We start from the raw sequence: 110,758 nt of genomic DNA on the forward strand, positions 1-110,758 counted from the left end.
CCTGATCTTCATGTCGGTTGGCTCCTGGCTGATCGAGGCTTTGCCTTCTTGGCTGGCGGCTGCGCGAGGCAGGGCCGCGACCGCGAGCGCGGCGCCGAGCAATGTCCGGCGGCTGAGCGGCGCACGCTCGATGGTCATGGCAAAGACTTCCGGGTCATATGCGATGCGGCAAGGGCGGCGAGCGCCGATCCGCAGAGCAGCACTGCGCCTAGAGTGAACGCTCCCCACCAGCCGACTGTATCGAAGAGCGTGCCGCCGATTGCGGCGCCGCCGGTGATGGCGAGCTGGATGACGGCTACCTGCAACCCGCCGCCGGCCTCTGCGTCGTCCGGCAGCGTTCGGCTGAGCCACGTGCCCCAGCCAACGGGCGCGGCCGTGCCGAAGAAGCCCCAGGCAACCAGCAGCAGTGTTGTGGGACCCGGGAGTGCACCGAAAGCGATGAGTGCAGCGGCCAGCGCGGCCATGACCAGCGGGATAGCGATGAGGATGCTGAACAGGCGCGTGCGCAAAAGCCGGCCGACGCACCATGTGCCGAGCACCCCCGCCAACCCCATCGCCAGCAGGACCGCCGAGAGGGCAGCGATGTCGAGCCGGGTGACGCTCTCGAGGAAGGGCCGAAGATAGGTGAAGAGCGCGAACTGGCCCATGAACAGCATCATGATCGACGCCATGCCGATGGCGACTGAAAGACGACCGAGCAGCGCCAGCGGATTGCCAGGACGCTTCCTCCGGCGCGGGGGCAGCGCCGGCAGGCTGGTCCACTGCCAGGCCAGCGCCAGGAGCCCAAACGGCACGACGAGGAAGAAAGCGCCGCGCCAGCCGACATAGGCGCCAAGAAAGCTGCCCAGCGGCGCCGCGATGGTGGCCGCAATGGCATTGCCCGCGTTTAGCATGGCGAGACCCTTCGGAACCATGTCTTGCGGCACGAGGCGCATGACGATCGCGGTCGACATCGACCAGAACCCGCCGATCGCGATGCCGAGCAGTGCCCGGCCGACCATGAGGAACGCGTAGTTCGGCGCGAAGGTCACAGCCAAACCGGACACGATGAGGAGGAGGGTGAAGCCAGTCACGACCAGTCGGCGGTCGATGCGGCGCGTGAGACCGGCGACCAGCAGGCTGGTCACGACAGCGAAAACGCCCGAAATCGAGATCGCCTGTCCCGCGTGGCCCTCGGTGATGCCGAGATCGGACGCTAGCGGCGACAGCAGGCTGACCGGCATGAATTCAGACGCGATGAGCACGAAAACACACAGCGCCATCGACAACACCGCGCCCCATGCGGCGCGGTCTTCAACAAGCCTTGTGTCGTACGTCGTTTCCACATTCGGCATCCTTGCAAGGCGACCGGGTGGATCAGCCGCCAATCCCTGTCGCGATGCCATAAGATATTGCAGAGGAACCCATTTTATTAGGCTAAGTAATCCGCATGGACTTATCTGTTCGTGATATAAATGCCCGACGGGAGGTGCCCTATGCAGCGCGATGGCATGAAGGATCTGCTATGGTTCGTGGCGGTCGCGCGGGAGCGCAGCTTCACCAAGGCGGCGGCCAAGCTCGGAACCTCGCAGTCGACCCTGAGTTCGACAATCAAGGAGCTTGAAGCTCGTCTTGGCGTCCGTCTGCTGACACGTACGACGCGGAGCGTCGCACCAACCGAGGCCGGCGAGCGACTTTTCCAGTCTCTTGTTCCCCGCTTCGAGGAAATCGAAGCCGACCTTGCAAGTCTGGTGGCCTTTCGCGACAAGCCCTCCGGAACGGTCCGTATCACGCTGTCCGACCATGCGCTCCAGACGACCGTCTGGCCGAAGCTGCAGCCCTTGCTCAGCGACTATCCTGACGTGTGCGTCGAACTCTACAGCGACAACGGCATGAAGAACATTGTGGAGGAGCGCTTCGACGCGGGCGTGCGGCTAGGTGAGAGCATCGACAGGGATATGATCGCGGTTAGGATCGGGCCGGATTGGAGGCTCGTGGCCGTGGCTTCGCCGGAGTACTTTTCCCGCCATCCGGTTCCGACCGCGCCCCAGGACCTGGTCGATCATGACTGCATCAATATGCGGCAGGCGACGTTCGGCGGATTATATGCCTGGGAATTCGCCAAGCAAGGCCGCGACCTTCGTGTGCGGGTGGAAGGCCAGCTCACCTTCAATTCGTCCATCCCCATGATCGAGGCTGCGATAAGCGGTTTCGGGATCGCCTATGTCCCGGAAAACCTCGTCAGCCACCATATCGCCACGGGATGCCTTAGGCTCGTGCTTGACGATTGGAGTCCGCCATTTGCTGGCTATCACCTGTACTACCCGAGCAGGCGACAGCTCTCGCCTGCGATGGCGATGATCGTCGACGCGCTTCGTCATCGCATCTGACCCCCAAGACTGTGCATTGGCAAATGGGGTCCCGCGCGCAAAGCTTTCGTGGCGCGCTGCTGCCTCAAAAACCCGCAGCGCATTGAGTGAAAGGAAACGGATCGACTGTCACTGCCTTGGCGTTGGCTGACCTTCCAACTTCTCGCAAATTGGCCCTCATCCCCCTCCCATTAACCTTTCATTAACCATCCTCCCGCTAGCGTTTACCTCTCAGTAAGGATTCGCCAGCCGTGACCTTTGCCGCCCCCCTCGAGGCCAAATCCATTCGTTTTCGTGCCCGCTCTTTCGTCGCTTTCACGCTGACGCCCGAAGCGCCTTTGGACGTGTGGCTTGAGGGGCTCGATCACTGGATCGGCAACTCGCCCGGCTATTTTGCCGGGCGGCCGGTGGTGCTTGATCTCAACACCTTGAAGCCCGATGTCGCCGCGATCGAATCGCTGGTCGACGTGCTTGGCCATCGCGGCATTCGTGTCTATGCCATCGAGCTCGACGGCCACGCCGCACTCGCGCCCAACCTGCCGCCGGTTTTGGTCGGTGCCAAGGAGGCGACGACGGATGGGTTGCTGCCCCGCGAGGCGCGGGCGGAGGGTTTCGACAAGGCCGAGGGCAAGGCGCCTGAACAGCACGCCGATGCGGGCAGCGCGGGCAAGGCCGGCGTCGGCAAGGCTGACGCAAGCAAGGCGGGCGATAGCGAGCCGCAGGTTGAAGCTTCGGGCACGCTGATGATCAAGGCGCCGATCCGCTCGGGCCAGGCGATCGTGCATCCGCATGGCGATGTCATCGTGCTCGGTTCGGTCGCTTCCGGGTCGGAGATCATCGCGGCGGGCTCGATCCATGTCTACGGCACGCTGCGCGGGCGCGCTTCGGCGGGTGCGCTGGGCAACAGGGGCGCGCGCATCTTCTGCCGCAAGAACGAGGCGGAACTTCTGGCGGTCGACGGCTGGTACGTCACCGCCGAGGAGATGGAAGGCGTTTCGCGCGGCAAGCCGGTGCAGGCGTTTCTCGACGGCGACGCCTTGCGGGTTTCGACGCTGAGCTGACATTCGTTTCGATATTGGGGCGGCCGATGGTCGCTCGACCAAAAACAAATGAACAACAACGGAGGCTATTCAATGGGCAAGGTAGTGGTGGTCACCTCGGGCAAGGGGGGCGTCGGCAAGACGACCTCGACGGCGGCCCTCGGGGCGGCCGTGGCCAAGACCGGCAAGAAGGTGGCCTTGGTCGACTTTGACGTCGGCCTGCGCAACCTCGACCTGATCATGGGTGCCGAGCGGCGCGTGGTGTTCGACCTCGTCAACGTCATCCAGGGTCAGGCCAAACTTTCGCAGGCGCTGATTCGCGACAAGCGGGTCGAGACGCTGTTCCTGCTGCCGGCTTCGCAGACGCGCGACAAGGATGCGCTGACCGAAGAAGGCGTCGGCGAAGTCATCGACAAGCTGCGCTCGGTGTTCGACTACGTGTTCTGCGACAGCCCGGCCGGCATCGAGCGCGGCGCGCAGCTCGCCATGCGCTTTGCCGACGAGGCGGTCATCGTCACCAATCCGGAAGTGTCGTCGGTGCGCGATTCCGATCGCATCATCGGCCTGCTCGATGCCCGCACCTTGCGGGCCGAGCAGGGCGAGCAGATCGCCAAGCATGTGCTGGTCACCCGCTACGACGCGGCGCGCGCGTCGCGCGGCGAAATGCTGTCCATCGACGACGTTCTGGAAATCCTGTCGGTGCCGCTGCTCGGCATCATTCCGGAAAGCCAGGATGTGCTGCGCGCCTCCAACCTCGGTTCGCCGGTGACGCTGTCGGAGCCGCTCAATGCGGCCGCCAAGGCCTATATCGACGCCGCCAGGCGGCTGGAGGGCGAGGAATTGCCCGTCATCGTGCCCTTCGAGCGCAAGGGCTTCCTCGATCGTCTTTTGGGAAGGAGGGCGGCATGAACCTGCTCGACATCTTCAAGCGGCGCTCCAGCGCCCCGGTGGCGCGCGAGCGGCTGCAAGTGCTGCTCGCCTACGAGCGCCGCAACCGCAGCCAGCCCGACCTCGTCTCCATCCTGCGCGAGGAGATCATGGCCGTCATTGCCAAGCATGTGCAGATCGACCAGGACTATCTGCAGGTCTCGATGGACCGCGGCGAGACCATGTCGACACTGGAAATCGACATCCAGATCCCCAACAAGAGCGCCGTGCCGATGGCCATGGCGGGGTGACTTTACCCTCCCCCTTGTGGGGGTCCGAAGGACGGGCGAGACCGGTGGCTCGCCCCCGCAAGTCGATCCGCAAAGCGGATCGGGGTGGGGAGGCGGCGCCAGCACCCCCCACCCGGACCTGCGGTCCGACCTCCCCACAAGGGGGAGGTGGGGAGCCCAGTCCGCTCCCTCCGCGTGTGGAGCGGCTTCGCCTGCCATCGTTAGGACGTTGATAAGCATTTGGTAATAAAAAGCCGGAAATGAGATGCTGGCTCGATTTGACATGCGCAATGCTGTCGTTCTCGGCGGAGCCATGACATGCGTATCAAGAGCCAGATCATTCTCTCCATGGTGGCCGCCGCGGCCCTGATCGGGCTGGTCGGCGGCGTTGCGATCTTTACGCAGATAGCGGCGACCAAATCGTTGGGGTTGACCGAAGCGACCAACGTCGCGCGGGAATTGGCCGACACCATCGTTTTCAAATCATCCGATGGGACGCCTTCGCTGCTCGAGCGGCCCGAGGCGCTCAAGCAATTCATGGAGCACCAGCACCGCCGCCTGCACCGGGATTTCCTGGTCCTCGACAACAACAAGACCATCCTTGCCCATGCCGCCGACGAAGAGCACCAGGTCGGCGACAAATTCGGTCACGACCCCGGCAACGAAATAGGCCAGACCTTGGCGGACGGCATTCCGCGCAGATTTGTCGACCCGGAGGAAGTGAACGCCATACTGGCCGTTCCGATCGAAAATCCCGAGGATACGATCATCGGCGCCGTGCTGCTGGAATATGACCCCGTTCTGCAGGCCGCCGAACAAAGCACCAACAGCCTGCTCTGGCTGGTTGGCCTCAGCGCGGCGGCCGCCGTGCTGGTCGCGGTCGGCTTTGCATGGCTGCTGCTCCGTCGTTTCAGCTCTGGCCTCGGGGACATGATGCGCGGCATGGAAGCGCTGGCGAAAGGCAACGCCATGACGCGCATCAGCCACGCCCGCAACGATGAATTCGGGCAGCTGGCCCATGGCTTCAACACGATGGCGGACCAGCTTGCATCGGCGCGTGCGCATGTCGAGGACATCGTCGAGACGGCTGCCGAAGGCATCGCGGTTCTGAACGGCGACGGCCGCGTCGCCAGCGCCAATCCAGCGGCGGCAACGATGATCGGGCGGCGCGCCGACAAGATCGTCGGGCAGCAATGGGATTCGGTGCTGACGGTTCGCGACCCCAGAGGCGGTGCGTTCGCCGCTGGCGCTTCTCCCATCGAAATGGCGTTAGCCACGGGCCGGCAACACCAGGGCGAAGTGCGCCTGACCAGATCCGACGGCTCGCATCTGCCGGTCATCGCCAGTTGCAGTCCGCTCAGCAGATCCGAAGGCGGCCTGGTCCTCACGCTCAACGACATCAGCGAGCTGCGCCGCGCGGAAGGAGTGGTCAACGAGCGTGCCGATCAGCTGGCGCTCCTCAACCGCGAACTGCACGACAAGTCCGAAACCACGACTCGTCTGGTGAAGCTTGGCGAACTGCTGCAGGCCTGCGTCACCTTCCCGGAAGCGTTCTCGGTGGTCGGCACGGCCATGGCCGAGTTCCTCGGTGGCTTGAGCGGAACCGTCCACTTGACCAGCGCGTCGCGCAACCTGGTGGAAGAGATGGCGCATTGGGGCGACGTCCGCTCGAGCGCCACGCAATTCGCGCCGGAAGACTGCTGGGCGCTCAGGCGCGGCCAGGAACATGTCGCTGGCCCCGGCATGCTCACGCCGCGCTGCGCGCATATCACCGAGAACGGCAAGAAGGGCTATGTCTGCATGCCTCTGGCGGCCCAAGGCGAGACGCTGGGCATCCTTCATCTGTGCGAGCCGAATGCGGCCGAGAAGCCACAATGGCTGACTGAAAGACAGCAGATCCTGCGAGGTGTCGTCGACACGCTGGCGCTCGCCCTGGCCAATCTGCGCCTGCGCGAGACGTTGCGGCAGCAGTCGATCCGCGATCCGAACACCAGTCTGTTCAACCGGCGATATCTCGAGGAGACGAGCAGCCGCGAACTGCGCCGGATGGAGCGCTCGGGCCAGCCGCTGGTGATCATCATGCTCGATGTCGACCATTTCAAGCAGTTCAACGATACGTTCGGCCACGAAGCCGGCGATCTCGTCCTGAAGCAGGTCGCCGCCACCTTGATCGAGCACGCCAGGGATAGCGATGTCGTGTCGCGCTACGGCGGCGAGGAGTTTGCCCTGGTCATGCCGGGAAGCTCGGTCCAGGAAGGTGCCGAGCGGGCGGAAGCGCTGCGCCAGGCAATCAGGAAGCTTCATTTGACGCATCGCGGCCGAACGCTGGGCACCGTCACAGCCTCGTTCGGTGTCGCCGCCTACCCCGAGCATGGCGTGGGCTGGGCCGAATTGACCAACGCCGCGGATCACGCGCTCTACGAGGCCAAGGGTAGTGGGCGCGACCGCGTCGCCATCGCGCTGGGCAACGCGTCCGGCGAGCGACCTCCGATCCAGTTGGTACCAGCCCCGAAAAGCAGCTGAGACCGTTTGGGGTAGAGCACTCGGCCCGGCCCGCGATAGTCATCCTGCGCCTGCCAAGAGGGATCAGGCAAGTTCTCTCTGCCCTCGAGGTCTCGCGCGCGGGCTCTTCCTGAGCGGCCGCGGTCTTGCCGTCCTTCAGACCTCCACACTGTCAGAGGATCCGGCTCTTTTCGGCTGCGGCATTGGTTGTTCGGGCTATTTCAACCCCCAAATGTCCCAAATTTACCTTTGTGCCGACGGGGCTTCCCCTGCGCAAGCAGCGGATGTAAGGATATATTAGCAATTTGTTAAGTTCGAAGCGAGGTATGCGTAAGGGGAGTTTGGTGATGAACTTCAGAGGCCTGATCAAGCGTGCTGAAGACGTGGATAAAGCGATCCAGGACCTGCAGATCGATTTGGCGGACGCGCTGGATGCAAGTCTCGACGCCGACGACCTGGTGCCGTCGGAGAGCGACGATGTGCCGGATGCCCAGGCGGCACCCGATGACGGGCCACCCCAGGCCGACGCGGCAAATGACGACAACGCCAGCAAGGCCGACGCCGCGGGCGATGCGGACAGTTCCGAAACCGCGCCACGACTGACGGCCCATACACAGACCCGGCTGGCTGCATTGAGCGCCTTCGAGGGTCTCTTCCATGACGCCAGGGACTATCTGGAGGAGATCAACGACAAGCTGTCGGAGATCGGCACCTCACACCATCTGACGCGTGAATTCCTCAACATCCTGCACAGCGACATCCTGCGCGCCAACGAGCTGGAGGTCGCTAATGCCGCCCTGGCCGCCGAACAAAGGGCGCTGTCGGAGAAGCTGCACGATGCGACGAGAAAGCTGCGCGAGCGTGAAGGCGCTTTCGAAGCGCTGCAGCAGCGCGAGACAAGCCTGGTTCAGGACCGGGAGACGCTTCGTGCGGCACTTGCCGCGGTAAGGCTGGAACTGGTGGAGACAGCCAATGCGAGCGCCAAACGTGAAGCGGAGTTCGGCGACATCGCCAAGCGGCTGACCGCCAGGACAGTCGAGGCCAACAGGCGCTTGCGCGAAAGCAAGATGCTGCGCGAAAAGCACGTCAACCTGTCGCTCGAACTCGACAAGGCGCTGAAGCGGGAATCGCAGGCGCGCCACAGGCTCGACGAGCTGTCGGCGGTCCATGCCAGCGAAGCAGCGCGGCTGGCGGAGCTGCTGGCCGCGCTCGGCAAGAGCGAGAAAGAGGAGATGCGGCTCCAGAAGTCGCTCGAGGCCGCACAGGCGAAGCTGTCGGAAACGAACGAAGCAGCACGCATGATGGAAGGCGACAAGGAAGCCGAGCTGGCTCGCAGCCAGGCGGAAATGCGCGGGTTGAGCTCGGAGATCCAGAACCTGCAATCGCGGCTGGAGCAAACCTCGACCGAAAACAGCGAAGCCGCAGGCGAGATCGCCAGGCTCAAGAGCGAACTGAACGATGCCTTGGCCGAAAAGAAGATCGCCGATGAAAGATTGTCGGCGCTGACCCAGGAGAGCGAAAGCGACAAGATGAGTCTTTCCAAGGTGAACGCCAACCTTTCTCAGCTGACGCTGCAACAGGCGTCCGAACAGATACAGTTCGACGTGCAGAGTCAGGAATGCGAGGACCTCAAAGCCGAAATCGCATCGCTCAATGCCCGGATCAAGGAACTGCTGCCCTACGAGCGGCTCCACAAGGCCACCAATGGCAGGCCGCGCGAGGACGGCGTGGTCGAGATAACCGGGGCGATGGCGAAGAAAGCACGGACGACGGGCAGGCGGCGCATGCGCAGGAATGTCGGCGCCGCTAGCTGAAGTGTGGCGCTGAAGGGCTTCAGGCGACCCGCTTCAGGTCTTTTGTGCATGGGAGGCCGGCACCTCACCCGGAGAGTAAGCCCAATGGGGCACCGGCCAGGCGGATCGACAGGTCCGCCGCACAGGCAAGGTAGCGCGCCTCGGTCCCGCACGGCATTGGTGCGATCACGGAAGGTGCCAGCGGCACTTCCCCAAGCTTCTGATTCGAACCTTTGCGACGGCCCGCCGGCCGGAGGCTGCAAACACGCCCGGGAAACGATCGCGGCCGGCCCGGTGCCTCCTCAGTCGAGCGGCTCGTGCTGATAAAGCTCGTCCATGCTGAGCGAGGCCAGGGCGCCGAAAGGGGCCTGCTTTTTCACGCGGCCGCCGCTCAGGATGACCACGTCGTCGCAGAACGAGATTGTGCTGTGGTGGTGGCTGATGACGATGGTCGTGCGGCGGCCGGCTCTCGACTTCAGGGTCTCGACGATGGCCGCTTCCGACAGCCCGTCCACCGCATTGGTGGCTTCGTCCAGGATGAGGAGATCGGGATCGCGGACCAGGGCTCTCGCCAAGGCGATCCGCTGCCTCTGTCCCGCCGACAGATTGACGCCCCTGTAGCCGACCAGCGTCTCGTAGCCCTGAGGCAGCCTTTCGATGAACTCGTGCGCTTCGGCCAGTCTTGCGGCGGCCTCGGCGTCGCCGGCTGTCGCCGTATCCTGCCCGTAGGTTATGTTTTCAAAAATGCTGCCATCGACCAGTTCCAGTTCCTGACTGGCCAGGGCGATGTGCCGTCGCCACTGGCTGGCGTCGATCCCGTCGAGCGGCGATCCATCGACGAGGATGCTGCCAGTGTCCGGTTCGACGAAGCGGCACAGGAGATTGACGATCGTCGTTTTGCCGGCGCCCGAGCGGCCGATCAGCGCCGTCGAGCGGCCGCCGCGGATTTCGAATGTCGCCGCATGCAGCACGACCTCGCGCCGGTCCGTACCGGAATAGGTGAATGTCACATCGTCGAACTTGATGCCCTGGCGCAGGCCGTGGAACGGCTCGTCGCCTTGCGGCGGTTGCGGCTTGCCGGCGGGATCCAGCAGCCATGTCACCTCTTCGAGCGATCCGCTCAGGCCCTGCAGCTGGCTCCACGACCCCTGCAGGGCCCGCATATGCGGCTGCAGCCTGTAGAGCAGGATGACGAAGGCGATGATCAGCGGGAAACTCACCTGCGCCAGCCAGGCGCCGATCACCACCGCCAGGAACAGCATGGCGTGGAGAACCTCCGTCAGCGGCGGCAGCGCTCCCTGGCGCACGAGCAGCGCGAAGGAGGCGCGGCGAACCGCATCCGACGCCGTGTCGAATATCGCCTTTTCCCGGTTCTCCTGTCCGAAGATGCGGATCAGCCGTCCGGCATGCACAAGGTGAAGCATCTGCGAGGCGAGGTGGCCGTTGCGCGAAGCGACGCTGCGGCTGGGCTCCTTCAGATTGGCAGAGAGGATAGCGTGCGCGATCTGGACGAGCGCCAGTCCGAGCGTGACCAGAAGCGTCATGCGCCACGAAAGCAGCAACAGGAAAGCCAACAGGATGATGGCGGCCGATGCGCTGACGATGGCCGACAGCATGATCTGGATCGCATCGGAGGCCCGCCAGGACTCGTTGGAGATGATGTTGAGCAGGCGTCCGGGGCTTTGCCGCAGGAAGAATGGGTAGCCGACCCGCAACAGCTGCTCCGACAGGGCGCCACGGATGGAATGGCTTGCCTTGCCGGAGATGAAGGTCGTCAGCAGCGTGTTGGCGAAGGCGAAGACGTTCTTCAGGATGATCGAGCCGAGGATGGCGACCGAAATGACGATCAGCCGGTCGCGCTCGCTCAAGCCCGATCCGACATGCTGGAGGACAGCGGAGAAGCCGCCCATTCCGGCCGCATCCCCGTGTCCCATGATGATGCCCAGCAACGGGATGATCAGGCCGATGCCGAACCCTTCGAGGACGGCGCTGAGCAGGCCGAGTACCACCACCGCCGGAAGCAGGCGCAGTTGCCGCTTTCCGAACGCCCGGAACAGCATCGGCAGGTTTGGCGGCAGCATTGGCATTATTGCGTTTCACCTCGCCTGGGCATTGGCTTGCTGATCTTGCCGCACTGGCTCGGCCCGCGGCCGTCTGGCCAGCAGGAGAACCGCGAACCTGGCCGCGCCGAGCAAATTCATGGCGACGATCGGCCAGTGCGGCAGGTTGAGTTCACGATCGAAGGCGGGTCCTCCCGCCAATTCCCTGATAGCCCCTCTTGCGGCCCAGTAGAAATGGCGAAGCAGCCAGGGCGCGTGGCGAACATGCTTCAGGCAGAGCCCGCCATTGCCCAGGCTGTAGTCGCGGTGCAGCTTCTCGATGGCTTTGCGATCCCGCCGGCCATGATGATGGAATATCGTCATATCAGGCACATACTCGACTGCGATGCCGAGCAGCATCGCCCGCACGAGGTAATCGGTATCCTCGGCCGACCGCATTGGTCCGCCGGCGCCGAAGCGTTCGTCGAAATAGCCGATGCGGGCCGCGACATCGCGGTGCATCGTCATGTTGCAGCCCAGCACAAAACCGCCGGGATGAACATCCGGCGTCAGCCGCTCGCGCACCCACGAGCGCTTGATGGTGAACGGCAAATCCCTGGGATCGCCAAGCTCGACACGGCCTCCCCGGATGAGCCATCGTTCCCCGGACGCATAGTGTCGCTCCAGATCGCGCAAATAGTCGCAATGGACGGCGCAATCATCGTCGACGAAGACCAGCACACGGCCGCGCGCACGCCTCAGCCCGGCGTTGCGGGCAGCCGCCAGCCCGGGGCGCGGCTCGCAAACGGGCGTGAATGGAATGTCCGATGTAGCGGCGATGCTGGCCAGGCGTTCGGCCGTCCGATCGCTCGAACCATTGTCGACCACAACGAGTTCGGCCGCGAAGCTGGCATGCGCGCGGCACGCGGCTTGCACCGACTTGATACAGGCATCGAGCACGGCGACGCGGTTGCGCGTGCAGATGATGAAGCTGACTTCCGGCGCCGATCGTTCCGGGCGGGGACCGGCCGGGGCAGGGCCAAGCGCCGTCGAACGATCGCGCTGCAGAGGTTGGTTGGCTTTGACGATCATGCCTTTAACTCAACCGATGAGACGCCAGAACCGCCGCGGCGGGCGCGGATTTGAAGAAGTATGCCATGGCATCGGCTTGTCTGGCGGCCGACAGCGAGGCAAGGCTGAGCCAGGGCGCCCAGGCGCCGGGCCGCAGCGCATATTGCTCGCGGCGCCGGATGGCATTCCATTTCGCGGTCCGCGTCAGCAATTCATGCGTCAGCGCGGGCTGCTTTTCGTCGGCCACCAGCTGGTAGAGGAAATAGAACAGGTTCAGCGCGCCGGCCTCGAAGCTCGGCCGCGTCGCCGCCGGCAGCGAGCGGATTTCCTCCTCCAGCGCGACGATGAAGCCGGCCGCACGGGCAACCGTGTCGTGGCTGACCGCGTCGCCAATGTCGCGCAGGTCCCGCGTGGCCTGCGCCAGGCCCTCGCGCTCGAGGTTCTCGGCCACGATCCGCAAATGCGTCCTGCGCATCTCCTTGACGTGCCGGCTGGTCACGCTTGCCTGATGGACGCGGTACACGACCAGGTTTTCGGGCATCATGGCTGCCGGGTAGCGGCTGGCCAGCCGCCTGAAAAGATCGAAGTCCTCGGCGTGCCTGTAGGTCTGGTCGTAGTGGAGAACGCCGTCGTCGATGACCTTCCTGTTGTAGACGACCGTCGGGTGCATGAAGATCGTGAAGAACATCGCCAATACAGGGATGCGGCCGAACTGGAACACCGGATCCGGCCTGCCGATGGCGATGCGGCCGCGGATCAACATGTCGACGCCGGCGCCGCAGAAGCCCAGTTCGGGCCGCCGCTCGAACAGCGCCACCTGGCGCGACAAACGCCAGGGATAGGCGACGTCGTCGGCGTCCATCCGCGCGACCAGTTCGCCCCGGGCGAGCGCCAGCCCTTCGTTGAGCGTCGCGACAAGGCCGCGGTTTTCACGCGAGACGATCGAAATGCGGCTGTCGGCCTTTTGGCAGCGCTCGAGTATCTCGAGCGAATTGTCGGTCGAGCCGTCATCGATAGCGATGATCTCCAGGCGGCCGTAGTCCTGCCGCAGGATGCTTCCCAGCGCGGCGGCGAGATAGGGGCCGGCATTGTAGACCGGCAACAGGACGGAGACGAGCGGCGCGGCGGTCATCGTCTTGCATCCGTGCGCTGGAGTTCGAGCGCCGGTGTGCGGCCATCGGGCGATCCGCCGGCCGCCGTCGCGAGCCAGCCGCCAGGGCTGCCCTGTGCGGAGCGGGTGCGCGCGACATAGGGGAAGTGGCGCTTCAGGCTGTTGAGCGGCCTCTCGAAAACCACCCAGGAAATCGAGGCCGCGACAATCGTGGCGGCGCTCGCAACCAGGAATCGCCCTGGCCCTTGCTCCGAGACGTTGAGCGGAATCCAGGGCTGCGCCTTGACGGCGAGCGACAGCAATATCGGATGGTAGAGATAGATGCCGTAGCTGATGCGGCCGAGGCCAAGCAGCGGCGGCAGTTCGGCAAGCCTGCCCAGGATGCCGCCAAGGCCGCGCGAACAGGCGGCTACGATGACCATCAGTGGCACCAGGGGCAGGACTTCTCGCAGCACCCAGCGGGCCCATTCCAATGTCGGATCGGCGGGCTCTGGGACTAACCACTCAATCGCCAGGAATGCGGCGGCGAAGGCAGGCCAGCCCAGCCGCATCCAGTGCGGCAGGCCGGCGCCCCTAAAATGCCAGCAGGCAAGCAGCGCGCCCGAAGCCAGCGCGTCCATGGATGCCGGCGGCAGCAGGTCGCGCGCCAGCGCCGGGGTGGCAGTGATCGGCCAATAGAAGCGATAGGCCAGCGACAATGCGATGACGGCGATGCAGATGGCCTCGAAGCGGCGGCGTGGGGCCAGCAGGACGACCAGCGGCCAGGCAAGATAGAACTGCTCCTCGATGCTCAGGCTCCAGAAATGGCCCAGCACCCAAGGGTTCCAGTTATTGTGCTGCGCATACCAGAAGTTCGACAGATAAAGCGCATGCCAGACCAGCGATCCTCTGGATTGATCCAGGTCAACCAGCCAGACGAAACCCAGGACGGCAAAATAGGGCGGGAATATCCGCAACATCCGCCTGATGTAGAAGGAGCGCAGCGCGGGGCCGGTTTCGAATTCGGTGGCCGAACGCGCCTCCAGCAGCAGGCGCGTGATCAGGAAGCCGCTCAGCACGAAAAACAGCCGCACGCCGATATGGCCCCAGAACGAAGGTCCCTCCGCGAAGAAATGGGAATACAACACCATCGTTACGGCGATGGCTCTCAACGCATCAAGTTGGATGTCACGGGCGCTTCCCATCAGCGGCTTCCGCGGCATTGATGTCCGCGACGTATCCGCCAGCCGGTCGTTTCGGGCACCAGGCGGACGAGATCCGCCAGGGCACCGGCACCGTCAAACCTTCGCTTTGCGGGTCCGATCGCGGCGAGTCCGATCGGGCCGGGCTCGAAATCGACGGACGAACAGCACAAGTTGGTCAACGTGCCGGAATCCTCCACAGCGTATGTCCAGTCGCAAACGAACCCCAAAGGAATGGTTCGGCCACCCTATTGTGCGGCGCAACACAAAAAATCTACCGGGATGAAATACTTATGTGAGCAAGCGCTAAAGATTCCTGCTTCGGCTGATTGGGAGGACGTCGTAGGCTGACGCAATAAGATAGGCCTAATCTTTTGTTAAACCAGGCGAAATTTCGGAGTCTGTGTTTTTTGCCGAGTGGATTGGCTCTGGTTACGCCGAGAAATGGGCTGGAACCATTGGCTTTGCGCGGTGCAGCATCGTCGCCGTCTTTTTCTTGCCGTAAGGCTCACTGCTCCCGAGGCAGGCATTCCGTCCAACGGGAACTCGTACGTAACGCCCCTCACACTGCCTCGAACACCACCGTCTGTTCCAGCCCGCCGCCCCGGCGGTTTTGCAGCGTCACGATGCCGCCGTAGCGCTCGATGATTTCCTTGGCGATGGCGAGGCCAAGACCGGCTCCGGGGACGGATTGCAGGCGGCCGGGGTCGACGCGGAAGAAGGGCTCGAACGCCTTGTTCAGGAGTTCCGTGGGTATGCCCGGGCCATGGTCAGATATGGTCAGCACGGCGCGATTGTCGGCTGCGGCCAGGTCGATGCGGCACGCCTTGCCATGGGTGGCGGCGTTGACGATCAGGTTGCGCAAGGCGCGGCGCAGGCCAAGCGCGCCGGCCCGCACGCAAACCTTGTCCAGGTGCCCGATCGAGACGGCATGGCCGAGCGATACCATCTCGGCTTCGATATCGCGCACCGTCTTTGCCAGGTCGACCGGTTCGACGGCGTCCTGGTTCACTTCTTCGCGCACCAGGCGGATGGCGCTATCGGCGATGCGGTCGAGTTCGTCGAGGTCGTGAAGCCATTTGTCGCGTTCGTCGTCGAGGAATTCGGCGCGCAGCCGCATGCGCGTCATCGGCGTTCGCAGATCATGGCCGGCGGCGGCGACCAGCCGCATTCGGCTTTCCATGGCGGTCCGCAGCCGCGACGAGAGCTGGTTCAGCGCATGCGCGGTGGCCTTGACCTCGGCCGAGCCCACTTCCGGCACCGCCGCCAGCACGCCGTCCGATCCGATCTTGGAGACGGCGGCCTCCAGCATCTCGAGCGGGCGGATCAGCACCGAGGTGAAATAGACCGACACCGCCGTGGCGCCGGCGACGATCAGCGAGATCCAGCCGGCCAAGACCAGCCATTCGCGCCTTGGCGGCTTGAGATGCGGCACCTCCATGATCGCCCAGCGGCGGTCAGGCAGGTGCATCGATGCGATCTGGCCGGGTTCGTCCGTCTTCTCGTTGACGACCGCCGGAAAGTCGAGGCCACGGCGGTGCAGGATGTCATTGAGCATCGCCGTTTCCGCACGAGCCACCTTGCCGCCCGCCGGATGGTCGGCGAATTGCACCCGCAGGACGTCGGGGATCGGCCCCGGCAAAAGCCGCACCACCAGTTCCATCTGTTGGGCAATCCAGGGCACGGTCAGTTCCGGCGGCGGTCCGCCGCCGCGCACGCTGATGACGGCGGCCGTCGCCAGGCCGACGACGCCGACGATCGAGGCGACCAGCAGCAGGATGAGACGGCGGCGCAGCGAGTTCACGCGTGGCTCTCCACGGTGTCTACGCGCGCGGTGAGTTGGTAGCCGCCATTGCGCACGGTCTTGAACAGCGGCCCGTCGCCGGTGTCGGAAAATTTGCGGCGCAGCCGGCTCACCAGCACATCGACCGAACGCTCCAGCGGGTCGCGCTCGCGGCCTTGCGTCAGGTCGAGAAGCTGGTCGCGCGATAAAAGCCGGCCGGGACGGTCGAGAAACACCTGCAAGAGGTCGAACTCGGCGCCCGTAAGGTCGACGGCCACGCCTTGTGCATCCGTCACCTTGCGGGTGTCCGGCTCCAGCCTGTAGCCGGCGAAGCGGTAGGTACGCGCGCGCGGGGAGGCGGGCGCCTCCTCGGGAGCCGAGCGCCTGAGCACGGCACGGATGCGGGCAATGAGCTCACGCGGGTTGAACGGCTTGCCGAGATAGTCGTCGGCGCCGAGTTCCAGGCCGATGATGCGGTCGACATCTTCTTTCAGCGCCGTCAGCAGGATGACCGGGATATGCGGCTTGCGGTCACGCAAGGCCCGGCAGATATCGAGCCCCGAGCCGTCCGGCAGCATGACGTCGAGCACGATCAGGTCGAACTGGCCCGCGCCCAGCCTCTGTTCGCATTCGCGCCGGTCCGCCGCAGCTGTGACACGAAAGCCCTGGCTGTCGAGATAGCGCTGGAGAAGCGTCCTGATCTCGCGGTCGTCGTCGACGACGAGGATATGGGGTTGTGACTGCATGACCGTGCCCTTGCCTTGGCCGCGATTATAGGGAGAGCCGCATCCAAGCGGCACGGAAAATTGCAACTGAATGTTTCCGGCAGGCCGTGGGAAACATTCAGTTACAAATTGCCCTCTTGCGGAAACCTTCGGCAATACGCCGACGCGAAGCGGACAAATACGCTTCCTATCCTCTCATTTGTCCGAAGCATGAGAGAAAGGAACACCGTCATGCGAAGCAGACTTCTTGCGCTCGGCCTGTTTTCCGTCGCCGCAATTCACCCCGTGCTGGCGGCACAGCGCGATCCGGGTGCCGCCCCCGGCGAGCCGCCACCGGTCATGGCCCAGCAGAGTGGGGCAATGCAGGATGGACCCGATCATGGCCCGATGGCCGGACCCGGCCCGCACGGGCCGATGCGGCATGGTCCGCAGGGTTTTGGCCCGCGAGGTTTTGGACCAGAAGGCTTTGGCCCCCGCCGCATGGGTCCGCCGCCGGAATTCATGCTGGCCGCCCGGCTGGCCGCGCTCGAGATCCGCGTCGGCATCCGCTCCGAGCAGCTCGACGCCTGGCGCGACTACACCAGCGCGCTGCAGGCCGTGCTGGCGCCGCCACGGCCCGATCATGGGCGGCCCGGTGGTCCTGATAGCTCCGGCGGTCCTGAAGCGAAGGGCTCCGACTCAGCCGGCCCTGACGGCAAGCGCGATCCCTTCGCCTTCCAGGAAAAACTGGCCGACGACGTCACGGCCCGCGCGGTTTCGGCCGGCAAGCTGAAAGACGCGATCGCGGCACTGCGCGCCAAGCTGACGCCCGAACAGCTCGAAATCCTCGCTTCGGCGGAACGTCCCCACGGACCACCCCCCGGTCCCTGGGGCGGTCCGCCGGATGATGCAGCCGGCCCCCGAGGTCTGCCCAACGATGGCAGTCCGCCGCCCCAGCCCGGGAACGGCTGAGAACTCTGACCGGCTGCGCCGGCCGGCCCGGTACCCAACCCGTTCTCGGGCCGGCCGGTCTCTTTCAGGGATGGCGGGCGTATCTTCGCCATCCCTGTTTTTCAAATCATGCCCAGTTCAAATCAAACGGAAGCACGACAATGTGGGAAGCCATGATACTGCTGCGGCTGCTCGCGTCCGCCAGCCCGAGATTGTCACTCGACCATGCCGGACGCGGTCTTCCGCTGTCCGGACGCGGTCTTCCGCTGTCCGGACGCGGCCTGCCACTGGCTCTGCCGGCCGACACGCTGAAGGGCGCGATCCGCCTGCGCTTCGCCGCCTGGCGACTGTCGCTTCCGCTCTCGCAGTCGCTCGACAACCATGGACATCACGACCGCAAGATCGCGTGAACTCCGGCAAGGCGCTTGGCATGTCCTCGCTGATCGGCATAATGATGTTGGTGGGCATCGCGGCCAGCTACTCGACCTTCGAGCAGCTCCGGCCGACGAGAAGGAGCGCGACATGAGCCGCTTCGAAGCATTGCTCGTCGCCGCCCGCCGACGGGTGCGGCCTATCATCATATGGATCGGCATGCCCTCGACCAAGCGGTCCATTGCCAGCGCGTACGCAACTCCAGGGAAAGATCCAGGCCATGATTTCCAAGTCTAGCCAGCCTCGTTTTTCGGCGCGCCGTCTGGCGCCCTGGGCCGCGATGTTCGCCGCCACTCTTCTGCTGGCGGCCTGCTCGCAGGAGGGCAGCGCCCCCGCCGGCATGGGCGCGCCCGGCAAACCGGAAGTCGGTGTCGTCACCTTGCATCCGCAATCGGTGGCGATCACCGCCGAGCTGTCGGGACGCACGGCGGCCTCGCTGGTTGCCGAGGTGCGCCCGCAAGTGAACGGCATCATCCAGCAGCGCCTGTTCAAGGAGGGCAGCGAGGTGGCGGCTGGACAGCCGCTCTACCTCATCGATCCGGCGAGCTACAAAGCGTCGTATGACAGCGCGGTCGCCGCACAGCAGAAGGCGCAAGCGGCGGTGCCCACCGCACAGGCCAAGTTCGACCGTTATGCCGGTCTGTTGAAGCAGAACGTTGTTTCCAAACAGGATTATGACGATGCCGCCGCCACGCTGGCGCAGGCGCAAGCCGATGTCGCCTCGGCCAAGGCCAGTGCCGAGACGGCGCGCATCAGCCTCGACCGGACCTCGATCACCGCGCCGATCGCCGGCCGCATCGACAAGTCCACGCTGACGCCGGGTGCGCTGGTGACCGCCAACCAGGACACTGTGCTGACCACCATCCGTGCCCTCGATCCGATCAATGTCGACGTCACACAGTCGAGCACCAACCTGCTCAACCTGCGCCAGGCGATCTCGGAAGGGCGGCTGAAGTTCAGCGGCCCCAATGTCAGCGTCAAGCTGAAGCTCGAGAACGGCACCATCTACACGCAGACCGGCAAGCTGGAATTCGCCGGCGCCAATGTCGACCAGACCACCGGCACCTTCGCGCTCAGGGCCGAGTTTCCCAATCCCGACCGCCTGCTTTTGCCCGGCATGTATGTGCGGGCGCTGGTCGAGGAGGGCGTCGCCCAGAACAGCTTCCTGGTGCCGCAGCGCGCCGTCAGCCGCAACACCAAGGGCGAGGCCACCGCCATGGTCATCAATGCCGCGGGGAAGGTCGAGACCCGCGTCCTCGCGGTGCGCAACAGCGTCGGCAACAACTGGCTGGTGGATTCGGGTGTCGGCGACGGCGACCGTGTCATCGTCGAGGGCATGCAGCTGGTGCGCCCCGGCGGCGATGCAACGGGCGTCGAGGTGACGATCGACGAGACGACCGGCGAGGTCAAGGACCGCGGGCAAAGCGCTCCCGCCGCGCCAGCCGCGTCCAACGCCGCGAAACCGGCACCTGCCGCCGCGACCGGGAACTGAGCGATGTCCGTATTCTTCATCAACCGGCCGATCTTCGCCTGGGTGATCGCCATCGTGATCATGCTGGGCGGCCTCTTGGCGCTCACCTCGCTGCCGATCTCGCAATATCCGCAGATCGCGCCGACCACGGTCAACATCAGCGCCACCTATCCGGGCGCCGATGCGCAGACGGTGGAAAACTCGGTGACCAAGGTCATCGAGCAGGGCATGACTGGCATCGACAATCTCGACTATATGACGGCGACGTCGACCTCGACCGGTTCGGCCTCGATCACGCTGACCTTCACCACATCAGCCGATCCCGACACCGCCCAGGTGCAGACGCAAAACAAGCTGCAACTGGTGCAGTCACAGCTGCCGCAGGTGGTGCAAAGCAATGGCATCACCGTCTCCAAATCCTCGACCGGCTTCCTGATGGTCATCGGCTTCGTCTCGACCGACGGCAAGATGAACTCTACCGATCTCGCCGACTATGTCGACGCCACCGTCAACGACACGCTGAAGCGCGTCGAGGGCGTCGGCTCGACGCAGCTGTTCGGCTCCGGCTATGCCATGCGCATCTGGCTCGACCCGGACCAACTCGCCAAATACGCCCTGATGCCGAGCGACGTGGCTACCGCCATCGAAGCGCAGAACACGCAGGTTTCGGCCGGCCAGCTCGGCGGCCTGCCGGCGCGCAAGGGCCAGCAGCTCAATGCCACGGTGACGGCCAAGAGCCGGCTGCAGACCGCCGAACAGTTCCGCAACATCATCCTGAAGAGCCAGACGGACGGCTCGCTGGTACGCCTCAACGACGTCGCCACCGTCGAACTCGGCGCCGAAAGCTATACGACGCAGGCCAATTACAACGGCAAGCCGGCGGCGGGCGTCGCCGTCAACTTGGCGACCGGCGCCAATGCCATCAACACCGCCGAGGCGGTGCGTTCGACGATCGCCCGGCTGAGCTCGACCTTCCCGCAAGGCGTCGAGGTCGTCTATCCCTACGACACTTCGCCTTTCGTGCGGCTGTCGATCGAGGAGGTGGTCAAGACGCTGGCCGAAGCGATCGTGCTGGTGTTCCTGGTGATGTTCATCTTCCTGCAGAATTTGCGCGCCACCATCATCCCGACGATTGCCGTGCCGGTGGTGCTGCTCGGCACGTTCGGCGTGCTGTCGCTGTTCGGCTATTCCGTCAACACGCTGACCATGTTCGCCATGGTGCTGGCGATCGGCCTGCTGGTCGACGACGCCATCGTCGTGGTCGAGAATGTCGAACGCGTGATGCAGGAAGAGGGCCTGCCGCCGAAAGAGGCGACGCGCAAGTCGATGCACGAAATCACCGGCGCGCTGATCGGCATCGCCACCGTGCTTTCGGCCGTGTTCGTGCCGATGGCTTTCTTCGGCGGTTCGACCGGCATCATCTACCGGCAATTCTCGGTGACCATCGTCTCGGCGATGGTGCTGTCCGTGCTGGTCGCACTGGTGCTGACGCCCGCACTTTGCGCCACGATCCTGCGGCCGCCCAAGGACCATGCGACGCAGACCGGTCCGTTCGGCTGGTTCAACCGCGTCTTCGATCGCGGCACGCTTGCCTATCGCGACGGCTCGCACGGCATCATCAACCGGTCCTGGCGCTTCCTCGTCGTGTTCCTGGCCATCGTCGTTGCCGTGGGCTGGATGTTTGCCCGGCTGCCGAGTTCGTTCCTGCCGGAAGAGGACCAGGGCATCCTGATCACCAGCGTGCAGCTGCCGGTCGGCGCGACGCAGGATCGCACGGAGCGCGTGCTGGCAGAGGTGACCAACCATTATCTCAACCAGGAGAAGGACGTCGTCGACGGGGTGTTCACCGCCTCCGGCTTCGGCTTCGGCGGCGCAGGGCAGAATGTCGGCATCGCTTTCGTGCGGCTGAAGGATTTCGACCTGCGCAAATCGCCGGCTTCCGCCGCGCAGACAATCGCCGGCCGGGCGATGGGCGCGTTTTCGAAGATCAGGGATGCGCAGGTGTTCGCGCTCGCGCCTCCGGCCATCCAGGGCTTCGGCAACACCAACGGCTTCGACTTCTACCTGCAGGACGTCAACGGCGCTGGCCATGACGCGCTGATCCAGACGCGCAACCAGCTTCTGGCCCTGGCCGGGCAGAGCAAGCTGCTCGCCAACACAAGGCCCAACGGCCAGGAAGACCAGCCGCAATTCTCGGTCGACATCGACCAGGAAAAGGCCAGCGCGCTGGGCGTCAGCCTGGCCGACATCAACAACACGCTTTCCACCGCCTGGGGCAGCGACTACGTCAACGACTTCATCGATCGCGGGCGAGTGAAACCGGTCTATCTGCAGTCGGACCCGAACTTCCGCATGCAGCCGGAAGACCTGGACAAATGGCAGGTCCGCAACGCCAGCGGGGCGATGGTGCCGTTCTCGGCCTTTGCCTCCAGCCATTGGACATTCGGTTCGCCCAGGCTCGAACGCTACAATGGTTCGGCGGCGGTCGAGATCCAGGGCGCGGCGGCCACGGGCATCAGCTCGGGTGCCGCCATGGACGAGATCGACAAGCTTGTGGCGCAACTGCCCGCCGGCTATTCCCACGAATGGACAGGGCTGTCGCACCAGGAGAAGCTTTCCGGCAACCAGGCGCTGTCGCTCTATGCGATCTCGGCCCTTGTGGTATTCCTTTGCCTGGCAGCACTTTATGAGAGCTGGTCGATCCCGTTCGCGGTCATGCTGTCGGTGCCGATCGGCATCTTCGGCGCGCTACTGGCGGCAAGCCTGTTCGGCCAGTCGAACGACGTCTATTTCAAGGTCGGCCTTTTGACCACGATCGGTCTTGCCGCCAAGAACGCTATCCTCATCGTCGAGTTCGCCATCGAGCGGCAGGCCGCCGGCATGGGGCTGGTGGAGGCGACGCTCGAAGCGGCGCGACAGCGGCTGCGACCGATCCTGATGACGTCGCTGGCCTTCATCCTCGGCGTGTTGCCGCTGGCGATTGCCAGCGGCGCGGGCTCGGGCGCGCAGAACTCCGTCGGCATCGGCGTGATGGGCGGGATGATCGCAGCGACGGTGATCGGCGTCTTCCTGGTGCCGCTGCTGTTTGTCACGGTGCGGCGCATCTTCAAGGGCAGGGCGGCCAAACCAGATGCGGGCGAGACGCCGGTGACGGCCAACCAGCAATAAGGAAAACTTCACATGACAGGTTTGGAACGTGGCTCGGTGGCCGCGAGGCGGCTTCTTGCGCCTATGATTACCGCTGCCCTGCTCGCGGGATGCGTCGTCGGTCCGGATTATCAGACGCCTATACTGGCGATGCCAGCAAGCTGGAGCGGCCACAAGCCGACAAAGCCTGCCCAGCCGGCGCTACTGTCGAAATGGTGGCAGCGGCTACGCGATCCCGAGCTGAACACGCTTGTCGAGGAAGCGGTTGCCGGCAATCTCGATGTCGCCACCGCCAAGGCAAAAATCCGCGAGGCGCGCGCCAGCTACCGCCAGAGTGCAGGCACGTTGCTGCCGTCGGCCGAGGGCTCCGGCTCGGTCTCCCGCAACAAGTCGTCAGAAGCCACGTCTGGCTCTGATGCCACCTACAGCGAGTATCAGGCCGGCTTTGACGCCAGCTGGGAACTCGACCTGTTCGGCGCCAACCGCAGGGGCGTCGAGGCCGCGCGTTACGGGCTGGACGCCTCGCAGGAGGAACTGCGCTCGACGCTTCTCACCCTGGTCGGCGATGTCGCTTCCTACTATACCCAGGCGCGCGGCTACCAGGCCCGCATCGCGCTCGCCCGGCGCTCGGCCGCGTCGCAAAGGCAGACCGCCGAACTTACCCGCACCATGGCGCAGGCGGGCACGGCGACCGCCGCCGATGTCGCCAAGGCGATGGGGCAGGCAGCGAGCACCGAAGCCGCGGTGCCGACACTGGAGGCAAGTTATATGCAGGCCGTGCATCGTCTCTCGGTGCTGACAGGCCGTCCGCCGTCCGCACTCAGCGATCGGCTGAAGCGTGTCGCGCCGATCCCGACGCCGCGCCTGCCGATCCCGACCGGCATTCCCGCCGACATCCTGCTGTCGCGGCCCGATTTGCGCATGGCGGAGCGCCAATACGCGCAATACACCGCCAAGATCGGCCAGGCAGAGGCCGCCCGCTATCCCTCGGTCAGCCTGACGGGAGACATCAGCACGGCGGCGCTGAAGCTTGGCGATCTCGGCAAGAATTCGTCGATCGGCTGGTCGTTCGGGCCGACGCTCAGCGTGCCCTTGTTCAATGCCGGCCAATTGCAGGCGGCCGTCGAGGTTGCCAAGGCGCAGCGCGATCAATATTTCATCGCATACCGGTCTTCGGTGCTGACGGCGCTCGAGGATGTGGAGAATGCGCTCGTGCTGTTGTCGCAGGAGCGCATCAGGATCGGCAAGCTGGCCTCTTCCGCGAAATCCTATGGCAATGCCGCAAGCCTTGAAGGCACGCTCTACAAGGCCGGCGAGACAGGCCTGCTCGATGTGCTCGACGCCCAGCGCTCGCTCTATTCGGCCGAGGACTCGCTGCTGCAAAGCCGCGTCTTGCTGGCGACCAACTACATCGCCCTCAACAAGGCGCTCGGCGGCGGCTGGGATGGCACGGTGGACAGCGGCAAGCCGGAGATCGTCGACGTCAAGACCGGTCCACGGCTGGCGTCGAAGCCGGCCGCGTGAGGCGCTCCCAAGGCGTCGACTGCTTGCTTCGAGGCTGCTGCGCGATACCGCCCATCGCCGATGCGGGGCGTGAAAATGCCGCCTCGTGCTTTGGCGATGGCGGGGCGATCGCATCGCTGTTATTGATGGTGACCACACAGCACAGGCGCCGCAGATGACATCCGATACACAGAAGGCCGAAGCGGTCGGGCAGTTGCTCGAAACGCCGGACCTTGCCAGCGCGCTCGAAAGCGAACAGTTCAAGAAATTCCTCGACCAGGTACCGATCGCCATTGCCGTCTCGGGCCTGGATTCGAAGGAGCGTGTCGTCTACGCCAATCCGGAATTCGAGAAACTGTCCGGCCTCAAGGCGGCGACGCTCGCTCGGCAACACTGGGCGGCGCTTTCCGGCACCGGCCTGCACAAGCAGAAGGACCGGCCGCTGTTCGAGGCCGTGGTCGAGGACACCGATTTCATCGGCACGTTCCGGCTGGAGCGGACAGAAGACCAGCCGGCGATCGTCGACGTCTATTCCAACGTCATCGAGGACGACAATGGCAAGGCCTGCTTCCGGCTGGTGGCGCTGGTCGACGTCTCGGCCCATGGCGAAACGGAGGATCCGCGATCGATCGATGAACGCATCCGCGAGAAGGACACGCTGCTGCGCGAACTGCAGCACCGGGTGAAGAACAATCTGCAGATGATCACCGCACTGATCCGGATGGAGACGCGCAACGCGGCCGAACCGGATCAGAAGCGTTTCGAGAGGCTGGCAGGTCGCGTCGATGCGCTGGCAATCCTCTACCAGACGCTGTCGGGGGACGATGAAAAGGACGAGGTCGATCTTGGCGTCTATCTCAGCCAGATCGCGTCGGCGGTGATGAACTCGCATGCGGTCGAGGGCATCCGCCTCGACATGAAGGTCGACACCTATCCGGTGTCGATCAATGTCGCCATGCCGACCGGGCTGGTGGTGAACGAACTTTTGACCAATGCGCTCAAGCATGCCTTCCAAGGGCGAGACGGCGGCACGATCACGCTGCACAGCATCGTTGACGGCGATGGCTGCCGCATCGTGATCGCCGATGACGGCATCGGCCTGCCGGACGGCGAGAGCTGGCCCAAGCGCGGTAAGCTCGGGGCGCTGATCGCCCGCTCGCTGACCGAGAATGCTAGGGCGGAGTTCGACGTGAGGTCGAGCGCTGCCGAGGGTACGCGGGTCACCATCGTCTTCAAGCGCTCGGCTGCCACCGCCTAAAGCGTTGTCGTTGCGCTCTCACACCTACAGGATCATCTCCAGCTATTCCTTGTCCGCCGCGGCAATGAACGCTTCGCGGCCCGGGAGGCTCATAGCGTGCCTGCAGTCCTTGCCCTAGCAGCCAGTTGCCGCTGCCTCACGACAGGCCGGCCGGTTCGCCCTATCTCCATGCGCCGGTCGGGTTTGGACCCGGCGGTATGGAGGATGGGATCACGTGACATCGACGCCGATTGCCAGTCGCGAAGCGGCGCCCTTGCCGGTCGCGGCACTGATGGGCGCCATGGTGTCGATCCAGATCGGCGCCACCTTCGCCAAGGGCCTGTTCCCGCAGATCGGCGCGCAAGGCACGACGACGCTCAGGCTGGTCATCGGTGCGCTGATGCTGATCGCGGTGTTGCGGCCCTGGCAGATGCGGCCCTCGCGTGCCACCATGCCGTGGCTGGTCGCCTATGGGGTGACGCTCGCCGCGCTCAATCTCCTGTTCTACGCAGCGCTGGCCAGGATTCCGCTCGGCATCGCGGTAGCGCTGGAGTTTACCGGCCCGCTTCTGGTGGCGACCTTGAGCTCGCGGCGCGCCAGCGACTTTGCCTGGATCGCGCTGGCGGTGGCCGGCATCCTGCTGTTGTCGCCCTTCGTTCATTCCCTCGCGCCGCTTGATCCGATCGGGGTGATGCTGGCGCTGGCGGCCGGCGGGTTTTGGGCGCTCTACATCGTGCTGGCCCAGAAGGCCGGCGCGGAGCTTGGCACTCGCACCACCGCCTACGGCATGGCGATCGCCGCCGTGCTGGTGCTGCCCTTCGGTGTGGCACAGGCGGGAACCGCGCTGCTGGCGCCGTCGATCCTGGTCAGCGCGCTGCTGGTCGGCCTGTTTTCCAGCGCGTTGCCATTCTTCCTGGAGATGGTGGCGCTGACCCGCATGCCGGCGCGCATCTACGGCACGCTGACCTGCCTGGAGCCGGGGCTGGGCGCACTGGCCGGCTTCCTGTTCCTGCATGAAAGCCTGACCGCAACGCAATTGGCCGGGATCGCAGCCGTCGTTGTCGCCGCCTTCGGCACGGCGCTGACATCACGGCCGCCGGTTCCATCGCCGGAGTAGGGTGGGGCGGAGTAGGGTGGGGCGGAGTAGGGTGGGAGGGATATGCGGAATCGTGCCGTAAAGCCGGTCCCGTCGCCGACCGCCGTTCGGGCGTTGCCTTTGTCCGGCCGGCGCGCTTCGTTGCTGTTCAGAACTTCACGGCGAGATCGACCTTGGCGCCCTGGTCGACACCGCCGCCGCCGAACTGGCCGGAATAGGACAGGCCTAGCGTCGCGTTGGCCGACATGTTGAAGTCGAGACCAGCCTCGATGACGGCCGCATCCCTGGCGATCGGCACGCCGGCGATGCTGAATTGATCGCCGCCGGCGAAGGCGAAGCTGGAGGTCGGCGTGACGTCGCCGAACGCGTGGCGCCAGCCGAGCATGCCGCGCGCCGTGGCGTTCATGCCGCCGAGCGCGAAGTCCGAGGAACCGCGCAGGCCCAGCGTGGTGAAGGTCGCATCGGTGGACGTACCGGCGCTGGTCAATGCCGCATCGCCACCGTCTTCGGTGAAGCCGTCGGTATGGACCTTGACATAGGCGAGGTTGGCGAACGGCTCGAACTTGAATTGTCCGGCATCGGCCCGGTAGGCGAGTTCGCCGAACATTTGCGCGGTGCCGGCATCATAGTCGGCCGACAACCCATCCGTGAAGCCGTTGAAAGCAACCGAGCGTTTGGTCGAAAGGCTGCTCCAGTTGTAGGCGGCGCCGGTGCGGAAGGCGATGGCGCCCCAGTTGGTGCCACCATAGAGGCCGAGATGATAGCTGTCGCTCTTGCCCGAAGAGTTGCGATCGTCGGCGTCGAAGCTCGAATGGCTGTAGCCGCCGAGCAGGCCGACGCGCCAGCCGCCCACCAGCGTGTCGGCGCCCGCCAGCAGGCCGCCGGTCGAACGATCGAAGGCGGCGGCGTTGCCGTCGGAGTCGGTATTGCCCCACGACCCAAAGGCCTGGCCCCAGACGGCGAAACGGTCGGTGTCGGCCGCGACCATTTCGGGGCCACCTTCGCCATAAGCCATGACCGGCAATGCGGCCGCGCCAATATCGCCGAAAGCGGACATGATACGATTGGTGACTGCGTCGCGAACGAAGCGGCTGTCCTCGACCAGCATGCCCTTGGCCGAGGCGTGGACCTCGCCAGACAGCTGGTCGAAAGCAGCGCGTGCAGAAGCTGCTGTCGGCAGCGCCAGAAGGGCGTCATGGATAGGATTGCCGGCCCCGAGGCTTTCAGCGCCGCCGCCGGTGGCGATTTGGTTGGGTGTCAGCCCGATATCGGTGAAGCCGTACACCAGCACATCGAGATAGGCATTGTTCAAGTCGTAGGCATCCGTCACCGACAGGAACGCGGTGCTGGTGATCCCCGTCACAGAGGCGAACTCGCCGGTGAGTCCCAGATCGGCGGTCAGCACGGTGTAGCGGCCGGCGGTGATGCCTTGCGCCGTCACCGCCAGGGTCGAGCCGGTGATGGTGGCAGTGCCGGTGGTGTGAAGGAGATCCGACTGAAGTGCGGCGTTGGTGTCGACGGCGTAGGTCGAACCGGCCGCCAGAGCCACAGTGGCGGCAAGCTCCGTGCGGTCGCCGGCGCCGCCATCCTGCATGGTGAGACGTCCGGCATTGGACAGCAACTCGAGCCCGCTGAAGGTGGTGGTCTCCTGCGTTGCGCCATTGCTGGCGGTTCTGAGAGAGGCTGCGGCTGTATTCGTCACGGTGTCGATGCCGGCGCCGAACAGGCTGGTGCCGCCGGTTGTCCAGGTAGCGTGGTTGGTCAGGAGGTCGGCATAACCGCCAAGCTCCACCCGGCCGGTCAGTGCACCGCCATTGAGAATTGTCGTGGCACCATCAGAGGTAGTGATGGCCAGCGCCGCGGCCGTCAGGGCGGTGTTGTGCGTCGCGCCGGAAAGGGTGATGCCGATCGCATTGCCGCTGTTCGATTGCGCCGAAATCGCGGCGATATCGCCTTCGACCGTGCCGTTGGTGATGATGCCGATCGCGCCCGTGCCGTTGTTGAGGGTGCGGATACCGGTCGTACCCGAGACGTTGCCCACGGTCACGTTGACCGCACCCGAGCCTGCTGCCTTGGTCTGCTGGGCGATGATGGCCGTGTTGCCGGTGGACGTCACGTCGCCCGCCGTCACCGTGACGGCGGCGCCGGCCGACTGCGCATAGATGCCGTTGCCGCTGGTCGCGGTGACCGGACCGACCGTGGTCACCGTGGTCGAGCCCGATCCGAAGTTCTCGGCGTCGATGCCGAACCGGGCGTCGATGGAGCCGTTGGCGGTCACGTCGATGTTGCCGGTCCCCGAAGCGTTGAGGATCGCGGCCACCATGCCGGCATTGCCCGCATGGAGGTTGCCGTTGGCGACCTCCGTGATATCGGCGGTCGTCGACTGGGTCTGGACGTCGATGGCATCCTTGCCCGCGGTCAGTGCGGTCACCGCGCCCGTGGTGACGCTGATGTCGCCGCCGGCCGCCGTGTCGCGCACGACGAAGCCTTCGCCGCCGGTCGAACTGCTCGCGCCGGAGATGTCGACCGTGACCGTGCCCGAGCCGTTGTTCTGGATGGTCGCAGCGTTGCCGGTCCCGCCGACGAACCCGCCGGTGCCGGTGACGCTGATGTCGCCCGCACCGCCGGTGCCGCCGGTCAGCGACAGGCCGATCGTGGCGCCGGTCACCGTGTCGGCGACGCTCACGCTCACCGCGCCGTTGCCGGTCGCCTTGATGCCCTCGGCAAGTGTGCCGGTCACCGTGCCATTGGCGGTGATGCCGATCGCGCCGGTGCCGTAGTTGGTTGCCTCGATGCCGGTCGTCCCCGAGACATCGCCCGCGGTCACGTTGACCGCACCCGAGCCCGCTGCCTTGGTCTGCCGGGCGATGATGGCCGTGTTGCCGGTGGACGCCACGTCGCCCGCCGTTATGGTGACGGCGGCGCCGGCCGACTGCGCATAGATGCCGTTCCCGCTGGTCGCGGTGACCGGACCGACCGTGGTCACCGTGGTCGAGCCCGATCCGAAGTTCTCGGCGTCGATGCCGAACCGGGCGTCGATGGAGCCGTTGGCGGTCACGTCGATGTTGCCGGTCCCCGAAGCGTTGAGGATCGCGGCCACCATGCCGGCATTGCCCGCCTTGATGTCGCCGTTGGCGACCTCCGTGATATCGGCGGTCAACGACTGGGTCTGGACGTCGATGGCGTCCTTGCCCGCGGTGAGTGCGGTGACAGCGCCCGTGGTCACCGAAATGCCGGTGCTGGTCGCGACGTCGCGGACAGTAATACCTTCGCCTGCCGCCGAAAAGATATTGCCGGAGACGTTAATGTCTATCGAGCCGACACCGCCGGTCTGCGTCGCATCGAACGCGTTGCCGGCGCCATGGTTGATGATGTTTCCACCCGTGTAGGTGATGGCGCCGCCAGCCGCCGAGACCGACAGGGCCGCCGTGCCACCCGCGGTCGGCGTGTTGCCGGCTTCGACGCTGATCGTGCCATTGTTGGTGACGGTGACGCCGCCGGCGTCGGCGTTGGAAACCGCAAGGCCATAACCGCTTACCGTCGTTCCCGGATCGACAGTGACGATGACTTGCGTGGGCGACAAGTTCTGATAGTTGCGGTCGTTGGGTGCGTCAGCGGGAAATGTCGTGTCGGTGGTGGAGGTCGTGTCGCATTGGACAGTGACGGCACCGACGAGACAATCCGCCCAGGCTTGGCCGGACGCCAGCAGACTCACGCCCGCGGCCGCAGCAATCCCGATGGCGGATCGCAGCGCAAGCTGGCTCGCCTGTGAACGCAGGTTGCTCTGTCGGGCTGAATTCGAGGGGGTCTGGCTTAGGTCCGAAGGCCTAAGACCGGCGGAATCTTGAACACGCCCCATGATTTGCCCCTCGCAGCCAATTCATGCGACCCCGGATCAGTCCGGGGCTGACTTGCCTGATAGAAATCTCTAATGTGATGCTTGGAGTTATGTCAACTGAGTACCTGAGAAAGATACCAAATACAAAACGTTCCATTCCAAACTCTTCTTCGAGGAATAACTAGCAACGCTATCGTGCAGACGTCACTGTGAGCTTCTCAAATTTCGATTTCGAATCGCTGAACGTCGTACGGGAGTGGTTCAGTTGCGAGGGCGGTGTTTTATTTCTGGAATCAACCGGCCAAATTTAAAAAACTTAAGTCAACCCTTGTCCAGGACGGCACTGAAGTTGTCACCTGCGCACAAGTATTTCCGGCTCTGGACAGACCGTGATCTGGTCCAATACGGTGCGTGTCGAAATGAAGACTGCGATTGTGGAAAAGGCCGGTCGTTCCTTGCAAAAGAACGTCTTCTCATCGGCGGATTTACGTCGCATCTGGATCATCGCGCGCGCTTCGCGCTTGGCAGGACATTCGCCGGCGATGGTGAAGAGATCGCCGCCGGCAAAAGCGAACGTCGAGGTCGGCGTGACATCACCGAAGGCATGGCGTCAGCCGAGCATGCCGCGCGCCGTCGCCTTGATTCGCCGAGGCCCAAATCGGTGGAAGCACGCAGGCTGAGCGTGATGAAGGTGGCGTCGGTGGTTGAATTCGCGCTGGTCAGCGCCGCAGATCCGCCCGTTTCGCTGAAGCCGTCGATCGGCCATCGCATTCGGAGGCGCCATTGATCGCCGCGGGATCTCGGCTTTTGACGGAGAGGTAATCGGAATCGAGTCGTGTGTAGGTTTCCGGGTCTCCGGTTCTATCTGGCGCTCGTCGGCGTGTAGCCGAAGCGGCGGCGAAAGCAGCGATTGAAGTACGACACATCGCTGAAGCCACTGGTCATGGCAATTTCGCTGACGCGCATCTCGCCATTCTGTCTCTGCGAAAGCATTTTGTGGGCCGTCTGCAGGCGCAGTTCGAGAACGCGCTCGGAGAAGCTGATACCCGACTTCTGCAAAAGATTGTGAACATAGCGCGCCGACAGGCCGAGTTCCTGTGCGACGCCTTGCGCCGAGATGCCGGGCTTGGCGAAATTGTCCGCGATCTTCACCAGGACCGCTTGCAACCTGGCTGCCCGCAGACCGCGCAAGCCGGCCAGTTCGGCAACCTCACCCTTGGCGCCTGTCACCAGGCCGATCAGATCGACGATCGTTTCCGTCGCGTGCGCAATCAGATCGGGCGAGATGAGAGGGCGGCCGGTTTCAAGAAGTTGGCAATAACGCTTGAGAAGATCGAGAGCTTCGTTCTCGGCGCCGATCTTCAACGCCAGCCTGTCGTCGATCTGCGGGAAGGCCCGTGCGAGGACGCTGCGCGGGACCACCACGTTTGTCCACACATTGCTGTCGGCGCCGGCCATTTTCAGCGCTTCCGATGCTGTGACCAGCACCGCTTCTCCCTGCCCGACATCATAGTCGCGGCCGGCCTGGACGCCGGTCAACAGTGTGTCGGATTTGTTGATCAGCAGGAGATAACCGCCGTTGCCGTCATCGGCGATATTGCTCGCGTTCCTCGTCGCATGCTTGATCGTTCCGGACATCTGGCCAAGAACCAGTGATCCGACAGCTGTGGCTTCGATCGCAGCTTCGAAAGGCAGGTTGTCCGACATGCCGTATTCGACCGACCATATCTGCGCGACATGGATGTCTTGCCAGAGGGAAAATCGATCGCGATCATTGAGATGCGACGGCAGTTGAGCCGATGAAAACACCGTCTTTCGTGACAATGGAACACCCCGATACCCACAGCTTCAGAGAATATCGAAACGAAATGTTTCCTGATCTGGAACATTGATCGTTTGGCGTTCAACTGATCGAATTAGATATATAATCCAGCATGATCACGCATGGCGTCACCCGAAAGTATGACGCGGCAAATCCTCCGAGGTGAGATTGCCTCTTTTACAACGAACGGCGGCCCGCCATCCGGGGAGGTGGGCACGTCAGGAAACTGGGGGCGTGGTGGAGAGACTGAGCAGCGAAGTCCTTTCGTCGATCATCGGCGATATCTACGATTGCGTTTTGAATCCGGAAGGCTGGGCCGGGGTAATGATCCGGATCACGGAGGCTGTAGACGCAGCCTATACCACCGTCGCGCTTGCCAGCACTGCCGGCAATCATGGCCGCTTCGCGGCCCAATCGCCCTGGGATCCCGTGCAAATGCGCGTGCTCCAGGAGGACTATGACTTTGACGCAATTCCCGGACTGAAGGCCGCGGTTGTCGGCGACATCGACACACCCGTTGCGACGCTGTCGCATATGAGCGAAGCCGAACTCCAGCAGACGCCATTTTTCCAGAATTGGGCCAAACCGCAGGGATTGCGCGAAGCCTGCATCACCAAATTCGTCCATACGCCGGACCGGATCGGGCTCATGGGCTGCACTACGCGGGCCGACAGGGGAATCATATCAGCTGAAGAACAGCGCTTCCTGGCATTGCTCTCGCCGCACCTGCGCCGTGCGTCGCTGATTGGAGATCTGCTCGATCAGGCTCGCGTTACCGCCGACCTTTACCGCCAGGCGCTCGATCATCTCGCCGTGCCTGTCGTGCTTACCGGCGCCAACGGAGCAATCCTCCATGCGAATGGGGCTGCCGAACGGATGTTTTCGCTGCAAGGGCCCATTTTTTCCAGGAACGGTCTGCTCCAGGTGCAGAATTCGGCGGTGGCCCGCGCCCTGCTGGATGCAATCGCCAGTGCCGCGAGCGCGGATGCCTCGCTTGGCTCCCGCGGTATAGGCCTGCCCATTTCGGCCCCAGGTCAGCCCCCCGCCGTCGCCTATATATTGCCGTTGACCGAAGGAACCGCACGCGCTGCTTTCCGGCCCGCATGTGCCGCCGTCTTCATTTCGACCACGACGTCTTCTTCTCCACTCCCGGAAGCCGTTCTCGCCACTCTGTTCGACCTTACGCCCGCGGAGGCGCGGGTCCTGCTGCGCATCGGCAGCGGATTGTCCGCGTCGAAGAGCGCGCTGGCGCTCGGTGTCGGCGAAAACACTTTGAAGACCCACCTCAACCGCATCTTCGCCAAAACCGGCACGAGACGCCAAGCCGATCTCGTCAAACTCGTTTCGGACATAGGCACGCCGCTGGCAGCTCAGTGAAGGGCGCCGATCGCCGGGGACCCAACATCCTCGTCGACGCGCACCTCGATGAACGCGCGCCAGCCGTAGCGGGAATGGTTGCCGTCAGGCTCCGCGCTGGGCAGTGCCAGCTGGTGTCATTCGACTGAGGCTGAATGGCCACACCGGCCGAAAAAGCGTGGCATTGCATTTCAGGACAATTCGCGTGCGGCCCAGCCCAAGACACGTCCGACGGACAATGCGACATCGGGGCGGCGACAACACCGGATCTCCGCGAGGCATTCGCGGCGGGGACCACAACATTCTTGGGGCGGTAGACAACAATGAAAACTCTTCTTCTCGCAACGGCCTTGATTCTCGCGCCGCTCGGTATGGCGTGTGCGGCTGATATCAATGAGGTTTCGCCTGTTGCCTCCACCTACGACTGGTCCGGACTCTATGCCGGCGTCGACATCGGCTACGCGGCCGGGAAATCCAATCTGTTCATCGCCGGCGGCGGACTGGGCGGGGCCACCGATCTCAATGTCTCCACCGATCCGAACGGATTTATCGGCGGTGTTCATATCGGCGCCAATTACCAGATGGAGAACAGCTTCGTGATCGGCGCCGAGGCCGACATTGTGTACAGCAATATAGATGGGCTGACGGCCCTCGACGCCGGCGGCGGCGGTGTCACCACCTTGCTCAAGAGCGAACTCAAATGGTCGGGGTCGGCGCGGCTGCGGGCCGGCTATGCTTTCGATCGGACCTTGCCCTACATCACTGCCGGCGTCGCCGCGGCCAAGTATGAGCTTATTGCGGTCAGCGCCGGTGGCCCTGCCGCCGAAGTAACGCTCCACAGCGACAGCCATGTCGGCTGGACCGTTGGCGCCGGCATCGAGCACGCCTTCACCGACAAGTGGATCGCTCGAGCCGAATATCGCTACTCGGATTTCGGCAGCCAGGACCTCTCGGTGGCCGCCGGCCTGCCCACGGAAACCCATGTCGACCTCCAGACGCAGGATATCCGGGTCGGGCTCAGCTACAAGTTCTGATTGCTGGTGCTACAAATCTCCCTCGGGAGATGGCCGGCAGGCCAGGGGCGGCGGGGCTCGGCCTGCTGCCGCAGACGGGGTTGGCGCTCTACACGCGGCGACCCCCTCTGTTGCCTCTGGCGACATCTCCCTCGAGTGGGAGATCAGCCACCGCCCTCAGATTAGCTTCTCCAGTGTGATCGGCAGATCCCTGATCCTCTTTCCCGTCGCATGGAACACCGCGTTGGCAATCGCCGGCGCCACGCCGACAATGGCCAGTTCGCCGACGCCCTTGCCGCCGAGCGGCGAGGAATGCAGGTCGGGGATGCCGACCGAGATCACTTCAATGTCGGGGATGTCGGCGTTGGTCGGCACGAGGTAATCGGCGAGGTTGTTGTTGACGATGCGGCCGTGGCGGCGGTCGACGATGCCTTCTTCCAGCAGTGCCTGGCCGATGCCCATGATGATGCCACCCTTCCACTGGCTTTCGGCCAGCTTGGGATTGTAGAGCCGGCCCGAATCCAGTGCGGACACCACGCGTGACACGCGCACCGTGCCGAAGTCCTCGTCGACCCGCACCTCGATGAAATGCGCGCACCAGGAGTGGCGGGAATAGTCGCCCTCGGTGTGCGGCACCGACATGGCGATGGTGGTGTAGTTCTTGTAACGATCCTCTGGCGTCGAATTGGCCGGCATGGTGTCGCCGGTGGCTTCGATGTGGTCGCGGCCGACGCTTTTGAGCAGTTCGGCGATCGAGACATCGGGGCCGTCGCCGCGCGGCGAGGCGATGCGGCCGTTGGCGACGACCAAGGTGTTGGCCTGCAGCGCGTGGAAGGGCGAGCGCGGATCGCTGATGGCGAGGCCGATCAGCTGGTCGAGCGCCGAGGTCGCCGCCTTGTAGACCGCACCCGTCATGACGCCGGCAAGCCGCGAACCGCCGGTGACGCCGGCGCGGGGGAAACGGGAGTCGCCGAGCTTCACCACCACGTCGTCGGCTCGCACGCCGACCGTTTCGGCGGCGGTTTGCGCCAGGATTGTGTAGGTGCCCTGGCCCATGTCGATCGAGGAGCTCTCGACCTCGACCGAGCCGTCCGCCAGGATACGCACGATCGCCTCGCCATAGGCGCGCCGAACCGGATAGGTGCCGGCCGCTACTCCCCAGCCGATCAGCTGGTTGCCGTCGCGCATAGAGCGCGGTTCGGGCGAGCGCCTGGCCCAGCCGAAGCGCTCCGCGCCTGCGGCAAAAGCCTCGCGCAACTGTCTGGTCGACCAGGCTTTCTTGGCATGCGGGTCCTGTTCGGCATAATTTCTCAGCCGAATCTCCAGGGGGTCGATGCCGACCTCGTAGGCGAGTTCGTCGATGGCGCTTTCGATGCCGAAGGCCGAAGGGTTTTCGCCCGGCGCGCGCATGGCGCCCGGCACTACCGAATTCACCCGCACGACATTCTGCCTGGAGGAGAAATTCGGCGTCGCGTACATGATCGAGGTGACCGATCCGAGCGGCTCGACCCACATGCCGTCCATCGACGTCTCGTTGATGCCACGATGCACGATCGACTGGATTTTTCCTTGCGCGTCGGCGCCGATCGTCACTGTCTGGCGCGTCGCCGCGCGGCCGCCGTAACCGGTGAAGGTCTGGGGCCGCGTCATCACCAGGCGCACCGGCCGGCCAAGCATTCTGGCGGCACATGCGGCCACCGCGCCATGGCTGAGTGCCAGCGCCTTGGAGCCGAAGCCGCCGCCAATATAGGGCGAGACCAGCCGCACATTCTCGAACGGCACGCCGAACCATTCGGCATAGGTGCGCGCCATCCCGTCCAGCCACTGGCTCGGCTCCCATACTGTGAGCTTATCGCCTTCCCAGCGCGCGATCAGCCCATGCGGCTCTATCGGCGCCTGGTATTCGCGCGGCGTGTTGTAGGCGGCGCAGATGCGGACCGGTGCCGACGCGAACGCACCTTGCGCATCGCCCCATTCCTTGGTCATGGCGTCGATCGGGATGCCGTCGCCGGCCTTGGCATCGCTGAGGTCGACGATGGCAGGCGTCTCGTCATAGCTGACCTTGACCAGTGCTGCCGCCGCCACCGCCTGTTCGAAGGTCTCGGCGACGACAGCGGCGACATGCTGGCCCGAAAAAGTGATGTCGCGCGCAAGCGGGCAATAGGGCTTGTCGGGCGGCGGCGTGCCGAACCAGTCCGCCGCGGTCCTCAGGCTGGTGATGGTGTCCGGCGTCAGCACCCTCAGCACGCCGGGCGCCGCCTCGGCGGCAGTTGTGTCGATCGAGCGCACCTTGCCAGATGCAATCGTGCTTTCGACCAGCACGGCGTAGGCGAGCCCTTGGAGTTGCTGCTCGACGGCGTATTTCGCCGCACCGGTGATCTTGGCCGGGCCGTCGACGCGCGACAGCCGGCCGCCGACGGCTTCGGCAAAAGCGCCGTCGGACGCATCCCCATGCCTGATGTTGTGAACGGTCATGCCGTCTCTCCCAATTTGAGGATGGCGCGGGCGACGACGCGCGGCGCCAGTTCGACCTTGTAGCGGTTGGCGCCATGATCGACGGCGCCTTGGATAGCGAGCAGGCTGGCGGCGCGCACAGTGTTCGGCTCCAGCGCCTTGCCCTTCAGCGCGTCTTCCACGGTCCGCGCCCGCCATGGTTTCGTCGCGACACCGCCGAGTGCGACGCACAAATCGCGGATCGTTCGGCCGTCAGGTTCGAACTCGATACCGACCGCCGCGCTCGCGGCGGCAAACTCATAGGATTGCCGGTCGCGGATTTTCAGGTAGGTCGACCGCCGGGCAGCGGCCGAGCCGGGGATTTCAATGGCGGTGATCATCTCGCCCGGTTCAATCGCATGTTCCCTATCCGGCGTGGTGCCGGGCAGCAGGAAAAAGTCGTCGACCGGGATCTGGCGCTCGCCCAGATGCACGATCGCATCGAAGGCGACCAGCGCCACGGCCAGGTCACCCGGATACATGGCGATGCAGGCCTCGCTGGTGCCGAGTACGGCATGGCCACGGGTAACGCCGCCGATCGCCGAACAGCCAGAGCCGGGCTCACGCTTGTTGCAGGCAGGGAAATTCGCGGGATCGCGGAAATAGGGGCAGCGCGTGCGCTGCATCAGATTGCCGCCGATGGTCGCCATGTTGCGGATCTGCGCGGAAGCCGCCTGCCACAGGGCTTTGGAGACGGCGGGGAAGCGGCTCTTGATGTCGGCATGGTCGGCGACATGGCTCATTCTGGCCAGCGCGCCGATGGTAGCGCCGCGTTCGTTCACCTCGATGCTGTCCAACCCCTTGAGATGAGCGATGTCGACCAGCGTCTCGGGCTCGGCGACGCCGCATTTGGCGAGATCGATCAGCGTGGTGCCGCCGGCCAAGAGCATGGCGCCGGGCAGGGCGGCCGCCTGGCGTGCGGCATCGAGTGAATTGGCGCGCAGATAGGAGAAATCCCTCATGATGCGGCCTCCAGGGCGGCCTGGCGGATGGCGGCGACGATGTGCGGATAGGCGCCGCAGCGGCAGAGATTGCCGGCCATGTATTCGCGGATCTCGTCGGTGGAGCCGGCATGGCCTTCGCGGATGCAAGCGACCGCCGACATGATCTGGCCCGGTGTGCAATAGCCGCACTGGAAGGCATCGTGCTCAAGGAAGGCAGCCTGCACGGGATGCATTTCGCCCTCCCGTGCAAGCCCCTCTATGGTGGTGACGGTGCGGCCTTCGGCTTGGGCGGCCAGCGTCAGGCAGGCCAGCACGCGCTCGCCATCGATATGCACGGTGCAGGCGCCACACTGGCCGTGGTCGCAGCCCTTCTTGGTGCCGGTCAGGCCGAGCCGGTCGCGCAAGGCGTCGAGCAGCGTCACACGCGGCTCGAGTTGCAGATCGTGATGACGGCGGTTGATATCGAGATGAACTGGGATCGTTGTTTTGGTCATGGGCGTCTGGCTCCAGTGCTTGACGCGAAGTCGGTTGATCTCATGTGGGCCAGCGAGGACCTGGCGCCGGTTGTCCGGCCCTTCGCTACCGCTCCCGTCCGCTAGGCGGACCACTCCTCACCCAGCAGATCCTCGATGCGGATCGGAAAGCGCCGCGGCCGCACGCCGGTCGCATGCCAGACCGCATTGGCGACGGCGCCGGCCGTGCCGGTGATGCCGATTTCGCCAACGCCCTTGATGCCGAGCGCGTTGACATGAGGGTCGTCCTCGTGGACCAGCAGCGCCTCGACCGACGGAACGTCGGCATTCACCGGGACATGATATTCGGCGAGGTTGGCATTCTGGATCCGGCCAGAGCGCCGGTCGGTGATGGCTTCCTCATGCAGCGCGAACGAGACGCCCCAGATCATGCCGCCATAATACTGGCTGCGCACCAGCCTGGGATTGATGATCCGCCCGGCGGCGAACGCGCCGACCAGCCTTGTGACGCGGATCTGGCCGAAATCCGGATCGACCTTCACCTCGGCAAACACGGCGCCGTGCGCGTGCTTGGCATAGGTCTCCTGGGATGCCGGGTCGGGAGCGCCTTTGCCATGGCCCTCGATCTCGGTGAGGCCCGCGCGCTTGAGGATCTCGGCATAGCTTTCACCGCGGCTTTCATCGTCGCGCCGATAGAGGTGGCCGCCGCGCGCCAGCACGCCTTCATTGCCGGCGCCGAACAGCGGCGAGGCCTCGTTGCCGGTGGCGAGATCGGCAAGCCTGGCGATGACGGCGGCACCCGCATTGTGGATCGCCATGCCGGCCGTCGCCGTGTGGCCGGAGCCGCCGGCAATGCCTGCATTGGGCAGGTCGGAACTGCCGGCCCTGAAATCGACCTGGTCGATATCCAGTCCCAGTCCGTCGGCCGCGATCTGGGCGAAGGCGGTCCAGGCGCCTTGCCCCATGTCCTGCGCGCCGGTCTCCATCAGGCCGCTGCCATCGGCCCTCAGCACCGCACGCGCTTCGGCCTGGAACATGAGCGCTGGAAAGGTCGCCGTGCCCATGCCCCAGCCGGTGAGGAAACCGTCGGCGTCGCGCATCAGCCGAGGCTGAAGCGGGCGGCTCGCCCAGCCGAACGTCTCGGCCGCTTGCCTGTAGCACTCGCGCAGCGCCTTGGAGGAAAACGGCTTGCCGGTCATCGGCTCGACCTCGGCATAGTTCCGCAGCCGGAACTCCAGCGGGTCCATGCCGCAAGCGTGTGCCGCCTCATCGATGGCGCTTTCGAGTGCGATCGAGCCGGTGGCTTCGCCGGGCGCCCGCATGAACAGCGGCGTACCGGTGTCCAACCGCACCGCATCGTGCGAGGTGGCGATGGCCGGGCTGGCATAGAGCGTGTGCGAGGCATCCGCCGCCGGTTCGAAGAAATCGTCGAACGTGCTCGACGCAGTCTTGGCGTGATGGTCGAGTGCCGTCAGCCGCCCTTCGCCATCCATGCCCATGCGCAGCGTCTGGCGCGTCGGCGCACGGTGGCCGACCGGGCCGTACATCTGCTCACGCCGCAGCGCCAGCTTGACCGGACGGCCGACGAGGCGCGCCGCCAGAATGCCGAGCACCTGCGGCCCGGAGATCATGCCTTTCGAGCCAAAGCCGCCACCCAGGAACGGGCTCCGGATGTGGACGTTTTCCGGCGCGATGCCGAACAGGCCGGCGATGCGGCCCTGCGCCATGGCAAGGCCCTGACTCGGTGTGTCGATCGACAATGTGTCGCCATCCCAGGCGACGACGATCGCATGCGGCTCCATGGCGTTGTGGTACTGGGCCGGCGTCTCGTAGGTGGCTTCGATCCGCGTCTTTGCGGATTTGAGGCCGGCCTCGACATCGCCCTTGTGCTGCACCGCCGGACCGCCGACGCCGACACCGCGCGGCACGAAGCTTTCAGCGCCGTCGAGGCCAACGCGCGCCGGCAGCACTTCATAACGCGGCGACAGCAGCGCCGCCCCCTCGGTCGCCGCCTCCAGCGTCTCGGCGATCACCACGGCGATGCTCTGGTTGGGGTAGCGGACCTGATCGTTTTGCAGCAGGTCGAGCCGGAACATGAAGGGATGGTCCTTGGCATCCGGATCGGCGGCGAGCGCCGGCCGGTTCTTGGGCGTCATCACCTCGACCACGCCCTGGTGCGCCTTGGCCGCCTCGATATCCAGCGCGGCAACGCGGCCGCGCGCGATGCTAGAGACAGCGAGCACGGCGTAAAGCATGCCGGGCGGATGGTTGTCGGCGGCATAGCGCGCGGCTCCGGTGACTTTCAGAAAGCCGTCGCGACGGGTCAGCGGCTGGCCGATGCTGGAGCCCTGCCGGGCATGGGCGGGTTGCTGGTTGAGGCTGAGTTCAAGCGTCATGGCGCGCTCCGGGAATGTTCGAGAACGGGGAGGCAGGAAGGGCAGGCAGCCGCTCGGGCGTTCCCGCCTGGGCAGACATCAGCGCCCTGACCACGATGCGTCGGGCAAGCTCGATCTTGAACGCATTGTCGCCGGATGGGCTGGCATCGGCCAGGGCGGCCTCCGCCGCGCTGGCGAAGTTCACCTCGTTGGCGTCCGCGCCAAGCAGGACGGCTTCCGCCGTTCGTGCCCGCCACGGCTTGGCCGCGACGCCGCCCAGCGCCAGCCTTGCGGCGCGGATCTTGCCGTCATCGACGACGAGCGCTGCCGCGGCCGATACGACGGCAAAAGCATAAGAGGTGCGTTCGCGGACTTTCAGGTAGCGGGCATTGGCGGAGAAGGAGGCCGCCTCCGCCGGCAGGCGCACCGCCACGATCAGGTCGCCGGGTTCCAGTGCATTCTCCCGCTGCGGCGTTTCGCCGGGAAGCCGGTGGAATTCCTCCAGCGTCACATGGCGCCGGCCCTTCTTGCCCTCGATCTCGACCACCGCATCGAGCGCCACCAGCGGCACGCAGAAGTCCGACGGGTGGGTGGCGATGCAGGCATCGCTCCAGCCGAGCACGGCGTGCAGGCGGTTCTCGCCTTCCAGCGCGTCGCAGCCGGCGCCAGGCTCGCGCCTGTTGCAGGCGCTGGCGGTGTCGTAGAAATAGCTGCAGCGCGTGCGCTGCAACAGATTGCCGCCGACGGTCGCGGCGTTGCGAAGCTGAGCCGAAGCGCCCGACAGCAGCGCCTCGGCCACCGCCGGATAGGATTTGGCGAACGCCGGATCGTAGGCAAGGTCGGCATTACGAACCAGCGCACCGATGCGCAGGCCACCATCGTCCAGCCGTTCGATGCGGTTGAGCTCCGGCAACCGGGAAATGTCGACGATACGCTCGGGACTGGTGATGCCGCCTTTCATCAGGTCGAGCAGATTGGTGCCGCCGGCGAGATAGGCCGAACCCGGCTCGGCTGCCGCGGCGATGGCGTCGGGGATGGTGGCGGGCCTGATGTAGTCGAAGTCTCTCATGCCGCGGTCCTCCGGTCGGCTTTGACAAGCTGTTGCTGGGCTTCCAGGACGGCCTCGACGATGCCGCCATAGGCCGCGCAGCGGCATATGTTGCCGCTCAGCCCCTCGCGGATGCGTTCGGGATCGTCGCCGGCCTGTCCCTCGGCGATCAGGCCGAGCGTGCTCATGATCTGGCCGGGCGTGCAGAACCCGCACTGGAAGCCGTCATGGGCGATGAAGGCGGCCTGCACAGGATGCAGTTCCTCGCCGTGGGCGACGCCTTCGATGGTCAAGACTTGGGCGCCGTCATGGCTGACCGCCAGCGCCAGGCACGAGTTGATGCGCTTGCCGTCGACCAGCACCGTGCAGGCGCCGCACTGGCCGCGATCGCAGCCCTTCTTGGTGCCCGTGAGATCGAGCCGCTCGCGTAGCAGGTCGAGCAGGGTTACGCGTGGATCGACCTCCAGTTCGTGTTTGTGTCCGTTGATGGTGAGGGTGATGGGAAGGCTGGTCATGGGCGTCTGGCTCCAGTTGCTTGACGCGGATGGGATTGAACTGGTGCCTTGCCGCAGAAGGGCAAGGTAACCGTTCGGTCAGGTCTTGACGGCGAAAGCGGAGATGGCAGCGGGTCTCCCGCGAGGCAGGCGGGCAGGGGAGATGTCGGCTTGCGTGTTCGAAAGACGTGACATACCGGTTCCCCTGATTATATGATAAAGGTGCTCCACTAAAACGGAGGCGCCTCCGTTTATTACGTGGTGGCTGACCCGGCCGGGTTCAAGCCCCCTGACACGATGTGGAGAAAAAATTGGCCAGCGAGCCGTCCGCCATTGCTGAACAGAAGGCCGAGGCCGTAGACGCAAAGCCGTTGCGCGCCGATGCGCGGCGCAACCGCGACCGGCTGGTCGAGGTGGCGGTGTCAGTCTTTGCCGAGCGCGGCATCGATGGCTCGCTGGAGGAGATCGCGCGCCGCGCCGGCGTCGGCATCGGCACGCTCTACCGGCATTTCCCGACGCGCGAGCATCTGGTCGAGGTGGTCTATCGCCGCGAGGTGGAGGCGCTGTGCGCGGCCGCCGGCGAGCTTGCCCAAAAACATCCGTCCGATGTCGCGCTGGAACAGTGGATGCAGCGCTTCGTCGACTACATCGCCACCAAGCGCGGCCTGGCGACCAGCCTGCGCATTGTGCTCACCACCAATTCGACGCTGTTTTCCGACACGTTCGGCCGGGTGTCGCAAGCCTTGCGACGACTGGTCGAGGCGGCGGTGGCCGACGGCACCATCCGCGGCGACGTCGACGCTTCCGACGTGCTGCACGCGCTGTCGGGCATCTACTCGGCACCCGACACCCCGGAATGGCGCGACCGTTCGCGCCGGCTGGTCAAGCTGCTGATGGACGGGTTGCGGTTCGGGGCTGCAAAGGCGCAATGAGGCGACGAGATTCCGGCGGTGCAAAACCACACCTGTCGATAAGTTGAGGGGACCCGATGTATGTAGGCCGTTCCTACAAAATAGTGGATTTCGCGCTCTGGTCGCGGCGCAGCGTCATCTACATGGTGGTGGTGAGCGGACTGGCCGTGGCGGCCTACCGTTTTCCGGGCATCGCCGGGTTCTCGGTGCCATGGTCGGTGGTGCTGGTGCTTGGCACCACCGTATCACTCGTTGCCGGGTTCAAGAATTCGCAGGTGTTCACCCGCAGCAGCGACGCGCTGCAGGCTTTTACGCAAATTACGGCCAGCAGCCGGTTGTGGTCCAATTTCTGCAGGGATTTCCTCGACGCGCCGACGGCCAGACAGCTCATCTATCGCCACATCGCCTGGATGACGGCATTGCGTTTTTCCCTGCGCCGGCCGATGCCATGGGAATCCATGGCGCGGGCCGCCAATATCGAATACCGGCGGCGCTACCGTATCCATGAGGATGCGAGCTCGGTCGCCAACGAGCTGGCTCCACTGCTCGCCGAACAGGCCGAGGACGTCCTGAAATCGCCCCAGCCGGCGATAGCCCTGCTCGAACTGCAATCTGTCCAGGTCAATGCGCTGTTCAAGGACACAAAGCTCCCTCCTCAGATCTATGGCGAACTGACCAAGCTGATCCGCGACTTCCATGACCAGCAGGCGCGCTGCGATCGCATCAAGAACAATCCCTATCCCAGGCAATACGCCATCGTCAGTTCGATGTTCGTGATGATCTTCTGCACGCTGCTGCCATTCGGGGTCGTTCCCGTCTTTGCCGATATGGGCAAACTGGGTGGCGCGCTCGGGTCGATCGCAATCTGGCTGACGATCCCGTTCAGCACGCTGCTGGGCTGGGCTTACATGTCCCTCGACCAGGTCGGCGAAAGCAGCGCCAACCCATTCGAGGGCAACGCCAACGACGTTCCGATCTCGCAGATATGCCGCGACATCGAGATCGAGTTGCGCAGCGGGCTCGGTGAGGCCGACCTTCCCAAGCCCCTGCTGCCGGTCAACGACATCGCGACCTAGGCAGAATCACGACGAAGGCACGGACCCGACGGTCCCCTTCATCGTGCTGCTGGTGGAGAGTGCTCAAACTTCAAGGCAGACCTTGCCGAAATGCTTTTGGGATTCGTAGTGCGCGAAGGCGGTGGCGATGTCCTGCAGCGGAAAATGGCGGTCTATGACGGGCTTCAGCCTGATAGCCTCTATCGCCCGGATCATATCCTCCTGGTCGGCCCGGCTGCCGATGGAAATGCCGCTGATGCGGATCTGGTTGGAAAACAGGGCGGGGATAGACACTTCCGCCGCAAAGCCGGTCAGGACTCCGACCAGCGCGATGTGACCGCCCGTTCTGCAGGCCGCAATGGACTGCGCCAGCGTGGCGGGTCCGCCGACCTCGATCACGTGATCGACGCCGCGTCCGTCGGTCAAATCCCTGGCCTTGCGGCCCCAGTCCGGGACGGACTTGTAGTTGATGATGGCGTCGGCTCCGAGGCGCTTGAGCCGCTCCAGCTTCTGCTCGTCGGATGAGGTGGCGATGACCCGGGCGCCGGCGGCTTTGGCGAATTGCAGCGCGAACAGCGATACGCTGCCCGAACCGAGGACCAGCACCGCGTCGCCCGGCCTCACCTTGCCGCACACAACCAGGCCGCGCCAGGCAGTAACGCCGGTGCAGGTGAGCGACGCCGCCTCGACATGCGTATAGCCTGTCGGTGCCCTAGTGAAAGCGTGCGCCGGCATGCAGACATACTCGCTGGCGAAGCCGTCGAAACTGTCTCCCGGAATATCGCGCCGGGTCGAGGGCATCATGTCGCCGCCCAGCCACCAGGGATAGAAGACGCTGACGACGCTGTCTCCGGGCTTGAGTGCATCGACACCGTCGCCGAGGGCAATCACTTCGCCGGCGCCGTCGGAGAGTGGAACGCGGCCGTCGGCGAGAGGCATCTTGCCTTGCACGGCAAAGTCGTCGCGCATGTTCAACGCGCAGGCCCGGATCCTGACCAGCACCTCGCCCGGCCCTGGCTGGGGCGGATCTTCCTCGACCAGGCCGAGATTGCCCAAGCCGCCCGGCGCTCTCAGCCTAACCAGTCTCATTGTCTTCTCCGATGTGTGGGGTGTTTGGAATTGGAACGGCGCGCTGCGCCTAGCGGACCTGCCTGCCGGAAATCACCCGCAGCCAGGGCGCCAGATGGAAGGCGCTCATCAGGAGATACATCGCGGCCATACCCGTGAGGGGCGAGGCGTCGGTGCCCATGCACTGCATGGCCGCATCGCCGCTGAAGATGCAGGTGAGCAGCGCCATCACGGCGAAGGTCGGTGCCGCGGCAAGGCAAAGCCAGTCGGCCAGCCCGAGGGTGGTGGCTTCCGGGATCGTGCTGCCGGCACCTGTGTGAATATCGCTCATGGTCTTGATCCTTGATGATTATGCCAGCCACGACAGATTCCTCTCCTCACGGAGCGGGGAGAGGAACCCAGGCTGGACAACCGTTACTACTCGCCCTTGTCGCGGAACGCCGCCTCGCCGGCAGCAGACACTTCTTCCCATTTCTTGTCGGCACCGGCGTTGTAATTGTCGTGCCAGTTCCACCAGGAGTAGAGCGGGGTCTGCGGATAGCCTTCGGGCGAATCCTCCCAAATTTCCTGGCGGCCGAGCGGCGTCGCGTCGAGATAGCTCCAGACGGTGCCCATCGCCTCGTCGCCGCGGCTGTTGATCAAGTAGGTGCGGAAGATGCGGTCGCCGTCATGGATGAAGACGTTGTGGCCGTGCCATTCGTCGACGCCGAAGTCCTTATCGAAACTGTCGGTGATTGTGTACCACGGCATCTCCCAGCCCATCCGCTGCTTCAGCCGCGCAATGTCGGCCTGCGGGGCACGTGAAGCGTAGGCAAGCGTGGTGTCGCGGGCATTGAGATGGGCGAGGTGGCCGACCTGGTCGGCGCCAAGGGAACAGCCGCGGCACGCGTGATCGGGCCAGCCATGCACGCCGGGCTCGAAGAAGGCGCGATAGACGATCAACTGGCGGCGGCCTTCGAACAGATCGAGCAGGCTCGCTTTGCCGTTCGGCCCCTCGAACACATAGGCCTTGTCCACTTCCATCCAGGGCATGCGCCGGCGCTCGGCGGCCAATGCGTCCTTGGCGCGCAGCGTTGCCTTTTCCTTCACCAGCATCTGTTCGCGGGCGGCTTCCCAGTCCTGCTGCGAAACGATCGGCGGGGTCTTCATTGCGATGTGCTTGGTCATTGGTCGTCTCCTTTGCCAGTCTGTTGTCGCGCTGTTGCGACGTGTGGTTGCTTGCCGTGAGCTAGAATAGGGCGGTCAATCGCGGGGGTGGGAGTTACAAGTGTGACGGGATTTGAAAGAGCCGGCCCGCCGCAGCAGGGGTGGCGCATCCGCTCGGTGCCCCCGACAGTGTCGTTCATCGCGTGGTTCTCCCTTGTTGTGCCGCTGCCGATACGGCTTGCTGGTTGGCGGCCATGACTTAAGTTAGGGCGCTGAGCACTGGGGGTGGGAGTTACAAGTGTGACGGGATTTGAATGGACTCGCTGATCACCGCGGCTGGACTGGCGTTGGCGGCAGGTGATCCGCTTGGCGCGCTGGACCGCGTTGCCTTGCGTGAGGATGCGCCGGCGCTGGCGCTGCGCGGCATTGCGATGGCGCAGCTCGGCGATCTTGACCGCGCCAAGGCGCTGCTGCGGCGTGCCGCGCGTGGCTTCGGCCCCAAAGAGGCGGTGGCGCGCGCCAGATGCGTCGTCGCCGAGGCCGAGATCGCGCTGGTTTCGCGTGACCTCGGCTGGCCGGCCAAGGCTTTGGATGCGGCGTGGACGACGCTGGAAAAGCATGGCGACCGGCTGAACGCAGCGCATGCCGGCCACCTCAAGGTGCGCCGCCTGCTATTGATCGGCCGTCTCGACGAGGCCGAAGACGTGCTGGCCGGGCTCGATCCGATGCCGCTTCCACCGGCCTCGCGCGCCGCCCACGAGCTTGCCGTCGCCGGCATCGCGATGCGGCGCCTCAAGACGAAGCCGGCGCGCAGGGCGTTGGAGTGGGCACGCCACGCCGCCCGCCAGGCCGGCATTGCGGGGCTCATCGCTGAAGTCGATCGCGCATTCCTGGCGCTGGACACGCCGGCGGCGCGGCTGATCGCGGCTGGCAATCAGCGCCCGTTGCTGCTTGAGGACGTCGAGGCGTTGCAGGCGTCGCCGGCGCTGCTGGTCGATAGCTTTCGCTACGTCGTGCGCCAACAGGAGAAAACGGTCTCGCTGGCAACGCGCCCGGTGCTGTTTGCGCTGGCCCGTACGCTCGCCGAAGCGTGGCCAGGCGATGTGTCGAGGGCGAGGCTGATCGCTGAAGCCTTCGGCGGCAGGCACGCCGATGAATCGCACCGGGCGCGGCTGCGGGTCGAGATCGGCCGGCTGCGCGCCGAATTGCGCGGGCTGGCCGACATCGGCGCGACCAGGCAGGGCTTCGCGCTGGCGCCGCGCCACGCACGCGAGGTGCTGGTGCTGGCCCGGCCGATCGAGGAGCGGCACGCGGCAGTGCTGGCCTTCCTTGCCGATGGTGAATCCTGGGCGAGTTCGGCGCTGGCACTGGCGCTCGGTACCGGCCAGCGCAGCGTGCAGCGGGCGCTGGAGCAGCTCGGCGAGGCCGGCAAGGTGCAGTTTTTCGGTCACGGCCGGGCGCGCCGCTGGATGACGCCGCCGGTGGCGGGATTCACGACCACCTTGTTACTCCCGGCCCCGCTGCCGAGTGGTTAGTAAGGCACATCAGATCATCTCGTGAGGATAAAGACATGAAACATTCAGAAGCCGAAATCCTGCGCGAATACGGACCCTTTGCCGATGTGGAGAGGGTGCATGGGGTGAGCTTTGACGGTAACAACGTCTGGTTTGCCTCGGGCGAGAGGCTGAACGCCTTCGATCCGGAAAGCGGGCAGGCGCTGCGCTCGATCGATGTCGCGGCACATGCCGGGACCGCTTATGACGGCCAGCATTTCTTCCAGCTTGCCAACGACCTAATACAGAAGATCGACCCCGATACCGGCCAGGTGCTGGCCACCATCCCGGCGCCCGGCGGTGGCGCCGACTCCGGGCTGACCTGGGCCGAAGGGACGCTGTGGGTGGGGCAATACCGCGAGCGCAAGATCCATCAGATCGACCCGGAGACGGGGGCGATCCTGCGCACCATCGAATCCAACCGTTTCGTCACCGGGGTGACATGGGTCGAGGGCGAGCTATGGCACGCCACCTGGGAAGGCGAGCAGAGCGACCTGCGCCGCGTCGACCCGCGATCAGGCAAGGTTCTCGAGAAGCTCGACATGCCGGCGGGCATGGGCGTGTCGGGGCTGGAATCCGATGGCGGCGACCGCCTCTATTGCGGCAGCACTTCGGCCGGTGTGGTGCGGGCGGTGCGCCGGCCGCGGTAAGGATGCGGCCGACACCGAAGTCACACTTGCAGGCGCACTTCACACGGCAATTTGTCCGCTGTCGGCTGGTCGTCGCACCCTGTCGGACCTAGATAGGCTGTGCACCGGGCAGAACGCCCGGACCCGCTTTGCAAAGGATCCCCCATGCCCGAACAGATTGCATTGAACGACGGCTCCGCCATTCCCCACCTCGGCCTTGGCGTGTGGCAGGTCGACCAGGACATCACCGCCGAGGTGGTGGGTTGGGGCATCGAGGCCGGCTATCGCCTGATCGACACCGCCGAAGGCTATCAGAACGAGGAAGGGGTCGGAGAGGCGATCCGCAGCGCCGGCGTGCCGCGGGCTGAGCTGTTCATCACCTCGAAACTGCGCAACGGTGCACACCAGCGCGATGCGGCGCTACGCGCCTTCGACGAGACGATGGAGAAGCTCGGCGTCGAACAGATCGACCTGTTCCTGATCCACTGGCCGGTGCCCAGCCAGGACAAATACGTCGAGGCCTGGAAGACGCTGGTCGAACTCCGGCAGGCCGGCCGCATCAAGTCGATCGGCGTTTCGAACTTCAACCAGGACCATCTGGAGCGGATCATCGCGGAAACCGGCGTGACGCCCGTCGTCAACCAGATCGAGCTGCATCCCCAGTTCCAGCAGCGCGGTGTCAGGGACTTTCACACGAAGCACGACATCCGTATCGAAAGCTGGAGCCCGTTGGGCAGCGGCCGGCTGCTCGGCGATCCGACCATTGCAGGCATCGCCAAAAAACATGGCAAGTCCGTCGCCCAGGCGATCATCCGCTGGCATCTCCAGGAGGGGCTGATCGTCATTCCAAAGTCGATCCGCAGGGATCGCATCGCCGCCAATTTCGATGTCTTCGATTTCGAACTGGATGCGCAGGACCTGCAGACGATCCGCGGCATGGATTCGCCCGAAGGCCGCAACGGGCCCAACCCCGCCACGGCCGCGTTCCTGTTCTGAGAGGAGCAGGTTAGAGACGCCAACCGTGGAGTTGCCAATCTCCGGCCTCTCCGCGCTCTTAAATCCCGGACCCATCCAGCTGCTGGGCGTCTTCGCCTTCCCAGGGCGCCGGCATGGACGCGCGGCTGAGACTGGCCGTCGGCAACGGCATCCAGCATTTCAGTTCCGGTTCGGCGTATTCGATGACGCGCCCCGGCGAGGAGTCCGATGCGCGCCAGCCTTCCGAGGCGAACTGGTCGGCACGCGACCAATAGGCAAGGTCTACTTCCGCCGGCCCCTGTTCGGACGGGCGCACAGTGACCAGGATGCGGCTGCCATCCTTCGGCGCCGTAGACATGTGGCGCCACCGTTCGGGCTCGTCCATCGCATCTCTCCTCGTGCTCCTAGCGTTGGGTGGAGTGTCGCCTCGTGGTCCGAAGGGGTCAACCCAAAGTTTCAGCCAGGCATCGGCTGATGACCCCTCCAGGCGGTGCCTGCACAGTTGTGCGCAACACGCCGCAGGCGGTCATGCACGCTCGACGGGCTGTGATCGGGTTGATAAGCCCGTCTGCGAAAGGAGCGCCTGAGTCGAGATGACCGTTGCGATCGAGATGGGACAGACGACCGCAGGCGCCCCGGCGAAGCTGGATCTTGAGGAACTGCTCGCGACGCGCCTTTTGGTGCAGGGCAATTCAGGCTCCGGCAAGTCGCATCTGCTGCGGCGCCTGCTGGAGCAGAGCGCGCCCTGGGTGCAGCAGACCATCATCGATCCCGAGGGCGACTTCGTTTCGCTGGGCGACCGTTACGGCCATCTGGTGATCGATGCCGAGCAGCATACCGAGCGCGGCCTGCAGGCGGCCGGCGAGCGGGCGCGCATGCATCGCGTCTCCACCGTGCTCAATCTCGAAGGGCTCGACGCCGAGAACCAGATGCGGCGTGCCGCCGCCTTCCTCGGCGGGCTGTTCGAGGTCGCCCGTGACCACTGGTACCCGATGCTGGTGGTGGTGGATGAGGCGCAGCTGTTCGCGCCAGCGGTGGCCGGAGAGGTGTCGGACGAAGCGCGAAAGCTCTCGCTCGGCGCCATGACCAATTTGATGTGTCGTGGCCGCAAGCGCGGGCTGGCCGGCATCATTGCCACCCAGCGGCTGGCCAAGCTCGCCAAGAACGTCGCAGCCGAGGCGTCCAATTTTCTCATGGGCCGCACCTTCCTCGATATCGACATGGCGCGTGCCGCCGATCTTTTGGGCATGGAGAGACGCCAGGCGGAAGCGTTCCGTGATCTGGAACGCGGGCAGTTCATGGCGCTCGGTCCGGCGCTGTCGCGCCGTCCGCTGGGGCTGCGCATCGGCCCGACCGACACCAGCCCGCGCAACGGCACGCCGCGGCTCATGGCAATGCCGGAATCCGCGCTAGAAGATGCACGCGCGATCATCCTGGCGGCGCCGCCCCCCGAGACGGTGCGCACGCCGCGCCGCCCGGCGTCGCCGGACCTGCTCGACCAGCTGATGGCGGCCAAATCGGCGGCACTGGAAATGCGCCCCGAGCCGGCGGAGCCACAAATCAGCGCCGAGGATCTGGCCGAGCGTCGTGAGCGCGTCGACCGTGTGCTGCGCGCCATCCTGGCGCAGCCCGATGCGGGTTTTCGCGTGATCGGGGTGCTCTATCAGGAATTCGTGGTCCGCTGCCGCATAGAAGGCCTCGCGTCGGTTGTGCCGGACCTGCCGGAGTTCCGCCGCATGCTGACGCGCGCCCGTGCCGGCCTTGGTTCCGAGACGACGCAGGATGACGCGTGGCGGGACGTTTCTGTCCGCGCGTCGCTGCTGCCCGACGACATGCAGGGCGTGTTCATGATGATCGCCCGTGCGGCGAAAGAGGGCTGGCCGTGCCCGAGCGACGCCGCGATCGCCCGCGCCTACGGCTCGCACTCGCTGCGCCGCGCCCGGCGCCTCTTGACCTATATCGAGGAGCAGGGGCTCATCGTCTGCCAACTCGACGGGACAGGCCGGCGCACCGTGACGCTGGTCGAATTGGCCTGGGCCACCGCACCGGGAGATCCGAATGCCGAGGAGGTGGAGCAGGGGAGCCTGGCGCTGTGAGGCGGCGCGGGTGCTTTGAGCGAATGGGGCGATAGGCGTTTTCAGTCACCGTCATCGACCAACTTCTGAGGGCAACGGTGAAAGCGCCGACGCCGAAATGCGTCATGCAGGGCGCATGCGTTTCGATGGCGCTCACCGGTTCGCCCCGATCACCCACTGTTCCTGGTCGACGAGCGTGCCGGTCATCGGCCCGGCAGCATCCGAGAGCAGGAAGACGGCGAGGTTGGCGATATCGCTCGTCGAGAACAGGCGGCCGAAGGGTTGCGAGGCGTTCGCGGCATCGAGCCAGCCCGGCCCGTTGCCCAGCGTGTCGGCCTGCATGGCACGTTCGGCCGGCGTGTCGGTCCAGCCGACATTGATGCCGTTGACGCGGATGCGATCGAAGCGATGGGCGTTGGCGGCGTTCTTGGTCAGCGTGGCCAGCGCGCCCTTGCTGGCGGAATAGACGGCGAGCTCCGGCGAGCCGCAATGGGCGTTGATCGACAGGATGTTGACGATGGCGCCGCCCTGACCGCGCTTCTTCATGTCGGCGATGGCCGCCTGCATGAGGAAGAACGGCGCCCGCGCGTTAACGGCGAACAGCGAGGCCCAGCCGTCGAGATCGGCATCGAGGAACGAGGCCCGGTCGGTCAGCCCTGCGGCGTTGACCAGCGCATCGATGCGGCCGAAGCGCTCGATGCACGCTTGCGCCAAAAGGGCAGGGGCGGCCGGGTCGGCGAGGTCGGTGGCGACGAAGAGCGTTGGTGTGCCAAGCTGCGAAAGCTCCGCCGCCACCGCATCGCCGCGGGCCTTATCACGCCCGGTGACGAGCAGGCCGCCGGCGCCGGAACGCGCCAAGGTCTCGGCGATGGCGCGGCCAATGCCTTGCGTCGAGCCGGTGACCAGCGCCACCTTGCCATTGAGTTGAAGCTCCATTCCTCTTCCCCGCATCGCATCTGGTTTCAGGCTAGCGCGGCACGATCGTTTTACAACATGGAAATTGGAAATTTTGGAGGGGAGGCTGTTGGCTGTCGCTGCGTGAGGCCGGCGAGAGCCTGCCCTAACGCCGCCGCTCCAGGCGAAGCAGGAGCGGAGGCCGTCGCAAAGACCCTAGTGGACCGTGATGATGCCCTCGACGGCCCGCCATTCCGAAGGCTGGATGAGCCGGTGATGAGCAACGCGGACCGAGTGCAGCGGACCGTCGAGTTCGCGCTCCCAATATTGGAGAAAGCCCTTGAGTTCGGGGAAGGCCGGAGCGAGATCATAGTCCTGCCAGACATAGAGCTGAAGCAGGCTCGGATGATCGGGCAGGTGATAGTGGATTTCGGCCGTCGTCAGGCCATAACCTTCCATTTGCAGGCGGAATTCGCTGCTGACCGTATCGGCCATATCTTTCTCCTTCTCTCTCCGTTCAGGCATCCAGCCTGCGACATTTGTATTGAACCCGCCCGATGCCGGGCCGGGACGATCGGTCTGTCGGTCCGTCTTCGAACAACGCCACGAGAAGCTCGGGGGTTCCGAAAATAGCCGCGCCATAACAGTGCGTTGGCGCCCTTTCTGGTCGAATGTAAAAATTTTTTCGCCGGTCTCTTGAAATCGGAAAACGGCAAAACTAGCTCGATATGCGCCGCGATGCCTGACGAAGGGTCCCGGCGTTCCGCACCGGTCCGATATTGCCGGTTCGGTGCGGAGGAACCTCAAAAACCTGTTTGTCCACGAGGAGAACGACATGGCGTTCCGTCCATTGCATGACCGTATTCTGGTCCGCCGCCTTGAAGCCGAGGAGAAGACCTCCGGCGGCATCATCATCCCCGATACCGCAAAAGAAAAACCGCAGGAAGGCGAAGTGCTCGCCGTCGGTCCCGGCGCGCGCGACGACAGCGGCAAGCTTGTCGAACTCGATGTCAAGGTCGGCGACCGCATCCTGTTCGGCAAATGGTCCGGCACCGAAATCAAACTCGACGGCGAGGACCTGCTCATCATGAAGGAAAGCGACGTGATGGGTGTCATCGATAAGATCGCCGAAGTGAAGAAGGCCGCCTGACGGCTTCTTTCGTATCCAACCAGTCAACGAATGCTGCCTAGATAGAGGAGTGATCCAATGGCTGCCAAAGAAGTGAAATTCCATACCGAAGCGCGCGAGAAGATGCTGCGCGGCGTCGACATCCTTGCCAATGCGGTGAAGGTGACGCTCGGTCCCAAGGGGCGCAATGTCGTCATCGACAAGTCGTTCGGCGCGCCGCGCATCACCAAGGATGGCGTTACCGTCGCCAAGGAGATCGAACTGGAGGACAAGTTCGAGAATATGGGCGCCCAGATGGTGCGCGAGGTGGCCTCCAAGACAAACGACCTTGCCGGCGACGGCACGACGACCGCAACCGTGCTTGCACAGGCGATCGTCAGGGAAGGGGCCAAGGCGGTTGCCTCGGGCATGAACCCGATGGATCTGAAGCGCGGCATCGACAAGGCGGTCGACGCGGTGGTCGCCGAGCTGAAGACCAATGCCCGCAAGGTCACCCGAAACGACGAGATCGCGCAGGTCGGCACAATCTCCGCCAATGGCGATGCCGAGATCGGCCGTTTCCTCGCCGAGGCGATGGAGAAGGTCGGCAATGAAGGCGTCATTACGGTGGAAGAGGCCAAGACCGCCGAGACCGAACTGGAAGTCGTGGAAGGTATGCAGTTCGACCGCGGCTATCTCTCGCCCTATTTCGTCACCAACCAGGACAAGATGCGCGTCGAACTCGACGAGCCTTTTGTGCTGATCCACGAGAAGAAGCTCTCCAATCTGCAAGCGATGCTGCCCGTGCTCGAAGCCGTGGTGCAGTCGGGCAAGCCGCTCCTAATTATCGCCGAGGATGTGGAAGGCGAGGCGCTTGCCACGCTGGTCGTCAACAAGCTGCGGGGCGGCCTCAAGGTCGCGGCTGTCAAGGCGCCAGGCTTCGGCGACCGCCGCAAGGCCATGCTGGAAGACATCGCCATTCTCACCGGCGGCACCGCGATCTCGGAAGATCTCGGCATCAAGCTGGATAATGTGACGCTGCAGATGCTGGGCCGCGCCAAGAAGGTGGTGATCGAGAAGGAAAACACCACCATCGTCGACGGTGTCGGCCGCAAGGAAGAGATCCAGGGCCGTGTCGCACAGATCAAGGCGCAGATCGAGGAGACCACCTCCGACTACGACCGCGAGAAGCTGCAGGAGCGGCTGGCCAAGCTCGCTGGCGGCGTTGCGGTGATCCGGGTCGGCGGCTCGACCGAGGTCGAGGTCAAGGAGCGTAAGGACCGCGTCGACGATGCGCTGCATGCGACCCGCGCGGCCGTCGAGGAGGGCGTGCTGCCCGGCGGCGGCGTCGCGTTGCTGCGGGCAGCAAAGGCGCTCGATGCCGTGCAGACCGACAATGCGGACCAGAAGACTGGCGTCGACATCGTGCGCCGTGCCATCGAAACGCCGGTCCGGCAGATCGCCGAGAATGCCGGCGCCGAAGGCTCGATCATCGTCGGTAAACTGCGCGAGAAAACCGAATTCGGCTGGGGCTGGAACGCCCAGACCAACGAATTCGGCGATCTCTACGGCCAGGGCGTCATCGACCCGGCCAAGGTGGTGCGCACCGCTCTCCAGGACGCGGCATCGGTCGCAGGCCTGCTGGTGACCACGGAGGCGATGGTGGCCGAGAAGCCGAAGAAGGAAGCCGCCGCCCCGGCAATGCCCGCCGGCGCCGGCATGGACTTTTGAGGTCGCGGCCAATCCGCCCGCTTCCCTGGCGGGGAGCGGGCGTCAGTCGAGAGAGAGTGGAGGTAAAGATGGACGCAATGGCTGGCATCGAATCCGTACCGGCTCCTACGCACCAAGCGAAGGAATTCCTGGCCTATGAAACAGAATGCAGGAACGTGCTGAAGCCGCTGCTGGCAGGGCTGCTCGACATGGCTGAAGCCGCCGGCTGGAATCGGCGAACCGCGGCGTCGGCACTGATGTTCCTCGCAGCACAGCAAGTGTCGGCAACATCCGAGGTATCCGCCGGCAGCGGCTGAACGGAAATCGGCCAGTCCATTCACCTATCCGCGGCGGGCCGTGCTGCCCGGTGTTCGGTCCGCTGCAGGCCCTGAACAATCGAGAGGAGGCACAAGCCATGAATCGCGGGCAATTTGAGGAACCGGTCACACTTCTGGTCGGAATGGGCTTTCCGAGGAAGATCGACAGCGTGATGGAAGCCTATGCACTGCTGCAGGACTGGCCGAGCGCCGGCCGCAACGGCGCCCATGCCGTCGCGCTCAACGCTTGCAAGGCGGGCATCGTCGGCGAGATCGATCCGGAGACGGTGCGGGCCACGCTGATCAGCTTCGCGCGCCGCCACGACATACTGGTGCCTGATATGGTTACGCCGCTCGCGACGGCGGCCGGTGGTGCTGTGCACGAGGTGAACTGACGGATGCGGCGCTTCAACAGCGCTTGCAGACCATGTTCTTGATAAGCCAGGCGAACACGGAGACGCCGGAATTCCTTCCCGGGCGGGCGGCATCGTCGTCGGTCAATTGAGCGAACGTGTCAGCAAGACTGACCTGTTCTGCCCGAATAACGCCTCTGAGCGCCGCCTCCCGGTTAAAAAAGTATCATCCGTTGTCTTGAATCGTGGTGGCGCCTGTTGTCATGAGCCGGTACCTTGGCTCTTGAAATGCAGAGCCGAAACCAATTCGGCCGGTTTAGGGAATTGGGCCGAACGCGGCAAATATCCGTGCTGGCCTGGGAGGAAACGGACATGGAACCGGACCTGGAAGTAGTCCAGATACGACGCGGTGAGTCCTTCAAGGCGTGGTCGCATGGCTACCCCTTCCACACGGTGCGTTGGCACTTCCATCCCGAATATGAACTGCATCAGGTGATCTTCACCAACGGACGCTATTTCGTCGGCGATTTCATCGGCGAGTTCGAGCCGGGCAATCTGGTGCTGACCGGGCCGAACCTGCCGCACAACTGGGTCAGCGACATCCCCAGGGACAGCTCGATCCCGCTGCGCGGCCGCATCATCCAATTTTCCGAAAGTTTCATCGGCGATGCCATGCATGTGCTGCCGGAGCTGGCGGGGCTGGGGCACCTGCTCGAAGCGTCGCGGCGCGGCGTGCTGTTTTCCAGCCGCACCAGCAAGGCGCTGGCGCCGCTGATGGAAGAGATGATGCAGGCGCAAGGCGTGCGCCGCATCGAGCTGTTCATGATGATCGCCGGCCTGCTCAGCCGCGCCCAGGAATTCCAGCTTTTGGCCAGCGCCAGCTACCGGCCCGATCCCTCCGGCTACATGACCGCCGGCATGAACAAGGCGCTCGCCTATATCAGGGAAAACCTGACGCAGCTGTTCGACGAGGCGGATCTCGCCGCCATCGCCGGCCAGTCGACCGGCGCCTTCTCGCGCTCGTTTCGCCGTCACACCGGCATGTCGCTGGTGCAGTATGTCAAACGGCTGCGCATCAATCTCGCCTGCCAGATCCTGATGAGCGACGAGCAGGCCTCGATCACCGACATCTGCTACGAGGTCGGCTTCAACAATCTGTCCAATTTCAACCGGCAGTTCCTGGCGGAGAAGGGCATGCCGCCCTCGCGCTTCAGGCGCCTGCTGGCCGACAACATCAACGCGGGCAAAGCCGCTTAACGGAGGAGCCAGGGAGGAACCAAGGGAGGATTTTTCTTTTGCATGACGACGTGAGCCGCGTGGAGCGGTTCGCGATAGAGAACGCTTGTCTCGAATTCCTCCGTAGGCGGAGGTTGTCGGCGCGGCTCGAAAGGCCGGCGCCGGGTCCCGGTTCCCAATGCAGTTTGGGCGAGGGCGGATGGGTGTCTTCAGACCAAAGCAGTCAACGACCTTCTTACAACCATATCAGAAACGGAGAAGACCGAATGACCAAACTTTCATCTTCATTGAAGTCTGCTGGCAAGTCCGCCGGCGTGGCAGCCCTTGCGCTGTCGCTGCTGGCCGGCACCGCCGCGATCGCCAGGGCCGCCGAAGTTACCGACGCCACCGTCGCCTTCCTGATGCCCGACCAGGCCTCGACCCGCTACGAGCAGCATGATTATCCCGGCTTCGCTGCCGAGATGAAGAAGCTGTGCCCGGGCTGCAAGGTGCTCTACCAGAATGCCGATGCCGACGCCTCGCGCCAGCAGCAGCAGTTCAACTCGGTGATCTCGCAGGGCGCCAAGGCGATCGTGCTCGACCCGGTCGACTCGACCGCCGCCGCCTCGCTGGTCAAGCTGGCGCAGAGCCAGGGCATCAAGGTCATCGCCTATGACCGGCCGATCCCGACCGCGCCGGCCGATTTCTATGTGTCGTTCAACAATGAAGGCATCGGCAAGGCCATCGCCGATTCGCTGGTCGAGCACCTGAAGGCGCTGAAGGTCGATCCGGCCAGCGGCGGCGTGCTGCAGATCAACGGCTCGCCGACCGACGCGGCGGCCGGCCTGATCAAGAAGGGCATCCATGCCGGCCTCGACAACAGCGGCTACAAGATCCTGGCCGAATACGACACGCCGGAATGGGCGCCGCCGAAGGCGCAGCAATGGGCCGGAGGCCAGATCACCCGCTTCGGACCAAAAATCCTCGGCGTCGTCGCCGCCAATGACGGCACCGGTGGCGGCGCCATCGCCGCCTTCAAGGCGGCCGGCGTCGATCCGGTGCCGCCGGTGACCGGCAATGACGCGACGATCGCGGCACTGCAGCTGATCATCGCCGGCGACCAGTACAACACCATCTCCAAGCCGAGCGAGATCGTGGCGGCGGCCGCCGCCAACATCGCCATCAAGCTGCTTTCGGGCGAAACGCCGAAGGCCGAGATGACGCTGTACGACACGCCCTCGCAGCTGTTCACGCCGGCCGTGGTGACGCAGGAAAACCTGAAGGCCGAGATCATCGACAAGAAGATCAACACCGCGGCCGAGCTCTGCGTCGATCGTTACGCGGAGGGCTGCAAGAAGCTGGGCATCGGGAACTGACCGCGACCCTTGCCCGCTCCGCTGTCTGGCCGCCCACGCGGTGGCCAGACAGCGCTCAATCCATGAACCGGTTTTGAAAGGCTTCCAGGCATGATCGATACCGCGGACGAACCGGTTCCGGCAGGCGAGCTGGTGCTCAGCCTGCGTGGCGTTTCGAAGAATTTCGGCGCCGTGTCGGCGCTCACCGACATCGATCTCGATGTCCATGCCGGCGAGGTGGTGGCGCTGGTCGGCGACAATGGCGCCGGCAAGTCGACGCTGGTCAAGATCCTGGCCGGCGTGCATCAGCCGAGTTCGGGCACCATTAATTATCGCGGCAAGCAGGTGACGCTTGCAGATCCAAGCGCGGCTTTGACGCTCGGCATCGCCACCGTGTTCCAGGATTTGGCGCTGTGCGAAAACCTCGACATCGTCGCCAACATCTTCCTCGGCCGTGAGCTCAGCCCGCTGCGCCTGGACGAGGTGGCGATGGAGGTGCGCGCCTGGACGCTGCTCAACGAGCTATCGGCGCGCATCCCAAGCGTTCGCGAAGTGGTCGCTTCGCTGTCGGGCGGCCAGCGCCAGACGGTGGCGATCGCCCGCTCGCTGCTGCTCGAACCCAAGCTCATCCTGCTCGACGAGCCGACGGCCGCACTTGGCGTGGCACAGACGGCGGAAGTGCTCAACCTGATCGAGCGCGTGCGCGACCGCGGCCTCGGCGTCGTCATCATCAGCCACAATATGGAAGACGTGCGCGCCGTCGCCGACCGCATCGTCGTGCTGCGGCTTGGCCGAAACAACGGCATCTTCTCGCCCGACGCCTCGAACCAGGAACTGGTCAGCGCCATCACCGGCGCGTCGAACAATTCGGTGTCGCGGCGCGCCGAGCGCAGACAGGCCAGGCACGAGCAAACCCAGGAGCCACGCCCATGAGCCGTGAAGCCGAACAGGCCGCCTCCGTGCCGCCGCAGCTCGACCGCGCCGATGTGCGCGTCAAGCATGAGGCGGGAATCGGCGGCGCCATCCGCAGGTTCTTCGATCGGGTCCGCTCCGGCGATCTCGGTTCGCTGCCGGTGATCGTCGGGCTGGTCATCATCTGGACGGTGTTCGCCAGCATCAATCCGATCTTCCTGTCGAGCAGCAATCTGGTCAATCTGCTGTTCGATTGCTCCACCGTCGGCGTCATTGCGCTCGGCATCGTCTGCGTCTTGATGGTCGGCGAAATCGACCTGTCGGTCGGTTCGATCAGTGGCTTTGCCTCGGCGATGGTGGGCACGCTGTGGGTCAATCAGGGCTGGCCGGTGGCGCTCGCCATCCTCGCCGCTGTGGCCGTCGGCGGCTTCATTGGCGCGCTCTATGCGCTGCTGTTCAATCGACTCGGCATGCCGAGTTTCGTTTCGACGCTTGCCGGCCTGCTGGCGGTGCTTGGCCTGCAGCTCTATATCCTCGGCTCGACCGGCTCGATCAATCTGCCGTATGGCTCGAACCTGGTGAATTTCGGCCAGCTGCTGATGATGCCGAAGTTTGTTTCGTTCGCTCTGGCGGCCGTGCCCGGCATCGTCATGCTGGTCACCGGCCTGCGCACCGTCGCGCGCCGCCGCGCCGCCAATCTGTCGGCGCCGTCGACCGGCGGGCTCGTCACGCGCGCGGTGGTGATCACGGTCATCCTCGAACTCATCGTCTTCTATCTCAACCAGGCGCGCGGCATTCCGTGGATGTTCGGCCTGTTCGTCGGCCTGGTCATATCAATGCATTACGCGCTGACGCGGACCAAATGGGGCCGCTCGATGTCGGCGGTTGGCGGCAACCGCGAGGCGGCGAGGCGCGCCGGCATCAATGTGCGACTGATCTATTCGAGCGCCTTCGTGCTGTGCTCGATGCTGGCCGCTTTCGGCGGCGTGCTGTCGGCGGCCCGCCTTGCCTCGGCCAGCCAGCAGGCCGGCACCGGCGACGTGAACCTCAACGCCATCGCGGCGGCGGTCATTGGCGGCACCAGCCTGTTCGGCGGCCGCGGCAGCGCCTATTCGGCACTGCTCGGCATCATCGTCATCCAGTCGATCGCCAGCGGCCTGACGCTGCTCGATCTGTCCTCGTCGCTTCGGTACATGATCACCGGCGCCGTGCTTGCCATCGCGGTCATCGTCGACTCGCTGGCACGCCGCTCGCGTGTCTCGCATGGCCGGGCCTGAACCCATCAACAGGAAGCAAGACATGAGCGAAGAACTGTCCGGAAAAGTTGCCGCCGTCACCGGCGCGGCATCAGGCATCGGCCTCGAATGCGCCAGGCACATGCTGGCGGCCGGCGCCACAGTGGTGCTGGTCGACCGTGCCGAGGCGACGCTGAACAAACTGTGCGCCGAGCTCGGTTCGAAGGCGATCCCGTTGGTGATCGACCTGATGCAGCCGGCAAGCGTCGCCACCATGATGCCGCAGATTCTGGAGAAAGCCGGCCAGCTCGACATCTTCCATGCCAATGCCGGCGCCTATGTCGGCGGCGAGGTAGCGACCGGCGATCCCGACGCCTGGGACCGGATGCTCAACCTCAACATCAATGCCTGCTTCCGCTCGATCCAGGCGGTGCTGCCGCACATGATCGAACGCAAGACCGGCGACATCATCGTCACCAGTTCGATCGCCGGTCTGGTCCCGGTGGTCTGGGAGCCGATCTACACGGCTTCCAAGCACGCGGTGCAGGCCTTCGTCCACACGGTGCGCCGCCAGGTCGCCAAGCACGGCCTGCGCGTCGGTGCGGTGGCGCCGGGTCCGGTGGTGACGGCGCTGGTCGACGACTGGCCGAAGGCCAAGCTCGAAGAGGAACTCGCCGCCGGCGGCCTGATGCAGCCGCGCGAAGTGGCCGAAGCGGTGATGTTCATGCTGACCCGCCCGCGCAACGTGACGATCCGGGATTTGGTGATTTTGCCGCAGAGCAATGATTTGTGAGGCAGTAGGCAATGGGGAATAGGCAATAGGCAATAGGCAATAGGAAGATGTAGACACAGTCTTACAGGCCCCGCTCAAAAGTGCTTCGCGCGTCCTATCCTACTAACTAATCGCTTACTGCCTACTGCCTATCCCCTATTCCCTGAACCGGAGGTTCCTCATGCCCCATTATCTCGGCATCGATGTCGGCACCGGCAGCGCGCGGGCCGGGGTGTTCGACCACACCGGCACCTTGCTCGCCTCGGCCAAGCGGGACATCGAGGTCTGGCGCGAGGCCGGCGACATTGTCGAGCAGTCGAGCAACGACATCTGGCGGGCGGTGTGCGCGGCCACGCGGGAAGCGGTCGCTCAATCGGGCGTGGCAGCTGAGGCCATCGCCGGCATCGGGTTCGACGCCACTTGTTCGCTGGTGGTGCTGGGCGAGGGCGGCGTGCCGCTGCCGGTAAGCAAGTCCGGCAATTCGGAACGCAACATCATCGTCTGGATGGATCACCGCGCGGTCGAGCAGACGCGCCGCATCAACCGCAGCGGCGAGGCGGTGCTGAACTATGTCGGCGGCGTCATCTCGCCGGAAATGGAAACGCCGAAACTCCTTTGGCTGGCCGAAAACCTGCCCGACACGTTCAACGCCGCCTGGCAGTTCATGGACCTCGCCGATTTCCTCACCTGGCGCGCGACCGGCAGCCTTGCCCGCTCGGTCTGCACGGTGACTTGCAAATGGACCTATCTGGCGCATGAAAGCCGCTGGGACGAGGCCTATTTCCGCACCATCGGACTAGGGAGCCTGGCCGACGAGGGGTTCGCGCGCATCGGCACGCAGATCGTGCCGGCGGGTGCCGCGCTCGGCGGCGGACTGACCGCGCAGGCGGCATCGGATCTGGGCCTGCGCCCCGGCACGGCCGTGGCGGCGGGGCTGATCGACGCGCATGCCGGCGGTGTCGGCACGGTCGGGGCGCGCGGCGCGTTCGGCAGCGTGCTGTCGCGCATGGCCTATGTCTTCGGCACCTCGGCCTGCACCATGTCGTCGACCGCGCAGCCCGCTTTCGTCGACGGCGTCTGGGGTCCGTATTTCTCGGCCATGGTGCCGGGCCTGTGGCTGAACGAGGGCGGCCAATCGGCGGCGGGTGCGGCCATCGACCATCTGGTGCGCATGCACCCGGCGAGCGGCGAGGCGACGGCGAGGGCGCAGGCCGACGGCCTCAGCGTCAGCGCCTGGCTGTCGCTGCAGGCGCAAAGCCGCAACGGGGCAGCGGCCACGCCGGCACTGGTCGGCGATATCCATGTCGTGCCGGAATTTCTCGGCAACCGCGCGCCCTTCGCCGACCCGGACGCGCGCGCGCTGATTGCCGGGCTCGATCTCGACACCAGCCTCGACAGCCTGATCGGGCTCTATGTCGCCGGCGTCTGCGGGCTGGGCTACGGCGCGCGCCAGATCGTGCGGGCCGAGCATGATAAGGGCATTGCCGTCGACACCATCGTCGTCAGCGGCGGCGCCGGGCAAAGCCCGTTGGTGCGCCAGCTGCTTGCCGACACGACCGGCATGGTGGTGGTGGCGTCGACCTCGCCGGAGCCGGTGCTGCTCGGCTCGGCGATGCTGGGCGCGGTCGCCGCCGGAACCTACAAGGACTTGGTGACGGCGATGGCCGGCATGTCGGAACTCGGCGAGACCTATCATCCCGACGCAACGCTGGCCGGCTGGCACGCCAAGCGCTTCGCGGCGTTCGAATTGCTGCAGCAGGCTGGCAAGGCGATCAGGGGCTAAGCGGGCAGCCTCTGTCCGGCTTTGTCAGGAGCCTGGCGAACACCGCTTGGCGATGATGCCGGAAGCTGGCAGCTTTGTTCCGTCGCAGCCTTACTGTGCGATGAGGGCAGGGCGACAGGAGGCCCCAATGGCAGACGAGAAAGCGCCCGTGCCATTCGCATCGGATGAGGTGCCGTGGACGGAATGGTCCGATGTGCCGCGCTTCGGCGTGCGCTACCGGCATTTGTCGCTGGCCGCGCTTGGAGAAACCTACCATGTAGGCGTGGCGATCGAGGAACTGCCGGCGGGCATGCAAACTTCGCCGGCGCATTACCACATTTTCGAGGAAGAGCATGTCTTCATCCTCGAAGGGACGCTCACCGCTTATGTCGGCGATGCCGCCTATGCCATGAAGGCCGGCGACTACATCTGCTTTCCGGCGGGTGCGGCGGCGGGACATTGCCTGATCAACACCAGCGACGCGCCATGCCGCTACGTCATCGTCGGCGAGCGCAACCCGAACGACGTGGTCGTCTACACCGCCTCCAACAAGGTGCTCGTGCGCGCGCTGGGCAGCCGCGCGATCTTCGACCTCGCGGCGACCCGAACTTACTGGGACGGTGAGAGCACCGGCCTCGCCGCCGGCGATCCGTTGCCGTCGGATGTGACGGCCGGTGTCACCAAGGCAGCAGCCATTCCGATCCCGCCGGTCGCCAGCGACGCTGTCGAGTGGAAACAGGAAGGCGAGGGGGCGCGGTTCGGTGGTCAGTCCAAACACCTCACCTATGCCGCCTTGGGACGGCCCGACTACCATGTCGGCGTGCTGATCGAGGCACCGGCCCCCGGCATGCGCCTGGCGCCCAGGCACTACCATATGCTGGAAGAAGAGCATGCGCTGATCCTGGAAGGGCAAGTGACGCTGCTGCTTGGCGAGGAGCGCTATGAGATGAAAGCCGGCGACTATGTCTGCTTTCCGGCCGGCCTGGCGGTTGGACATTCCTTCCTCAACAGCGGTACGGGACCGTGCCGCTATCTGATGATCGGCGAGAAAAACCCCAACGAGGTCTGCGTCTATCCCGATTCCAACAAGATGGCGGTCGACGCCTTGCGCCGGCGCGACGGCATTTTCGATATGGCCGGGGTTAGGCGGTATTGGGATGGCGAAGCGTAGAACTGAAAGTGTCGATATCCGACTCAAATAGCCGCGCTCTGAACGCGAGAACCGTTCGGAGATAGGCGTTGTTGCCACCCTACCTGGGTGACGCTAGTCTGGTTCGGGCACTTCAACGGGGGAGTTGGCGGGGATGCTCCTGCCATTCTTGCGATGGCCTTCACGCTATCACCGCCGCCTTGGCAGGCTGAGATGGGTGGCTTTGTTCGCGCCGTTCATTCTGTTGTCGGGCTATATCGTCTATGGCTTCGTCGGCATTCGGTTTGATACGCCTCTCTCGGTGCTGAGGCACCTTGCCGCGTTCCCACTGCACGGCCGCCCGCAGGGGCGAACCTGGCTATTGGCCGACTCACGATGCCGACCATGACGGCATAGCCTGCGAGCCCTGGCACGGGGCAAGCCGACGACACGGGGCAAGCTCCACTGGCGTTCGGGTCCATCGTTACTCGCGTACCGGCCCATAGCCTTTGCCTTGGCTTCACAGCTCCTTCTCCGCCAGTTCCCTGAATTCATCCGGCACCGAGCGCGCCGCTTCCAGTGCCACCGTGCCGTAGCCGACCGCCTGTTTGCCGAAGCGTTCGCGGATCTTGTCGATGGCGCGGTCGGCGTCGAAGCGTGCCAGGCCTTTCCTGGTGCCGGGCCGGCGTTTCTCGTCGGCGAGGCCGAGCGGCAGTTCGAGTTGCAGCTCGAAGCTTTCCTCGAGGTGCGAGACCGAGATCGCCAGCAGCGAGATCGTTTTGTCATGCGGGTGGTCGGCGAGCACGCCGCGCACCAGGTCGCCGGCGATCTCGGCCAGGATGGTTGTCGCCGAGATCGGCTGGTCAAGCGTGATCGATCGTGTGACTGCGCTGAGATCGGCAAAGCGCACACGCACGGTCACCGTGCGGCCGGGCCGTGCCTTGGCGCGCAGGCGGCTCGCGACGCGGTCGGCCAGATGCAGCAGAGTGGGCACGATGACCCGTGCTACGGCAGGCCTCTCTCCGAGTGCCGATTGTGCGCCGGCGGAATGCGCGCGGCGCTTCGTCTCCAGTTTGCGCGGGTCACGGTTCCAGAACAATGCGGCCAGCTTTTCGCCGGCGGCCGGACCGAGCAGCCGCGTCAGCGCGCCGCGATGTGTCCTCGCCAGCTGGCCGATGGTCTCGATGCCGATTTCCGCCAGCCGCGCTTTGGTCGCCGGGCCGACGCCCCACATCAGCCCCACCGGCAGATCGTGCAGGAAGGCGAGTTCGCTACCGGGGTCGACCACCACCAGCCCGTCGGGCTTGGCGACCTGCGAGGCGATCTTGGCCAGATGCTTGGTGCGCGCCACGCCGATCGAGATCGGCAGGCCGAGTTCGGCGCGTACCCGGCTGCGGATCGTCGTGGCGATCTCCTGTGGGGAGCCGAACAGATGCGTGCAGCCGGCAACATCGGCAAAGGCCTCGTCGATGGAGATGCGCTCGACCAATGGCGTAAAATCGTCGAGCACCTTGATCGCCGCGTCGCCCAGCCGCTGGTAATGGCTGAACTTGCCGCCGACGAAGATCAAATGCGGGCAGAGTTCGCGCGCCTTGCGTCCTGGCATGCCGCCACGCACGCCGAAGGCGCGCGCCTCATAGGAAGCGGCGAGCACGACGCCGCCGCCCACCGCGATCGGCTTGCCGCGCAGCGACGGATCGAGCAACTGCTCGACCGAGGCGTAGAAAGCGTCGAGATCGGCATGCAGGATGGTGGCTGTCGTTTCCATCGACCGCACATCCGCAGTTGCTGATAGGTTGGAACAAATAAAGAACAAAGGTGGATCGTTGTCAAGCGAAGGGCGCAACAGCCATGCCGGTTCGGCCTGAACGCAACCGCCTAGACAATATGCTCCGCTCGCAGCGCCGCTTTCATCCTTTCCAGCGCCGCTTCGCCGCCTGCCGCCAGTTCGTCGGCAATCCTGGCCAGCTTATCGTCGGCCTTGCGGTGCTTGCTGCCCCAGGCGCCGAGCGTCGCCAGCACCGGCAAGAGGTCGATGCCTGCCTCGGTCAGCCGGTAGACCGTTCTCAAGCCATGCGTCGGGTCGTCGCTTCTGGTGAGGATGCCTTCCTTCTGGAGCGTTTGCAGTCGCTCGGCCAGCGTGCGCGAGGAGATGCCTTCGTCGGATTGCAGGAATTCGCGAAAGTGCCTTTTGCCGGCGAAGGCCATGTCGCGGATGATGAGCAGCGTCCAGCGGTCGCCGATCAGTTCGAGCGACAAGTTGATCGGGCAGCCGGATTTTTCGCGCGTCGACATCTATGGTTCCATTTTTAAATCACTTTACTATTGACATCGTTTTGGCCTTGCGTCAACGGTTCCAAATGTAAACTGTATTGCGATGGCCATGAGGAGAATGACGGTGAAAAAGCTGGTCCTGCAGATGCAGATGTCGGTCGACGGCTTTGTCGGCGCCAATGAGGACCATTCCTGGCAGCTCTGGGAGTGGGGTGACGAGAGCGCCTGGGACGGTGCGCTGAAGCAGGACTTCAACGCCGTCTTCGCAGGCGTCGATACCATCCTGCTCAGCCGCAAGATGGCACAGGAGGGCTATCTCACCCATTGGGGCAATGCGGCGAAGAAGTTTCCGCGCGATCCGTTCTACGCCTTTGCGCAGCGCATCGTCGACTCCCGCAAGGTGGTGCTCAGCAACAAGCTCAAGCAATCGGCCTCGGAGCCGGCTTGGGAGCGCACCAGTGTGGCCAGCGGCGACCTGCCGCGCGAAGTCAATGCGCTGAAAGCGGGCGAGGGCGGCGACGTGGCGGTGTTCGGCGGCGCCGGTTTCGCGTCGGCGCTGATTGCGGCCGGGCTGGTCGACGAGTTCCAGCTTTTCATCAACCCGGCGGTGCTGGGAGCGGGCCGCCGGATTTTTGATCAGGGCGGTTTTAGGAACCTGCGGCTGCTCGGCTCGAAGGCCTATGCCTGTGGCATGGTGGTCAGCCGCTATGCGCCGGCGCGGTGAGGGGGACCTCCATCTTCTCCCTGCTCACTTCGCATCGTGAAAAATGATCCCGACCGTGTGGCGCATGCCTGAGCGCAGCCGGCTGACGCCATGGCGCAGGTTGACCCGGTAGTTGCCTTTGGTGCCCTGCACCGGCCGGTTGTGGACGGCGAAGACAACGGCGTCGCCCTGGCGCAGCGGCACCACTTCGACCCGGCTCTGCATGCGCGGGCGCTGCTCGGTCAGCGCGAACTCGCCGCCGCTGAAATCCTGGCCCGGTTCGGAGAGCAGGATCGCCACCTGCAGCGGAAAGGCGAGGTCGCCATAGAGATCCTGGTGCAGGCAGTTGAAGTCGCCAGGCACATATTGCAGCAGCAGCGGCGTCGGCCGTGTCTGGCCGGCGGCATGGCACTGATCGAGAAACGCGGCATGCGTCGCGGGATAACGCATGGCCTGCCCCATGCGCTCGTTCCACCGATTGGCGACCTCGGCCAGCCTGGGATAGAGCGCGCTGCGCAGGCCACCCAGGAGGTCGGGCAAGGGATAGCGGAAATAGCGGAACTCGCCCTTGCCGAAGCCATGCCTGGCCATATGAATGTGGCTGCGGAAATGCTCTTCGTTGGGATAGAGGCCGGCGATCTGCCGGCATTCTTCGGGCGAGAGCAATTTCTCGATCACCGCGCAGCCGAAGCCGTCGAGTTCGGCAGCAAGGGCGGGCCAGTCGTAATCGGCGATGCGCGTCTCGGCGGCTTCGATCACCGATCTGGCAATTTTGGCATGGGCATTCATATCGTAGCCTCCTTGTCGAGCAGGGCGCGTTTGCGTTCGACACCCCAGCGGTAACCGGCCAGTGAGCCGTCGGCGCGGACGACACGGTGGCAGGGAATGCCCAGCGCGATTGCGTTGGCCGCACAGGCCGTCGCCACGGCGCGGGCGCCGTTCGGCTGGCCGAGACGCCGGGCGACCGCGGTGTAGGTGATGGTGGCGCCGCACGGGATGCTGCGCAGCACATCCCAAACCTGTTGCTGGAATGGCGTGCCGTGGCGCATGTCGAGCGGCAGGTCGAGGCCGACGCCGGGCATTTGGATGAAGCGCGCGATTGTCGCGAGATCGTCGCGCAGTGCGGCCTCGTCCTCGGCCAGTATCTTGTCGGGGAAGCAATGGCCAAGGTCCCGCTCCAGCGCGTCGGCGTCCGAGCCGATCAGGATGGCGCAGACGCCGATCTGGCTGCGCGCTGCCAGGACGTCGCCGATTGCGGATTCACCGATGGCGTAGCTTATGGTGTCGAAGGCATTGGGGACGCTCGCCGGCGGCGCCATTTGGGTTTGCATGAGGTTCATTGCGTTTACTCCTTTGTCTGTGCGTGAACCCTATAGGGACGGCTTCTCGCGCTCACTCCGGTGCTTGCTTTCAAATTCGAATTTCGAAGGTAGGTGAACCGTTCTACGCGACACGAGTAACAGCGACCTCGCCGAGCAAAAACACCTCACCCGTCAACAACCGCAGCTCGATCTCGCCGGCCGCGGTGCGGCTCCATTCGGCTCTGCCGTGATCGACCATCTCGCCAATGGCCGCCATCACCAGTAACTTAGAGCCTTCGGCGCGCCGGCTGCCGGCAGCTTGGGTCCGGCTGGTCGCATCGGTGGTGGGAGACCTTGCCATCGCGCGCATTGCCGGTCCTGGTCAGGCCCGAATTGACCGGTTGGCATTGTCGGACGCCGCCTCACGCTCCAGCAGTGCGCGCTTGCGCTCAACGCCCCAGGCGTAACCGGACAGGGCGCCATCCTTGCGGATCACGCGATGGCAGGGGATGGCGACGGCATGATTGTTGGCGGCGCAAGCGGCGGCGATGGCGCGGGTTGCCGTCGGCGCGCCGATGCGCTGCGCGATCTCGGCATAGGAAACCGTGCGGCCGACCGGGATGTCTTGTAAAGCCTGCCAGACACGCTGCTGGAAGGCGGTGCCGCGCACGTCGAGCGGCAAATCGAGACCGAGCGCCGGAACCTCGACGAAACCGACGACGCGGGCGACCAGCGCCTCATAGTCACGGTCGCCGCCGATCAGCCGCGCGTTGGGGAAACGGTCCTGCAGGTCACGCACCAGCGCGTCGGGATCGTCGCCGAGCAGGATCGAGGCGACGCCTTTTTGGCTCGAGGCGACCAGGATGGTACCGAGCGAGGACTCGCCAACGGCAAAGCGGATTTCTTCATGGGCGCCGCCGGCCCGATAGCGCGTCGGCGTCATGCCGAGCATGCCGGTCGATTTCTCATAGAAACGCCCGCTCGAATTGAAGCCGGCATCGTAGATCGCCGTCGTCACGCTGGCGCCCTCTTCCAGGCCACGGCGGAGCCTGGCGGCGCGGTGCGCGGCGGCATACTCCTTCGGCGTCAGCCCGGTGACGGCCTTGAAGATGCGGTGGAAATAGCCGGCGCTGAGGCCGGCGGCGTCCGCCAATTCAGCGAGCGACGGTTCTTCCTCGCTCTGCTCGATCCTGCGGCAGGCGTCGGCGACCATCGCGGCGTTGCCGGCCTCGAGCGATGGGCCATCCGGATTGCAGCGCCGGCACGGGCGAAAGCCGGTCGCCCTGGCCTGATCCAGCGTGCCGTGCAACTGCACATTCCTGGGGTTGGCGCGCCGCGACGGGCAGGAAGGCCGGCAATAGACACCGGTTGTCGCCACCGAATACCAGAACTCGCCGTCGGCCGATTTGTCGCGCGCGACGATGCGCGCCCAGCGCGGATCGTCGGCAACCGGCAGCGGCGTGGATTTGAGATTCTTGGCCAGGGTGACGAACATGGCCGCATTGAAGCCGCCAAAAGCCGGCCTCGCCACCCGTTTCCTGCCAAGAGCCCCACTCTCCTAAGCCGCGCGTTTGGGCTCCACCGCGAACGGGCTGAGCCCGAGCCAGGTCTGCATCTTCCTGCCAATGGCCTGGTCGCCGGTCAGGGCAACCTTGGCGCCGGCCTTCTCGACGGTCAGCAGTCCCATCCAGATCGCCGTCATGGTGTGCAGATCGGTCGAGACGTAAAGGTCGACGTCGAAGCCCGGATCGTACCAGCACAGATCGACCTCGCCGTGCTTCTCGACGATCAGCCACCACGACCGTTTGGACGCCGGTAGGTCCTGATACAGAAATTGTATCACCGTGCGGCCCTCGGGCAGCGGCGAGGGATTCAAATTGCGCCGCATGTCCCACATCAGCAACGACGGATCGAGGTTTTTCAGCGACAGCCGGGACTCGACCCATTTCTGTCCCCAGAAGCCCATCGCCTCGACGACGGGACGCAAATCCCGGCCGGCTTCCGTCAGCCGATATTCGAAGATGCCTCTCTCGCCCGGCACTTCCTTGCGCTCGATGATCCCCGCCAGTTCGAGCTCCTTCAGCCGTTGCGACAGAAGGGTCGGCGACATTTTCGGCACGCCGCGGCGCAGGTCGTTGAAGCGGGTCGAGCCCGCCACCAGCTCGCGCAGCAGCACCATCGTCCAGCGGGTGCAGAGCACCTCGGCTGCCATCGATAGCGGGCAGAATTGCTTGTATCCGTGCTGGGTCATGATTGGCGCCTCTCCCTCGAAACCAGGGCCGAATATTAGGCCTTCATGAATGAGCCGGCCAGTACGGAAACTGTACTACCCCAGTACAGATCGCGGACTGGTTGGCGAGGGCCCTGTCATGCGAGCCCTTTGGCCGGTGCACGGGACACCCCTTGCGCCGCAACCAGGAGACTATCCATGACCGCATACGTTATCGCAGACATCAAGATAAACGACCCGCAATGGGTGCCGGCCTACGCAGCATCGGTGCATGACCTCGTCCACAAGCATGGCGGCAGATATCTGTCGCGCAGCGGCAATGTGAAAACGCTCGAAGGCAAGCCGCTCGACACCACGCTGATCGCCCTGATGGCGTTCCCCTCGGAAGCGGCGGCCCGCGCCTTCACCAACGATCCGGCCTATGCGCCCTTCGTTTCGGCCCGTCAGGGCGGCAGCGACAGCCGTTTCCAGATGATCGACAACACCGATCTGGCCGGAACGATCCCCTACCTGCCGAAGGGATGACCATTCCTGGCATCGTTTTCGGGATCTCCAAGCAACAACAGTCACAGCGCTTGCCTGCCGGGCCTCCGTATTTTCGGCGGCCGGCCAGCTGTGCTTTTTCAAGAAGAATGGAATGAAGATGATATCGAACTTTCTCAACAGGCCAAATTTTCGCTGCAGACTTGTCATGGCCGGGGCCATGCTGGCCGTCTGCACCAGCTTCGCACAGGCGCATCAGGAAGCGGCCGCGCTTGCGTCCGTCCCCAATCCGCTGGCTGACAAGGTGCGGGCTGCCAACAGCCGGTTTCTCGACGTCAAGGCCGCTACATCAGAGGGCTATGCGCCCATTCCCTGCGCCAGCGGCATCACCGGCGGCGCCATGGGCATCCACTATGTCAACGGCGGATATCTGAAGGACGACAAGATCGATATCGCCCGGCCTGAGGCCGTGATGTACGAGCCGATGGCCGACGGCACGCTGCAACTGGTGGCGGTCGAATACATCACCTCGAAGGGGCCGGCGTCGCTGGACGGACAGCTGTTCAATTTCAACAGCGCGCCCAACCGCTATGGCCTGGGCGAATTCTACGAACTGCATGTCTGGGCCTGGAAGGGCAACCCGACCGGCACTTTCGCCGACATGAACCCGAAAGTGTCATGCGAACACACGATGGCGCCGAGCCAGTAAGCAATGAAGCCAGGCGGCGTCAATGCCGCCTGGTCGCCCTCCGTGACAGTTGGCAGCTCCGGCCCAGCGGCCGCTTTCGGCGAGGAAAAGCCGGGGAGGTGCGTGCCGCTGGCGCTCCTCGCGGCGTCAGGCAGGTACGGTCTTTATGCCGCTTGATCCGGGATCGCCAATCCCACCTCGGCGGTATCCCGGCTCGCTTGCGGCAAGACGAAGCGTCCCGTCACGTACCAGAGCAGGGACACCACGAGAATCGAGAGATAGCCATCCACGGCATAGTGCCAGCCGGTGTAAACCGAACCGAACAGGATGAAGGCCGCGAAGGACCAGCCGGCGATTGCCCACCCGCGGCCGAATTGGGCCAGGAAGAATGCGTTGAGCGTGGCGATCGCAACATGCATGCTGGGCATGGCCGAGATGCCGCCGCCGAGTTCCGGGCGGCCACTCTGGTAGGCTGTAAACAGATAATCGGCGTACAGATGGACCGACGCGCCGTAGCCCTTCTGCGCCAGGGCGGCCTGTAGCGCGACAAACCGGTCGCCGCCGTAGATTTGGTCGTGGAATATCGGGCCGGCGGACGACAGCAGGGTCGCAAGAACGGTGCCGCACAGCATCGTGGTCAGCGCGAATGCCCATAGGTAGCGCAAACGCCCGACCGGATTGTTCCAGAAGGCGACGAAGAGCACGGCGCCGAACCATTGCAGAAGCCAGCCATATCCATAGCCGGCAAAAATGGCGACCGACACCGGTTCGGAAACGATGCTGTGCGCCCATGTCCAGGGATCGGCGCCATGCAGCCGAAGATCGAGGTCCGCCAGGGAGCGGTCGGCGTAGAACGGCACCATGTCCGGGATGGCGACCTTCAAGGTGGTGAATGCGGTGACGCCGAGAAAGAACAAGAAGATGACGGGTGCGGCTGCAAGCCAGCGGTGCCTGAGTACGCCGAGGATGAACCTCGTCGGCGCATGCCGGGCAAATGCCAGCCCCGCCACACCAAGGCCCGCCGCCAGAAGCGCGGGCAGGAAAAAGGCGAACGGCTTGGCATAGGATTGCGCCAGATGCAGGTAGCGGTCCGGCTGCAGGCAAACAGCGGTCACGGCATAGGTCAGACACAAGGCAACCAGCAGCTCCTGGTTGTCGCGATGTCGAGGTCAAGGATGGCAGCTGGGCGGCGATTGTTGCCGTGCTGACCTGTGTGCTCACTCATCGAAGGACATCCCGCCAGTTGTCCAGAAAAAATAACTGGGTTATTTCGCAGGCGATATATTACCATCAGGTTACACTTGTGGGCAAATAGATCGCTAAATATTAGACCGATAGATGCTTGTTGGCAAAGAGTCTGTTTACGAAAGCGTTGCGCCGTCCTCTTTGTCTCTGCAACGCGATCATCGGCGCCGCCGATGATCCCGGGATCATCGGATTGGCCGATGACCTGGAGCCATGACTAGGAACATCCGGCCGACGCGAAACTCCGGTTCTTGCCGGCCAATCGAAGAGCAGAGGCGGCAGGCGGGGAGCCAACAAAGCAGCCCGCCATCGCCGCGGTAACTGTTTCTTCTCTGGTTTTGCCGCAGATTGCCCCGCGGTGGAGCAGGCGAAGCAGACGATGGCGCGTCAGGGCAAGAAAAGTCGCAATGGAACGTTCTGGGCCAAGGCCCTGGAGCGCGCCCATCTCGGCGTTTGGGACTGGGATCTTGTAACCGGCGACTGCTTCTATTCCGCGACCTGGGCGCGGATGCTGGGCTACGATGAGAGCGAACTTGCCGACACCAGCGACCTGTGGCTGCAACTGACCCATCCTGACGACCGCGAGCGGGCGCTGGCCAGCGGCGACCGCCACATTGCCGGCCTGACCGACGCCATCGAGACCGAATTGCGGCTGAAGCACAAGCAGGGACACTGGGTGTGGGTGCTCGATCGCGGCGGCGTCGTCGAGCGCGACGCGATGGGAAAGCCGCTCAGGCTGATGGGTGTGCAGACCGACATCTCCAAGCAGAAGGCCGCCGAAGCCGAACTCGAGCAGGTCAATGTGCGCTTCCGCCTGGCGCTCGCCGCCAGCGGCACCGGCATCTGGCACCACGACCTCGCCACCGGCAAAAGCTATTGGGACGAACGCACCAGGGAGATTTTCGGGCTTGTCTCCGACATCGCCGAAGTCGAGCGCGACCACTGGTTCGGCTATCTGCATCCGGACGACAAGGAGGCCGCGTCGCGCGCACATCTGGTGCCGCTCGAAACGGACAAGGTCACCGCCGTGCAATACCGCATCGTCCGGCGCGACGGAGAGGTCCGGCACATAGAATCCCTGCTGCGTTTCATCGCCGACCCGCAGATCCCGGACCGCCGGTTGGCGGGGCAGATCCTGGGCACGGTGCGCGACATCACCGAAGACAAGCAGCGTGAGCAGGAGCTTGCCTATGCGGCCCGCCACGATGCGCTCACCGGTCTCTGGAACCGTGCCGCGTTCGACCGGCTGCTGGCCGATCACATCGCGGCCGCGCAGCGGCTGCCGCTCTCCGTGTTCTATGTCGATCTCGACTACTTCAAGGCGCTCAATGATTTTGCCGGCCACGCGGCCGGCGACCTGGCACTGAAAAGCGTTGCCCAAGGCATTCTGGGCTGCCTTCCCCCGACGGCGCATGCCGCGCGCCTGGGCGGTGACGAGTTCGCGCTGCTGATGCCCAATTGCGATACGGCGCAGGCCGGGCGGCTGGCCGACGCGGTACTTGCCGCGGTTCGCGATGCCGAACTAGGATCGACGGCCACGTCGCGCAAGCTGGCGGCCTCGATCGGCATCGCTTTCGTCGATGATGCAAACACGACGGTGGCCGACGCGCTGGCCTGCGCCGACGACGCCTGCTACGCGGCCAAGGCCGCCGGGCGAAACCGATTTGCCTTCTTCTCCACCGATACGGCATCGGGTTCGGGTGGCCTCAACGCGGCGCGCGTCGTCGCCGATACGGTCGATGCCATGGAAGACGGGAGGCTGAAGCTGTTTGGCCAGGAAATCCATCGGCTGGGCCGTCCCTGGCTGGAAAGCCGCCATGTCGAAGTGTTGGCCAGGCTCGCCGCCCGCAACGGCCGGCTGGTGCCACCCGGCGAGTTCATTCCGGTGGCCGAGCGGTTCGGCATCGCGTCGCGGCTCGACCGCTGGATCATCCGCACCGCGCTGTCGCGGCATGGTGCCGCCTTGCGTTCGGGGGCGTTGACGCTTGGCTTCAATCTGTCGGCGCAGACGCTGAGCGACCCGCAGCTTTGGGACTTCGTGGACAACGTCATAGAAGAAACCGGGGCGCCGCATTCGGGCATCGGCTTCGAGATCACCGAAACCGCCGCCGTCACCAATTTCGACGCCGCCGAACAGTTTGTGCGCAAGGCGCGCGAGCGGCGCTGCCGGGTCAGCCTCGATGATTTCGGCGCTGGTATGAGCTCGTTCGAATATCTCCGGCGGTTCCCCGTCGACACGATCAAGATCGACGGTTCCTTCATCGAGCACATCACGCAAAGCCGTTTCGACCGCGAGATCGTGCTGGCCATCACCAGCATCGCCCGCAGCCTCGGCTGTGACGTGGTCGGCGAGAAGATCGAACAGCAGGACACGCTGGCCATGTTGAGCGACATGGGCGTCGCCTTCGGCCAGGGATTTTTGCTGCACCGGCCAGAGCCGCTGGAACGAATTGTCGCGCGTGCGACCAAGGGAGCGACGGCCCGCAAGGCATCGTGATCCAGGTGCGGCGAGTTTCAGGCCAAGCCGAACTGACCTGAAACTCGCCGCATTCTATCCGGTTCGGCGCGCCGTCGATTGCGGAAACTCCAGCACTCCAGCCTCGGGTCGCCTGTGCTGCGCTTCCGTCACCGCTTCGATCAACAGATCGAGCGCTTCACAGGCCGTGCGACTCGTCTCGTCGTTGCCTTGCAGATAATGATAGGCGCGTTCGAGGTGAATGCGGGCGGCTGAAAAATCGCTGGTCAATGGTCCCTCCATGATCCCGCCCTAGAAGACCTTGCCGGAGACGAGGGAACGCCGGGTAAATATCCACAAGCGGCTTTTATTCAAATGCCGCCGAATGTTGCGGGGAGGCGCGCTGCCGATCCCCGTGTGGGGGAGATGTCCAGCAGGACAGAGGGGGCGCTGTCCCGCCGACCTGAACAATCAGATTTTCGACCTGTTTCGCAGCCTGCATTGATGAGATTGACGATCAGAGAGGCTTGCGATCTGTCACGCCTCCCTCTGCCCTGCCGGGCATCTCCCCCACACGGGGGGAGATTGGCGGTTTCACCGCCGCATGACTAGACTGTCACTTCCTGTGCAAGGTGAGACCGATGATCGTCCAGGCCTGCATCAACGGCGCGCGTCCGCGCGATTTCCATCCCGCGCTGCCGCTGACTGCCGAGGCGATGGCCGGCGATGCCGCCGCCTGCGTCGCCGCGGGTGCCTCCGAACTGCACATCCACCCGCGCGGCCTTGACGGGCGCGAAAGCCTCGCGGCCGTCGATGCCACCGTGCTGGCGGTGCGTCAGGCCTGTCCGGGCACGCTTATAGGCGTGTCGACGGGCGCCTGGATCGAGAACGATGTCGAGCGGACCCGTGCGGCGATCTTCGGCTGGCGGGAACTGCCCGACTATGCATCGGTCAATCTGTCGGAGGTGGATGCGCCTCGCGTGATGGAGCTGTTGCGCCAGCGTGGCGTCGGCATCGAGGCCGGGCTTGCCACCGTCGCCGACGCTGAGCGCTTCGTGGCGCTTCCCGACCACGATCGGGTGCTGCGCATCTTGATCGAGATCGACATCCCGGACCTGCCCGTGGCACTCGACGAGGCACACGGCATCGCCACGGTGCTCGATCGCGCCGGGGTACGGCGGCCGATCCTGCTGCATGGCGTCGATGCAACTGTCTGGCCCTTCGTCAAGGTTGCGCATCGCAAGCGCTGGTCGACACGGGTCGGTCTGGAAGACGGCAAGACACTCGCCGATGGAACTGTGGCGAAGGACAACGCGGCGATCGTCGCTGCCGCCGTGGCGATCTTTCGCGGCTAGTTTTCCAGAATGATCTGGATCGCCTTATCCACCACCGGATGCAAGCCACTGGCCTGGAAGGACAGCCGGTTGCCGGAGCCGACATTGCTGGTCATGGCGATGGTCAGCTCTGAGATCGGGTCATGCAGCATGACGGCGACGTAGCCGGGGATACTGCCCTGGTGGCCGTAAAAGGCGCGGTTGGCGTAGGCGCTCTGGAACATGCCGGCGCCGGTCTCGCGCATGCGGGTGCCCGGAAAACTCGCTGGCACGCGGTGTTCGAACATCTCGGCGAAGAACGGCGGCGACAGCACTCTGCCGGAAAAGAGACCGCGCATGAAGCTCACCATGTCGGACGGCGTCGACACCATGTCGCCGCAGCCATAAGCGGCGCCGAACGGGAAGGAATCGGAAGAATCCTGCAATTCGTCGGAGTAGCGCAGCACGCCGTCCATGCGCCACATCTCGCCGCCGGAGGCGATGTCGGTGGGCGCATTCGCCGGCGGCGGGGGGCGGTGGTAGTAGCCACGCACCATCGACTTTTCCGGAAAGGCTTCGGTGGCCGGCGACCAGGTATTCTCCAAGCCGAGCGGCTGCAGCACCGCGCTTCTGACATAGCCGCCCAGCGACTGGCCTGTCACCGCCTCGATCACCATGCCGGCCAGCACATAGCCGGTGTTGTTGTAGACGGCGGGTCCGCCCGGCGCCTTCTGCTTGTCGGAAGCGAAGGCGATGTCGACCAGTTGCCGCGGCGTCCATTGCCGGCTCGGATCCATCGGAATGTAATATTCGAACTCCGGCAGGCCGCTGCGGTGGTTGATCAACTGGCGCACCGAAATGTCTTTTGCTTCCGGCAGGTAAGGAAACCAGCCGGAGATCGGCGCTCCGAGATCGAGCTTGCCGTCCTGGGCGAGCTTGGCCAGGGCCGCGGCAACGAAGGTCTTGGTGCAGCTGCCGATCTTGAACAGGCGTTCAGGCGAGAGGGCAATGCCATGCTCCCGGTCGGCGAGGCCGGCGGTCAGGGTGGTTGGTGCGGCGCCAGTGGAGTATGCGAGTGATGCGCCTACCGCGCCATCGGTGAGATAGGTCTTGAGGAGGGCGTTCAGGTCTTCACGCATGGATTCTGCTTTCGCCGCTAAATTGCTGGTTTCATAGATGATGTCGGTGCGTCCTCGGGCCGAGCCCGAGCGCAGGGTCGCCAAGCTTCACTCCGCCATATCGACATCGGCAAAGTTCTGCCGGCCGAAGGGGTCGAGCACGTAGTTGAGCACGCTCTTGCGGATCGGGATCGCCACCACCGAATGGGCGATCGGCGCCACCGGCACCTCAACCTTCAGGATCGCTTGCGCCCTGGCATAGATCTCGGCGCGCTGTTTCGGATCGGCGGCGACGCGGCCGTCCTGCAGCAGCTTCTCGAAGGCCGGATCGCACCAGCGCGAGCGGTTGGAGCCGCCCTTCACGCCGTCGCAGGACAGCAGGTAGCTCAGCATGTTGTCGGGGTCGCCATTGTCGCTGCTGCCGCCGAGCAGGTAGGCGTCCTGTTCGCCCGCCGCGGTGCGCTTGAGATATTCGCCCCATTCAAAGCTGACGATCTCGGCCTTGACGCCGACTTTCGCCCAGTCGGCCTGGATCATCTCGGCCATGCGCTTGGCGTTGGGATTGTACGGCCGCGATACCGGCATCGCCCACAGGCTGATTTTCAGGTCGCTCTCGTGGCCGGCTTCCTTCAGCAGCGCCTTCGCGCCATCCGGGTCATAGTCGATGCCGGCATCGGTGACGGCGCCGATCTGCGCCGGCGGCACGACGCTGCCGGCGACCGTGCCGGCGCCGGCATAGACGGCGTCGACGATCGCCTTGCGGTCGACGGCCTTGGCCAGCGCCATGCGCACGCGGACATCGCCGAGCGGCTGATGTTCGACATTGAAGCCGAGAATGCCAATGTTCTGGCCCTTGAGGTCGAGCACGGTGATGTCGGGATCGGTGCGCAAATCGGCGACGGCGCTTGGCGGGGGCGGGGCGGCGACCTGGCACTCATTGGCCTTGAGACGCTCGACGCGCGTGGTCGGTTCGGGCGTAACGGCGAAGACCAGAGTGTCGATCTTCGGCGCGCCGCGCCAATAATCCTTGTTGGCGGCGTAGCGGATCTGGCTGTCGGGGACATAGGCCTGCAGCACGAACGGGCCGGTGCCCACGGGCTCGCTATCGATCAGTTCCGGCGTGCCGGCGGCGACCATCTTTTCGGTCTGCTCCAGGGACAGGATGGAGAGATAGTCGAGCGCAATGCCGGGCAGGAAGGTGACATTGGCAGCCGTCAGCGTGAAGCGCACGGTGTGGTCGTCGACCTTGTCGATCTTGTCGATCAGCGTGCCCATGCCCAGTGCGTTGAAATACTCGTAAGCGCCGCCGCCGAGCTTGTGGTAGGGATTGCTGGCGTCGCGCTGGCGGTTGAAGGTGTACAGCACGTCGTCGGCATTGAACTCGCGCGACGGTGTAAAGTGGTCGTTCGACTGGAATTTCACGCCGTGGCGTAGGTGGAAGGTGTAGATCTTGCCTTCGGCTGAGACCTCCCAGCTTTCGGCCAGCGCCGGCCCGACTTCGGTCGTGCCAGGCTTGAACTCGACCAGCCGGTTGAAGATCGTCTTGGCGGCGGCATCCATGGTGGAGTCCGCCGTGCCGATCGCCGGGTTGAAGGTCTCGGGATTGGCTTCCGAGCAATAGACCAAGGTTTTGGCGTAGGCCTGTCCGCCAAGAAGGACGGACGAGGCCAGCAAGGACGAGGTAAGGACTGCGCGCAGAACGGATTTCATCGCAAACGCTCCTGATGACACTTTACGGGTTGGGGGAAGGGCAGGCCGGTGAAGTTCATGGCGTCGCCGCCGGGGTGATGAAACGGTTGGGCGCAAGCGCGGCGGACGTGATACCGCGTGCCGTGAGATCGTCCGGCAGCGGCTGGCCGCGCAGCAGCACTGAGCCCAGCCGCGCCAGCGTCAGCGACACCTGGAAACCGTAGCCGCCCTGGCCGCCAAGCCAGAAGAAGCCGGGCAGGCGAGGGTCGAAACCGATGACCGGCGTGCGGTCAGGCGAAAAGGTGCGCAGGCCCGCCCAGGGCGTCGACGGACGGCCGATGCGCAGCGACGTCGCCTGTTCGATGCGGTCGACGGCGATGGCGACGTCGATGTCTTCCGGATAGGTGTCGCAGGGTTCGGAATCGGTCTCGTCGGCCAGCGAGCCGATCAGCCTGCCGGCATCGGGCTTGAAGTAGAATTGTTCATGCAAATCGACCACCAGCGGCCAGGCGCTGATGTCCATGCCGGCGGGCGGATCGAACAGGAAGGCGGTGCGGCGCTTCGGCCGGAAGCCGAGACCGGAGAGACCGGCCAGCCCGGCGACGACATCGACCCAGGCGCCAGCGGCGTCGACGACGATGTCGGCCTGGTAGGCGCCGGCACTGGTGGTGACGCTGAAGCCGTTTGCGACGCGGGAAATCTCCAGCACTTCCTCGCCGGTGCGGATCACGCCGCCGCCGGCCTTGAGCGCGGAGGCTGAAGCCGCAAGCATCTTTCCCGTGTCGACATCGAGCGCGCCGGGTTCATGCACGCCGCCGCAAGTGGTTGCCGTGGCGATGACCGGCACCAGAGCGGTGACTTCTGCTGCTGACAGGCGCCGTACGCTCGGCACCAGTGCCTGCATCTCGGCCGCCATGCGGTCGACGGCTGCACTGTCTTCGACACCGCCGACGTGCAGCGCGCCGCGCCGGTGGGCGGCGAAGCCGCCATCGATGATCGCCTGTCGGCTGGCTAGCGACAGCGCCCGCACCAGTGCATTGCCATAGGTTTCTGAAAACAGCGCGGCCGAGCGGCCGCTGGCGTGATAGCCGAGATGCGGCTCGCGCTCGAGCACTGTGACCTCGGCCCAGGGCTGCACGGCAGCCGCCAGCGAAAGGCCGGCAATGCCGCCGCCGATGACGACGATTTTTTGGATAGACTTGGATTGCATGCCCTAGGGGTAGAAATAATTTCGTATCCAGTCAATATTTAGCGTATAAGAAAATTGTTGGTGTTGTTGATGGCGGCAGAGAGTTGGACTACCTAGGGTGGACTGGCGGCTCGATGGGCCGCGCAACGGAGCTGACGATGTCGGAGCAACCGAACCTCGGTGATTGTCTGCGCGGCTTGAGGAAAACGCATGGCTGGACCTTGCAGGAGGTCAGCACGCTGACCGGCGTCGCGGTGTCGACGCTGTCCAAAGTCGAGAACGACCAGATGTCGCTGAGCTACGACAAGCTGCTGCAGATCTGCGAGGGGCTGAACATCCATGTCACCGAGCTGCTCAGCGGCGACCGCAAGCAGCCGGCCGCGCGCACCCGTCGTTCGGTGACTTCGCAGTCCAACACGCTGCGCCAGCTGACCCGCAACTACGACTACCGCTATCTGGCCACCGATCTGGTGCGCAAGCGCATGGTGCCGATCCACGCCTATGCACGCGCCCGCACGCCGCAGGAATTCGGCCCGCTGACCAGGCATGCCGGCGAGGAATTTTTGATCGTGCTCAAGGGCGAGATCGAACTGCACACCGACCAGTACGCGCCGGTGCGGCTGAAACAGGGCGACAGCGTCTACATCGATTCCACCATGGGTCATGCCTACCTCTCGGTCGGCGAGGGCGACGCCGAGATGCTGTGCGTCTGCTCCGGCGACGAGCCTGATATGGAAGGCACGCTGCTGAGCGTGCTGGAGACGGTGGAGGGGTAGGGACTAACATTCTCGATGGCTGCGCCGCCCCTCATCTGGCTGCCGCCATCTTCTCCCCGCAAGGGCAGGGCTATCGCATATGGAATTCCTGAGATGTCTGCCCGGCACGGACCCCCACCCCTAACCCCTCCCCACAAGGGGGAGGGAGACTTCCGTTGGCGCTGACCCAAGAGAATCGCCTGTCTTTTCGGCGCCAACAAGAATTAAAGGCACGCGGCAGCATTCCCTCCCCCTTGTGGGGAGGGTTAGGGTGGGGGTTCTTCCTCGCAAGAATCCATATGCGATAGCCCTGCTGTAAACGGGGAGAAGGACGATCCTATTGACGGGCGGCGCTGGCTTCGACAATTGAGCCCCCACTACATCGCAACCACACGCCCCATTCCCCGCCGAACCGCCTCGCGATAGGCGAGATCGGCCGCCACCATGTCCTCCATAGCAACGCCCATGGCCTTGTAGACGGTGACCTGATCGGCGCTAACCCGTCCCGGCCGCCGCCCGAGCAGCATGTCGCCGAGCTCGGTTCCGGTTTGCGGATCGAGGTCAGCGAGTTCGCAGGAGCCGACCGGCGTCGGGGCAAAGGCCTCCCTGGTCTCGACGAACAGGCTGGCCCTGCCGATAAGCTCGACCGGCAGTTCGCCGCCGGGCGGGGCGACGCCGACCGATGAGATGTGAGTGCCGGGCCGCACCCAGTCGGCCGAGATCACCGGCGCATAGGAATGCGTTGCCAGGCAGACGACGTCGGACGAACGCACCGCGGCCTCGATATCGGCGACGGCGACGACGCCGGGATGCTGCGCGGCAAGCGCCTGCGCATCGGCGAATTCCTTCGAGACGACGCGGATCTCGGTGAAGTCGCGCACCAGCGGCAGAAGATTGAGATGCTGGCCGGCCTGCACACCGGCGCCGACCACCGTCGCGACCTTGGCGTCGCGGCGGGCGAGTTCACGCACCGAGAGCACGGCGGAGCCGGAGGTGCGCACGGCGGTGATGTAGGTGCCGTCCATGACGCAGACCGGCATGCCGGTCTGCGGATCGAACAGATGGATGGTGGCGAGGTGGCTGGGGATGCCTCTGGCGACGTTGCCCTCGAAGACGTTGACGATCTTCACCGTCAGATGCATGCCTGCCATCCATGCCGACATCGCCAGCGAATAGCCGACCTGCGGAATGTCGAGCTGCGGCCGTGCCGGATTGACCACCTTGCCGCCGGACAAGGCCTTGAAGCCGCCGGCGAGCACGTCGAGAAGCTGGCGCAGGTCGATGCAGGTTTTCACCTCGGCCTCGCTCAGGATGAGTACGGGCGTGTCACCCTTGGCCTGGGCGCTGCGGGAGGTCGATATCGCTGATGTCATGGAATCCGCTTTCGTTATGGGTTGCACGACAACGGTATTGCGATCTATCAGCGTGATGAAATATGCTGTTTTCGTTATTTTGGCGTGACTATCACGCGTGCCCGGCTCACAAAGCGTGAATCCTGAAATGGACGATCTCGACCGTATCGACCGCTCGCTGCTGCGTTTGTTGCAGGAGGACGGCCGCCGCACGACGCTCGATCTGGCGCGGCGGGTCGGCCTGTCGCCGACCGGGGCGACGCAGCGCGTCAAGCGGCTGTTCGCCGAAGGCTTCATCCGCGCCGTGCGCGCGGTGCTCGATCCTGCTCGGATCGGGCAGGCGCAGCTCGTCTTCATCGAGGTGCGGCTCGACCACACGGCGCCGCATGTCTTCGACCGCTTCGCCGAGGCGGTTCTGCGGGCGCCCGAGATCATCGAATGCCACATGGTGGTCGGCGGCTTCGACTATCTGGTCAAGGCGCGCATCGCCGACATGGCGATGTTCCAGGATTTTTTGCAGCGGGTCATCCTGCCGCTGCCCGGGGTGCGGGAAACGCACACCTACGCCTCGATCGCCAATGTGAAGCCCGACGCCCTGCTGCCGATCTAGACCGGCGGCCGTTCCCCCGCATCCAGCAGCCATTGCCGCACCGCTTGCGTCGGCTCCGGGTGCCGCTGCTTTCTCGGCATCACGACATAAAAATCCTGCGTGCCGCGCATTTCGCCGCTGACGGGCTGAACCAGGCGGCCCGTGGCGAGATCAGCGGCGACGAGGAAGCGGCTGGCCAGCGCAATGCCCTGGCCGGCGACGGCGGCGTCGATGGCGAGGCCCGTCTGGTTGAAGCGCATCCGTTTCAATTCGGTCGTCATCTTCAAGCCGACCGCTTTCTCCATGAATTCCGGCCACAGATTGTGGGCATCGTGCAGCAGCACATGGTGCTGGATTTCGGAGGCTGCGATTTCAGCAGCATCTTCCGGCAGCAAGGCCGGGCTGCAGACGGCGATGATCTGCTGGGGAAACAGCAGGTCGACGACCAGACCGGCGCCGAAGGGTGGGCGGCCCTGGCGCACCGCGATGTCGACGCCATCGGCCTGGAAGCTCGACAGGCTCTCGCTGGCCAGAACGCGCAGGTCGACAAGCGGGTTGTGCGTGACGAAGTCGTGCAGCCTCGGGATCAGCCATTTGGTGGCGAAGCTTGGCGTCACGCTGACCGTCAGCCGCGCCGGTTCGGGACGCAACAGCAGCGTCGCCTCGGAGATCAGGTCGAAGGCGCGGCGGATGTTGGGCACATAGGCGCGGCCCTCATCGGTCAGCGCCAGGCCGCGCGGCAGCCGCTCGAACAGCTTTGTGCCGAGATCGGCTTCCAACCCGCGAATGTGCTGGGCGACCGCCCCTTGAGTGACGTTCAGCTCCTCGGCCGCGATGCGGAAGTTGAGATGACGCGCCGAGGCTTCGAAGGCGCGCAGCGCATTCAATGGCGGCAGGCTGAGGAAGGCTTCGGGCATGCAGGAGTTTTTCTACAGGTTGATTTCAAGCATTCTGGTTCGAACCGGTGTGGAAAACCAGCTATATCGACGTTCAACTCCCGAAAACACCGTTTGCGGTGCCCGCCAACCCTGAGAGGAAAATCCGATGAGTGTAGAAAAAGTAGCTGTGGTGGTGGCCGGCGGCAGCGGCATGGGTGCGGCGGCGGCCAAGCGGCTGGCGGCGGACGGCTTCAAGGTCGCCATCCTTTCGTCTTCCGGAAAAGGCGAGGCGCTGGCTGGGGAATTGGGCGGGCTCGGCGTCACCGGCTCCAACCAATCCAATGAAGATTTACAGCGCCTCGTCGACCTGACGCTGGAGCGCTTTGGCCGCATCGACGTGCTGGTCAACAGCGGCGGCCACGGGCCGCGCGCGCCGATCCTCGAAATCACCGACGAGCAATGGCACACCGGCATGGATGTCTATCTGCTGAACGTCATCCGTCCGGTGCGCATCGTGGCGCCGCAGATGGTCAAGCAGAAGGGCGGCGCCATCATCAACATCTCGACCGCCTGGGTGGTCGAGCCGAGCCCGATGTTCCCGACGTCCGCCGTGTTCCGCGCCGGGCTTGCCGCCTACACCAAGATCTTCGCCAACACCTATGCCGCTGACAATGTACGCATGAACAATGTGCTGCCCGGCTGGATCGACAGCCTGCCGGCCACCGAGGAGCGCCGCGACAGCGTGCCGATGCAGCGCTACGGCACCTCGGAAGAGATCGCCGCGACCATCGCCTTCCTGGCTTCGGAAGGCGCCGGCTATATCACCGGCCAGAACATCCGGGTCGACGGCGGCATTATCCGCGCTATTTGAGGGCGTCGATCGGGAGGGGGACTCCGGCATCTCACCCCAAGGAGCAAAGAATGCGGCTTTTGATACTCGGCACCGGCTGGATGGCGCAGGAACATGCGCGGCGCTTCATCGCCATCGACGGCGTCGACATTGTCGGCGCGGTCGATGTCGATCCGGCCCGGGTCGGCGAGTTCGCCGACAGCTTTGACATTCCCAACCGCTTTACCGCGCTGGATGAGGCGCTGGCATGGGGCGAGTTCGACGCGGTGGCCAATGTCACGCCCGACCGCATCCATCACCCGACCACCATGACGCTGATCGCCGCCGGCAAGCCGGTGTTGTGCGAGAAGCCGCTGGCCGAAAACTTCGGCAAGGCGACCGAGATGGCCGACGCCGCCGAGGCCGCCGGCATCGTCAACATGGTGAACCTGACCTATCGCAACGTCGCCGCGCTGCAGAAGGCTCGCCAGATGGTGCAGGCGGGCGAGATCGGCATGGTCAGGCATGTCGAGGCGTCCTATCTGCAAAGTTGGCTGGTGTCGAAATTCTGGGGCGACTGGCGCACCGATCCGAAATGGCTGTGGCGCCTGTCGCGCGGCCACGGCTCGAATGGCGTGCTTGGCGATGTCGGCATCCACATCCTCGATTTCGCCAGCTATGGCGCCGCGGTCGACATCGACCATGTCTTCTGCCGGCTGCGCGCCTTCGACAAGGCGCCCGGCAACCGCATCGGCGACTACGGGCTCGACGCCAATGACAGCTTCGCCATGACGCTGGACTTTTCCAACGGCGCCTTCGGCGTGGTGCATGCCAGCCGCTGGGCAACAGGCCATCTCAACGAGCTGCGTCTGCGCATCTATGGCGAGAAGGGGGGCATCGAAGTGGTGCACAATCTCGATGGTTCGACGCTCAAGGCCTGCATCGGCGAAAACGTCGAGAACGCTATATGGGAAGAGCTCGACGCCGGCACGGTGCCGACCAACTACCAGCGTTTCACTGACGCAGTGCGATCCTGCGTGCAAGCCGAACCGTCCTTCCGCCATGCCGCCGAATTGCAGCAGGTGCTGGATCTGGCAGTGGTATCGGACGAGAAGCGCGCGGAGCTGCGGGCGAGTGCGGAAACGCGGTGAGCTGGGGCGAAGCGGCGGAGAGCGCGAGCGCCAGCGGTCGAGATAGCACTGCCGCCAACTTCGGATTGGAGGCTGCGCCAGTCAGGGGCCGGTTACGAGCGAAAAAACCAGTTTCTGCAAATTGCCGCCACTGCCGAATTCGACGCGGTCGAAATCGCGGCTTGCCTGCACCCGCGCCTTCGAGATCGCGTCGAGCCGCTTGACCACCTCGGCCCTGGTCTTGCTGCATTTGGGATCTTCGGCGACGGTCAGGCCGTCCGTAGCGGCTTGGATATCGTGGACCATCTGGACCATGCTGGCGCCATGCACCTTCTCATGGGCGGCGACGCCGGCGATGAAGGTTTCCCAGTTCTTCTGGACGGCGGGGGGCAGGGAGCCGGAGGGTCTTGGCAGAGTGTAGGTGACGATCAGCTTCGGCCGCCCGGCCGTCAGCACGCAGTCCTTGCCCCTGGGCTTGTAGTCCCTTAGCCCCCAGGTCAGCTTGAAATTGGTGTAGGCGATGGCACGGGCAATGCCGAGCTTTGGCCCTTTCTCGCCGATCGAGCGGTAGAGTTCGGCGCCGGACTGGCCCGAGATCGCGTAGGGCTCGATCTTCTCGACCAGCTTCCACTCGGCATGAGCGGTGAGCGGCGAGGCCAGCAGGGCGGCAAAGGACAGACACAGGCGAACGCAGGCTCTCAATCCAACTCTCCGCGAAACAGGACCGGCTGCCGCAAGGGCAATGCCATCGGATCGCTTTTCCTATATGCTGCCGACGGGCGCTGCAAATGCCCTGGAGGCAGTCAATTGGGGGGAGTCATGAGAGCTGGACATCTCGTCGTCGTCGGTGCGGTTGCGGTCCTGCAGGCCGCGCAGCCGGCGTTTGCCGCGTCGTGCAACGGCTGGAGTGCGAAGATGGAGGAAGACGAGGGCGGCAGCGTGCTGACGGCTTCGGTCTGCGGCGGGCCGAAAGGCGATGCGCATCTGATGCTCACCTGTTTCGACACGCCGGTGCTGAGCTACGATCTCGGTGCCACCGGCCAGCAGCTGGAACCTGGCATCAGCGGTTCGTTCGCGTTCAAGGCCGACGGCAAGACGGTGACCAGGACGCTGCAGCTGGAGGCCATGTACAATTACTTCGTGGTCAACCTGGCGAAAGCCGATCCGCTGCTCGACCTGTTGCGCGGGAAGGGCGATGTCAGCGTCAGTGCGGCCAAATATGGCGAGATCAGCTTTCCACTGAAGGGGTCGAGCGCGGCCATCGGCAAGGTGCTGGCGCAGTGCGGCAAGGCCGGGCCAGCGGATGGGGATTGAGGGGCTCTAGTGTTCGATGCCGGCGCAGGAATGAGGCGGTTCTCGTTGGCTCACCGGGCTTGCTGCCGAACCACCCCACCCAGTCGCGCCGTCGCGGCCATCAGCTCCTCATCCGAAAACCCCGAAAAACCCAGCACCAGACCTTGCCGGGGCGCCCCGCCGATGAACATCGAGGACAAGGCCCTGGCGCCGACACCCGCCGCCTTCGCCGCCTCGACGATCGCGGTGTCAGGACCGGCGCGCTTCAGCGTCGCCATCAGATGCAACCCCTGTTCGGGCACGGTTACTTCGAGGGCATCGCCGCAATGCGCCTCGAGGCCGGCGACCAGCACGTCGCGCGCGGCCTGGACGCGGCGGCGCACGCGCCTGAGATGGGCGGCGAAATGGCCTTCGTTCAACAGGTCGGTCAGCGCGCCTTCGGCCAGCGTCGAGGGGAAGCGGTCGGAGCGCGCCCTGACCGCCATCACGGCATCGAGCAGCGCTTCGGGCACCACGACATAGCCGATGCGCAGGCCGGGGAAGAGGATTTTCGAGAAGGTGCCGAGATAGGCGACACGGCCTGAACCGTCCATGCCCTGCAGCGAGGTCAGCGGTGGGCCGGCATAGCGGAACTCGCTGTCGTAGTCGTCCTCGATGATCCAGGCATCGTTGCGCCGCGCCCAGTCGAGCAAAGCGAGACGGCGGCGCATCGTCATCGTCACGCCGAGCGGATATTGATGCGAGGGCGTGACATAGGCCGCGCGCGCCTTGGAGCACAGGCTTTCGCCGATCTCGGGATCGAGCCCTTCCGCGTCGACCGGTACCCCGAAAACCCTGGCGCCGCTGCCGGCCAGCACGGCCTGCGCCATCGGGTAACAGGGGTTTTCGATCCAGACGGCATCGCCGGGGCTGAGCGCGGCACGCACCAGAAGATCCAGCCCCTGCTGCGTGCCCGAAGTCAGCACGATCTGGCCGGCGTCGCAGCGCACGCCGCGTGCGGTCCTGAGATAAGTTGCAATTGCCGTGCGCAGCGGCAGGCCGCCGCGCGGGTCGCCATAGCGAAAATGCTCCGGTCCGGGGCGGGCGAGGTGGCGCGACAACAGGATGCGAAACATATCGAGCGTGCGCGGATCCGACACCGCCACGCCAAGGCCGCAAGGCAGCGAGGTCGCCGCGTCGATCTCCGGCGGACGCGGCTTGACCAGTGCTGTCGGCAGATGCGGCACGTCAGGCGCGACGAAGGTGCCGGCGCCGACCTTGGCAACCGCAAACCCCTCCGAGATCAGGATTTCGAAACAGGCAACCGCCGCCGAACGCGACAGGCCGAAGCGCTGTGCGAGATCCCGGGTGGTCGGCAGTTTCGCCCCGGCGGCCAGCGCGCCGGTCTCGATCAGCCGCCGCAGCGCCGCATATAGTTCACGGCTGCGCGGGCCGTCGCCCGGCAGGACCGGGATCAGCGCCGACCAATCCGGAAAATTGGTCTGTTTTTTCTTCATCAGATTGGTTCTTTTATCAACCAATGTCATGGCGCATGGTTGGCAGACAACAACCAAGGATGCAAGCCGTGAACGACACGCCAGCCAGCTTTCCGACCACCAGCCGCAACCGCGTCAAGCGCCTGCACGAGCGCGGTAGCTACGACCATGCGGCAGTCTTCGCGGTGCTGGATGCCGGGCTGCTGTGCCATGTCGCCTATACGTTCGACAGCCAGCCCTATTGCACGCCGACCATCCACTGGCGCGAGGACGACATGCTCTACTGGCACGGCTCGTCGGCCAGCCGCATGCTGCGCAATCTGCGCGGCGGCACGCCGGCGTGTCTGACGGTGTCGCATCTCGACGGGCTGGTGCTGGCGCGCTCGGGCTTCAACCATTCCGCCAATTACCGCTCGGCGATGTGTTTCGGCACGGCGCGGATCATCGATGAGCCTGAAGAGAAACTGAAGGCGCTGGCCGGCGTCGTCGACCGCTTCTACCCCGGCCGGAGCGAGACCCTGCGGCCGATCTCGGTGCAGGAGGCCAAGGCGACGACGGTGATCGGCATGCGCATCGAAGAAGCGTCGTCGAAGGTGCGCGCCAAGGGCGTCGCCGACGACGAGGAGGATTACGGGCATCCGGTGTGGGCCGGCGTCATCCCGGTGCGGATGGTGGTCGGCGCCGCCGAGCCGTGTCCGAGGCTGCTGCCTGGGACGGTGCGGCCGCAAAACCTGGCTAGATATGCCGAGGGTGCGAGGCTCGATGAGGCGCTGACGCGGGCGCAGAGAGCGTATGAGGGCAAAGTTTAGCCAGCGCCTGGTGGGAGTGTATTCAAATCTTGCCGCTGCCGCCGCCTCGCGATATCTCGACACAATGATCACCTTCCGCCGTGCGCAGGCCTCCGACCTGCCTGATATCGTCGCGATGCTGGCCGACGATCCGCTTGGCGCCGGCCGCGAGGACGCTTCCTTGCCGCTGGCGCAAGGCTATATCGACGCTTTCAACGCCATCGACGCCGATCCCAATCAACTGCTGGCGGTGGCCGTGGATGGCGGCGAGGTGATCGGCACCCTGCAGATATCTTTCCTTGCGGGCCTGTCGCGCAAGGGCGCGTGGCGCGGGCAGATCGAGGCGGTTCGGGTTGCCGGCCACCGACGCTCGGGGGGCGTCGGCAGGCTGATGATCGAATGGGCGATCGACGCGTGCCGGGCGCGGGGCTGCAGCCTCGTCCAGTTAACCACCGACAAAGGGCGGGCGGACGCGCACCGCTTTTACGAAAGCCTCGGCTTTACCGGTAGCCATCTCGGCTACAAGAAGAGCCTATAGGCGGGCGGCTGCACACTTTTTGTGGAACGGCTCGCGGCGTTCGAGCATCGCGCCACCGCTGGCGCATTCGGGAAATCGTTCAGGCATACTTCAACTCGCGACTAAGAGGGGATATAGGTCAGTCAAGTTGACCTATATTGCAGCGTCTGGGGAGGCGTGTCGTGACCCTTATGAATCTGTTGGCCTCGCGCTCGTCGCGCATGAAAGCGTCCGAAATCCGCGAGCTCCTGAAGCTGCTCGACCAGCCAGACATAATCTCGTTCGCCGGCGGTATTCCCGATCCCGCGCTGTTCCCGGCCGAGGCGATCCGCGACGCCTATGCTTCGGTGCTCGGCGGCGCCGAGGCGGGTGCGGCGCTGCAGTACCAGGTCTCGGAAGGCTATCTGCCGTTGCGGCGCTGGCTCGCCGGGCAGATGGGCAAGCTCGGCGTCGCCTGTGACGAGGCCAACATCTTCATCACCTCCGGCTCGCAGCAGGCGCTGGATTATCTCGGCAAACTGTTCCTGTCGCCGGGCGATACCGCGCTGGTGACGTGGCCGACCTATCTGGGCGCGCTGCAGGCTTTCAACGCCTATGAGCCTCGTTACGATCGGCTGACCCCGGCCGGCGGCAACATGACGCCCGATGCCTATCGCGCGGCGGCGGCTGCAAATGGCGGCAAGGCCAAATTCGCCTATCTGGTGCCGGATTTCGCCAACCCGACCGGCAACACGCTGAACCGTGAGCAGCGCGAGGCGGTGCTCGACCTTGCCGGCGAACTCGACATCGCCGTCATCGAGGATGCCGCCTATCGCGCGCTGCGCTATGACGGCGAAGGCGAGCCGCCGATCCTGGCGCTCGACTGCATCAGGTCCGGCGGTATCGACAAGGCGCGCACGCTCTATTGCGGCTCGTTCTCGAAGATCCTGTCGCCGGGCATGCGGGTCGGTTGGGTGTGCGCGCCGCGCCAAATCGTCGAGAAGCTGGTGCTGATGAAGCAGGCCTCCGACCTGCACAGCCCGTCGATCAACCAGGTGGTGATGCATCGCGTCGCCGAAGCCGTGTTCGACGGCCAGGTGGAAAAACTTATCGGCGCCTATCGCGAGCGCCGCGACGGGCTGCTCTCGGCACTGGAAGCCAACATGCCGGAAGGCGTGACCTGGAGCCATCCGGAAGGCGGCATGTTCGTCTGGGTGACGCTGCCGGAACGGGCCGACGCCACCGAGCTTCTGGCGCGGGCGGTCAAGGAGGCGCGGGTGGCCTTCGTGCCGGGCAGCGCCTTTTACGCCGACGGCACCGGGCGCAACACGCTGCGGCTGTCCTTCACGCTCGCCGACCGGCGCGCGGTGAGCGAAGGCATTCCCAGGCTAGCCGCCATCCTGAAGGGATAGGCCGGCACCGGAAGCCGGCTTTGCCTGCGCCGTTACAGTCACCAGCCGCTCAAGCTTTGAAAGCCTGGTGCGAGCGAGCTTGCGGACCGGCTTTTCGAAACCTTCTTCGCCGTGTTCGACGACGAAGACCAACGTCATGAAATCGAGCATGAACTCATCTATGGCTGCCGCGACCTCGCGCGACCTGCCCTTGAACCGGCGCAGCAGAGCGGTTGCTTCCTCGATATCGTCGACACCTGCGCTGTCGACAAGCGCTTCGAGCCTCTGAAAACAATCCAATCGCAATTCCTCCCACCGCGCCACCAAACCCGGTTGCGAGCGGAAAGTTCCAAACTGAGAGTGGTCTCGCGAAAGAAATCGCCTCCACCGCTCGAATTCCGCGGTTTCGACCGGCCATCGGCAATTTTTTTGTTCGGGTGGAACCTCCGCGGCCAACAAAGGTTCTTACCAGGTCTGATCCCCCCTCAGACCTCTGAAGGCTAGATACGCTTTCCAAAGGCCCGCTGGATCCCCTCCCAGCGGGCCTTTTGTTTGCTGGACGGAAGGAGTATCCGCATTGACGACGCCCTGTCCGAACCTAAATTCGAACCCACACGAGGAGGCGTTTTCATGGAAACCCAGGAATTGAATCGCGGCCGGCTCATCGACCACATCCAACTGGTGGTCAGGGACCTTGCGGCCAGCCGGCGTTTCTACGAGGCGGTCCTGCAGGCGCTCGATGTCCCGATTGGCGGCAGCGGCGCCGACTTTTTCTGGGCCGACGAGCTGTTTGTCTCCACTGCCGACAGCCGGGCCGCACAGGGAAAACTCACCGGCCGCCATCACCTGGCTTTCCAGGCAAAGGACCACGCCATGGTCGATGTCTTCTACAAGGCCGGGCTGGCGGCTGGCGGCACGGACAATGGCGCACCGGGCGAACGGCCCTATCACCCTGGCTATTACGCCGCCTTCCTGCTCGATCCCGATGGCAACAACATCGAGGCCGTCCATCACGGGCCGCATAGTCGCAGCGCCGCTTCGGTGAAGATCACCTTCTAAGCTGCCGATATTCAGCCGGCCGGGATCGCGGGCGCATGGGCGATGCTGGAGAGAGAGGCTGCTTTGCGTTGCCAGATTGGTGGCCACGATGCTAACCGTGCAAATGGCGAGCGGGAATCGGTATCGAAGCAACGCGCGCTGCAAAATCCTCAATAAAACTCCCCTTACCCCCGTGGAGATATATTTTTTATGCAAAACCCAACAAGGGCGATCTGTGCCGCCATGCTTTTATTTGCGATCGGGGCCGTTGGCCTCACAAGTATATCACCTTTTGCTTATGTTTCATCGGCGCAGGCGCAGGAGGAATATCTTCCGACCCAGAAGGATTTTGTCGGCAAATGGAAACTGAACGGTGGGGCCATCCGGCCGCCGCGCGATATGAAGGATGCGCCGACACCGGAACAGGAAGCGGCCGCCAATGAATTCCAGCAGACGGTGACGGCGTTTTACGGGGCGTTCGACTATCTGGAGATCACGGCGGACGGCCGCTACAATTTCCATCAGCCGGGTGATCCGACTTCGGAGCCTTGCGTCTGGTGCGGAACCTGGTCCTTCAGCAAGAGTTCGGCGTGGCTCAAGCTGGAGACCGCGCCCCGGCTGGATATCTACGCCAAGGACGGCGACATGCAGATGACCTACACTGTCGAACCCGACGAAAAATCGAAATATGCATGGCTGGTTTTCGGTTGGACGAAGGTCGAGTAGGCGGCGGCGCACGGCTCGCCAAACGAGCTAAGCGGCTTTTCATCCATCTCGTATCCTCGTATACGAGATGGAGCCAGCCGCCCGAGGAGACCGCATGAACCCATTGCCTGAAACCGTGCCGTTTTTCAGCCAGTGGGAGACGCCCGACCTGACGCTGGACGTGCTCGCCGACGGCGCGGATGTTGCGCTCAGGCGCGATCCGCTGTGGAGGCGATCCGGGGCGGAAACCCTCGATGAGTATGCGGTCTGGGCGGCCAACATCTGCGGCATGGCGTGCCTGAAGATGATCCTGGCAAGCCGCGGCGAGATCGTGCCGACGATCGAGCTTGCCAGGCGCTGCACCTTATATGGCGGCTATGTCGTCAACGGGGGATCGATCAAGGGGCTGGTCTACGCGCCCTTCGTCAGCTTCGTGAAGGAAGCCTTCGGCCTGCGCGCCGAGGTGATGACCAATATCGCGACAGCGGAGATTCCGGTGATCATGCAGCGGACGCGCTTCTTCATCGCGTCGGTCAGCAGTTCGATCCGCTGGCCCGAGCGCGAGCCGCCCTCGAAGGGCGGTCATCTGGTGTTGGTCACGGCGGCATCCAACCAGGGTTTCCGCTTCCACAACCCGTCCGGCCATGACCCCGCCACACAGGCAGACGCAGTGTTGGCGCCGGCCGATTTCGATCGCTTCTTCGCCAATCGCGGCATTGCCGTCGCCATTTGATTTTTTGACAGTCGAGGGATTTCGATGACCGGTAAGACAAGAGTGGCCATCCTCTATGGCGGGCGTTCGGCCGAGCATGACGTGTCGCGCCTGTCGGCCGCCAATGTGCTGAAGGCGATCGACCGGACGCGCTACGACATCGTGCCGATCGCTATTTCGCGAAGCGGCAGATGGCTGCTGCAACAACTTGATGACGCGGCAGGGGCGCCGGCATCCGAAGACGGCCCGGAGGTTGCATTGTTGCCCGGCGGCAAGGGCCGGCTGGCTGCCGTGTCGCCGGACGGTACGCGGCCTGACCTGCCCCCCATCGACGTCGTGTTCCCGGTGCTGCACGGGCCGTTCGGCGAGAACGGCTCGGTGCAGGGCTATGCCGAGGTCGCCGATGTCGCCTATGTCGGCTGCGGCATCCTCGCCTCGGCCGCCGCCATGGACAAGGATGTCGCCAAGCGGCTGATGCGCGAGGCGGGATTGGCGGTTGCCCGCTCCGTCACCGTGCATCGAAACGGCAAGCATTCCTTCCAGGAGATTGCCGGGATGCTCAGCCTGCCGTTCTTCGCCAAGCCGGCGCGCCAGGGCTCGTCCTTCGGGGTCAGCAAGGTGAATGACAGGGACGGCTTCGAGCAGGCCATCGACACGGCTTTCCGCTACGACGGCAAAGTGTTGATCGAGGAATTCGTCGAGGGCCGCGAGATCGAGTTCTCGGTGCTGGAGCGCGCCGACGGGTCGCTGACGGTGTCGCTGCCCGGCGAGATCATTCCGGCCGGCAAGCATGGCTTCTACACCTATGAGGCCAAATATCTCGATGCCGACGGCGCGTTGGTCAAGGTGCCCGCCGATATCCCGGCCGATGTGGCCGAGAAGGCCAGGGATATGGCGCGGCGGGCATTCCAGGCGCTTGGCTGCGAAGCCATGGCGCGCGTCGATTTCTTTCTGCGCGCCGATGGCAGCCTGCTCGTCAACGAGGTCAACACCATTCCCGGATTCACCGACATCTCGATGTACGCCAAGGCGCTGGCGGCATCAGGCATCGGCTACAGCCAAACCATCGACGTGCTGATCGAGCACGCGCTGGCCAGGCATGCGGCGCGCTGATCCGAACGAGCGAGCCTGACTTCCATTCCGCGCGTTGAGAGCGGCCGACGCGGGCCGGATCATTGCCTGTTGAGTGAGGTGTATTTCACCGTTGGCTAAAGTTGCACGTCGGCTCTATATGCCCGATCATGGCATTTGGCAGGGAGGCATCACGTGGCCAATCGTCGAAACGGCACGGCGTCTCCGGCTGATGGGCCGGGGGACGCCCTTTCAGCGGCCGCGCTTCATCCGCGAACCTCATTGCCCAATGTGGCGGCCATCGTCACGACAGTGGCGGCACTGTATTTCGGGCGCGAGGTTTTCCTGCCCATCGCGATCGCGCTGCTGCTGACCTTCGCCCTGGCGCCGCTTGTCTCAGCTCTTAAAAAGGTCGGTATCCCCCGGATTGCCGCCGTCATTGCCAGCGTGCTCGGCGCTTTCGCGGCCCTTGGCCTGTTCTCCTTCATCGTCGCCACGCAGGTCAGCGAACTGGCGCAGAACATCCCGGTCTACCAGACCAACATCCTGACCAAGATCCGCTCGCTCAAGGAAACCGGGGTGGGGGGCGGGATCCTTGCCAGACTGAGCAAGGTGGTCGAGCGGGTCGGCCAGGAGATCGACAGGCAGGACCCCTCGCTGCCGGCTGCCACCCCGGAAAAGCCGCCGCGCGAGCCGGTGCCGGTCGAGATCGTCGCGCGCGAAAGGCCGCTCCAGGTCCTGCAGAACATCGTCGGGCCGCTGATCAGCCCGCTTGGGTCGGCCGGGCTGATCATTGTCGTCGTCATCTTCATGCTGCTCGAGCGGGAGGATCTGCGCGACCGCTTCATCCGGCTTGTCGGCTACGGCGACCTCCACCGCACCACCGAGGCGCTTCAGGATGCCGCCAAGCGGGTGGGCCGCTATCTGTTGATGCAATTGGTCGTCAACATCGTCTACGCCGTACCGATCGCGATCGGGCTCTGGGCTCTCGGTATTCCCAATGCGCTGCTGTGGGGGCTGCTGGCGCTGGCGCTGCGTTTCGTGCCCTATATCGGCCCGATCATAGGCATGCTTTTGCCGCTGTTCCTGGCGCTGGCCGTTGCGCCGGGCTGGTCGCTCGTGCTGTGGACGGCCGCCCTGTTCGTGGTGATGGAGCTGATCACCGGCAATGTCATCGAACCCTGGCTCTACGGTTCGCGGACAGGACTGTCGCCGCTGGCGATCATCGTCGCGGCGATTTTCTGGACGTGGCTTTGGGGGCCGCTCGGGCTGATCTTGTCGACACCGCTCACGGTCTGCCTGGTGGTGCTGGGCAGACACGTGCCGCAGTTTGAATTTCTCGACGTTCTGTTCGGCAACGAGCCCGTGCTCGAACCCCATGCGCGCCTGTACCAGCGGCTGCTGGCCGGCGATCCGGAAGAAGCCACCGACCATGCCGAGGAGATGCTGGAGGAGAAATATCTGGTCGAATTCTACGACAAGGTGGCCATTCCGGCGCTTCTGCTGGGCGAACAAGACCGTGTGCGCGGCGTCATGGGCGATTTGCAAAGGCGGCAGGTGGCGGCCAGTGCCCTGATGCTGGTCGCCAATCTCGACGACAGCGCGCAGGAGGAGGCAGGCGAGGAGGAGGAGCCGCCCGTGGCCGCAGAGGCGAGCGACGATGGCGATCCCAACGGAGAGGACGAGAAGACCGACCTGCCCGATGGCACGGATATGTCCGTGCTTTGCGCCGGTGGGCGTGGCGAACTCGACGACGCCGCCGCCGCGATGCTGGCGCAGGTGCTGGAGGTCCAGGGCGCGACGGTATCGAAAGCCGGCTTTGCGGATATGGAGCCCGCCAGCATTCGCCGCCTTGAGCTCGAAACCGTCGACACCGTCGTGGTCGGATTCCTGAACCGGGATTCCGTCAAGCACGCCCGTTTCCTGGTTCGCCGGCTGAAGCGCGCGAAGGCCGCACTTCGGGTGGGAATCGTGTTCTGGTCGGAGGCCGCTGCTGAGGACAAGGAGACGGCCGACAAACTGGCCCGTGACATGAACGCGGATTTCGTGGCGCATGGCATGGTCGACGCCGTGCTGGGCGCGCTGTCAAACGAGCCGCCGGTCGCGCTCAAGCTTGTCGCCAAACGGCGCATGCGGCGACAGCGGGCCGCGTCCAAGAAGGTCACGGCGGCAGCGGCGGGTTAGGCCCTGCCTTTGCCTTCTTCGGCAGTGTCGGGGTCGACAAGCCAGGCACGAATTGCGGAAAATAGTTCAGACCGATGTCGATTTCCGGGAGGCCCATTCGTCTTGACGATAGGGAGCCGAAGAATTCACCCAATCAGGAACGATGCGATGACAATCACCATCACGGCATTTAAGCGATCGCCCGATCGCGGCAAGGGACTGGCGCGCGATACGCGCGTTCGCTGGGCGCTCGAAGAAGCAGGGCAGCCTTATGAGGTTCGGTTTGTTTCCTTCGCGGAGATGAAGGCGCCTGGCCATCTGGCACTCCAGCCCTTTGGCCAGATCCCCACCTATGAGGAGGGTTCTCTCTCACTGTTCGAGACCGGCTCGATCATCCTTCATCTTGCCGAGCAGCACGCGGGCCTGCTGCCCGGCGATCGCGATGCCCGCGCGCGTGCGATCACCTGGATGTTTGCCGCACTTAACACAGTCGAGCCGCCGATCCTCGAATTAACGACGGCAAAGATATTCGAAGCTGACAAGCCCTGGAGCGAGGAGCGTTTGCCATTGGTGAAGGATCGTGTTCGCGCCTGTCTCGACAGGCTCTCGGCTCGCCTGAGCGCCGCCGAGTGGCTCGACGATGCATTCAGCGCGGGCGATCTGTTGATGGTATCGGTGCTGCTGCGACTAAGAATGTCGGGCATTTTGGACGAATATCAAAACCTTGCTGCCTATGTGGCGCGCGGTGAAGCTCGGCCCGCTTACATCAGGGCTTTCGCTGCGCAATTTGCGGTCAACGCCCCGAGCACGCTGGACAGGCATGGGGCGCGAACGCTCTGAGATGTTCGCAAAGCCAGGGATGATGCAGCGGATTGTAATTCTTGGAAATGCCGGAAGCGGCAAATGACCCTGGCGCGGCAGATCCCAGACTTTTGCAGGCGGTGAGGAATGCTTGAAATTCGCCCAGCCCAAAAAGCCGACCGGCCAGCGATCGTGCAACTGTGGCACCAGGGCTGGCATGATGCCCATGCGCATCTGGTTCCGGCCGAAATCCTGGCGTACCGAACGCCCGCGCATTTTTCGCTGTGGCTGGAGCAATCCGCCGATGCATTCCATGTGGCGGCAGCCGATGAACTGCTTGGCTTCGTCGCCATCAACGGAGCGGAGCTGGTGAAACTCTATGTAAGCCCGCAAGCACGGGGAAGCGGGACCGCCCGCGATCTGCTGTCACGCGCCGAGCATCTCTTGTCCGAGCAAGGCGTGGCTGAGGCCGAGCTTTTCTGCACGGCGGGAAATCTCCGCGCGCAGAGATTTTATGCCCGCGAAGGGTGGCGCTTGAGCCGCGCCTTCGAAGACGCACTTTGGCTGCCGGACGATGTCGCCGGCAGGTTCACCGTGGAAACCCACTGCTATCGGAAGCATCTGGGCTTTCGGTAGCCTTGTCTATTCGGAACGACCTTGGCGAGACTGTCGCGGACGCTGGAGCAGGCACCCCTACCGATCGACCATCGCCATGCCCCGCTCGGTGTAGCGCGGGCCGGAGACTTTTCCCGGCGCTAGCGCTGCGTCGAGCGCGGCCATCTCGGCGGCATCGAGTTTGATGGCGGCGGCGGCGACGTTCTCTTCCAGGTATTTTGTGCGCTTGGTGCCGGGGATCGGCACGATGTCGATGCCAAAGCCGTCGCCCTTCGCCAGCAGCCAGGCCAGCGCGACCTGGCCGGGCTTGACGCCGCGCACAGCGGCGATGTCGCTCACCTTGGCGGCCGCATCGACATTGGCGTCGTAGTTTTCGCCCTGGTAGCGCGGGTCGTTGCGGCGATAATCGCCGTCGGGATAGTCTTCCGCGCGCTTGACCTGGCCGGTGAGAAAACCGCGGCCGAGCGGCGAGAACGGCACCAGGCCGATGCCGAGTTCGCCGAGCAGCGGGATGATCTCTGGCTCCAGATTGCGCTCCCACAGCGAATACTCGCTCTGCACGGCCGACACCGGATGCACGGCATGCGCCCGGCGGATGTTGGCCGCACCCGCCTCCGACAGGCCGAAGAAGCGCACCTTGCCTTGCGCGACGAGTTCGCCTACGGCCCCGGCGACATCCTCCATCGGCACCGCCGGGTCGACGCGATGCTGGTAGAGGAGGTCGATATGGTCGGTTCCGAGGCGGCCGAGCGAGGCTTCCACGACCTCTCGAATGTGTTCGGCCCGGCTGTCGGTTCCGACCTGCTTGCCGTTTTCGATGCGAAAGCCGAATTTGGTGGCGATCGTCACCTGGTCGCGCTTGCCCTTCAGCGCCCGGCCAAGCAGGGCTTCGTTGTCGTAAGGGCCATAGACCTCGGCGGTGTCGAGGAAGGTGCAGCCGAGTTCGATGGCACGGTGCAGCGTGGCGATGGATTCGGCCTCGTCGGCCGGGCCGTAGGACTGGCTCATGCCCATGCAGCCGAGGCCGATGGCCGAGACCTGCAGCCCCTGGCTGCCGAGTTTGCGTGTGTTCAGGGTCATGGTGGAGTCTCCAAGGAGGGGATGCCGCGACTATAGCAGCCGCGTCGACGTTGGCCGATTCAATCGACACTCTATTCGATCAGGATGTGGGCTTCACGCGCGGCCTCGACGAGCGCCGCCCTGGCGACGTCGGGGGCGACATCGCCGCTCGTTGCCCGCCGGCAGGCGCGCAGCGCGGACTGATGCTTCGGGCTGCCTGCGTCACGCCAATGTGTCGTGAGCAAATCAATGCCTGCTGTGTATTGGACAGATGGTGGATGGAACCGGTGACGCCGACCGAAACCGCCACAGGCTTCGAGAACCATGCCGTTTGCATTGGAACTACCTCGATAGGGCTGAAGCGATAAACGCCTATGGCCGCTCAAAGGTTTCGTCGATGCCAATCAATCCGGTGTGAGAGTTGCCGATACCTCCCGATGGCATTGGGCGACCCATCTTGTCCGCGCGGCTCACATGTTCGAGGAGACGTCGCGGGTGGACGGTGTTTTGGGTTTGTGGGCGGCACGTTGCCGCGGCGCCTGATGGGCGGGGCGGGGTTTGACTGTGTTCACGACAGTGGGCGCCTGCGCCTTGCGGCGCTTGAGCCAGCTGGCTGACAGTTCGGCAAGGAGACTGCGCAAGCCTTTCACGACGTCCTCCTCTTGTAAGGGTGACAAGGTAATTTTCGTCGCCCCAACTTGTTCCGCCGGAAATCATTCCGCGAAAAATAAAGGTTCTTGCCGGCGAAAGCGCCGGGCATCACCTGCCGATATAGGCGGCCAGTTCGTCCGGCGTCCCATTCGGGAAGGCCTGTTTCAGAAAATCCAGGAACGCCGACACGCGCGCGCTGAGCAGCCGCCGGGAGGGGTAGAGCGTCCAGAGAGCGATCTCCGGGCCATCGATGTCCCCCCAATTCACCAGGGTGCCGTCAGCCAAATCGTGGCTCACCAGGGAAATTGGGAGACGTCCAACACCGACGCCGGCCCGCACCGCATCCCGCACCATGATCAGCGTCGACAGAGCAAGGACAGGCTCGACCGCAATCGTCGAGCGGCCACCATGGTCCTTCACGTGCCATGTCTGGCGTTCGCCTGTGCCGCGTGCAACGCCAGGAGCGGCCTGCCCACCGGTCGTACGAGGAAGGTCCGGGCTCGCCACAACGACCAGGCGGTCGCGGAGAAACGCCCGTCCGACCAGGCTTTCGTCGGGTTTCGGATTGACCCGGATCACCAGGTCGTAACCTTCCTCGATCATGTCGACAGCCCTGTCCTCCGTCGTGACCTCAAGCCTCACCTCGGGATGCTTGAGGGTAAATCCCGCGGCGATCCTTCCCATCGCGGTCTGAGAAAAATGCAGAGGTGCGCTGATCCGCAGTCTGCCCTTGGGTCTTTGGCCGCCCGAGGCGATCTCGGCGGCCGTCTCGTCCAGCTCGGCGAGCAAGGTCCCCGTCCGCTCGAAGAGTGCTCGCCCTTCCTCGGTGAGCTTCAGGTTGCGCGCACCCCGTTCAAACAGGCGCAGGTCAAGGCTGCTCTCCAAGTCTCCAACCCGCCGGGACAGCGTTGCCTTGGGCCGGCCGGTGGCCCTTGCCGCTTTGCCGAAACCCCCATGGCGGGCAACGAGGTTGAAATCGGTCAGGGCCAGAAGATCCATGAGTGTTCCACCAGTGAGACGGTACGTCTAAAATTTCGGCCTGTTTGACTGTTTGTGAGCCACACATATTGGGCCTGTCAAGCAACCCAACAGGAGAAATTCCATGACCATCCTTGTTACCGGCGCCACAGGCAATGTTGGCCGCCAAGTCGTCGAGCACCTCGTCAAGCGCGGCGCCGATGTCCGTGCTCTCGTCCGCGATCCGTCGAAAGCCAGCTTCCCGGCGGGCGTATCGGTCGCGCAAGGCGACTTTCTCGATGTCGATTCGCTGCGCAAAGCCATGTCCGGCGTTTCCACCCTGTTCCTCTTGAACGCCGTGGTGCCGGACGAATTCACCCAGGCTTTGGTCGCGCTGAACGTCGCCCGATCGGCGGGCATCGAGCGGATCGTCTATCTCTCGGTGATCCATGCGGACGTCTATGTGAACGTGCCGCATTTCGCCGGCAAATTCGGCGTCGAGCGAATGATCGAGCAGATGGGCTTCCAGGCTACGATCCTGCGCCCGGCCTACTTCATCCAGAACGACCTGATGATCGAAGACGTCATCACCGGCTACGGCACCTACACAATGCCGATCGGCACCAAGGGGCTCGCCATGGTCGACGTGCGTGATATCGCCGAAATCGCCGCTCTCGAGCTGCTGCGTCGGGAACGATCCGCAGGGCCGCTTGCGCTGGAGCGGATCAATCTCGTCGGTCCGCAGACACTGACCGGGACGGATATCGCGGCCATCTGGTCAGACGTGCTCGCACGCCCGATCAGCTACGGCGGCGACAATACCGAAGGTTTCGAGCAGAATCTCAAGCAGTTCCTGCCTGCCTGGATGGCGTACGACATGCGCTTGATGGGCGAGCGGTTCCTGACCGACGGCATGCTGCCCGAGGCCGGGGACGTCGAGCGGCTGACCGCGCTTCTGGGCCGCCCGCTGCGTCCCTATCGGGACTTCGCCTCACAAATCGCCGGCTCCGCCTGACGGAACAGCTCTCATCATCATCAGGGTACAGAAACAGCAGGGCGGCCTTTTGAGGAGGCCCCCTGACTGGCACGGGACAAATGCGCGTTCAGCCGGAACTGCCCTACTGCAGGGTTGCCGGACCAGGCCTGTCGAGTTGGGCGATCACGTGCTCGCCACCGTCGCCACCGAGCCCATCCACGAACAGACCAGCTACGCCGTCGAAATTGGTGAGCCCGTCGAATTCAATTGCGGCGCCAATCAACTGGGCTGCCTGGAAGACAAGGTATTCGACGTCCTCGAGGGCGACGTTTTCGGCCAGATTCCTGACCCTTACATGCTCCGCCACCGCCGTGATGCTGACGATGCCGGTCTTCCTGAAGGCGATCTGGACCGCTGAACGGACGTCATCGCGCAGTCGCGCCGAGTAATTATACCGCATCGAAACCTCCCGAAGGGAACGGTTTTCTGTTCAGATCGCACAATGCGGCAAAGACTTCGCCTTGGCAAGTCACGAATTAAATAATACCCAAATAAATCAACCAGTTAGCATAGTTATGCAAGTGTGCGCCTTACGCCGAATACCCGTCAGGCTCATCATGAGCACGAGAAGCGGTTCACACATCGCGAGGTCTTGACGCGCTAGGAGCGGTTTCCTAATTATGAGGTAAATGAGTTGAATGCTCATTCGACGTAAACGTGGTCCAGAGCGAGGGAAGCGCGATGACTGAACTGGAACGCCCGGAACGGTTGCAGATCATGCTGACGTCAGACGAACTGGCGGCGCTGGAAAACTGGCGCTTCGACAAGCGCATGCCGAGCCGTTCGGCCGCCGTCAGGGAATTGCTGCGGCGCGGTCTTGCCGCGGATGGCTTCCTGACGGCGGAGCAAGGGGCGAAGTCGCAAGACTTCGGCATCCTGCCAACCGCCGACGGCAACGGCATTTCCGACGGCGGCAAGGAGTAGAGCGGTTCACCGCGCGTGGGCCGCCCTGGTCCCCGCAACGGTCGGCGGTCGCCGCGCGGTGCCGGCCGGCGTAGCGGACGATAACTCTCGATTCAGAGGATGTTTGTCGTCACTTCGACGACGATCGCGGCACCTTCCAGGCTGCCATTGGTGACGTGCACGACGCGCGATACCCGCAGATCCTGCGTGGTTCCGTCGATCGACAGCGCAACGCTTTCGCCAATCCGGGGAACCGCCTGGAAAACGGCGTCCGTGGCCTCCGGCCGGTTGTCGATCGATATGCGGCAGTTGACGGTCATGAGATGTCTCCTGTGTCGGCCCGGTGGTCAACGCGGGGTCCGCGAAATGGTTTCAGGAGGCCGGATGCAACTTAATGGCGCCCGGATCCGTAACGCAGTAATTGCTCCATTGTTCATCGTAACGGAGCAACAGGGCTCGCCGGGGAGGGCGTTGGGGCTGCCTCGGCGAGCTTGATCGCTTTGCCCGGGGGCGCTGCCTCACCGAGGTATGGGGACGAGTTTCGGCGCCCGCAATTCCCCGGCCATCCTTGCCGCCTGGAAAATTGTCATCAAAACCAGGATGGGCTCACCCTCGGTCGGGTTGATGGTCAGGACGACGCGGCCAAGCTCGTCGCTCATGCCGCAAGACCAGTCCTTGACGGCTATCACCTTTCTGGCGGCCATATGCCTTCTCCTGCACAGGAGGTTCTCTGCGGGCTACGCCGTCTGGAGTTGGTCGGCAGAACCTTCGCGCGATATTGCAACCAGCCGAAATGCGGCAAATGCGGCCAATATCATGAAAACCGCCGTGATGTTCAGGGACATCGCCGATGCAAGGACGCCCCCGTCAAAGCAACTCAGTTCCATGTCGCTGCACCCCTTCGATCCACTGTCGGCCAGGATGATGATCCTGCTTCGAGTGAAATACAAGCGCGCGCTAATACGCTGAAGCCGGCTGGCCAGTCTGCGCGCAGCTTCGAACCAGCCGAACGATTGGTTGCTTGCTGGTTCCCGCTCATGGGCTCGAACCACGATTCACGCCTTCAAAGGGCGCTGTCCTACCATTAGACGAAGCGGGAAAATGCAAGTTGCCCCCACCCCTAGCCGGTTCCCGCGCCGGGATCAACGCAATGCGGCGGCAAAGCGACTTGAGGCGCGGTCTCAGTCCGGAAAGTTGGTGACAGGTTCCTCGCAGCGGTAGACGGGGCAGTTGCCGTCACGGGTCGGGACATAGGCCGACATCGGCACCTCCGGCCAGTCGCATTCGTTGCCGAACTGCCTGACATAGCGGTCATAGGTGTTGGGGCCGGTGGTCAGCACCACGGCATGATGGCTTTGGAGCAGTTGCCGGAGTTGGTCGCAACTCATCGTGCGGGTATCGGGCCTGGCTTCGGCGAGGCCGGTCGCGGCCAGCAAGATCGCTGCCGCCATCAAGGCAATTCGGCGCATCGGCATGGCTGTTCCCTCGAATGGATGTATTGGCCGAAACTCGCATCCCGGCGGGTGGTTCCGCAACCGCCGGCCGGCCGTCGGTGGCGGCGCAACCAAATGGTCCGTCGTGCATTGCTGGGGATGAATGGCAGGAAGCCCTACGAAACCCCGCAATGGCGTCCCGGAAACGGGGATCGCGAGGCCATGTGCTGTTCTTTTTGCGGCGGCCGCGACCACAGCTACGAGGACTGTCCGCAAAGGGATGCCGACGCCGATCCAGCACCGAATGCCCCTGACCCTCCCAAGCCGGACTGATCGGCACCGGTGTGCCGCACCGGCGATATTCGCTGCGCCCCACCGGCATTCGCACATCTGCCTGAGGTCCTCGACGCCGTCCGGCTACATCCTGACCTTGCCGGTGTTACCGATTTCCGGGCGGCTGTCGCTGACCGTTGCCGCCAGCATCTTCACATAGCTGACCACGGTGCCGGGACTGTCCCAATACTGGGCATCTTTCGGCGTCACTTTAAGCACGCGGATCGAAGGGTCATCGGCACTGTCCCACCAGGCCTTGGCCGGGGTCGACCACAACTCCCTGATCTTGGCGCGGTCGTTCGAAACCGCCGCCAGACCGCTGACGGAAACATATTTCTGGCCGCCTGAATCGGCGAAGGCGAGACCGACATTGGGCTCGGCTTCGATCTCGTCGTCCTTATGGCTGTCGACATCGGTGAGGAAGTAGATTGCGTTTTCGTCGCGCACCACATGCGCCGCCATGGGTCGCGAGCGGATGTCATCGCCTTCGCGGGTGGCCAGCATACAGAAACCGATCCTGTCCATCAGCTTCCAGACCCGGTCGAGATCGCCGTCGCTCATCGTGTGCCTCCTTATTGAGCCATCCATGGGGGTGTCGGGTGCAACTCGCGCAAGCGCGCAAGGTTCCAGTGCAAGGTCCAGTCATGAACTGCCTGGACTGTTCCTGGGAGGAATGTTGGGAGGCGATTGCAACCAAAACCCACCGCGGCGCATTGGTGGCCATGCGCGCAATCCGCGCATGAGGGAGAAGGGGTCGACAGTGACAGATTTGGCGGGCTTTGATGCCTTGATCGCCATTACCGCCGATGCGCGGCTGGCGGCGATTGTCGATTCGTCCTTCGACGCCATCGTCAGCAAGGATTTGAACAGCATCATCACCAGTTGGAACGCGGCGGCGCAACGCATGTTCGGCTACACCGTCGAAGAGGCCGTCGGCCGGTCCGTGCTCATGCTCATCCCCGATCATCTCAAGGATGAAGAGACCGACATCATCAGCCGGGTCCGCAAAGGCGAACTGCTGGCAAGCTATGAGACGATCCGCCGACGCAAGGACGGCGGCCTCATCGCCGTGTCGCTGACCATTTCGCCGATCAGGAACGCGTCCGGCGAGATCATCGGCGCCTCGAAGATCGCCCGCGACATCACCGCCAGCAAGGAGAGCGAGCGCCGGATCAGGCTTTTGCTCCGCGAGGTGAACCATCGCGTCAAGAACCAGTTCGCGGTGATCCTCTCGATGATCCGGGAGACCAGCAAACGCTCGACCGATCCGCGCGAGTTCGAGGAGTTGATCCGCTCCCGCATCATGGCGCTGTCGCGGTCGCACGATCTGCTGGTGAACTCGGAATGGGCCGGCGCCAGCCTCTTCGACCTCGCCCAGGAGCAGCTCAAGCCGTTCGGCCACGAGGCGCGGGTATCGCTGTCCGGACCGCTTTTGACCTTGCAGCCGAATGCCGTGCAAAATCTCGGCATGGCATTTCATGAGCTCGGCACCAACTCTTCAAAATATGGCGCGCTGGCGAGCGAGGCCGGGCGGCTCGAGATCACCTGGCGGATCGTTGAAGGCGTTTCGGACAAGCGGGAAATCCATCTGGTTTGGGACGAGACGATGCCGGTGCGTGAAGGAGAGCGGCCCGGGGGGCGGCAAGACGAAAGCACGCGCAAGGGTTTCGGCACCGTCGTCCTGCAACGGGTCGCGCCGCAATCGCTGAACGGCTTGGCGGTGCTGGATCGCAGCCCGGGCCATCTCAAATGGTCCCTGACGGCGCCCCTGGACTCGATCATCGTTCCGGAGCTCGGCGCCGACCTGCCCGAAACCGAGACTTCCTGAGCCTTGAGGTCTGGTTCCATCAACCTCCCTTTGGCAGATGCGTTTTCAAAAGCGGCCGCATCCTTGCCGCACCTGGCGGTGGATTCAGGAACCGTGACCCGGCGGCCGCGTTGTGGCGTCACGCTTTCGGAGGGGACATCATGGAACAACTCGTCGAGGAATTCGGCCATTCCACCTACACCTCGTTTCCGGTCATCGCGGCGCGGCTGTTGCTGGCGACGCTCTATGGCGCGGTCATCGGTTTCGAACGCGAATGGCGCAATCGCCCGGCCGGACTTCGCACGCATATTCTCGTCTGCGTCGCCGCCGCCACCTTCGGCATCCTGACGGTCGAGATCGTGCACGCGCCGATGTTCGCGGGGGAATCGGTCAAGGTCGATCCGATCCGGGTGGTCGAGGCGGTGACCGCCGGCGTCGCTTTCCTCGCCGCCGGCTCGATCATGTTTTCGCGCGGCGAGGTGCATGGGCTGACGACCGGCGCCGGCATGTGGCTGGCGGGCGCGATCGGCGTCGCCTGCGGACTGGGTCTTTGGCAAGTGGCCGGGTTCGGCACGCTGATCGTGCTGGTCGTTGCCGGCTTTCTGCGCCGGTTCGAACGCGGACCCGGCCTTGCCGCCGGTGATGAAGGCAGCCAGGCAAAGGCGGAGAAGGAGGGGCTTCGGCCCGATCAAAGGAAGGGCGAAGGTAATTCCGATCGCCGGGAAATGCCGTGACTGGTTTCACCGAAGAAGCCGGCCAGCAGATCGGCCGTGCGCGCCGGATTCTCTTCGGGAAAGAAGTGCCCGGCCGGCATCGCCTGGCCACGCACATCGTCGGCCCAGCCGCGCCACAGCGCCAGCGGCCCGCCTTCGCCGGCATACCAATCCGCCAAGGCGCCCTGACCGCTCCATAGCGCCAGCAGCGGGCAGCGGATGCGCCGGCCGGCTGCCTTGTCGGCATGGTCGTGCTCGCGGTCGAGCGTGGCTGCCGCCCGATATTCCTCGCAGATGGCGTGGGCGTGGGCAGGCGCGCGCAAGGCCTCGATATAGGCCTGACGCACTTCGGCTGGAAACGCCGATGGCGGCGAGCCCCAGCCGTTGAGCGCATTGTCGACGATCGCCTCGGCGGCGCCGGACAGGATCTTTTCCGGCAACGGCTCAGGCTGCGCCAGCAGCGACCATGGCCAATAGCCCAGCGCCAGCCTGGCGTCGGCCCGGTCCCAGGCATCGGCGGTCGGCACGATGTCGAGAACGGCGAGCCTGTCGATGCTGTCCCGATGATCGAGCGCCATGCGGTAGGCGACACGCCCGCCGCGATCATGACCGGCGACCATGAAGCTGCTGAAACCCAGCTTCTCCATCAGCCTCCTCATATCGGCGGCCATGGCACGCTTGGCATAGGGTGCGTGGTCCGGAGTGGACGTCGGACAGGAACTGCGGCCATAGCCGCGCAGGTCGGCGCAGACGACGCTGAACCGGCTGGCCAGAGCGGGGGCGATGTCGCGCCACATCAGATGCGTTTGCGGAAAGCCGTGCAGCAACAGCAGCGGTGGGCCGCCGCCGGCACGCAGGCAGTATATGCCGGCATCGCCAATGTCGATTTCCGTGCTTTGAAAACCTTCGAACATGACCGCCTCCGGCACGCGCAACGGCCGGCAAACGGGTTTGGTTGCAATGCCGCCGGCGAGGCGGCCAACCTTTTTCTTCGACAGGCGTTGTCCCTGTGAAGGGAAGGTCGCCGCGGGCGGCCGTGAAAGAAAAGAAGGAGGCAGTGATGAGAACTCTCGCTATCATGCCACTAGGCCTCATGCTGGCGCTGGCAGTGCCGGCCGCGGCCCAGCAGCAGAACGACAGCCAGGCGCTGCAGGCCGACAAATGCAGGGCTCAGACCGAGCAAGGGGCAAAACAGCAGCCTGAACAGCAGGCCGATGACGGCAATTTGACCGCCAAGCTCAACGACTGCGGCGGCGTGCTGAAACCACCCCCGACGGGCGACCAGGGCATGGCGGCGCCCGCTCCCGACGAAGGCAAGACGCCGGTAATCAAGCCTGGTGAAGTGCCGCCCCAGCCGCCGAAACAATAAACGCCGGCTCGTTGGTATTATCGCGCAAGCTAATGGAACCTCGTTATGTTGGGAGCGTTTTTCTCACGACTTGGAATTTGGAGAGATTATCGTGAGAGATATTGCAGCCACTGCCACGTTGCTTGCCTCGATAGCGATCGTGATTGCCTTGATTCTGCTGGCGCCAAAGAGTTTTGGCTTCGAAACCTCTCACCCGATCGTACAGGGCGAGCTTCCGGCGGAATAATCGGATCGATCATTCGGATACGGAGTGATCAGGACCGATTTGCACGAAGCAGGCGAGGCAATAATGCCCCCCTGCTTCTATTGAAACCGCTATCGCACCAAAACGCCGGAGTGGCTGCAGAGCGCTGCGAACGCTTCCTGTGCCTCGGCAGCACCTATCTTGGTTTCCAGGGCGGCTTCGACCTTCTCGCGCGCCGCCTGGTAGAACGGGCCGCGCTTGGCCTGCGGCCAGTCGATCAGGATTTCGCTGGCATCCTTGAGCGTGGCGACGTCGCGGATCGTATCCGACCCATGCGGCTTGATCCGCATCGGTGTGGGCAAAATGAGATCAGGCATGGCCCCTGTTCCAACTACTGGAGGAGTTTTGCTTCGCGCGCGGCGTCGATCATCGCCCGCATCGCTTTTTCCGCCGGCGTCCAGCCATCCAGCGCATCGCGACAACTGCGCAACGCCGCCCGGTAGCGCCGTCCCTGGCCAGCCGGCCAGTCGCCGAGGCATTCCAGGCCTTCCCAGGCGCTGCGGATGATGCGCTCGCGCTCAGGCGCGAATTTCAGCCTGATCGGGCGGGGAAACATCTTGTCGTTCAACGGTCGTCTCCATGATTGCCGCAAGTCGCCGGGGCGACATGCGTGAGAGGCATCCGGTAACGTAGGCGGCAGGGCAGGGTTCCCTTCCCCAGAGATCAAATCTCAGCGTCGATGTCCGACAGCGATCTCGGCGTCGGCGCTTCGGCGTTGTGCTGCGCTGGGCGGTCGTGCTCGAACTGTTCGGTGCCGGACAGAGCGTGCAGCCAGGTCTCGCGCCTGGAGGTCCACAGTTCATATTCGGGCACGAGATCGGTCGGCGCGATGTCGAGGCTGCCGATCGCCACCTCGGCCTCGTTGTCGTCGACCCAGGCGACGCGGCC

The 110,758-nt window shown here is 64.5% G+C and carries 112 protein-coding genes and 1 tRNA gene (2 of these 113 only partly in view); 61 read left to right on the plus strand and 52 right to left on the minus strand.

The features are described from left to right. Positions 1-138: the start of a cyclophilin-like fold protein gene (locus tag NKH06_RS03790; RefSeq protein WP_352722087.1), read on the minus strand. 333 nt of this gene lie to the left of the window's left edge; only the first 138 of its 471 coding nucleotides appear in the window; its start codon is at positions 136-138; its stop codon lies beyond the left edge, outside the window. Further along, on the minus strand, positions 135-1,334 hold the full coding sequence (locus NKH06_RS03795; protein WP_502914398.1) for an MFS transporter: 1,200 nt from the start codon (positions 1,332-1,334) through the stop codon (positions 135-137). The genes NKH06_RS03790 and NKH06_RS03795 overlap by 4 nt, the downstream gene beginning before the upstream one ends. Positions 1,335-1,475: 141 nt before the next feature. Here NKH06_RS03795 and NKH06_RS03800 point away from each other — a divergent pair, with 141 nt between their 5' ends. The 6 genes from NKH06_RS03800 to NKH06_RS03825 all read left to right on the plus strand — a co-directional run bounded on the left by NKH06_RS03800 (position 1,476) and on the right by NKH06_RS03825 (position 8,861). Then, a complete protein-coding gene (locus tag NKH06_RS03800) occupies positions 1,476-2,369 on the plus strand; it encodes a LysR family transcriptional regulator (RefSeq protein ID WP_352611126.1) in 894 nt (297 codons plus the stop codon). Positions 2,370-2,599: 230 nt separating this feature from the next. After that, the gene (minC, locus tag NKH06_RS03805; RefSeq protein WP_352892278.1) at positions 2,600-3,409 is read left to right on the plus strand and encodes a septum site-determining protein MinC; all 810 of its coding nucleotides are present in this window, start codon (positions 2,600-2,602) and stop codon (positions 3,407-3,409) included. Positions 3,410-3,481: 72 nt separating this feature from the next. Next, entirely contained in the window at positions 3,482-4,297 is an 816-nt protein-coding gene (gene minD / locus NKH06_RS03810) for a septum site-determining protein MinD (RefSeq protein WP_127296957.1), read from the plus strand. Continuing rightward, a complete protein-coding gene (gene minE, locus NKH06_RS03815; RefSeq protein ID WP_023813379.1) occupies positions 4,294-4,566 on the plus strand; it encodes a cell division topological specificity factor MinE in 273 nt (90 codons plus the stop codon). The genes minD and minE overlap by 4 nt, the downstream gene beginning before the upstream one ends. 297 nt (positions 4,567-4,863) lie before the next feature. After that, positions 4,864-7,068: a sensor domain-containing diguanylate cyclase gene (locus tag NKH06_RS03820; RefSeq protein ID WP_352892280.1), complete on the plus strand. Its 2,205-nt coding sequence runs from the start codon at positions 4,864-4,866 to the stop codon at positions 7,066-7,068. 326 nt (positions 7,069-7,394) lie between these two features. Next, positions 7,395-8,861 carry a coiled-coil domain-containing protein gene (locus NKH06_RS03825; RefSeq protein ID WP_023813381.1) on the plus strand — a complete coding sequence of 489 codons (1,467 nt, stop codon included), beginning with the start codon at positions 7,395-7,397 and terminating at the stop codon, positions 8,859-8,861. A gap of 281 nt (positions 8,862-9,142) precedes the next feature. Here NKH06_RS03825 and NKH06_RS03830 read toward each other — a convergent pair whose 3' ends face one another. The 6 genes from NKH06_RS03830 to NKH06_RS03855 all read right to left on the minus strand — a co-directional run bounded on the left by NKH06_RS03830 (position 9,143) and on the right by NKH06_RS03855 (position 16,771). Further along, entirely contained in the window at positions 9,143-10,927 is a 1,785-nt protein-coding gene (locus tag NKH06_RS03830; protein ID WP_031213654.1) for an ABC transporter ATP-binding protein, read from the minus strand. Between the two features lie 9 nt (positions 10,928-10,936). Next, positions 10,937-11,971: a glycosyltransferase family 2 protein gene (locus NKH06_RS03835; RefSeq protein ID WP_352892282.1), complete on the minus strand. Its 1,035-nt coding sequence runs from the start codon at positions 11,969-11,971 to the stop codon at positions 10,937-10,939. A gap of 4 nt (positions 11,972-11,975) precedes the next feature. Beyond that, a complete protein-coding gene (locus NKH06_RS03840; protein ID WP_352611133.1) occupies positions 11,976-13,082 on the minus strand; it encodes a glycosyltransferase family 2 protein in 1,107 nt (368 codons plus the stop codon). Further along, positions 13,079-14,245: an acyltransferase family protein gene (locus NKH06_RS03845; protein WP_352892285.1), complete on the minus strand. Its 1,167-nt coding sequence runs from the start codon at positions 14,243-14,245 to the stop codon at positions 13,079-13,081. The genes NKH06_RS03840 and NKH06_RS03845 overlap by 4 nt, the downstream gene beginning before the upstream one ends. 559 nt (positions 14,246-14,804) lie before the next feature. After that, on the minus strand, positions 14,805-16,046 hold the full coding sequence (locus NKH06_RS03850) for an ATP-binding protein (protein WP_352441812.1): 1,242 nt from the start codon (positions 16,044-16,046) through the stop codon (positions 14,805-14,807). Then, positions 16,043-16,771, minus strand: a complete 729-nt coding sequence (locus NKH06_RS03855) for a response regulator (protein ID WP_031213974.1) — start codon at positions 16,769-16,771, stop codon at positions 16,043-16,045. The genes NKH06_RS03850 and NKH06_RS03855 overlap by 4 nt, the downstream gene beginning before the upstream one ends. A 210-nt stretch (positions 16,772-16,981) precedes the next feature. Here NKH06_RS03855 and NKH06_RS03860 point away from each other — a divergent pair, with 210 nt between their 5' ends. The 7 genes from NKH06_RS03860 (at position 16,982) to NKH06_RS03890 (ending at position 26,587) form a co-directional block, all read left to right on the plus strand. Continuing rightward, on the plus strand, positions 16,982-17,701 hold the full coding sequence (locus NKH06_RS03860) for a hypothetical protein (RefSeq protein ID WP_352892287.1): 720 nt from the start codon (positions 16,982-16,984) through the stop codon (positions 17,699-17,701). Between the two features lie 140 nt (positions 17,702-17,841). Beyond that, complete coding sequence (locus NKH06_RS03865; protein WP_352674162.1) at positions 17,842-18,090, plus strand: hypothetical protein; 249 nt, start codon at positions 17,842-17,844, stop codon at positions 18,088-18,090. Positions 18,091-18,332: 242 nt separating this feature from the next. Further along, positions 18,333-19,604 carry an efflux RND transporter periplasmic adaptor subunit gene (locus tag NKH06_RS03870; RefSeq protein ID WP_502914399.1) on the plus strand — a complete coding sequence of 424 codons (1,272 nt, stop codon included), beginning with the start codon at positions 18,333-18,335 and terminating at the stop codon, positions 19,602-19,604. 3 nt (positions 19,605-19,607) lie between these two features. After that, complete coding sequence (locus tag NKH06_RS03875) at positions 19,608-22,751, plus strand: efflux RND transporter permease subunit (protein WP_352892289.1); 3,144 nt, start codon at positions 19,608-19,610, stop codon at positions 22,749-22,751. Positions 22,752-22,763: 12 nt separating this feature from the next. After that, a complete protein-coding gene (locus NKH06_RS03880) occupies positions 22,764-24,254 on the plus strand; it encodes an efflux transporter outer membrane subunit (RefSeq protein WP_352892290.1) in 1,491 nt (496 codons plus the stop codon). Positions 24,255-24,408: 154 nt separating this feature from the next. Next, entirely contained in the window at positions 24,409-25,491 is a 1,083-nt protein-coding gene (locus tag NKH06_RS03885) for a sensor histidine kinase (RefSeq protein WP_352892292.1), read from the plus strand. A 214-nt stretch (positions 25,492-25,705) separates the two neighbouring features. After that, positions 25,706-26,587, plus strand: coding sequence for an EamA family transporter (locus NKH06_RS03890; RefSeq protein ID WP_031213978.1), 882 nt, complete (start codon positions 25,706-25,708; stop codon positions 26,585-26,587). 127 nt (positions 26,588-26,714) lie between these two features. Here the strand turns inward: NKH06_RS03890 and NKH06_RS03895 are convergent, their stop codons facing one another. Next, complete coding sequence (locus tag NKH06_RS03895; protein ID WP_352892295.1) at positions 26,715-30,281, minus strand: autotransporter domain-containing protein; 3,567 nt, start codon at positions 30,279-30,281, stop codon at positions 26,715-26,717. Between the two features lie 472 nt (positions 30,282-30,753). Between NKH06_RS03895 and NKH06_RS03900 the strand changes: the two genes are divergently transcribed. Then, complete coding sequence (locus NKH06_RS03900) at positions 30,754-31,191, plus strand: hypothetical protein (RefSeq protein WP_352892298.1); 438 nt, start codon at positions 30,754-30,756, stop codon at positions 31,189-31,191. 74 nt (positions 31,192-31,265) lie between these two features. On the opposite strand, the gene NKH06_RS03905 is transcribed toward NKH06_RS03900, so the two are convergent. Next, positions 31,266-32,228 (minus strand): AraC family transcriptional regulator, encoded by a 963-nt coding sequence (locus tag NKH06_RS03905; RefSeq protein ID WP_352441803.1) that lies wholly within the window; start codon positions 32,226-32,228, stop codon positions 31,266-31,268. Positions 32,229-32,460: 232 nt separating this feature from the next. Between NKH06_RS03905 and NKH06_RS03910 the strand changes: the two genes are divergently transcribed. Beyond that, a complete protein-coding gene (locus NKH06_RS03910; RefSeq protein WP_352674168.1) occupies positions 32,461-33,603 on the plus strand; it encodes a helix-turn-helix transcriptional regulator in 1,143 nt (380 codons plus the stop codon). A 302-nt stretch (positions 33,604-33,905) separates the two neighbouring features. Further along, positions 33,906-34,616, plus strand: coding sequence for an outer membrane protein (locus tag NKH06_RS03915; RefSeq protein WP_128305772.1), 711 nt, complete (start codon positions 33,906-33,908; stop codon positions 34,614-34,616). A gap of 156 nt (positions 34,617-34,772) precedes the next feature. Here the strand turns inward: NKH06_RS03915 and NKH06_RS03920 are convergent, their stop codons facing one another. The 6 genes from NKH06_RS03920 to NKH06_RS03945 all read right to left on the minus strand — a co-directional run bounded on the left by NKH06_RS03920 (position 34,773) and on the right by NKH06_RS03945 (position 42,443). Further along, positions 34,773-37,070, minus strand: a complete 2,298-nt coding sequence (locus tag NKH06_RS03920; protein ID WP_352892300.1) for a xanthine dehydrogenase family protein molybdopterin-binding subunit — start codon at positions 37,068-37,070, stop codon at positions 34,773-34,775. Further along, the gene (locus tag NKH06_RS03925) at positions 37,067-38,050 is read right to left on the minus strand and encodes an FAD binding domain-containing protein (RefSeq protein ID WP_352554562.1); all 984 of its coding nucleotides are present in this window, start codon (positions 38,048-38,050) and stop codon (positions 37,067-37,069) included. The genes NKH06_RS03920 and NKH06_RS03925 overlap by 4 nt, the downstream gene beginning before the upstream one ends. Then, the gene (locus NKH06_RS03930; RefSeq protein WP_352554561.1) at positions 38,047-38,526 is read right to left on the minus strand and encodes a (2Fe-2S)-binding protein; all 480 of its coding nucleotides are present in this window, start codon (positions 38,524-38,526) and stop codon (positions 38,047-38,049) included. Before NKH06_RS03930 ends, NKH06_RS03925 begins: the two co-directional genes overlap by 4 nt. A 101-nt stretch (positions 38,527-38,627) precedes the next feature. Beyond that, on the minus strand, positions 38,628-40,901 hold the full coding sequence (locus NKH06_RS03935; protein WP_352892301.1) for a xanthine dehydrogenase family protein molybdopterin-binding subunit: 2,274 nt from the start codon (positions 40,899-40,901) through the stop codon (positions 38,628-38,630). Continuing rightward, complete coding sequence (locus tag NKH06_RS03940) at positions 40,891-41,949, minus strand: FAD binding domain-containing protein (protein WP_352554559.1); 1,059 nt, start codon at positions 41,947-41,949, stop codon at positions 40,891-40,893. The genes NKH06_RS03935 and NKH06_RS03940 overlap by 11 nt, the downstream gene beginning before the upstream one ends. Beyond that, a complete protein-coding gene (locus NKH06_RS03945) occupies positions 41,946-42,443 on the minus strand; it encodes a (2Fe-2S)-binding protein (RefSeq protein ID WP_023814339.1) in 498 nt (165 codons plus the stop codon). The genes NKH06_RS03940 and NKH06_RS03945 overlap by 4 nt, the downstream gene beginning before the upstream one ends. A 290-nt stretch (positions 42,444-42,733) precedes the next feature. Here NKH06_RS03945 and NKH06_RS03950 point away from each other — a divergent pair, with 290 nt between their 5' ends. Together NKH06_RS03950 and NKH06_RS03955 are read left to right on the plus strand one after the other, a co-directional pair. Further along, positions 42,734-43,354: a TetR/AcrR family transcriptional regulator gene (locus NKH06_RS03950; protein ID WP_352611149.1), complete on the plus strand. Its 621-nt coding sequence runs from the start codon at positions 42,734-42,736 to the stop codon at positions 43,352-43,354. Between the two features lie 56 nt (positions 43,355-43,410). Continuing rightward, positions 43,411-44,409, plus strand: a complete 999-nt coding sequence (locus NKH06_RS03955; protein WP_352611150.1) for a bestrophin family protein — start codon at positions 43,411-43,413, stop codon at positions 44,407-44,409. A gap of 63 nt (positions 44,410-44,472) precedes the next feature. On the opposite strand, the gene NKH06_RS03960 is transcribed toward NKH06_RS03955, so the two are convergent. From NKH06_RS03960 to NKH06_RS03970, 3 genes are all read right to left on the minus strand, one after another. After that, a complete protein-coding gene (locus NKH06_RS03960; protein WP_352892302.1) occupies positions 44,473-45,477 on the minus strand; it encodes a zinc-dependent alcohol dehydrogenase family protein in 1,005 nt (334 codons plus the stop codon). 49 nt (positions 45,478-45,526) lie between these two features. Continuing rightward, positions 45,527-45,787 carry a hypothetical protein gene (locus tag NKH06_RS03965; RefSeq protein ID WP_127297078.1) on the minus strand — a complete coding sequence of 87 codons (261 nt, stop codon included), beginning with the start codon at positions 45,785-45,787 and terminating at the stop codon, positions 45,527-45,529. Positions 45,788-45,873: 86 nt separating this feature from the next. Then, the gene (locus NKH06_RS03970; RefSeq protein WP_352892303.1) at positions 45,874-46,623 is read right to left on the minus strand and encodes a DUF899 domain-containing protein; all 750 of its coding nucleotides are present in this window, start codon (positions 46,621-46,623) and stop codon (positions 45,874-45,876) included. Positions 46,624-46,916: 293 nt separating this feature from the next. Between NKH06_RS03970 and NKH06_RS03975 the strand changes: the two genes are divergently transcribed. From NKH06_RS03975 to NKH06_RS03985, 3 genes are all read left to right on the plus strand, one after another. Next, positions 46,917-48,137, plus strand: coding sequence for a helix-turn-helix domain-containing protein (locus NKH06_RS03975; RefSeq protein ID WP_352630351.1), 1,221 nt, complete (start codon positions 46,917-46,919; stop codon positions 48,135-48,137). Positions 48,138-48,172: 35 nt separating this feature from the next. Further along, a complete protein-coding gene (locus NKH06_RS03980) occupies positions 48,173-48,805 on the plus strand; it encodes a Vgb family protein (protein WP_352441793.1) in 633 nt (210 codons plus the stop codon). A 144-nt stretch (positions 48,806-48,949) separates the two neighbouring features. Then, the gene (locus NKH06_RS03985; RefSeq protein WP_352892304.1) at positions 48,950-49,780 is read left to right on the plus strand and encodes an aldo/keto reductase; all 831 of its coding nucleotides are present in this window, start codon (positions 48,950-48,952) and stop codon (positions 49,778-49,780) included. A gap of 58 nt (positions 49,781-49,838) precedes the next feature. On the opposite strand, the gene NKH06_RS03990 is transcribed toward NKH06_RS03985, so the two are convergent. Continuing rightward, entirely contained in the window at positions 49,839-50,144 is a 306-nt protein-coding gene (locus NKH06_RS03990; RefSeq protein WP_352892305.1) for a hypothetical protein, read from the minus strand. Between the two features lie 208 nt (positions 50,145-50,352). On the opposite strand from NKH06_RS03990, the gene NKH06_RS03995 reads away from it, so the two are divergent. After that, positions 50,353-51,855: a helicase HerA domain-containing protein gene (locus NKH06_RS03995; RefSeq protein ID WP_127297074.1), complete on the plus strand. Its 1,503-nt coding sequence runs from the start codon at positions 50,353-50,355 to the stop codon at positions 51,853-51,855. Positions 51,856-51,987: 132 nt separating this feature from the next. Here the strand turns inward: NKH06_RS03995 and NKH06_RS04000 are convergent, their stop codons facing one another. Both NKH06_RS04000 and NKH06_RS04005 read right to left on the minus strand, forming a co-directional pair. Beyond that, a complete protein-coding gene (locus NKH06_RS04000) occupies positions 51,988-52,770 on the minus strand; it encodes an SDR family oxidoreductase (protein ID WP_128305760.1) in 783 nt (260 codons plus the stop codon). A 174-nt stretch (positions 52,771-52,944) separates the two neighbouring features. Further along, positions 52,945-53,223 carry an usg protein gene (locus tag NKH06_RS04005; RefSeq protein ID WP_127809820.1) on the minus strand — a complete coding sequence of 93 codons (279 nt, stop codon included), beginning with the start codon at positions 53,221-53,223 and terminating at the stop codon, positions 52,945-52,947. A gap of 340 nt (positions 53,224-53,563) precedes the next feature. Here NKH06_RS04005 and groES point away from each other — a divergent pair, with 340 nt between their 5' ends. The 12 genes from groES (at position 53,564) to NKH06_RS04065 (ending at position 65,102) form a co-directional block, all read left to right on the plus strand. Further along, positions 53,564-53,878 carry a co-chaperone GroES gene (gene groES / locus NKH06_RS04010; RefSeq protein ID WP_352441792.1) on the plus strand — a complete coding sequence of 105 codons (315 nt, stop codon included), beginning with the start codon at positions 53,564-53,566 and terminating at the stop codon, positions 53,876-53,878. A gap of 57 nt (positions 53,879-53,935) precedes the next feature. Beyond that, complete coding sequence (gene groL, locus NKH06_RS04015) at positions 53,936-55,567, plus strand: chaperonin GroEL (protein ID WP_023814434.1); 1,632 nt, start codon at positions 53,936-53,938, stop codon at positions 55,565-55,567. A gap of 77 nt (positions 55,568-55,644) precedes the next feature. Next, entirely contained in the window at positions 55,645-55,863 is a 219-nt protein-coding gene (locus NKH06_RS04020) for a hypothetical protein (protein ID WP_023814433.1), read from the plus strand. Between the two features lie 98 nt (positions 55,864-55,961). After that, positions 55,962-56,258 (plus strand): DUF982 domain-containing protein, encoded by a 297-nt coding sequence (locus NKH06_RS04025; protein ID WP_031214038.1) that lies wholly within the window; start codon positions 55,962-55,964, stop codon positions 56,256-56,258. Positions 56,259-56,588: 330 nt separating this feature from the next. After that, entirely contained in the window at positions 56,589-57,473 is an 885-nt protein-coding gene (locus NKH06_RS04030; RefSeq protein WP_031214037.1) for an AraC family transcriptional regulator, read from the plus strand. 245 nt (positions 57,474-57,718) lie between these two features. After that, positions 57,719-58,807: an ABC transporter substrate-binding protein gene (locus NKH06_RS04035; RefSeq protein WP_127270010.1), complete on the plus strand. Its 1,089-nt coding sequence runs from the start codon at positions 57,719-57,721 to the stop codon at positions 58,805-58,807. A 90-nt stretch (positions 58,808-58,897) separates the two neighbouring features. Beyond that, positions 58,898-59,719: an ATP-binding cassette domain-containing protein gene (locus tag NKH06_RS04040; RefSeq protein WP_023814428.1), complete on the plus strand. Its 822-nt coding sequence runs from the start codon at positions 58,898-58,900 to the stop codon at positions 59,717-59,719. Beyond that, on the plus strand, positions 59,716-60,975 hold the full coding sequence (locus NKH06_RS04045) for a sugar ABC transporter permease (protein WP_023814427.1): 1,260 nt from the start codon (positions 59,716-59,718) through the stop codon (positions 60,973-60,975). Before NKH06_RS04040 ends, NKH06_RS04045 begins: the two co-directional genes overlap by 4 nt. Positions 60,976-60,997: 22 nt before the next feature. After that, the gene (locus tag NKH06_RS04050; protein WP_031214035.1) at positions 60,998-61,726 is read left to right on the plus strand and encodes an SDR family oxidoreductase; all 729 of its coding nucleotides are present in this window, start codon (positions 60,998-61,000) and stop codon (positions 61,724-61,726) included. A 160-nt stretch (positions 61,727-61,886) separates the two neighbouring features. Then, on the plus strand, positions 61,887-63,488 hold the full coding sequence (locus NKH06_RS04055; RefSeq protein WP_352892307.1) for an FGGY-family carbohydrate kinase: 1,602 nt from the start codon (positions 61,887-61,889) through the stop codon (positions 63,486-63,488). Positions 63,489-63,615: 127 nt separating this feature from the next. After that, positions 63,616-64,638 (plus strand): cupin domain-containing protein, encoded by a 1,023-nt coding sequence (locus NKH06_RS04060; protein ID WP_352892308.1) that lies wholly within the window; start codon positions 63,616-63,618, stop codon positions 64,636-64,638. Between the two features lie 293 nt (positions 64,639-64,931). Then, positions 64,932-65,102 (plus strand): excalibur calcium-binding domain-containing protein, encoded by a 171-nt coding sequence (locus NKH06_RS04065; RefSeq protein ID WP_352892309.1) that lies wholly within the window; start codon positions 64,932-64,934, stop codon positions 65,100-65,102. 14 nt (positions 65,103-65,116) lie between these two features. Here NKH06_RS04065 and dinB read toward each other — a convergent pair whose 3' ends face one another. Both dinB and NKH06_RS04075 read right to left on the minus strand, forming a co-directional pair. Next, the gene (dinB, locus tag NKH06_RS04070; RefSeq protein ID WP_352892310.1) at positions 65,117-66,364 is read right to left on the minus strand and encodes a DNA polymerase IV; all 1,248 of its coding nucleotides are present in this window, start codon (positions 66,362-66,364) and stop codon (positions 65,117-65,119) included. A 110-nt stretch (positions 66,365-66,474) separates the two neighbouring features. Next, the gene (locus NKH06_RS04075) at positions 66,475-66,891 is read right to left on the minus strand and encodes a winged helix-turn-helix transcriptional regulator (RefSeq protein ID WP_352892311.1); all 417 of its coding nucleotides are present in this window, start codon (positions 66,889-66,891) and stop codon (positions 66,475-66,477) included. 103 nt (positions 66,892-66,994) lie between these two features. On the opposite strand from NKH06_RS04075, the gene NKH06_RS04080 reads away from it, so the two are divergent. Continuing rightward, positions 66,995-67,594, plus strand: a complete 600-nt coding sequence (locus NKH06_RS04080; protein WP_352892313.1) for a dihydrofolate reductase family protein — start codon at positions 66,995-66,997, stop codon at positions 67,592-67,594. 24 nt (positions 67,595-67,618) lie between these two features. On the opposite strand, the gene NKH06_RS04085 is transcribed toward NKH06_RS04080, so the two are convergent. The 5 genes from NKH06_RS04085 to NKH06_RS04105 form a co-directional block, all read right to left on the minus strand. After that, a complete protein-coding gene (locus NKH06_RS04085) occupies positions 67,619-68,362 on the minus strand; it encodes a 2OG-Fe(II) oxygenase (RefSeq protein WP_352892314.1) in 744 nt (247 codons plus the stop codon). Continuing rightward, positions 68,359-68,913 carry a methylated-DNA--[protein]-cysteine S-methyltransferase gene (locus tag NKH06_RS04090; RefSeq protein ID WP_352892316.1) on the minus strand — a complete coding sequence of 185 codons (555 nt, stop codon included), beginning with the start codon at positions 68,911-68,913 and terminating at the stop codon, positions 68,359-68,361. Before NKH06_RS04090 ends, NKH06_RS04085 begins: the two co-directional genes overlap by 4 nt. Positions 68,914-69,016: 103 nt before the next feature. Further along, positions 69,017-69,244 (minus strand): hypothetical protein, encoded by a 228-nt coding sequence (locus tag NKH06_RS04095; RefSeq protein WP_352892317.1) that lies wholly within the window; start codon positions 69,242-69,244, stop codon positions 69,017-69,019. A gap of 12 nt (positions 69,245-69,256) precedes the next feature. Beyond that, positions 69,257-70,369: a bifunctional DNA-binding transcriptional regulator/O6-methylguanine-DNA methyltransferase Ada gene (gene ada, locus NKH06_RS04100; protein WP_352892391.1), complete on the minus strand. Its 1,113-nt coding sequence runs from the start codon at positions 70,367-70,369 to the stop codon at positions 69,257-69,259. A 63-nt stretch (positions 70,370-70,432) separates the two neighbouring features. Continuing rightward, entirely contained in the window at positions 70,433-71,125 is a 693-nt protein-coding gene (locus tag NKH06_RS04105; RefSeq protein ID WP_352554541.1) for a winged helix-turn-helix transcriptional regulator, read from the minus strand. Between the two features lie 177 nt (positions 71,126-71,302). Between NKH06_RS04105 and NKH06_RS04110 the strand changes: the two genes are divergently transcribed. Both NKH06_RS04110 and NKH06_RS04115 read left to right on the plus strand, forming a co-directional pair. Continuing rightward, positions 71,303-71,629, plus strand: coding sequence for a DUF1330 domain-containing protein (locus NKH06_RS04110; RefSeq protein ID WP_023813864.1), 327 nt, complete (start codon positions 71,303-71,305; stop codon positions 71,627-71,629). A 166-nt stretch (positions 71,630-71,795) separates the two neighbouring features. Next, positions 71,796-72,296 carry a hypothetical protein gene (locus tag NKH06_RS04115; RefSeq protein WP_128306024.1) on the plus strand — a complete coding sequence of 167 codons (501 nt, stop codon included), beginning with the start codon at positions 71,796-71,798 and terminating at the stop codon, positions 72,294-72,296. Between the two features lie 143 nt (positions 72,297-72,439). On the opposite strand, the gene NKH06_RS04120 is transcribed toward NKH06_RS04115, so the two are convergent. After that, entirely contained in the window at positions 72,440-73,408 is a 969-nt protein-coding gene (locus tag NKH06_RS04120; protein ID WP_352892319.1) for a phosphatase PAP2 family protein, read from the minus strand. Between the two features lie 491 nt (positions 73,409-73,899). Between NKH06_RS04120 and NKH06_RS04125 the strand changes: the two genes are divergently transcribed. Further along, positions 73,900-76,017: an EAL domain-containing protein gene (locus NKH06_RS04125; RefSeq protein ID WP_352892321.1), complete on the plus strand. Its 2,118-nt coding sequence runs from the start codon at positions 73,900-73,902 to the stop codon at positions 76,015-76,017. Between the two features lie 54 nt (positions 76,018-76,071). Here NKH06_RS04125 and NKH06_RS04130 read toward each other — a convergent pair whose 3' ends face one another. Further along, on the minus strand, positions 76,072-76,266 hold the full coding sequence (locus tag NKH06_RS04130; protein WP_023813860.1) for a hypothetical protein: 195 nt from the start codon (positions 76,264-76,266) through the stop codon (positions 76,072-76,074). Positions 76,267-76,616: 350 nt separating this feature from the next. Here NKH06_RS04130 and NKH06_RS04135 point away from each other — a divergent pair, with 350 nt between their 5' ends. Beyond that, positions 76,617-77,330, plus strand: coding sequence for a 3-keto-5-aminohexanoate cleavage protein (locus tag NKH06_RS04135; RefSeq protein ID WP_352892324.1), 714 nt, complete (start codon positions 76,617-76,619; stop codon positions 77,328-77,330). On the opposite strand, the gene NKH06_RS04140 is transcribed toward NKH06_RS04135, so the two are convergent. Genes NKH06_RS04140 through NKH06_RS04150 form a run of 3 tightly spaced genes read right to left on the minus strand, consistent with a single transcriptional unit; the run spans position 77,327 to position 81,305 of the window. Continuing rightward, the gene (locus NKH06_RS04140) at positions 77,327-78,511 is read right to left on the minus strand and encodes a serine hydrolase domain-containing protein (RefSeq protein WP_352892325.1); all 1,185 of its coding nucleotides are present in this window, start codon (positions 78,509-78,511) and stop codon (positions 77,327-77,329) included. The genes NKH06_RS04135 and NKH06_RS04140 overlap by 4 nt on opposite strands. A 3-nt stretch (positions 78,512-78,514) precedes the next feature. Continuing rightward, complete coding sequence (locus tag NKH06_RS04145; RefSeq protein ID WP_352892327.1) at positions 78,515-80,116, minus strand: ABC transporter substrate-binding protein; 1,602 nt, start codon at positions 80,114-80,116, stop codon at positions 78,515-78,517. A gap of 55 nt (positions 80,117-80,171) precedes the next feature. Beyond that, entirely contained in the window at positions 80,172-81,305 is a 1,134-nt protein-coding gene (locus NKH06_RS04150; protein ID WP_128306019.1) for an NAD(P)/FAD-dependent oxidoreductase, read from the minus strand. A 137-nt stretch (positions 81,306-81,442) separates the two neighbouring features. Here NKH06_RS04150 and NKH06_RS04155 point away from each other — a divergent pair, with 137 nt between their 5' ends. Then, the gene (locus NKH06_RS04155) at positions 81,443-82,060 is read left to right on the plus strand and encodes a helix-turn-helix domain-containing protein (protein ID WP_128306018.1); all 618 of its coding nucleotides are present in this window, start codon (positions 81,443-81,445) and stop codon (positions 82,058-82,060) included. A gap of 356 nt (positions 82,061-82,416) precedes the next feature. On the opposite strand, the gene NKH06_RS04160 is transcribed toward NKH06_RS04155, so the two are convergent. Continuing rightward, a complete protein-coding gene (locus NKH06_RS04160; RefSeq protein ID WP_023813854.1) occupies positions 82,417-83,412 on the minus strand; it encodes an ornithine cyclodeaminase family protein in 996 nt (331 codons plus the stop codon). 127 nt (positions 83,413-83,539) lie between these two features. Here NKH06_RS04160 and NKH06_RS04165 point away from each other — a divergent pair, with 127 nt between their 5' ends. Continuing rightward, the gene (locus NKH06_RS04165; RefSeq protein ID WP_023813853.1) at positions 83,540-84,001 is read left to right on the plus strand and encodes an Lrp/AsnC ligand binding domain-containing protein; all 462 of its coding nucleotides are present in this window, start codon (positions 83,540-83,542) and stop codon (positions 83,999-84,001) included. On the opposite strand, the gene gcvA is transcribed toward NKH06_RS04165, so the two are convergent. Further along, positions 83,998-84,897: a transcriptional regulator GcvA gene (gene gcvA / locus NKH06_RS04170; RefSeq protein ID WP_352892329.1), complete on the minus strand. Its 900-nt coding sequence runs from the start codon at positions 84,895-84,897 to the stop codon at positions 83,998-84,000. The genes NKH06_RS04165 and gcvA overlap by 4 nt on opposite strands. A 127-nt stretch (positions 84,898-85,024) precedes the next feature. Here gcvA and NKH06_RS04175 point away from each other — a divergent pair, with 127 nt between their 5' ends. Beyond that, positions 85,025-85,729, plus strand: a complete 705-nt coding sequence (locus tag NKH06_RS04175) for an SDR family oxidoreductase (protein WP_023813851.1) — start codon at positions 85,025-85,027, stop codon at positions 85,727-85,729. A 50-nt stretch (positions 85,730-85,779) separates the two neighbouring features. Further along, positions 85,780-86,838: a Gfo/Idh/MocA family protein gene (locus NKH06_RS04180; protein ID WP_352892331.1), complete on the plus strand. Its 1,059-nt coding sequence runs from the start codon at positions 85,780-85,782 to the stop codon at positions 86,836-86,838. Between the two features lie 81 nt (positions 86,839-86,919). Here the strand turns inward: NKH06_RS04180 and NKH06_RS04185 are convergent, their stop codons facing one another. After that, entirely contained in the window at positions 86,920-87,519 is a 600-nt protein-coding gene (locus NKH06_RS04185) for a DUF922 domain-containing Zn-dependent protease (RefSeq protein WP_352892332.1), read from the minus strand. Between the two features lie 117 nt (positions 87,520-87,636). Between NKH06_RS04185 and NKH06_RS04190 the strand changes: the two genes are divergently transcribed. Continuing rightward, on the plus strand, positions 87,637-88,131 hold the full coding sequence (locus NKH06_RS04190) for a hypothetical protein (protein ID WP_352674218.1): 495 nt from the start codon (positions 87,637-87,639) through the stop codon (positions 88,129-88,131). A 50-nt stretch (positions 88,132-88,181) separates the two neighbouring features. Here NKH06_RS04190 and pdxR read toward each other — a convergent pair whose 3' ends face one another. Beyond that, positions 88,182-89,606, minus strand: a complete 1,425-nt coding sequence (gene pdxR, locus NKH06_RS04195) for a MocR-like pyridoxine biosynthesis transcription factor PdxR (RefSeq protein ID WP_352892335.1) — start codon at positions 89,604-89,606, stop codon at positions 88,182-88,184. Positions 89,607-89,641: 35 nt separating this feature from the next. Between pdxR and NKH06_RS04200 the strand changes: the two genes are divergently transcribed. From NKH06_RS04200 to NKH06_RS04210, 3 genes are all read left to right on the plus strand, one after another. Next, positions 89,642-90,394 carry a pyridoxamine 5'-phosphate oxidase family protein gene (locus NKH06_RS04200; RefSeq protein ID WP_352892336.1) on the plus strand — a complete coding sequence of 251 codons (753 nt, stop codon included), beginning with the start codon at positions 89,642-89,644 and terminating at the stop codon, positions 90,392-90,394. A 64-nt stretch (positions 90,395-90,458) separates the two neighbouring features. After that, a complete protein-coding gene (locus NKH06_RS04205; RefSeq protein ID WP_352892338.1) occupies positions 90,459-90,911 on the plus strand; it encodes a GNAT family N-acetyltransferase in 453 nt (150 codons plus the stop codon). A gap of 170 nt (positions 90,912-91,081) precedes the next feature. Next, positions 91,082-92,281 carry an aminotransferase-like domain-containing protein gene (locus NKH06_RS04210; RefSeq protein ID WP_352892393.1) on the plus strand — a complete coding sequence of 400 codons (1,200 nt, stop codon included), beginning with the start codon at positions 91,082-91,084 and terminating at the stop codon, positions 92,279-92,281. Here the strand turns inward: NKH06_RS04210 and NKH06_RS04215 are convergent. Next, a complete protein-coding gene (locus NKH06_RS04215; RefSeq protein WP_352892340.1) occupies positions 92,258-92,560 on the minus strand; it encodes a hypothetical protein in 303 nt (100 codons plus the stop codon). The two genes, NKH06_RS04210 and NKH06_RS04215, sit on opposite strands and share 24 nt — an antisense overlap. Positions 92,561-92,890: 330 nt before the next feature. Between NKH06_RS04215 and NKH06_RS04220 the strand changes: the two genes are divergently transcribed. The 7 genes from NKH06_RS04220 (at position 92,891) to NKH06_RS04250 (ending at position 99,386) form a co-directional block, all read left to right on the plus strand. Then, complete coding sequence (locus tag NKH06_RS04220; protein WP_352892342.1) at positions 92,891-93,319, plus strand: VOC family protein; 429 nt, start codon at positions 92,891-92,893, stop codon at positions 93,317-93,319. Between the two features lie 222 nt (positions 93,320-93,541). After that, a complete protein-coding gene (locus tag NKH06_RS04225) occupies positions 93,542-94,024 on the plus strand; it encodes a hypothetical protein (RefSeq protein WP_352774087.1) in 483 nt (160 codons plus the stop codon). A 94-nt stretch (positions 94,025-94,118) separates the two neighbouring features. Next, positions 94,119-94,736, plus strand: coding sequence for a cysteine peptidase family C39 domain-containing protein (locus NKH06_RS04230; protein WP_352774089.1), 618 nt, complete (start codon positions 94,119-94,121; stop codon positions 94,734-94,736). Between the two features lie 24 nt (positions 94,737-94,760). Next, on the plus strand, positions 94,761-95,828 hold the full coding sequence (locus tag NKH06_RS04235; RefSeq protein WP_352774091.1) for a D-alanine--D-alanine ligase family protein: 1,068 nt from the start codon (positions 94,761-94,763) through the stop codon (positions 95,826-95,828). 153 nt (positions 95,829-95,981) lie between these two features. Further along, positions 95,982-97,970, plus strand: coding sequence for an AI-2E family transporter (locus tag NKH06_RS04240; RefSeq protein ID WP_352611189.1), 1,989 nt, complete (start codon positions 95,982-95,984; stop codon positions 97,968-97,970). Between the two features lie 147 nt (positions 97,971-98,117). Next, positions 98,118-98,789 (plus strand): glutathione S-transferase family protein, encoded by a 672-nt coding sequence (locus tag NKH06_RS04245; protein ID WP_352722018.1) that lies wholly within the window; start codon positions 98,118-98,120, stop codon positions 98,787-98,789. 108 nt (positions 98,790-98,897) lie between these two features. Then, positions 98,898-99,386, plus strand: coding sequence for a GNAT family N-acetyltransferase (locus NKH06_RS04250; RefSeq protein ID WP_352892344.1), 489 nt, complete (start codon positions 98,898-98,900; stop codon positions 99,384-99,386). A gap of 57 nt (positions 99,387-99,443) precedes the next feature. Here NKH06_RS04250 and NKH06_RS04255 read toward each other — a convergent pair whose 3' ends face one another. From NKH06_RS04255 to NKH06_RS04265, 3 genes are all read right to left on the minus strand, one after another. Continuing rightward, positions 99,444-100,445 carry an aldo/keto reductase gene (locus NKH06_RS04255; RefSeq protein ID WP_352892345.1) on the minus strand — a complete coding sequence of 334 codons (1,002 nt, stop codon included), beginning with the start codon at positions 100,443-100,445 and terminating at the stop codon, positions 99,444-99,446. 71 nt (positions 100,446-100,516) lie between these two features. Continuing rightward, complete coding sequence (locus NKH06_RS04260) at positions 100,517-100,669, minus strand: DUF982 domain-containing protein (protein WP_352892347.1); 153 nt, start codon at positions 100,667-100,669, stop codon at positions 100,517-100,519. 514 nt (positions 100,670-101,183) lie between these two features. Continuing rightward, positions 101,184-102,074: a LysR family transcriptional regulator gene (locus NKH06_RS04265; protein ID WP_023813832.1), complete on the minus strand. Its 891-nt coding sequence runs from the start codon at positions 102,072-102,074 to the stop codon at positions 101,184-101,186. Positions 102,075-102,177: 103 nt separating this feature from the next. Here NKH06_RS04265 and NKH06_RS04270 point away from each other — a divergent pair, with 103 nt between their 5' ends. After that, positions 102,178-103,047, plus strand: a complete 870-nt coding sequence (locus NKH06_RS04270) for an NmrA/HSCARG family protein (RefSeq protein WP_352441247.1) — start codon at positions 102,178-102,180, stop codon at positions 103,045-103,047. Positions 103,048-103,150: 103 nt separating this feature from the next. Here the strand turns inward: NKH06_RS04270 and NKH06_RS04275 are convergent, their stop codons facing one another. Continuing rightward, the gene (locus tag NKH06_RS04275) at positions 103,151-103,468 is read right to left on the minus strand and encodes a hypothetical protein (RefSeq protein ID WP_023813830.1); all 318 of its coding nucleotides are present in this window, start codon (positions 103,466-103,468) and stop codon (positions 103,151-103,153) included. 281 nt (positions 103,469-103,749) lie between these two features. Between NKH06_RS04275 and NKH06_RS04280 the strand changes: the two genes are divergently transcribed. Continuing rightward, on the plus strand, positions 103,750-103,992 hold the full coding sequence (locus NKH06_RS04280) for a hypothetical protein (RefSeq protein WP_023813828.1): 243 nt from the start codon (positions 103,750-103,752) through the stop codon (positions 103,990-103,992). 92 nt (positions 103,993-104,084) lie between these two features. Here the strand turns inward: NKH06_RS04280 and NKH06_RS04285 are convergent, their stop codons facing one another. Both NKH06_RS04285 and NKH06_RS04290 read right to left on the minus strand, forming a co-directional pair. Next, on the minus strand, positions 104,085-104,291 hold the full coding sequence (locus tag NKH06_RS04285; protein ID WP_013530768.1) for a hypothetical protein: 207 nt from the start codon (positions 104,289-104,291) through the stop codon (positions 104,085-104,087). A gap of 198 nt (positions 104,292-104,489) precedes the next feature. Then, a complete protein-coding gene (locus NKH06_RS04290; protein ID WP_352441245.1) occupies positions 104,490-104,675 on the minus strand; it encodes a hypothetical protein in 186 nt (61 codons plus the stop codon). Positions 104,676-104,787: 112 nt separating this feature from the next. Here NKH06_RS04290 and NKH06_RS04295 point away from each other — a divergent pair, with 112 nt between their 5' ends. Continuing rightward, a complete protein-coding gene (locus tag NKH06_RS04295; RefSeq protein ID WP_155930617.1) occupies positions 104,788-104,940 on the plus strand; it encodes a hypothetical protein in 153 nt (50 codons plus the stop codon). 56 nt (positions 104,941-104,996) lie between these two features. On the opposite strand, the gene NKH06_RS04300 is transcribed toward NKH06_RS04295, so the two are convergent. The 3 genes from NKH06_RS04300 to NKH06_RS04310 all read right to left on the minus strand — a co-directional run bounded on the left by NKH06_RS04300 (position 104,997) and on the right by NKH06_RS04310 (position 106,298). After that, positions 104,997-105,070: transfer RNA gene (locus NKH06_RS04300), tRNA-Gln, on the minus strand. 82 nt (positions 105,071-105,152) lie between these two features. Next, complete coding sequence (locus NKH06_RS04305; protein ID WP_352441244.1) at positions 105,153-105,446, minus strand: hypothetical protein; 294 nt, start codon at positions 105,444-105,446, stop codon at positions 105,153-105,155. A 375-nt stretch (positions 105,447-105,821) separates the two neighbouring features. Next, positions 105,822-106,298, minus strand: a complete 477-nt coding sequence (locus NKH06_RS04310; protein ID WP_023813825.1) for a pyridoxamine 5'-phosphate oxidase family protein — start codon at positions 106,296-106,298, stop codon at positions 105,822-105,824. 199 nt (positions 106,299-106,497) lie between these two features. On the opposite strand from NKH06_RS04310, the gene NKH06_RS04315 reads away from it, so the two are divergent. Then, positions 106,498-107,565, plus strand: coding sequence for a PAS domain S-box protein (locus NKH06_RS04315; RefSeq protein WP_023813824.1), 1,068 nt, complete (start codon positions 106,498-106,500; stop codon positions 107,563-107,565). 140 nt (positions 107,566-107,705) lie between these two features. After that, positions 107,706-108,278, plus strand: a complete 573-nt coding sequence (locus tag NKH06_RS04320; RefSeq protein WP_352441243.1) for an MgtC/SapB family protein — start codon at positions 107,706-107,708, stop codon at positions 108,276-108,278. On the opposite strand, the gene NKH06_RS04325 is transcribed toward NKH06_RS04320, so the two are convergent. Next, entirely contained in the window at positions 108,233-109,171 is a 939-nt protein-coding gene (locus NKH06_RS04325) for an alpha/beta fold hydrolase (RefSeq protein WP_352441242.1), read from the minus strand. The two genes, NKH06_RS04320 and NKH06_RS04325, sit on opposite strands and share 46 nt — an antisense overlap. Positions 109,172-109,317: 146 nt before the next feature. Between NKH06_RS04325 and NKH06_RS04330 the strand changes: the two genes are divergently transcribed. Together NKH06_RS04330 and NKH06_RS04335 are read left to right on the plus strand one after the other, a co-directional pair. Continuing rightward, the gene (locus tag NKH06_RS04330; protein WP_023813821.1) at positions 109,318-109,626 is read left to right on the plus strand and encodes a hypothetical protein; all 309 of its coding nucleotides are present in this window, start codon (positions 109,318-109,320) and stop codon (positions 109,624-109,626) included. Between the two features lie 91 nt (positions 109,627-109,717). Beyond that, positions 109,718-109,852: a hypothetical protein gene (locus NKH06_RS04335; RefSeq protein ID WP_023813820.1), complete on the plus strand. Its 135-nt coding sequence runs from the start codon at positions 109,718-109,720 to the stop codon at positions 109,850-109,852. 89 nt (positions 109,853-109,941) lie between these two features. On the opposite strand, the gene NKH06_RS04340 is transcribed toward NKH06_RS04335, so the two are convergent. The 3 genes from NKH06_RS04340 to NKH06_RS04350 all read right to left on the minus strand — a co-directional run. Continuing rightward, positions 109,942-110,187, minus strand: coding sequence for a DUF982 domain-containing protein (locus NKH06_RS04340; protein ID WP_023813819.1), 246 nt, complete (start codon positions 110,185-110,187; stop codon positions 109,942-109,944). 14 nt (positions 110,188-110,201) lie between these two features. Continuing rightward, positions 110,202-110,438 carry a DUF982 domain-containing protein gene (locus tag NKH06_RS04345; protein ID WP_023813818.1) on the minus strand — a complete coding sequence of 79 codons (237 nt, stop codon included), beginning with the start codon at positions 110,436-110,438 and terminating at the stop codon, positions 110,202-110,204. A gap of 95 nt (positions 110,439-110,533) precedes the next feature. After that, positions 110,534-110,758, minus strand: partial view of a GFA family protein gene (locus tag NKH06_RS04350; protein WP_023813817.1) — the 3' portion only. Its footprint extends 219 nt past the window's final position; the window shows 225 of its 444 coding nt (coding positions 220-444); its start codon lies beyond the right edge, outside the window — the gene reads right to left on this strand; the stop codon is at positions 110,534-110,536.

The organism is Mesorhizobium sp. M1342 (assembly GCF_040317955.1).
Taxonomy (GTDB): Bacteria; Pseudomonadota; Alphaproteobacteria; order Rhizobiales; family Rhizobiaceae; genus Mesorhizobium.

Excerpts from the sequence above, each read along its gene's own strand:
- NKH06_RS03795 (WP_502914398.1), bottom strand. The coding sequence starts at position 1,334 with ATGCCGAATGTGGAAACGACGTACGACACAAGGCTTGTTGAAGACCGC.
- NKH06_RS03800 (WP_352611126.1), top strand. The coding sequence starts at position 1,476 with ATGCAGCGCGATGGCATGAAGGATCTGCTATGGTTCGTGGCGGTCGCG.
- minD (WP_127296957.1), top strand. The coding sequence starts at position 3,482 with ATGGGCAAGGTAGTGGTGGTCACCTCGGGCAAGGGGGGCGTCGGCAAG.
- minE (WP_023813379.1), top strand. The coding sequence starts at position 4,294 with ATGAACCTGCTCGACATCTTCAAGCGGCGCTCCAGCGCCCCGGTGGCG.
- NKH06_RS03820 (WP_352892280.1), top strand. The coding sequence starts at position 4,864 with ATGCGTATCAAGAGCCAGATCATTCTCTCCATGGTGGCCGCCGCGGCC.
- NKH06_RS03825 (WP_023813381.1), top strand. The coding sequence starts at position 7,395 with ATGAACTTCAGAGGCCTGATCAAGCGTGCTGAAGACGTGGATAAAGCG.
- NKH06_RS03830 (WP_031213654.1), bottom strand. The coding sequence starts at position 10,927 with ATGCCAATGCTGCCGCCAAACCTGCCGATGCTGTTCCGGGCGTTCGGA.
- NKH06_RS03835 (WP_352892282.1), bottom strand. The coding sequence starts at position 11,971 with ATGATCGTCAAAGCCAACCAACCTCTGCAGCGCGATCGTTCGACGGCG.
- NKH06_RS03840 (WP_352611133.1), bottom strand. The coding sequence starts at position 13,082 with ATGACCGCCGCGCCGCTCGTCTCCGTCCTGTTGCCGGTCTACAATGCC.
- NKH06_RS03845 (WP_352892285.1), bottom strand. The coding sequence starts at position 14,245 with ATGGGAAGCGCCCGTGACATCCAACTTGATGCGTTGAGAGCCATCGCC.
- NKH06_RS03855 (WP_031213974.1), bottom strand. The coding sequence starts at position 16,771 with ATGCAGTCACAACCCCATATCCTCGTCGTCGACGACGACCGCGAGATC.
- NKH06_RS03860 (WP_352892287.1), top strand. The coding sequence starts at position 16,982 with ATGCGAAGCAGACTTCTTGCGCTCGGCCTGTTTTCCGTCGCCGCAATT.
- NKH06_RS03865 (WP_352674162.1), top strand. The coding sequence starts at position 17,842 with ATGTGGGAAGCCATGATACTGCTGCGGCTGCTCGCGTCCGCCAGCCCG.
- NKH06_RS03870 (WP_502914399.1), top strand. The coding sequence starts at position 18,333 with ATGATTTCCAAGTCTAGCCAGCCTCGTTTTTCGGCGCGCCGTCTGGCG.
- NKH06_RS03875 (WP_352892289.1), top strand. The coding sequence starts at position 19,608 with ATGTCCGTATTCTTCATCAACCGGCCGATCTTCGCCTGGGTGATCGCC.
- NKH06_RS03880 (WP_352892290.1), top strand. The coding sequence starts at position 22,764 with ATGACAGGTTTGGAACGTGGCTCGGTGGCCGCGAGGCGGCTTCTTGCG.
- NKH06_RS03885 (WP_352892292.1), top strand. The coding sequence starts at position 24,409 with ATGACATCCGATACACAGAAGGCCGAAGCGGTCGGGCAGTTGCTCGAA.
- NKH06_RS03915 (WP_128305772.1), top strand. The coding sequence starts at position 33,906 with ATGAAAACTCTTCTTCTCGCAACGGCCTTGATTCTCGCGCCGCTCGGT.
- NKH06_RS03920 (WP_352892300.1), bottom strand. The coding sequence starts at position 37,070 with ATGACCGTTCACAACATCAGGCATGGGGATGCGTCCGACGGCGCTTTT.
- NKH06_RS03925 (WP_352554562.1), bottom strand. The coding sequence starts at position 38,050 with ATGAGGGATTTCTCCTATCTGCGCGCCAATTCACTCGATGCCGCACGC.
- NKH06_RS03930 (WP_352554561.1), bottom strand. The coding sequence starts at position 38,526 with ATGACCAAAACAACGATCCCAGTTCATCTCGATATCAACCGCCGTCAT.
- NKH06_RS03935 (WP_352892301.1), bottom strand. The coding sequence starts at position 40,901 with ATGACGCTTGAACTCAGCCTCAACCAGCAACCCGCCCATGCCCGGCAG.
- NKH06_RS03940 (WP_352554559.1), bottom strand. The coding sequence starts at position 41,949 with ATGAGAGACTTCGACTACATCAGGCCCGCCACCATCCCCGACGCCATC.
- NKH06_RS03945 (WP_023814339.1), bottom strand. The coding sequence starts at position 42,443 with ATGACCAGCCTTCCCATCACCCTCACCATCAACGGACACAAACACGAA.
- NKH06_RS03955 (WP_352611150.1), top strand. The coding sequence starts at position 43,411 with ATGTATGTAGGCCGTTCCTACAAAATAGTGGATTTCGCGCTCTGGTCG.
- NKH06_RS03960 (WP_352892302.1), bottom strand. The coding sequence starts at position 45,477 with ATGAGACTGGTTAGGCTGAGAGCGCCGGGCGGCTTGGGCAATCTCGGC.
- NKH06_RS03965 (WP_127297078.1), bottom strand. The coding sequence starts at position 45,787 with ATGAGCGATATTCACACAGGTGCCGGCAGCACGATCCCGGAAGCCACC.
- NKH06_RS03970 (WP_352892303.1), bottom strand. The coding sequence starts at position 46,623 with ATGACCAAGCACATCGCAATGAAGACCCCGCCGATCGTTTCGCAGCAG.
- NKH06_RS03975 (WP_352630351.1), top strand. The coding sequence starts at position 46,917 with ATGGACTCGCTGATCACCGCGGCTGGACTGGCGTTGGCGGCAGGTGAT.
- NKH06_RS03980 (WP_352441793.1), top strand. The coding sequence starts at position 48,173 with ATGAAACATTCAGAAGCCGAAATCCTGCGCGAATACGGACCCTTTGCC.
- NKH06_RS03985 (WP_352892304.1), top strand. The coding sequence starts at position 48,950 with ATGCCCGAACAGATTGCATTGAACGACGGCTCCGCCATTCCCCACCTC.
- NKH06_RS03990 (WP_352892305.1), bottom strand. The coding sequence starts at position 50,144 with ATGGACGAGCCCGAACGGTGGCGCCACATGTCTACGGCGCCGAAGGAT.
- NKH06_RS03995 (WP_127297074.1), top strand. The coding sequence starts at position 50,353 with ATGACCGTTGCGATCGAGATGGGACAGACGACCGCAGGCGCCCCGGCG.
- NKH06_RS04000 (WP_128305760.1), bottom strand. The coding sequence starts at position 52,770 with ATGGAGCTTCAACTCAATGGCAAGGTGGCGCTGGTCACCGGCTCGACG.
- NKH06_RS04005 (WP_127809820.1), bottom strand. The coding sequence starts at position 53,223 with ATGGCCGATACGGTCAGCAGCGAATTCCGCCTGCAAATGGAAGGTTAT.
- groES (WP_352441792.1), top strand. The coding sequence starts at position 53,564 with ATGGCGTTCCGTCCATTGCATGACCGTATTCTGGTCCGCCGCCTTGAA.
- groL (WP_023814434.1), top strand. The coding sequence starts at position 53,936 with ATGGCTGCCAAAGAAGTGAAATTCCATACCGAAGCGCGCGAGAAGATG.
- NKH06_RS04020 (WP_023814433.1), top strand. The coding sequence starts at position 55,645 with ATGGCTGGCATCGAATCCGTACCGGCTCCTACGCACCAAGCGAAGGAA.
- NKH06_RS04025 (WP_031214038.1), top strand. The coding sequence starts at position 55,962 with ATGAATCGCGGGCAATTTGAGGAACCGGTCACACTTCTGGTCGGAATG.
- NKH06_RS04030 (WP_031214037.1), top strand. The coding sequence starts at position 56,589 with ATGGAACCGGACCTGGAAGTAGTCCAGATACGACGCGGTGAGTCCTTC.
- NKH06_RS04035 (WP_127270010.1), top strand. The coding sequence starts at position 57,719 with ATGACCAAACTTTCATCTTCATTGAAGTCTGCTGGCAAGTCCGCCGGC.
- NKH06_RS04040 (WP_023814428.1), top strand. The coding sequence starts at position 58,898 with ATGATCGATACCGCGGACGAACCGGTTCCGGCAGGCGAGCTGGTGCTC.
- NKH06_RS04045 (WP_023814427.1), top strand. The coding sequence starts at position 59,716 with ATGAGCCGTGAAGCCGAACAGGCCGCCTCCGTGCCGCCGCAGCTCGAC.
- NKH06_RS04050 (WP_031214035.1), top strand. The coding sequence starts at position 60,998 with ATGAGCGAAGAACTGTCCGGAAAAGTTGCCGCCGTCACCGGCGCGGCA.
- NKH06_RS04055 (WP_352892307.1), top strand. The coding sequence starts at position 61,887 with ATGCCCCATTATCTCGGCATCGATGTCGGCACCGGCAGCGCGCGGGCC.
- NKH06_RS04060 (WP_352892308.1), top strand. The coding sequence starts at position 63,616 with ATGGCAGACGAGAAAGCGCCCGTGCCATTCGCATCGGATGAGGTGCCG.
- dinB (WP_352892310.1), bottom strand. The coding sequence starts at position 66,364 with ATGGAAACGACAGCCACCATCCTGCATGCCGATCTCGACGCTTTCTAC.
- NKH06_RS04075 (WP_352892311.1), bottom strand. The coding sequence starts at position 66,891 with ATGTCGACGCGCGAAAAATCCGGCTGCCCGATCAACTTGTCGCTCGAA.
- NKH06_RS04085 (WP_352892314.1), bottom strand. The coding sequence starts at position 68,362 with ATGAATGCCCATGCCAAAATTGCCAGATCGGTGATCGAAGCCGCCGAG.
- NKH06_RS04090 (WP_352892316.1), bottom strand. The coding sequence starts at position 68,913 with ATGAACCTCATGCAAACCCAAATGGCGCCGCCGGCGAGCGTCCCCAAT.
- NKH06_RS04095 (WP_352892317.1), bottom strand. The coding sequence starts at position 69,244 with ATGCGCGCGATGGCAAGGTCTCCCACCACCGATGCGACCAGCCGGACC.
- ada (WP_352892391.1), bottom strand. The coding sequence starts at position 70,369 with ATGTTCGTCACCCTGGCCAAGAATCTCAAATCCACGCCGCTGCCGGTT.
- NKH06_RS04105 (WP_352554541.1), bottom strand. The coding sequence starts at position 71,125 with ATGACCCAGCACGGATACAAGCAATTCTGCCCGCTATCGATGGCAGCC.
- NKH06_RS04110 (WP_023813864.1), top strand. The coding sequence starts at position 71,303 with ATGACCGCATACGTTATCGCAGACATCAAGATAAACGACCCGCAATGG.
- NKH06_RS04115 (WP_128306024.1), top strand. The coding sequence starts at position 71,796 with ATGGCCGGGGCCATGCTGGCCGTCTGCACCAGCTTCGCACAGGCGCAT.
- NKH06_RS04125 (WP_352892321.1), top strand. The coding sequence starts at position 73,900 with ATGGCGCGTCAGGGCAAGAAAAGTCGCAATGGAACGTTCTGGGCCAAG.
- NKH06_RS04135 (WP_352892324.1), top strand. The coding sequence starts at position 76,617 with ATGATCGTCCAGGCCTGCATCAACGGCGCGCGTCCGCGCGATTTCCAT.
- NKH06_RS04145 (WP_352892327.1), bottom strand. The coding sequence starts at position 80,116 with ATGAAATCCGTTCTGCGCGCAGTCCTTACCTCGTCCTTGCTGGCCTCG.
- NKH06_RS04150 (WP_128306019.1), bottom strand. The coding sequence starts at position 81,305 with ATGCAATCCAAGTCTATCCAAAAAATCGTCGTCATCGGCGGCGGCATT.
- NKH06_RS04155 (WP_128306018.1), top strand. The coding sequence starts at position 81,443 with ATGTCGGAGCAACCGAACCTCGGTGATTGTCTGCGCGGCTTGAGGAAA.
- NKH06_RS04160 (WP_023813854.1), bottom strand. The coding sequence starts at position 83,412 with ATGACATCAGCGATATCGACCTCCCGCAGCGCCCAGGCCAAGGGTGAC.
- NKH06_RS04165 (WP_023813853.1), top strand. The coding sequence starts at position 83,540 with ATGGACGATCTCGACCGTATCGACCGCTCGCTGCTGCGTTTGTTGCAG.
- gcvA (WP_352892329.1), bottom strand. The coding sequence starts at position 84,897 with ATGCCCGAAGCCTTCCTCAGCCTGCCGCCATTGAATGCGCTGCGCGCC.
- NKH06_RS04175 (WP_023813851.1), top strand. The coding sequence starts at position 85,025 with ATGAGTGTAGAAAAAGTAGCTGTGGTGGTGGCCGGCGGCAGCGGCATG.
- NKH06_RS04180 (WP_352892331.1), top strand. The coding sequence starts at position 85,780 with ATGCGGCTTTTGATACTCGGCACCGGCTGGATGGCGCAGGAACATGCG.
- NKH06_RS04190 (WP_352674218.1), top strand. The coding sequence starts at position 87,637 with ATGAGAGCTGGACATCTCGTCGTCGTCGGTGCGGTTGCGGTCCTGCAG.
- pdxR (WP_352892335.1), bottom strand. The coding sequence starts at position 89,606 with ATGAAGAAAAAACAGACCAATTTTCCGGATTGGTCGGCGCTGATCCCG.
- NKH06_RS04200 (WP_352892336.1), top strand. The coding sequence starts at position 89,642 with ATGGTTGGCAGACAACAACCAAGGATGCAAGCCGTGAACGACACGCCA.
- NKH06_RS04205 (WP_352892338.1), top strand. The coding sequence starts at position 90,459 with ATGATCACCTTCCGCCGTGCGCAGGCCTCCGACCTGCCTGATATCGTC.
- NKH06_RS04210 (WP_352892393.1), top strand. The coding sequence starts at position 91,082 with ATGAATCTGTTGGCCTCGCGCTCGTCGCGCATGAAAGCGTCCGAAATC.
- NKH06_RS04220 (WP_352892342.1), top strand. The coding sequence starts at position 92,891 with ATGGAAACCCAGGAATTGAATCGCGGCCGGCTCATCGACCACATCCAA.
- NKH06_RS04225 (WP_352774087.1), top strand. The coding sequence starts at position 93,542 with ATGCTTTTATTTGCGATCGGGGCCGTTGGCCTCACAAGTATATCACCT.
- NKH06_RS04230 (WP_352774089.1), top strand. The coding sequence starts at position 94,119 with ATGAACCCATTGCCTGAAACCGTGCCGTTTTTCAGCCAGTGGGAGACG.
- NKH06_RS04235 (WP_352774091.1), top strand. The coding sequence starts at position 94,761 with ATGACCGGTAAGACAAGAGTGGCCATCCTCTATGGCGGGCGTTCGGCC.
- NKH06_RS04245 (WP_352722018.1), top strand. The coding sequence starts at position 98,118 with ATGACAATCACCATCACGGCATTTAAGCGATCGCCCGATCGCGGCAAG.
- NKH06_RS04250 (WP_352892344.1), top strand. The coding sequence starts at position 98,898 with ATGCTTGAAATTCGCCCAGCCCAAAAAGCCGACCGGCCAGCGATCGTG.
- NKH06_RS04255 (WP_352892345.1), bottom strand. The coding sequence starts at position 100,445 with ATGACCCTGAACACACGCAAACTCGGCAGCCAGGGGCTGCAGGTCTCG.
- NKH06_RS04265 (WP_023813832.1), bottom strand. The coding sequence starts at position 102,074 with ATGGATCTTCTGGCCCTGACCGATTTCAACCTCGTTGCCCGCCATGGG.
- NKH06_RS04270 (WP_352441247.1), top strand. The coding sequence starts at position 102,178 with ATGACCATCCTTGTTACCGGCGCCACAGGCAATGTTGGCCGCCAAGTC.
- NKH06_RS04275 (WP_023813830.1), bottom strand. The coding sequence starts at position 103,468 with ATGCGGTATAATTACTCGGCGCGACTGCGCGATGACGTCCGTTCAGCG.
- NKH06_RS04280 (WP_023813828.1), top strand. The coding sequence starts at position 103,750 with ATGACTGAACTGGAACGCCCGGAACGGTTGCAGATCATGCTGACGTCA.
- NKH06_RS04285 (WP_013530768.1), bottom strand. The coding sequence starts at position 104,291 with ATGACCGTCAACTGCCGCATATCGATCGACAACCGGCCGGAGGCCACG.
- NKH06_RS04290 (WP_352441245.1), bottom strand. The coding sequence starts at position 104,675 with ATGGCCGCCAGAAAGGTGATAGCCGTCAAGGACTGGTCTTGCGGCATG.
- NKH06_RS04295 (WP_155930617.1), top strand. The coding sequence starts at position 104,788 with ATGAAAACCGCCGTGATGTTCAGGGACATCGCCGATGCAAGGACGCCC.
- NKH06_RS04305 (WP_352441244.1), bottom strand. The coding sequence starts at position 105,446 with ATGCCGATGCGCCGAATTGCCTTGATGGCGGCAGCGATCTTGCTGGCC.
- NKH06_RS04310 (WP_023813825.1), bottom strand. The coding sequence starts at position 106,298 with ATGAGCGACGGCGATCTCGACCGGGTCTGGAAGCTGATGGACAGGATC.
- NKH06_RS04320 (WP_352441243.1), top strand. The coding sequence starts at position 107,706 with ATGGAACAACTCGTCGAGGAATTCGGCCATTCCACCTACACCTCGTTT.
- NKH06_RS04325 (WP_352441242.1), bottom strand. The coding sequence starts at position 109,171 with ATGTTCGAAGGTTTTCAAAGCACGGAAATCGACATTGGCGATGCCGGC.
- NKH06_RS04330 (WP_023813821.1), top strand. The coding sequence starts at position 109,318 with ATGAGAACTCTCGCTATCATGCCACTAGGCCTCATGCTGGCGCTGGCA.
- NKH06_RS04340 (WP_023813819.1), bottom strand. The coding sequence starts at position 110,187 with ATGCCTGATCTCATTTTGCCCACACCGATGCGGATCAAGCCGCATGGG.